The 115,343-nt window shown below is 40.5% G+C and carries 98 protein-coding genes and 2 pseudogenes (1 of these 100 only partly in view); 51 read left to right on the forward strand and 49 right to left on the reverse strand.

The genetic code is table 11. The features are described 5' to 3' along the window. The 4 genes in view from EG814_RS08905 to EG814_RS08920 are tightly spaced (at most 54 nt apart) and all read left to right on the forward strand, a layout consistent with a single transcriptional unit that may run on beyond the window. Positions 1-2,861 carry the 3' portion of a PKD domain-containing protein gene (locus EG814_RS08905; RefSeq protein ID WP_125721027.1) on the forward strand. The gene continues 7,927 nt to the left of window position 1, outside the view, so the window shows 2,861 of its 10,788 coding nt (coding positions 7,928-10,788); the start codon falls outside the window, past its left edge; the stop codon is at positions 2,859-2,861. Between the two features lie 54 nt (positions 2,862-2,915). Next, the gene (locus EG814_RS08910; RefSeq protein WP_125721029.1) at positions 2,916-3,839 is read left to right on the forward strand and encodes a PorP/SprF family type IX secretion system membrane protein; all 924 of its coding nucleotides are present in this window, start codon (positions 2,916-2,918) and stop codon (positions 3,837-3,839) included. Positions 3,840-3,850: 11 nt separating this feature from the next. Beyond that, entirely contained in the window at positions 3,851-5,779 is a 1,929-nt protein-coding gene (locus EG814_RS08915; RefSeq protein ID WP_125721031.1) for an OmpA family protein, read from the forward strand. Positions 5,780-5,812: 33 nt separating this feature from the next. Further along, the gene (locus EG814_RS08920; protein ID WP_125721033.1) at positions 5,813-6,589 is read left to right on the forward strand and encodes a bestrophin-like domain; all 777 of its coding nucleotides are present in this window, start codon (positions 5,813-5,815) and stop codon (positions 6,587-6,589) included. Positions 6,590-6,835: 246 nt separating this feature from the next. On the opposite strand, the gene EG814_RS21000 is transcribed toward EG814_RS08920, so the two are convergent. The 3 genes from EG814_RS21000 to EG814_RS21340 all read right to left on the reverse strand — a co-directional run bounded on the left by EG814_RS21000 (position 6,836) and on the right by EG814_RS21340 (position 8,300). Next, the gene (locus tag EG814_RS21000) at positions 6,836-6,982 is read right to left on the reverse strand and encodes a hypothetical protein (RefSeq protein ID WP_164515298.1); all 147 of its coding nucleotides are present in this window, start codon (positions 6,980-6,982) and stop codon (positions 6,836-6,838) included. Between the two features lie 499 nt (positions 6,983-7,481). Beyond that, positions 7,482-7,673 carry a cold-shock protein gene (locus EG814_RS08925; RefSeq protein ID WP_125721035.1) on the reverse strand — a complete coding sequence of 64 codons (192 nt, stop codon included), beginning with the start codon at positions 7,671-7,673 and terminating at the stop codon, positions 7,482-7,484. Positions 7,674-8,117: 444 nt separating this feature from the next. Beyond that, positions 8,118-8,300, reverse strand: coding sequence for a DUF1214 domain-containing protein (locus EG814_RS21340; protein WP_125721378.1), 183 nt, complete (start codon positions 8,298-8,300; stop codon positions 8,118-8,120). Positions 8,301-8,999: 699 nt separating this feature from the next. Here EG814_RS21340 and EG814_RS08935 point away from each other — a divergent pair. The 5 genes from EG814_RS08935 to EG814_RS08955 all read left to right on the forward strand — a co-directional run bounded on the left by EG814_RS08935 (position 9,000) and on the right by EG814_RS08955 (position 13,224). Next, the gene (locus tag EG814_RS08935) at positions 9,000-9,407 is read left to right on the forward strand and encodes a hypothetical protein (RefSeq protein ID WP_125721037.1); all 408 of its coding nucleotides are present in this window, start codon (positions 9,000-9,002) and stop codon (positions 9,405-9,407) included. A 60-nt stretch (positions 9,408-9,467) separates the two neighbouring features. Then, positions 9,468-9,698, forward strand: a complete 231-nt coding sequence (locus EG814_RS08940) for a hypothetical protein (RefSeq protein ID WP_125721039.1) — start codon at positions 9,468-9,470, stop codon at positions 9,696-9,698. Between the two features lie 223 nt (positions 9,699-9,921). Continuing rightward, on the forward strand, positions 9,922-11,334 hold the full coding sequence (locus EG814_RS08945; protein ID WP_125721041.1) for a hypothetical protein: 1,413 nt from the start codon (positions 9,922-9,924) through the stop codon (positions 11,332-11,334). Between the two features lie 54 nt (positions 11,335-11,388). Then, entirely contained in the window at positions 11,389-12,378 is a 990-nt protein-coding gene (locus tag EG814_RS08950) for a hypothetical protein (protein ID WP_125721043.1), read from the forward strand. 531 nt (positions 12,379-12,909) lie between these two features. Further along, positions 12,910-13,224: a DUF6965 family protein gene (locus tag EG814_RS08955; RefSeq protein ID WP_125721045.1), complete on the forward strand. Its 315-nt coding sequence runs from the start codon at positions 12,910-12,912 to the stop codon at positions 13,222-13,224. Between the two features lie 95 nt (positions 13,225-13,319). Here the strand turns inward: EG814_RS08955 and EG814_RS08960 are convergent, their stop codons facing one another. After that, positions 13,320-13,769, reverse strand: coding sequence for a response regulator (locus EG814_RS08960; protein ID WP_125721047.1), 450 nt, complete (start codon positions 13,767-13,769; stop codon positions 13,320-13,322). A 911-nt stretch (positions 13,770-14,680) separates the two neighbouring features. On the opposite strand from EG814_RS08960, the gene EG814_RS08965 reads away from it, so the two are divergent. Beyond that, complete coding sequence (locus tag EG814_RS08965; protein WP_125721049.1) at positions 14,681-15,976, forward strand: nucleoside hydrolase-like domain-containing protein; 1,296 nt, start codon at positions 14,681-14,683, stop codon at positions 15,974-15,976. Between the two features lie 613 nt (positions 15,977-16,589). Here the strand turns inward: EG814_RS08965 and EG814_RS08970 are convergent. From EG814_RS08970 to EG814_RS09005, 9 genes are all read right to left on the reverse strand, one after another. Further along, on the reverse strand, positions 16,590-17,048 hold the full coding sequence (locus EG814_RS08970; RefSeq protein ID WP_125721051.1) for a methyltransferase family protein: 459 nt from the start codon (positions 17,046-17,048) through the stop codon (positions 16,590-16,592). 182 nt (positions 17,049-17,230) lie between these two features. Then, entirely contained in the window at positions 17,231-18,256 is a 1,026-nt protein-coding gene (locus EG814_RS08975) for an NAD(P)/FAD-dependent oxidoreductase (RefSeq protein ID WP_125721053.1), read from the reverse strand. Positions 18,257-18,281: 25 nt separating this feature from the next. Next, positions 18,282-19,232, reverse strand: a complete 951-nt coding sequence (locus EG814_RS08980; RefSeq protein WP_206430296.1) for an alpha/beta fold hydrolase — start codon at positions 19,230-19,232, stop codon at positions 18,282-18,284. Between the two features lie 21 nt (positions 19,233-19,253). Next, positions 19,254-19,550: a Rossmann-fold NAD(P)-binding domain-containing protein gene (locus EG814_RS21175; RefSeq protein WP_235830936.1), complete on the reverse strand. Its 297-nt coding sequence runs from the start codon at positions 19,548-19,550 to the stop codon at positions 19,254-19,256. A gap of 28 nt (positions 19,551-19,578) precedes the next feature. Next, positions 19,579-20,052 carry an SDR family NAD(P)-dependent oxidoreductase gene (locus EG814_RS21180; RefSeq protein ID WP_235830937.1) on the reverse strand — a complete coding sequence of 158 codons (474 nt, stop codon included), beginning with the start codon at positions 20,050-20,052 and terminating at the stop codon, positions 19,579-19,581. A gap of 134 nt (positions 20,053-20,186) precedes the next feature. Further along, entirely contained in the window at positions 20,187-23,237 is a 3,051-nt protein-coding gene (locus EG814_RS08990; RefSeq protein ID WP_125721055.1) for an efflux RND transporter permease subunit, read from the reverse strand. Positions 23,238-23,246: 9 nt separating this feature from the next. Continuing rightward, complete coding sequence (locus EG814_RS08995; RefSeq protein ID WP_125721057.1) at positions 23,247-24,290, reverse strand: efflux RND transporter periplasmic adaptor subunit; 1,044 nt, start codon at positions 24,288-24,290, stop codon at positions 23,247-23,249. Positions 24,291-24,301: 11 nt separating this feature from the next. After that, positions 24,302-25,639, reverse strand: coding sequence for a TolC family protein (locus tag EG814_RS09000; RefSeq protein WP_125721059.1), 1,338 nt, complete (start codon positions 25,637-25,639; stop codon positions 24,302-24,304). Between the two features lie 54 nt (positions 25,640-25,693). Next, positions 25,694-26,392: a TetR/AcrR family transcriptional regulator gene (locus EG814_RS09005; RefSeq protein WP_235830938.1), complete on the reverse strand. Its 699-nt coding sequence runs from the start codon at positions 26,390-26,392 to the stop codon at positions 25,694-25,696. A 720-nt stretch (positions 26,393-27,112) separates the two neighbouring features. On the opposite strand from EG814_RS09005, the gene EG814_RS21345 reads away from it, so the two are divergent. The 4 genes from EG814_RS21345 (at position 27,113) to EG814_RS09025 (ending at position 29,897) form a co-directional block, all read left to right on the forward strand. Next, a complete protein-coding gene (locus EG814_RS21345; protein ID WP_394343508.1) occupies positions 27,113-27,235 on the forward strand; it encodes a DUF6965 family protein in 123 nt (40 codons plus the stop codon). Positions 27,236-27,463: 228 nt separating this feature from the next. After that, positions 27,464-27,850, forward strand: a complete 387-nt coding sequence (locus EG814_RS09015; protein WP_125721061.1) for a helix-turn-helix domain-containing protein — start codon at positions 27,464-27,466, stop codon at positions 27,848-27,850. A 434-nt stretch (positions 27,851-28,284) separates the two neighbouring features. Then, on the forward strand, positions 28,285-28,461 hold the full coding sequence (locus tag EG814_RS21185) for a GNAT family protein (RefSeq protein WP_235830939.1): 177 nt from the start codon (positions 28,285-28,287) through the stop codon (positions 28,459-28,461). Between the two features lie 1,019 nt (positions 28,462-29,480). Then, the gene (locus EG814_RS09025; RefSeq protein ID WP_125721063.1) at positions 29,481-29,897 is read left to right on the forward strand and encodes a hypothetical protein; all 417 of its coding nucleotides are present in this window, start codon (positions 29,481-29,483) and stop codon (positions 29,895-29,897) included. A 755-nt stretch (positions 29,898-30,652) separates the two neighbouring features. On the opposite strand, the gene EG814_RS09030 is transcribed toward EG814_RS09025, so the two are convergent. The 5 genes from EG814_RS09030 to EG814_RS09050 form a co-directional block, all read right to left on the reverse strand. After that, positions 30,653-31,069: a response regulator gene (locus tag EG814_RS09030; RefSeq protein WP_125721066.1), complete on the reverse strand. Its 417-nt coding sequence runs from the start codon at positions 31,067-31,069 to the stop codon at positions 30,653-30,655. Positions 31,070-31,339: 270 nt separating this feature from the next. Continuing rightward, positions 31,340-31,585, reverse strand: coding sequence for a hypothetical protein (locus EG814_RS09035; protein WP_125721068.1), 246 nt, complete (start codon positions 31,583-31,585; stop codon positions 31,340-31,342). Between the two features lie 104 nt (positions 31,586-31,689). Then, a complete protein-coding gene (locus EG814_RS09040) occupies positions 31,690-33,198 on the reverse strand; it encodes a PAS domain-containing sensor histidine kinase (protein ID WP_125721070.1) in 1,509 nt (502 codons plus the stop codon). Positions 33,199-33,417: 219 nt separating this feature from the next. Further along, positions 33,418-33,867: a response regulator gene (locus tag EG814_RS09045; RefSeq protein WP_125721072.1), complete on the reverse strand. Its 450-nt coding sequence runs from the start codon at positions 33,865-33,867 to the stop codon at positions 33,418-33,420. Positions 33,868-35,232: 1,365 nt separating this feature from the next. Beyond that, positions 35,233-35,604 (reverse strand): helix-turn-helix domain-containing protein, encoded by a 372-nt coding sequence (locus tag EG814_RS09050; protein ID WP_125721074.1) that lies wholly within the window; start codon positions 35,602-35,604, stop codon positions 35,233-35,235. Positions 35,605-36,082: 478 nt separating this feature from the next. Between EG814_RS09050 and EG814_RS09055 the strand changes: the two genes are divergently transcribed. Together EG814_RS09055 and EG814_RS09060 are read left to right on the forward strand one after the other, a co-directional pair. Then, entirely contained in the window at positions 36,083-36,766 is a 684-nt protein-coding gene (locus tag EG814_RS09055) for an SDR family NAD(P)-dependent oxidoreductase (RefSeq protein ID WP_125721076.1), read from the forward strand. Between the two features lie 12 nt (positions 36,767-36,778). Next, positions 36,779-38,197 carry an SDR family oxidoreductase gene (locus EG814_RS09060; protein ID WP_125721078.1) on the forward strand — a complete coding sequence of 473 codons (1,419 nt, stop codon included), beginning with the start codon at positions 36,779-36,781 and terminating at the stop codon, positions 38,195-38,197. 168 nt (positions 38,198-38,365) lie between these two features. On the opposite strand, the gene hemA is transcribed toward EG814_RS09060, so the two are convergent. From hemA to EG814_RS09075, 3 genes are all read right to left on the reverse strand, one after another. Next, positions 38,366-39,670: a glutamyl-tRNA reductase gene (gene hemA / locus EG814_RS09065; protein ID WP_125721079.1), complete on the reverse strand. Its 1,305-nt coding sequence runs from the start codon at positions 39,668-39,670 to the stop codon at positions 38,366-38,368. A gap of 272 nt (positions 39,671-39,942) precedes the next feature. Next, on the reverse strand, positions 39,943-40,530 hold the full coding sequence (locus EG814_RS09070) for a globin family protein (RefSeq protein WP_125721081.1): 588 nt from the start codon (positions 40,528-40,530) through the stop codon (positions 39,943-39,945). Between the two features lie 18 nt (positions 40,531-40,548). Continuing rightward, positions 40,549-40,983 carry a hypothetical protein gene (locus EG814_RS09075; RefSeq protein WP_125721083.1) on the reverse strand — a complete coding sequence of 145 codons (435 nt, stop codon included), beginning with the start codon at positions 40,981-40,983 and terminating at the stop codon, positions 40,549-40,551. Between the two features lie 345 nt (positions 40,984-41,328). Here EG814_RS09075 and EG814_RS09080 point away from each other — a divergent pair. The 5 genes and pseudogenes from EG814_RS09080 to EG814_RS09100 all read left to right on the forward strand — a co-directional run. Beyond that, positions 41,329-41,640, forward strand: a pseudogene (locus EG814_RS09080) (VIT1/CCC1 transporter family protein); the annotation flags it as partial. 256 nt (positions 41,641-41,896) lie between these two features. Next, entirely contained in the window at positions 41,897-42,184 is a 288-nt protein-coding gene (locus EG814_RS09085) for a hypothetical protein (protein WP_235830940.1), read from the forward strand. A 40-nt stretch (positions 42,185-42,224) separates the two neighbouring features. Then, positions 42,225-42,923, forward strand: a complete 699-nt coding sequence (locus EG814_RS09090) for an FAD:protein FMN transferase (RefSeq protein WP_235830941.1) — start codon at positions 42,225-42,227, stop codon at positions 42,921-42,923. Between the two features lie 434 nt (positions 42,924-43,357). Continuing rightward, positions 43,358-44,542: a DUF3570 domain-containing protein gene (locus EG814_RS09095; RefSeq protein WP_125721087.1), complete on the forward strand. Its 1,185-nt coding sequence runs from the start codon at positions 43,358-43,360 to the stop codon at positions 44,540-44,542. Positions 44,543-44,630: 88 nt separating this feature from the next. Then, positions 44,631-45,101 (forward strand): hypothetical protein, encoded by a 471-nt coding sequence (locus EG814_RS09100; RefSeq protein ID WP_125721089.1) that lies wholly within the window; start codon positions 44,631-44,633, stop codon positions 45,099-45,101. A 379-nt stretch (positions 45,102-45,480) separates the two neighbouring features. Here EG814_RS09100 and EG814_RS09105 read toward each other — a convergent pair whose 3' ends face one another. After that, entirely contained in the window at positions 45,481-46,794 is a 1,314-nt protein-coding gene (locus EG814_RS09105; protein WP_125721091.1) for an amidohydrolase family protein, read from the reverse strand. Between the two features lie 111 nt (positions 46,795-46,905). Here EG814_RS09105 and EG814_RS09110 point away from each other — a divergent pair, with 111 nt between their 5' ends. Then, entirely contained in the window at positions 46,906-47,865 is a 960-nt protein-coding gene (locus EG814_RS09110; RefSeq protein WP_125721093.1) for a helix-turn-helix domain-containing protein, read from the forward strand. A 3-nt stretch (positions 47,866-47,868) separates the two neighbouring features. On the opposite strand, the gene EG814_RS09115 is transcribed toward EG814_RS09110, so the two are convergent. From EG814_RS09115 to EG814_RS09140, 6 genes are all read right to left on the reverse strand, one after another. Next, on the reverse strand, positions 47,869-48,306 hold the full coding sequence (locus EG814_RS09115; protein ID WP_125721095.1) for a Rid family detoxifying hydrolase: 438 nt from the start codon (positions 48,304-48,306) through the stop codon (positions 47,869-47,871). Positions 48,307-48,372: 66 nt separating this feature from the next. Then, complete coding sequence (locus EG814_RS09120) at positions 48,373-49,284, reverse strand: alpha/beta fold hydrolase (protein WP_125721097.1); 912 nt, start codon at positions 49,282-49,284, stop codon at positions 48,373-48,375. Positions 49,285-49,419: 135 nt separating this feature from the next. Continuing rightward, positions 49,420-50,241 carry an alpha/beta fold hydrolase gene (locus EG814_RS09125; RefSeq protein ID WP_125721099.1) on the reverse strand — a complete coding sequence of 274 codons (822 nt, stop codon included), beginning with the start codon at positions 50,239-50,241 and terminating at the stop codon, positions 49,420-49,422. A gap of 217 nt (positions 50,242-50,458) precedes the next feature. Continuing rightward, entirely contained in the window at positions 50,459-50,824 is a 366-nt protein-coding gene (locus EG814_RS09130) for a cupin domain-containing protein (RefSeq protein ID WP_125721101.1), read from the reverse strand. Between the two features lie 84 nt (positions 50,825-50,908). Then, positions 50,909-51,385 carry a Dps family protein gene (locus EG814_RS09135; RefSeq protein ID WP_125721103.1) on the reverse strand — a complete coding sequence of 159 codons (477 nt, stop codon included), beginning with the start codon at positions 51,383-51,385 and terminating at the stop codon, positions 50,909-50,911. Positions 51,386-51,805: 420 nt separating this feature from the next. Continuing rightward, positions 51,806-52,630 (reverse strand): helix-turn-helix domain-containing protein, encoded by an 825-nt coding sequence (locus EG814_RS09140; protein ID WP_125721104.1) that lies wholly within the window; start codon positions 52,628-52,630, stop codon positions 51,806-51,808. 330 nt (positions 52,631-52,960) lie between these two features. Here EG814_RS09140 and EG814_RS09145 point away from each other — a divergent pair, with 330 nt between their 5' ends. The 8 genes from EG814_RS09145 to EG814_RS09185 all read left to right on the forward strand — a co-directional run bounded on the left by EG814_RS09145 (position 52,961) and on the right by EG814_RS09185 (position 59,405). Then, positions 52,961-53,293 carry an ArsR/SmtB family transcription factor gene (locus EG814_RS09145; protein ID WP_125721106.1) on the forward strand — a complete coding sequence of 111 codons (333 nt, stop codon included), beginning with the start codon at positions 52,961-52,963 and terminating at the stop codon, positions 53,291-53,293. A gap of 10 nt (positions 53,294-53,303) precedes the next feature. Further along, positions 53,304-53,792 (forward strand): GNAT family N-acetyltransferase, encoded by a 489-nt coding sequence (locus EG814_RS09150; RefSeq protein WP_125721108.1) that lies wholly within the window; start codon positions 53,304-53,306, stop codon positions 53,790-53,792. 34 nt (positions 53,793-53,826) lie between these two features. Next, positions 53,827-54,300 (forward strand): DUF6428 family protein, encoded by a 474-nt coding sequence (locus EG814_RS09155; RefSeq protein WP_125721111.1) that lies wholly within the window; start codon positions 53,827-53,829, stop codon positions 54,298-54,300. 41 nt (positions 54,301-54,341) lie between these two features. Further along, entirely contained in the window at positions 54,342-54,956 is a 615-nt protein-coding gene (locus EG814_RS09160) for an arsenate-mycothiol transferase ArsC (protein ID WP_125721113.1), read from the forward strand. Position 54,957: 1 nt separating this feature from the next. Continuing rightward, complete coding sequence (gene arsB / locus EG814_RS09165; RefSeq protein WP_125721114.1) at positions 54,958-56,016, forward strand: ACR3 family arsenite efflux transporter; 1,059 nt, start codon at positions 54,958-54,960, stop codon at positions 56,014-56,016. A 202-nt stretch (positions 56,017-56,218) separates the two neighbouring features. Beyond that, positions 56,219-56,524: a DoxX family protein gene (locus tag EG814_RS09170; RefSeq protein ID WP_125721116.1), complete on the forward strand. Its 306-nt coding sequence runs from the start codon at positions 56,219-56,221 to the stop codon at positions 56,522-56,524. A 120-nt stretch (positions 56,525-56,644) separates the two neighbouring features. Beyond that, positions 56,645-57,775 carry a chromate efflux transporter gene (gene chrA / locus EG814_RS09175; RefSeq protein ID WP_125721118.1) on the forward strand — a complete coding sequence of 377 codons (1,131 nt, stop codon included), beginning with the start codon at positions 56,645-56,647 and terminating at the stop codon, positions 57,773-57,775. Positions 57,776-58,598: 823 nt separating this feature from the next. Beyond that, positions 58,599-59,405: a DUF4382 domain-containing protein gene (locus tag EG814_RS09185; RefSeq protein WP_125721122.1), complete on the forward strand. Its 807-nt coding sequence runs from the start codon at positions 58,599-58,601 to the stop codon at positions 59,403-59,405. Positions 59,406-60,178: 773 nt separating this feature from the next. On the opposite strand, the gene EG814_RS09190 is transcribed toward EG814_RS09185, so the two are convergent. Together EG814_RS09190 and EG814_RS09195 are read right to left on the reverse strand one after the other, a co-directional pair. Then, the gene (locus EG814_RS09190) at positions 60,179-61,015 is read right to left on the reverse strand and encodes an outer membrane beta-barrel protein (RefSeq protein WP_164515299.1); all 837 of its coding nucleotides are present in this window, start codon (positions 61,013-61,015) and stop codon (positions 60,179-60,181) included. Between the two features lie 68 nt (positions 61,016-61,083). Further along, positions 61,084-73,023 (reverse strand): MBG domain-containing protein, encoded by an 11,940-nt coding sequence (locus EG814_RS09195; protein ID WP_164515300.1) that lies wholly within the window; start codon positions 73,021-73,023, stop codon positions 61,084-61,086. Positions 73,024-73,578: 555 nt separating this feature from the next. On the opposite strand from EG814_RS09195, the gene EG814_RS09200 reads away from it, so the two are divergent. Next, complete coding sequence (locus EG814_RS09200; protein WP_125721128.1) at positions 73,579-75,186, forward strand: hypothetical protein; 1,608 nt, start codon at positions 73,579-73,581, stop codon at positions 75,184-75,186. Positions 75,187-75,560: 374 nt separating this feature from the next. Here the strand turns inward: EG814_RS09200 and EG814_RS21005 are convergent, their stop codons facing one another. Both EG814_RS21005 and EG814_RS09205 read right to left on the reverse strand, forming a co-directional pair. Further along, positions 75,561-75,722 (reverse strand): hypothetical protein, encoded by a 162-nt coding sequence (locus tag EG814_RS21005; RefSeq protein WP_164515301.1) that lies wholly within the window; start codon positions 75,720-75,722, stop codon positions 75,561-75,563. After that, positions 75,719-76,292 (reverse strand): annotated as a pseudogene (locus EG814_RS09205) (zeta toxin family protein). The gene EG814_RS21005 and the pseudogene EG814_RS09205 overlap by 4 nt, the downstream one beginning before the upstream one ends. Positions 76,293-77,209: 917 nt before the next feature. Between EG814_RS09205 and EG814_RS09210 the strand changes: the two are divergent. The 3 genes from EG814_RS09210 (at position 77,210) to EG814_RS21350 (ending at position 78,233) form a co-directional block, all read left to right on the forward strand. Continuing rightward, complete coding sequence (locus tag EG814_RS09210; RefSeq protein WP_125721130.1) at positions 77,210-77,617, forward strand: hypothetical protein; 408 nt, start codon at positions 77,210-77,212, stop codon at positions 77,615-77,617. A 58-nt stretch (positions 77,618-77,675) separates the two neighbouring features. Beyond that, complete coding sequence (locus tag EG814_RS09215) at positions 77,676-77,912, forward strand: hypothetical protein (RefSeq protein ID WP_125721132.1); 237 nt, start codon at positions 77,676-77,678, stop codon at positions 77,910-77,912. Positions 77,913-78,101: 189 nt separating this feature from the next. Continuing rightward, entirely contained in the window at positions 78,102-78,233 is a 132-nt protein-coding gene (locus EG814_RS21350; protein WP_394343509.1) for a DUF6965 family protein, read from the forward strand. Positions 78,234-78,496: 263 nt separating this feature from the next. On the opposite strand, the gene EG814_RS09220 is transcribed toward EG814_RS21350, so the two are convergent. Then, positions 78,497-78,946 (reverse strand): response regulator, encoded by a 450-nt coding sequence (locus EG814_RS09220; RefSeq protein WP_125721134.1) that lies wholly within the window; start codon positions 78,944-78,946, stop codon positions 78,497-78,499. 532 nt (positions 78,947-79,478) lie between these two features. Between EG814_RS09220 and EG814_RS09225 the strand changes: the two genes are divergently transcribed. The 4 genes from EG814_RS09225 (at position 79,479) to EG814_RS09240 (ending at position 82,480) form a co-directional block, all read left to right on the forward strand. Then, positions 79,479-79,703 carry a hypothetical protein gene (locus EG814_RS09225; RefSeq protein WP_125721136.1) on the forward strand — a complete coding sequence of 75 codons (225 nt, stop codon included), beginning with the start codon at positions 79,479-79,481 and terminating at the stop codon, positions 79,701-79,703. Between the two features lie 38 nt (positions 79,704-79,741). Continuing rightward, positions 79,742-79,921, forward strand: coding sequence for a DUF3606 domain-containing protein (locus tag EG814_RS09230; RefSeq protein WP_125721138.1), 180 nt, complete (start codon positions 79,742-79,744; stop codon positions 79,919-79,921). A gap of 142 nt (positions 79,922-80,063) precedes the next feature. Beyond that, positions 80,064-82,106 carry a DNA ligase D gene (gene ligD, locus EG814_RS09235; RefSeq protein ID WP_125721140.1) on the forward strand — a complete coding sequence of 681 codons (2,043 nt, stop codon included), beginning with the start codon at positions 80,064-80,066 and terminating at the stop codon, positions 82,104-82,106. Between the two features lie 53 nt (positions 82,107-82,159). Then, positions 82,160-82,480: a hypothetical protein gene (locus tag EG814_RS09240; RefSeq protein WP_125721142.1), complete on the forward strand. Its 321-nt coding sequence runs from the start codon at positions 82,160-82,162 to the stop codon at positions 82,478-82,480. Between the two features lie 287 nt (positions 82,481-82,767). On the opposite strand, the gene EG814_RS09245 is transcribed toward EG814_RS09240, so the two are convergent. Next, positions 82,768-83,019: a hypothetical protein gene (locus tag EG814_RS09245; RefSeq protein ID WP_125721144.1), complete on the reverse strand. Its 252-nt coding sequence runs from the start codon at positions 83,017-83,019 to the stop codon at positions 82,768-82,770. Between the two features lie 323 nt (positions 83,020-83,342). Here EG814_RS09245 and EG814_RS09250 point away from each other — a divergent pair, with 323 nt between their 5' ends. Together EG814_RS09250 and EG814_RS09255 are read left to right on the forward strand one after the other, a co-directional pair. Continuing rightward, positions 83,343-84,149 (forward strand): SDR family NAD(P)-dependent oxidoreductase, encoded by an 807-nt coding sequence (locus EG814_RS09250; protein WP_125721146.1) that lies wholly within the window; start codon positions 83,343-83,345, stop codon positions 84,147-84,149. A gap of 512 nt (positions 84,150-84,661) precedes the next feature. Continuing rightward, positions 84,662-85,381 (forward strand): YqjF family protein, encoded by a 720-nt coding sequence (locus tag EG814_RS09255; RefSeq protein WP_125721148.1) that lies wholly within the window; start codon positions 84,662-84,664, stop codon positions 85,379-85,381. Positions 85,382-85,950: 569 nt separating this feature from the next. Here the strand turns inward: EG814_RS09255 and EG814_RS09260 are convergent. From EG814_RS09260 to EG814_RS09285, 6 genes are all read right to left on the reverse strand, one after another. Beyond that, positions 85,951-87,588, reverse strand: coding sequence for a sensor histidine kinase (locus tag EG814_RS09260; protein ID WP_125721150.1), 1,638 nt, complete (start codon positions 87,586-87,588; stop codon positions 85,951-85,953). Between the two features lie 6 nt (positions 87,589-87,594). Next, a complete protein-coding gene (locus tag EG814_RS09265) occupies positions 87,595-88,608 on the reverse strand; it encodes a SpoIIE family protein phosphatase (protein ID WP_125721153.1) in 1,014 nt (337 codons plus the stop codon). Continuing rightward, complete coding sequence (locus EG814_RS09270; RefSeq protein ID WP_125721155.1) at positions 88,601-89,014, reverse strand: anti-sigma regulatory factor; 414 nt, start codon at positions 89,012-89,014, stop codon at positions 88,601-88,603. Before EG814_RS09270 ends, EG814_RS09265 begins: the two co-directional genes overlap by 8 nt. After that, positions 88,995-89,393, reverse strand: coding sequence for an STAS domain-containing protein (locus tag EG814_RS09275; RefSeq protein ID WP_125721157.1), 399 nt, complete (start codon positions 89,391-89,393; stop codon positions 88,995-88,997). Before EG814_RS09275 ends, EG814_RS09270 begins: the two co-directional genes overlap by 20 nt. A 10-nt stretch (positions 89,394-89,403) precedes the next feature. Then, complete coding sequence (locus EG814_RS09280) at positions 89,404-90,240, reverse strand: STAS domain-containing protein (protein WP_125721159.1); 837 nt, start codon at positions 90,238-90,240, stop codon at positions 89,404-89,406. A 502-nt stretch (positions 90,241-90,742) separates the two neighbouring features. After that, positions 90,743-90,967 carry a hypothetical protein gene (locus EG814_RS09285; RefSeq protein ID WP_125721161.1) on the reverse strand — a complete coding sequence of 75 codons (225 nt, stop codon included), beginning with the start codon at positions 90,965-90,967 and terminating at the stop codon, positions 90,743-90,745. Between the two features lie 418 nt (positions 90,968-91,385). On the opposite strand from EG814_RS09285, the gene EG814_RS09290 reads away from it, so the two are divergent. Next, the gene (locus EG814_RS09290; RefSeq protein ID WP_394343510.1) at positions 91,386-91,940 is read left to right on the forward strand and encodes an MFS transporter; all 555 of its coding nucleotides are present in this window, start codon (positions 91,386-91,388) and stop codon (positions 91,938-91,940) included. A 688-nt stretch (positions 91,941-92,628) separates the two neighbouring features. On the opposite strand, the gene EG814_RS09295 is transcribed toward EG814_RS09290, so the two are convergent. The 3 genes from EG814_RS09295 to EG814_RS09305 form a co-directional block, all read right to left on the reverse strand. Further along, positions 92,629-94,698: a sensor histidine kinase gene (locus EG814_RS09295; RefSeq protein WP_164515302.1), complete on the reverse strand. Its 2,070-nt coding sequence runs from the start codon at positions 94,696-94,698 to the stop codon at positions 92,629-92,631. Positions 94,699-94,989: 291 nt separating this feature from the next. After that, positions 94,990-95,949, reverse strand: coding sequence for an SMP-30/gluconolactonase/LRE family protein (locus tag EG814_RS09300; RefSeq protein ID WP_125721167.1), 960 nt, complete (start codon positions 95,947-95,949; stop codon positions 94,990-94,992). Between the two features lie 3 nt (positions 95,950-95,952). Further along, on the reverse strand, positions 95,953-97,116 hold the full coding sequence (locus tag EG814_RS09305; RefSeq protein WP_125721170.1) for a PQQ-dependent sugar dehydrogenase: 1,164 nt from the start codon (positions 97,114-97,116) through the stop codon (positions 95,953-95,955). 446 nt (positions 97,117-97,562) lie between these two features. Here EG814_RS09305 and EG814_RS09310 point away from each other — a divergent pair, with 446 nt between their 5' ends. Further along, positions 97,563-98,441 (forward strand): hypothetical protein, encoded by an 879-nt coding sequence (locus EG814_RS09310; RefSeq protein ID WP_125721172.1) that lies wholly within the window; start codon positions 97,563-97,565, stop codon positions 98,439-98,441. A 117-nt stretch (positions 98,442-98,558) separates the two neighbouring features. Here the strand turns inward: EG814_RS09310 and EG814_RS09315 are convergent, their stop codons facing one another. Together EG814_RS09315 and EG814_RS09320 are read right to left on the reverse strand one after the other, a co-directional pair. After that, complete coding sequence (locus EG814_RS09315) at positions 98,559-99,728, reverse strand: hypothetical protein (protein WP_125721175.1); 1,170 nt, start codon at positions 99,726-99,728, stop codon at positions 98,559-98,561. 79 nt (positions 99,729-99,807) lie between these two features. Continuing rightward, positions 99,808-100,473, reverse strand: coding sequence for an alpha/beta fold hydrolase (locus tag EG814_RS09320; RefSeq protein WP_235830943.1), 666 nt, complete (start codon positions 100,471-100,473; stop codon positions 99,808-99,810). 499 nt (positions 100,474-100,972) lie between these two features. On the opposite strand from EG814_RS09320, the gene EG814_RS09325 reads away from it, so the two are divergent. After that, complete coding sequence (locus tag EG814_RS09325; protein ID WP_125721177.1) at positions 100,973-101,251, forward strand: hypothetical protein; 279 nt, start codon at positions 100,973-100,975, stop codon at positions 101,249-101,251. 327 nt (positions 101,252-101,578) lie between these two features. Here EG814_RS09325 and EG814_RS09330 read toward each other — a convergent pair whose 3' ends face one another. Both EG814_RS09330 and EG814_RS09335 read right to left on the reverse strand, forming a co-directional pair. Beyond that, a complete protein-coding gene (locus EG814_RS09330; protein ID WP_125721179.1) occupies positions 101,579-101,974 on the reverse strand; it encodes an SDR family NAD(P)-dependent oxidoreductase in 396 nt (131 codons plus the stop codon). Positions 101,975-102,286: 312 nt separating this feature from the next. Beyond that, positions 102,287-102,478: a cold-shock protein gene (locus tag EG814_RS09335; RefSeq protein ID WP_125721181.1), complete on the reverse strand. Its 192-nt coding sequence runs from the start codon at positions 102,476-102,478 to the stop codon at positions 102,287-102,289. 1,132 nt (positions 102,479-103,610) lie between these two features. Here EG814_RS09335 and EG814_RS09340 point away from each other — a divergent pair. The 3 genes from EG814_RS09340 (at position 103,611) to EG814_RS09350 (ending at position 107,571) form a co-directional block, all read left to right on the forward strand. Then, the gene (locus tag EG814_RS09340) at positions 103,611-105,965 is read left to right on the forward strand and encodes an arylsulfatase (RefSeq protein ID WP_125721183.1); all 2,355 of its coding nucleotides are present in this window, start codon (positions 103,611-103,613) and stop codon (positions 105,963-105,965) included. 155 nt (positions 105,966-106,120) lie between these two features. Then, positions 106,121-106,456 carry a hypothetical protein gene (locus tag EG814_RS09345; RefSeq protein ID WP_125721185.1) on the forward strand — a complete coding sequence of 112 codons (336 nt, stop codon included), beginning with the start codon at positions 106,121-106,123 and terminating at the stop codon, positions 106,454-106,456. A 533-nt stretch (positions 106,457-106,989) separates the two neighbouring features. Then, a complete protein-coding gene (locus tag EG814_RS09350) occupies positions 106,990-107,571 on the forward strand; it encodes an NAD(P)-binding domain-containing protein (RefSeq protein ID WP_125721187.1) in 582 nt (193 codons plus the stop codon). Positions 107,572-107,696: 125 nt separating this feature from the next. Here EG814_RS09350 and EG814_RS09355 read toward each other — a convergent pair whose 3' ends face one another. Beyond that, complete coding sequence (locus tag EG814_RS09355) at positions 107,697-108,077, reverse strand: response regulator (RefSeq protein ID WP_125721189.1); 381 nt, start codon at positions 108,075-108,077, stop codon at positions 107,697-107,699. Between the two features lie 508 nt (positions 108,078-108,585). Between EG814_RS09355 and EG814_RS09360 the strand changes: the two genes are divergently transcribed. Next, positions 108,586-108,834: a DUF6965 family protein gene (locus EG814_RS09360; protein WP_125721191.1), complete on the forward strand. Its 249-nt coding sequence runs from the start codon at positions 108,586-108,588 to the stop codon at positions 108,832-108,834. 67 nt (positions 108,835-108,901) lie between these two features. Here the strand turns inward: EG814_RS09360 and EG814_RS09365 are convergent, their stop codons facing one another. Beyond that, on the reverse strand, positions 108,902-109,345 hold the full coding sequence (locus EG814_RS09365; protein WP_125721193.1) for a response regulator: 444 nt from the start codon (positions 109,343-109,345) through the stop codon (positions 108,902-108,904). 479 nt (positions 109,346-109,824) lie between these two features. Here EG814_RS09365 and dinB point away from each other — a divergent pair, with 479 nt between their 5' ends. From dinB to EG814_RS09385, 4 genes are all read left to right on the forward strand, one after another. Beyond that, positions 109,825-111,009: a DNA polymerase IV gene (gene dinB / locus EG814_RS09370; protein WP_125721195.1), complete on the forward strand. Its 1,185-nt coding sequence runs from the start codon at positions 109,825-109,827 to the stop codon at positions 111,007-111,009. Then, the gene (locus EG814_RS09375; RefSeq protein ID WP_125721197.1) at positions 111,010-114,087 is read left to right on the forward strand and encodes a DNA polymerase III subunit alpha; all 3,078 of its coding nucleotides are present in this window, start codon (positions 111,010-111,012) and stop codon (positions 114,085-114,087) included. 24 nt (positions 114,088-114,111) lie between these two features. Continuing rightward, the gene (locus EG814_RS09380) at positions 114,112-114,732 is read left to right on the forward strand and encodes an alpha-ketoglutarate-dependent dioxygenase AlkB family protein (protein ID WP_125721199.1); all 621 of its coding nucleotides are present in this window, start codon (positions 114,112-114,114) and stop codon (positions 114,730-114,732) included. 124 nt (positions 114,733-114,856) lie between these two features. Further along, positions 114,857-115,099 (forward strand): DUF3606 domain-containing protein, encoded by a 243-nt coding sequence (locus EG814_RS09385; protein ID WP_125721201.1) that lies wholly within the window; start codon positions 114,857-114,859, stop codon positions 115,097-115,099. Positions 115,100-115,343: the final 244 nt, after the last annotated feature.

Here is a 115,343-nt window from a genome sequence, read left to right on the forward strand (position 1 = left end):
GCTACAATACTTCAAAAGGCAGTTACAACCCAGCAACAGGAATTTGGAATATCGGTTCATTTGCTAATGGCGATAACCACGTATTGCAAATTACAGCAGTAGTAAATCCGACAGGAAACTATGAAAATATTGCTGAAGTAACGTCTAGCGCCCTGCCAGATCCAAATTCTACAACAGGTAATGGAATTAGTGGTGAAAATGATTATGATGCGGCAACAACCAATCCTTTAGTTCAATCTGCTGATTTATCATTGACTAAAACAGTCAATAATCCGACGCCTTTAATTGGAACTCCGGTAACTTTTGAAATTATCATTAAAAATGATGGGCCAGAAAATACTGCTGGTGTAGAAGTTACAGATCTTCTTCCAAATGGCTACACTTTTAGCAGTTTCTCCGCTACAAAAGGAACATACAGCAGTACAACCGGTAAATGGACAATTGGTTCGTTAATAAGCGGCGATTCTCAAACCTTACAGTTGACCGCTATTGCAAACGGAACAGGAAATTATCTCAATATTGCAGAAGTAACGGCTAGCACGCTTCCTGATCCTGATTCGACTCCAAATAATGGTGTCACAACTGAGGACGATTACTCGGCTGTGGGAACAGTTCCAGTTGCTTCTCAAGCCGATTTATCTCTAACGAAAGAATTAGTTGGCGGTAATCTTAGTCCGATTTTTGGCGCCACAGTAACATTTGAAATTACAGTTAAAAATGATGGCCCACAAAATGCAACAGGAGTGCAAATACTGGATTTACTGCCAAATGGTTATGATTATTTGGTTTACAGCTCAACCGCTGGAAATTACGCCAATACGTCGGGAATATGGAATATCGGCACTATTCTCGCCGGAGATTCGGAAACCTTATTGGTATCAGCAATTGTAAATCCGACAGGAAATTATCAAAATATAGCAGAAGTATATTCTTCAGACCAATCTGATCCAGACAGTACGCCACACAACGGAATTGCAGGCGAAGACGACATGGATTCTGAAACGCTCACTCCTGTTGTGGCTGTTGCCGATCTTTCTTTAGAAAAAGAAGTCGTTAATAATATACTGACACCAGATGTAGGCGCACCGATATCATTCTCTATTACGGTGCGAAATTCGGGTCCGAGCGCTGCCACAGGCGTAACGATCAAAGATGTTCTGCCTCCAGGATATGATTATATATTCTATAATGCTACTTCTGGAAGTTACAATCAAATTACAGGCGAATGGACTCCGGGAATTATTCTTCCTGGAAACAGTCACACATTATTGTTAAATGTATTTGTAAAAACGCCTACAGGTGCTGCAAACGAATATTTAAACATTGCAGAAATTATGACATCTGACCAGCATGATCCAGACAGTACGCCTGGAAATGGCATATCGACAGAAGACGATTATGACAGTATTGCTGTGACACCAGTAATTGTTCAGGCAGATTTGTCTATCGAAAAAAGAACACTCAGCGGAAATACTTCTTTTGATGTTGGCGCCAACATTATATTCGAAGTAACCGTTAGCAATGATGGTCCGGGAAATGCCAGCGGCGTTATGGTAAAAGACCTGCTTCCAAAAGGATTTACCTATCTTACCTATACGGCAACAAGCGGTATTTACAACTTTGTTAACGGAAACTGGAATACGGGAATTGTAAATGCTGGCGCGACACAGACTCTGCAAGTATACGTTCGTGTAAATCCGCCTTCTGGTCAAAGCGGAGAATACACCAATATTACGGAAATCACTGCCAGTAACCTGCCCGATCCAGATTCGACGCCAAACAACGGTGTCACTACAGAAGATGATTATGACAGTCTTACGATAAATGTTAACGTAGCCGATTTAAGTCTCAACAAAACAGTCAATAATCAAAATGCGAATGTTGGCGAAACGGTTAATTTCACCCTTCAAATTGGCAATGAAGGCCCTGCAGAAGCAACTGGCGTGAGTATTGAAGATGTAATGCCTGTTGGCTACAAAAACATTTCGAACATCAGCAATGGCGGTATTTTAAGTCTGAGCAGCATCAAATGGACTGGCTTAACTGTTCCTATTGGCGGTATCACCCTGACCTACTCAGCAGTTGTCGGAGATCCTCACGGACTGCAACATACCGATTATGTAAACATCGCGCAAGTTACCGCGAGCAATCAGTTTGATCCTGATTCGACTCCAAATAACGATAAAGGAGACCAGAGTGAAGACGACGAAGATTCGGAATTCATTAATATTCCATCAACTGACGTAGCCATCAATAAAACTGTCGACAAAACAGATGTGCCGATGAACAGCGAAGTCACTTTTACTATTACAGCAGATAATTTAGGCAGTCTCACAGCCACAAATGTTGAAGTTCAAGATGTTCTTCCAAAAGGATATTCATTTGTAGGCGCAACCGTTACATCAGGAAGCTACAATGCTTCAACAGGAATTTGGTCCATACCTTCTATTAATCCTGGTTCTGCACAAACTCTAACATTGATTGTAAAAGTGGTAGATTTTAACGACTATGTAAATACCGCTACTTTAACCAAACTGGATCAGATCGATACCAATTCTAGCAACAATCAAGACAGCGCCAGCGTAAAAGCAGACTGCTTTAAGATTTATAATGAATTTTCGCCAAACGATGACGGACAAAACGATACGTTCTACATTGACTGTATCGAACGTTATCCTGACAATCAGCTCGAAATATTCAACCGCTGGGGTAATTTGGTTTACTATAAAAAAGGTTACGACAATACGTGGGACGGAAAAGCAGATGGCTCTGCCAAAACACTCCCTGAAGGCACCTATTTCTATATTCTCGATTTAGGCGACGGTTCTAAAAAAACCTCTGGATGGCTTTATCTAAAATAAAACAGCAGGGCACTACAAATTAAGAAATAGGATTAACCAAAATTCAAATTGGCTATGATTAAAAATATAAAAAAGGTTTTCGCCATCATCACATTGCTTTCGGTTTCGGGAGCAATGGCACAGCAAGATCCGCAGTACACGCAGTATATGTATAATACCATGACCGTAAACTCAGCTTATGCCGGTTCATTAGGCCATTTAACCGTTACCGGACTTATAAGAACGCAGTGGGTCGGAATTGAAGGCGCGCCAGACACGCAGAGCTTTTCATTAGACACTCCAGTCGCCAAAAATCTGGGGTTAGGAATTTCGATCGTCAATGAAGAAATTGGCCCTTCAGAAGAACAATATCTCGACGCCAACTTCTCTTATACGATTCAATCGGGAGAAACGCACAAACTTTCTTTTGGTATTAAAGGAGGCGGACGCGTCATCAATATTGACTGGACAAAAGGAAGTTACAGAGACCCAGATGCCGAGTTTAGAGAAAATATAACCAATAAATTTCTTCCTGTTGTTGGTGCCGGATTATACTGGCATGGAGAAAGAGATTATATCGGACTTTCGGTTCCTAATTTCATGACCAGGGAACGCTATACCTATGATGATATCAGTGATGATCTTGTTAACCAAAGAATACATGTTTATCTGATTGGAGGAATTGTTTTTGATCTTTCGGCGCATACCAAATTCAAACCGGCGGTTTTGTTTAAATATGTTTCCGGAGCGCCAATAATTGCCGATTTCTCTGCCAATTTCATGTTTAATAATGCTTTTACGCTTGGTGCTTCTTATCGAACTTCAGATTCGGTAAGTGCTTTGGCAGGAATACAGATTTTGCCCATGTTTATGGTTGGATATTCTTATGATTACACCACGACACAGCTGAATAACTACAACAGCGGAACCCACGAAATCGTGCTTCGTTTTGAATTGGTTAACCGCAAAAAAGGACTAAAATCACCAAGATTCTTTTAATACGACCGTCTATGAAAAGAAGAATTACTATACTCGTACTGCTCATCATTCAGATGGCATTTTCGCAGACCAAAAATAAGGCCGCAGATGCGTTGTTTGACAAAATGTATTATGTCGAAGCCGCAAAATCGTATGAAATGTCTATAAACAGCGGCGACAACTCCAGAGAAATACTGCAGCGTATTGGAGATGCGCACTATTTTAATACGCAAATGCGAAGAGCCAGCAATTGGTACGGAAAATTGATTGCCGAATATCCGAATGAAGTGGCTCCAGAATATCTATTTCGTTACGCCCAGTCATTGCAGGGAATTCAAAATTATGAATTGGCGAAAAAATGGATGAAAGCTTTTGCAGCTAAACAAAAAACTACCGATGTTCGAGCACAGAATTATTCGCTCAAAAATGTGACAATTGAAGATATTGAGAACATTAAACCTTCATTTGTACTGGAAAATCTTGAAATCAATTCGGCATATTCTGATTTTGGGCCAATGTTTTACAAAGGAGATTTGGTCTACTCCACAACAATCGATTCTTCGTATGTGAAAACAAGCAAATACGGTTGGAATGATCAGCCTTATCTCAACATGCAATTGGGAAAAATTAGCGAAACGCAGTCTAACGTTACTTTTAAAGAAAAATTCGGAAAAGATATTACGACACAGTATCACGAGGCCTGCGTGGCATTTTCGCCTGACGAAAAAACAATTTATTTTACAAGAAACAATTATAACGGCAAATTAAAACGCGACAGCAAAGGAATTAATAACCTCAAGATTTTCTCTGCTACAGCGGTAGAAAACAATAATGGAACCGTTTCGTGGAAAGACGTGAAAGAACTTCCTTTCAACAGCGACAATTATTCAGTTGGGCAGCCTACAGTAAGCAAAGACGGCAAAAAACTATATTTTGTATCTGATATGCCGGGAACTATTGGTTCTACCGATATTTTTGTGGTTGATATTCTAGGCAATAATCAATTTTCTAATCCTAGAAATTTGGGCGAAAAAGTCAATACAACCGGACGTGAAATGTTTCCGTACATTACCGATCAAGCCTTGTATTTTGCTTCTGACGGATTTTTAGGTCTGGGCGGACTCGATGTTTTTGAAAGCCGTATAGCAGATGGCAATTTTGATTCTCCTTCCAATCTTGGAGCGCCTTTAAACAGCAATCTCGACGATTTTGCTTTTATTGTAAACGAAGAAACCAATCGCGGTTTTGTCTGTTCGAATAGAAAAACAGGAAAAGGCGACGATGATATTTATTCGTTTGAGCGCTTTTGCAGCCAGTCGATCAATGGTTATGTTTTTGATGCCATTTCCAACAGCAAAATTGCAGGCGCTATAGTGATTCTTAAAAACCAAAATGGCGAAAAAATAGCAGAAACGGTTTCGCAGATTGACGGAAAATATCAATTCGGCAGCACTTTAAATTGTAATTCGACTTATACAGTTGAAGTTTCAAAAGACAATTTCAACAGCAATAATAAGTCCGTTATAATGCCAAATTACTCTGGAATAACAGAAGTTCCGATTGGTTTAGATCCTGCCTTGATTGTTCGTGAAAACGGACTTTTAAAAATAAAAATCGGAATTATTTTCTTTGATTTAGACAAATCTGACATCCGTTATGATGCTGCAATAGAATTAAATAAGGTAGTCCTCTTAATGCATCAGTATAACTCCGTAGTGATTAAAATAGAATCACATACCGATTCCCGCGCAGACGACCAATACAACTTAGAACTCTCTGACCGAAGAGCCAAAGCAACGAGAGATTATCTAATTTCTCAAGGCGTAGCACCAGAACGAATTGAAAGCGCCATTGGTTACGGCGAAACCCAATTAATCAATAACTGCTCCAACGGAGTTCCCTGCACCGAAGCACAGCATCAAATCAATCGCCGAAGCGAATTCATCATCACCAAAATGTAAAAAAACTCTCTGCAGACTTTAACATAATATGATATGGAAAATGATACACTACTAGATACCGACGCTTGGGTTATTACCCTGCTTTTATTTGCATCAATGCTTTTGGCCAGTTTTCTGGGAAAAATTACAGGAAATTATTTTCGGCAAAAAGCCGGCGAAGGCAGATCCGGCGAAGCTTCTTCTCTTACCGCCCTGCTTTTTTTTCTGCTGGCCTTTACCTATGGGATGAGCAGCAGCCGTTATGATTCCAGAAGACAAATTGTGGTTGAAGAAGCCAATGATATTGGCACCGCAATATTGCGCAGTGACTTATATCCAGATACCATTAGAGCAGCTTTCCGTCGTGATTTCCAAGATTATGTCGAGACCCGAATAGACTATTACCAAGCCAGTGCCAATGTAAATGCAGTCTTAAAGTCTGATAGCCTCTCCCAAGTTATTGCCACAAAATTATGGAAACGTGCAGCGGGGCTTTCACAGCATCCTGCACATCTCGCTGCGACCCAGCAGATGATACCCGCCCTAAATGCAATGATTGATGTTGCTACTACTAGGCTTTCAGGTGAGAAAGCAAAAGTCCCTCAAAGTATTTTAATAATGCTTTTTTTTCTGGCAGCCATAACATCCTTCTACAGCGTTTACAACGAAGCCCGTAAAGGCGGAGTGGACTGGCTCATACAAATAGGATTCTGTCTTCTGGTATCCTTGGTGGTATTCTTTACACTGGATCTGGACAGACCGCGCCGAGGATTTGTTAATCTTAATGTGCCGAATCAAACGATAATTGATTTACGGCAGAACTTTAAATAAACTCAAGGATTGGCTGTCTAGCATATTGCCCGTTTTGGTCTTATAATTGAGATTTTCACCTCGGGAAGAACTCCCCGGGCTGTAAAACAAAAAAGAGCCCGAAAATTACAGGCTCTTTCAAGAATTAATAATCAACTAAGGCCTTGGAGTGCCTACACTGTCTTTGCTTCTTGAAGTGGAAGCTGACTTTTTGGTTGTTGTGGTTTTTGCGATGCTATTTTTCTCAGCACTAGTTTTGGAAGGGGCCTATGCGCCCTTAAATCCTTTAGTGCTTTTTTTATGCACTACAGTATCGGTCTGAGTCTTAGTGGCGGTCAATTTCTTAGGTGTATCCTGTGAGGAGGCTGTTCCAAAAGCAAACATTGCTGCCAACGATAAAATTACATTTTTCATGATCTCCATGTTTTTAATTAATAACTTAAATGTTTTATTAAATATAAAACTTATCTTACAATTATCCTGAAATATCTTCCCATGAATTTACAAAAAACAGACCCATAATTACATGTTTCCATAGAGATATGTTTATTAGAAAAATCATTATACTAATTTAATTATTACAAATAAAAGTGATTTCAGGAAAGATCTTTTAAGGCTCGAGCATTGTCCTTGGGAGCATCAAATATTGCAGGCTGATAAAATATAATACAGCGGTATAATCATTACATTGCCGAGGGGCTGTTGCGGCACTGCCAATAGCTGACAATTTTATTGATCACGTTCTGGTATGTTGTAAAGCTGCTCTCTTTTTTCTAGCGGTCCGCATGGTTATTATATAAAAAAGGCGTCTTTAATTTTAAGCCTTTTATCACTGAAAACAATCTTAGCGATATCCATAAAATAATAAAGCACCTGGTTAAAGGTGCTTTACAAGTTAACTGTGATAGTATGGCTATGCTACGACTACGTCTACTGCGTTTGGACCTTTGCGGCCTTCTTGGATATCATATCGAACTGCGTCGTCCTGGCGGATGTTTTCTGACAGGCCTGAAGCGTGAACAAAAATTTCAGCTCCTCCATTATTAGGGGTTATGAATCCGAATCCTTTTTCTTCATTGAAAAATTTTACTGTACCTTCTTGCATTTTAATGTATTTAATTGCTCAAGGATACCATTTTTAAAATAGAAACCTGCTAATATTCAGGATTTTATTCCTTATAAATTAAAATTTGCTCTGTTGTATAATTAAAATGCACGACCTGAAAAATACTTTTCAGCCCTCCAATGAATTTGCATCATTTTTTCCTCCTGCTGCTTACATTGCAAACTAGGAAAACATACAATCAAAACTGTGAATATCTGTTTTGCTTCCATAATATTTAAGGAGTATGATTTACCTACAAATGAGATCAATAATGAATTTACTTTTTAGTATTTATGCTTTTATATAAAAAAACTTAGAAATAGCTGTCGGTCCATCCTATTTTTTAACAAGCTGAGACAGTTTATAAGTTCCGTTAAGCGCTTCTTCTTTTGGCTGGTACATTGTCAACATTACATAAAATGCCCCATTTCGAGCCGGCAGCAGTTATCTGTGTTTTTCGGCATCGCATTTCTGTATAATAATTTCAAAGGAGCCGTCATTATTTCTTTTTAACCCATTTGAATCTCCTCCTAGCTTGTAGCGATTTAAGTCATTCTTCGCCAGTAATTTATTAAATGAAGCTTTATTGGAATACTTATTAATAGTGTCGGTAATTAGTAATTGAATTTATATTTCTAAAACAAAAAAATAGACAAAAGACTGGAAGAAGAATATGCAATTAATACAAATGGCAGCCGTTACAACTTTTAGCCCCGATAGCAGCGGGAATCCTTTTGCGCGGTTTTCGGCGCAAAAGATTACTTCGTAAGTTCGCTATCGCTCGTGTGGAACGGATAGCGGGAACAGCTCCAAAAAAAAAAATAAAAAAAATAAAACTAAACCAATACTTATACCCTCTTCCTCATACCCTATTCATCATACCTCATACCTCATACCTCATACCTCATACCTCATACCTCATACCTCATACCTCATACCTCATACCCCATCCCCATACCCCATTCTCTTACCCTATCGCCCAAACATCACCACCCATACCTGCCAGCACATATTCTATCACCTGCATCCTGCCGCCCATACACAGCCGCCCCTGTCCGGCTGTCCCGTCCGCCTTGCCCATCTGATTGCCATTTTATAAATGAAAACCATTTTTCTGTAAGAAAAACTGCCCCCGCCTCCCTTACATTTGACATAAGGCAGAACATAAAGGGAAAGCAGAAAACCAAAATCCAAAACCCAGAGGCAGAACGCAGGGCGCAGAGCTGAAAGCCCGGAGCGCAGGCCCGCACCTGAAAGCCGATACAGCCGCTTTACGGGCAGGCCGCTAAAAAAAAACACCAGCAGCCAACCTTAAAAAACAATAAAATGAAAAATCAAGACACACCGCAGAATACGCCGCAGGACAAAGGCAATCCCCAGAACCAGGCCGCAGGCCCCAATAGCAGTAACCCAAACACCAACCCTTACGACTCGGAGAACCTGGACCAGGAATCAGACAGCCCCTCCAAGGACATAACCGAAAAGGACATCGAAAAAGACCTTATGGAGAACGACCCATCTGAGGGGTTTGAAACAGATATTGATACCCAGAAGAGAGATGGGGAACAAAATGATTCCTTTGAAACGATCGATCCCGATGATGGCAATCCCGTAAACAGGGAATTCGAGATCGGCCAGCTCGGCAGTGAAGAGCTTCAGCAGGATGAACTTGCAAGGGACGAGTCAGAAGGCGGCCCTGCCCGCTTCCACAAGCCCTCGGAGCGGAAATTCTAACAGGCCCCTAACACACAGCAGGGCTTTTACAAAAATTACAAACCATTAAATTAAAAAATTATGACACCACAGCAGAACCACGATACGCACTATCAGGATGATAATGCCTATCACATCGGGGAAGAACAACACCATTGGGAAGAAATGGAGCACTCAGAAGAGGCCGCTAGCCTTCATCTGAGCGAGGAGCGGTCTGCCGACCGCCAGCCCACCGAACTTGACCATGACGACGCCGACAGAAGGACCCTTGACGAGTCCCAGGCGGACGAGGACAAGGACGATGAGCATTAAGATTTCATCTTAACGATACAAAAAAGAAAAGCCTGCGCGATGAGAGCATTCCGCAGGCTTTTTTTATAATTTGCACTCCTGCTCCTAAAGCGGACCTGGGGGCTGAAAGAATCTGACAATGAAGCTTCACAAATCAAAACATAAATATATTTGCATATAATTTCAAAATAATGACGGATTTATGTTAATTTGCAGCGATTATGCCAGTGATTAAACAAACAAAATGAAAAAATCAAATCCAGCCCGCATCAAGATCGGTTTTGACCTCCTGCATGATGCCTGCCTGCGGCACTGCATTGCTTTGGGCATAACCCTGATGGGTTTTTCATCCCACGCGCAGAGCATCGCCATCCCCATAGAGCAGACCAATCCAAACTTCACCCTCACGGCTGTCCGCAGCGGATTGGGAAGCGGATATGAAAGCTATCTGTTTTATGTCCAGAACAATACCGCACGGGAATATGAAATTGTTGTCCAGATCGATCTTGAGCTGGCCTGTGAAGGGACAAAATCATTCAAGCTTGGCGTAAACAGCATAGTGCATCTGCGGGCCAATGAAAAATTCACCCCTTCCAAGGATTATGTGCATAATTATTTCGGAAACAAAGACTGCGCAATTGCGGAAGGCAAATCATATACCCTTTTTAAGAGCCTGCGCTATTCCATCAGCAGCGTGGTGGACATAAGCAGGGAAAATGAAGATGCAGCGGCGAGAAAGAACGCACAGCAGCAGCAGAAAATGGAAGCGGAAAGAAAAAACCAGCAGATCCGCAAAGAGCAGCAAGACCAGCAAAGATCCGCCCAGCAGGAGAGGCAGGAAAAACTGCAGAACCCAGCAGCCCTTCAAGGGCAGGCCCAGCCCAATATCCAGCGCCAGCCTGTACAAAGCAGCCCTGCAGAGCAGCAGGCCCAGTACCGGCAGAAACTGGCTGCGGATCGGGCATACAATGCACAGCGTGAAGAGACTATAAATAAAGGCGTCAGCGATATGACAAACCTGATATCGGGATATATACAGCAGAACCGCGCCGACAAAGAAAGAAAAGAAGCCTTGGAAGAGCAGCGCGCTCTGGAAGAGCAGCAGCGCCAATATGAGCTGAGTTTGAAAATAAGCGGCCGAAAAAACGCCTTCCAGGCAGTCCCCGGGAAAGATATTCCGCTGGCATCTCAGGAAAAAGCCCCAACCATTTATTATTTCATCTATTCCCATAACGGTTTGGAAAGCGAGTATGGCGCAAGCGCCTACGTTTCGAATGTTTTTGAAGTGGGAAGATACAATGACGGCACCCGGGCCTACACGGCCACAGTTAAAAATGAAATTGCCGGCCTTACCCCTTACCCTGAAACACTGCATGGCTATTATTACACCCTGGATCAGGCCGAACAAAAAAGATCGGAGCTGATCGGCAGCCTGCAGAATTACGGCGTTATGATAAACTATATTACTTATAAAGGAAAGCCCGGCGCTGCAGGGGCGGCTCAAACAATAGAAAACCAGGGGCCAAACTATGGCAGTTTAATTGAAAAACCGGCAAAAGCCGATTTGCGCCCCGCAGATGCGGCCGCGCCAAAAACCCAAGCTGCAAAATCCACACAAAAGAAGCCTGAAAAAAATTACGGCACAATTATCGAATAAGCGCTCTGCAGATGATAACAGCCAGAGTACACCAAACCCAAAAATGAACAATTTATGAAGCTGATACTTTACTTTTTCCTGCTTGCTGCTGCGCCAGCTTCTGCCCAGGCCATTGCCGAACTGAAATTTGAAGAGGCTGAGACCGCTTATAACCAGGGCAGGTATGAACTCACAATCCAAAAAGTGAACGAATTTGAAAAAGCCGTCGGCGGGGTGAGCGATAAGTCGCTTTATCTAAGGGTAGTGTCCCAGGACAAACTGCTTAACCCTTCTGCTTTTTACGATGACCAGAAACAATTTGACCTATACCTTTCCCTATCGGCTGATGCAGAGAAATATATCAAAGCAATGGAGAGCAAAGGGCTGGACGATAAATTCAAGGAGGTATACGCCATCAGCGAAAAATTAAAAAGCCTGAATCTGCCAAAAAGCAGAGCGGCATACCTGAAGGAAAGCACGCGCATAGCAAAAGAAAAACAGGAGATATCGGATAAATGCTCAAAAGGCTTTGATGCACTTTCAATCGACAGCCTGCCTTTTGACATCACCCTTGATGAATTCCTGGCCCAATACCCAAATGCCCTGGGAGAAAAGAAATACAAACTCACTAAAGGAACCAGGTTTGACCTGTATCAGCCTAAAAGCTCTTATGACTTTTACAGCACAGATCTGAAATTTGATTTTCTTCCCGTTAATATACTATACGGCACAGTAAAGACAGGGGATATATCAATACTTGTGAAAGACAATAAAATAATCGGCTACCAGAAGCAGATTTTATGGGATTCAGGAAAGGTTTTTAAAGAACAGGAATTTTCCAGCAGCTACAATGAATTATATTCTAAATACTCACAGCTCTATAATTGCGCCCCAATGAAGCAGAGCGAGGAAATTCTGCCTGAAGGGCTGAGACAGGTTTCCTATTGGAAGCTAAACGGCAAAACCCTGCTGATCAATAAATCCCACAGCAGGCAGGCAAAATATTACTATCATTCCTTGATTTGCCGTGTAACCAAAAGTGATCAGGCTGTTGAAGGTTTTTAGACAGTGACATGAAGATCTCCCCTGTGTTTGAATGCACTGTAAGGCTGTGGAAAATTTTGCTGCAAAAAGCCCATCTAATGTGTATTATTAAACTGGAAAAGCCTGCGCCAAGGGCGATGATCATTTCTTTATAATGCAATGCCGGCTTAATATAGCCAATCAGAATCCAGATTACTATTTCCAAAGGACTTTAAACAAGCGGATCTGACGCTTTTTTTTCACAATACAATCCGGCATCCTAGCCCCGATAGAAGCGGAAATCCTTCCGCGCCGGGGTTCGGCGCAGAAGATTTGAGCGGATAGCGGGATTAGCTCCAAAAAAATTATATGTACTCGGCGGCTCGCGCATACCCAACTGCATTACGCTAAAAACGTTCCAACAGGTCATTATTCAAGCCCTGCAGAATCCACTCCATCTGCAAGAAAAAAACAAAAGCTTTCTTTCTCCTATCAAAACAATACTGGCACTAAATATAGCAGAAACACTTCACCAACCTTGACACGCGCGCGCTTATTGCCTATTTTTGCAGCATGAATTACGAAGAGATCAAACGCCATTTCGAGAACCATCCCCCGCCGAAAGAAGTGCAGCTGACCCCTTGGGCCAATATCACCGATACGCAGGTGTTCCTTAAGAGCTGCTACTCCACCATTAGAAATTTCAGCGGCCCCATGGAGAGATGCCCCGCCTTGTGGCACCTGCGGGATTTTTACATCCTGATGAAAAAAAGCCAGAAGAGCGCCGATCCGATAGCAATCCCCGCAGGGCAGACTGAAGCTGAAGAAAATACAACTCAGATGACAGCATCAGAACATAACACGGAGAAGTCCGAGGCCGAAGCCTGACCTGTCCATAACACCGCATCACCTTACCTTACAATCATAAAAAAACAGCCCCGCATCTGAGCTGCGGGGCTGTCTTCTGTAAGGATCCCAGCCTTTCAGGTAAGAATGAACCTTTTCTTATCTCTTGCAAATGCGCTCCAGTCGATCATAAAAACGGCCCAAAGCAGCTTTTTAAGCTCCTGAAACGTGGCGGGCTTCACGGCATAGAGATCAGCCCCCAGCGCGTAGGAAAGATCAATATTTTCAGGATTCCTGCTTGTGGAGAGCATAATTATCTTAAGGCAGCCAAAAGGCGCCCCTGCGCCTTTTATCTCCCTTAGGCATTCAAAGCCGTTTTTTCCCGGCATGTTGATATCTAAGAACAGCAGCTCGGGCATCTCTGCCCCGCTCCCTCTAAGGAACTGCAGGAGCTGTCCTCCGTCGGCGGCCTGCCCAACTCTAATGTGCAGGTCAAGCTCATCCACTGCATCGAGAAAGAGCAGCCTGTCATCCTCGTCGTCATCGGCATGGAAAATAAACTTATGGAAATTCTTGAGCTGGAGCATCGTTTTCAAATTTAGGGCAGTTCAATGAAGGGCAAATGAATCTGCAGAAGTTATACTAAAAAATTAATACAATCCTGCAATGGGTAAACGATAGAAGTATGTTCCGCGTGCGGCTGGTGAACTGCAAATATAGGGCTAATTTTTCAGAAAATCGCTGCAAATGATGCAAATCTGCAGCGCCTGCCGCAATCAGGCGTGCGGCGTCTTCGAAGGCACAGTCTAACCTGCGGGCCTGGTGCATCGGCGAAAATTATAGTTCCCTGCCATAGTCTGCTTCTATTGCCGCAAAACTTTCTTCCAATATTTTAGCCCCGATAGAAGTGGAAATCCTTTTATGGCGGGGTTCGCCGTAAAAGATTGAAACAAATAGCGGGAAAAAGCTCCAAAAAATAATTCTAACCCTAAAAAATAATCTAAAGGATAACTGGCAATGACGATCAATCTAAATTAGATTCCACCGGCAAAGTCTGCATCATCTCTCCCAAGCAACAACAACAACAACAACAACAACAACAACAACAACAACAACAACAACAACAACAACAACAACAACAACAACAACAACAACAACAACAACAACAACAACAACAACAACAATTATCGTTTATTTAACAGACTCAAGTTCGGATTAAATAAGAGTATATAAAATAGTTAAGGGCGCAAAAATGCCCTCTTAACTTTGCTCCCTTTTTTGTTAGCATTTCCACTTCCTGAAGCATTACATATTTTGGATAACAATGGCCTTTAGTATTTATTTTTTAGTAGTTTTGAAAAACCAAAGATAAGACTCATAGATGCGGCAGAACACAGGAATATTATTATATCATACATCATTAATGCAGGCAAATAACTGTGATAAGCAATTTCCTATAGCAGCGCAGAGCAATTATTTCAGATTTAAATTTTTCGATATGAAAATCCAATTTTATATATTTTGTTTTTTAAACTTCTATCTGACCGCCGTGTATGGTCAAAAATTGCCGCCAGCAGTACCGCGGATACTCATCAGCACTGATATTGGCGGAACAGATCCGGACGATAACCAGTCTTTGGCGCATTTGTTAATGTATAGTGATAAGTTCGAAATTGAAGGTTTGGTTTCATCGCCTTCCTATGGCAATGGGAGCAAACAGGAAATATTGAGAATGATTGGCCTGTATGAAAAAGATCTTCCAAAACTCCAGAAACATCAGCAGGGATTTGCGCAGCCTGAATATTTACGATCCATATCAAAACAAGGCTATCACGGAAACGTTTCTTTTATCGGCTGCTCAAAAGCTACCGAAGGCTCTGACTGGATTATAAAATGCGCTAAGAAAAAAACCACGCTGCCTTTATGGGTTTTATGCTGGGGAGGTCTGGAAGACCTGGCCCAGGCCTTACATGACAGTCCTGATATTCAAAATAAAATCCGCGTTTACTGGATTGGAGGCCCCAATAAAAAATGGAGCGCAAACAGCTATGCCTATATTGCCTCCAATTTTCCAAACTTATGGTTCATTGAAAATAATTCTTCTTACTATGGATTATTCTCGCACAGTGATGAGCCGGACAGCGTGAGAATATCAGATTACTATAATAAATTTATTCAAGATAAAAGTTACCTGGGCAGGGATTTTAAAAATTATTACAACGGAGAGGTCAAGATGGGCGATACTCCGTCTCTGCTTTATATGATGGACGGCAATCCAGAGGATCCGACGCGCGAGAGCTGGGGAGGCAGTTTTGAAAAAATCAATTATAGCCCAAGAATCGTGCTAAACCGCACTACAACCATTAAAGACAGTATAGCATTCTGCTCCATAATGGAGTTTCGTTTCTCCGGACCGAAAATAAAAGCTGCAAAAGAATCAATCCAATTCTCAATGGAAGTTCCATATGGCAGCACGACTCAAAAATGGCCGGGCTATTATATCGGGAATGGTATTTTCGCAATCAGATATATTCCCAAAAAAGCGGAAATATTAAATTATAAGTTCTCATCCAGCATCGAAGAAATTAATGGCAGAACCGGAATAATAGCCGTATATAACATATGGCCTGGAATAAAAAGCAGGGATGATTACCCGCTGGGAAGCAATTGGTTTACCGATAAGCAGGATAAAGATCTGTATTTTGGAAAAATACAAGGCGGTAAAACCGTTTCTAAATGGAGAGAGGAAATTTTATTAGACTGGGCCGAACGATGGAGCTGGCTTAATGAATAAATTGAGGTGCAGTAAGCTGAATTCAGCCGAATAAAAGTTATCATCCTGCTGTGCAGTATCGTTGAGCTATTTACACTGCCGGATTTGATCTTTGAGAACGAGCCCTTTTTATAGAATTTGACAGCGGGAGTATCAGAACCGCTTTTATCAATGTTTATTACTCTTAGCGGCAGTTACTGCTGATTGTTTTAATCAGAAATGGCCGGGCACTCATTCTCTGCCATTTTCTGGTCAAAGAAAGCCAGCTTTATTATCTCGTTTATCCGCTGCCCTGTGCAGATAACAGCAAATACCTTTTATTTTTATATCATTTTCATCCAATCTCCATCCTGTCCCCGCTTCCCCCCTTTCTCTTATTCATCTCTTATTCAATGAAAGCTGCAGATTCATAAAGCCGGCGGCATTGCAACTCGAACCGCAATGATTCCGCTAACCGTCCTTATTGCTGCAGCGCCACAACAGCTCAGTGTAAATCTTAATTTAAAAACAAACTTCCTGAAGAATTATAGATTTTGGAAAAGCTGTGATCTTTTCACTTTCTTTTAGTATTAAAATTCAAAAGATAAAATCCATGCATAAATGCAGCAGAACCTCTTAGGGCCCTATAACCTTTTCAAATCAACCACCTCGGGGTTTTCTTTTTATATTCCAGGTATGGCCCGCCGAACCAATCTTCCATCCATTTCTCTTCTCGAAGTACAAATTGCGTGTGAAGTATTAAAAAAAAGATAGGAATTATAATTAGCGGTGATAGTGTTCCTAAAAGTGTTGAAGTGCCAATAAGCATAGTGATATACCCCAGGTACATCGGGTTTCTTGTATACTTGAATGGTCCATTTGTTACAATTACAGCTGCCCGGGTACCTGGCCGAGGATCTGTGCCAAATTTTCGAAAGAACATGCCACTTCCAATAGCAAGAGAAAATCCAAGAACAATTAGTATGATTCCTGTGTATCTCCAAGGAAAAACCAGCCAATGTCCTATTGGAACAAATAAATTGAGTAATATCATCGCAGTTAATCCTACAACAAAATAAAATGGAGGGGGTATGCGGGGTATTGAAGTTTTCATGCTGATTGATTTAAAAACTGCCTGCTGCTGACGGTTAAAAGTTTGGTGGTGATGGTATTCCGTGTTCCGTCCGCCGACAACTGAAGACGAAAGATGATCTAATATACAAGTTTTATTCTACTGCTGATGCTGCGCTGGGTCAGTCGCCATAACCAAGCACAGCTTATATGCAGCTATTATTGTTATTTTGAAAAATCTTCTTCTGTCATTGCATTATTTAAGAATACTCCTGTATTATTCCCTGTTGATACAGCATATGATACAGCACGAATAGGATTGCTGCTGTCTCCACAAGCGAATATATTTTCCACAGTGGTCTGCTGAAATCCATCTACTTTGATCAGTCCCTGGTCTGTCAGTTCACAACCCAGTAATTCGGGGATTTTACAGTGCTGTTCAAAAGGAGGTCTTGAATAGACAGCTTCCAATTCAAAACTTGAATTGTCTGAAAAAATTATTTCTTCAACAACACCGTTTTTGTGTTTCAATGAGGTGATTTCCTTTTCAACTATTGAAATATTGTGCCTTTTGATTTCATCGGTCTGCTCTTGTGTCAATTCCGATCTTCCATTGGTAAACAGGGTCAGATCCTTCGTCCAGTTATGAATCAGACGGGCCAGATGAAATGCACCATATCCATTTGCCAAAATCCCTGTTTTTTGATTCTTTACTTCGTAGCCGTGGCAGTACGGGCAATGAAGCACGCTGATTCCCCAGCATTCAGAGAATCCCTCAATTTTTAGCATGCTGTCTTTTAAGCCTGCTGCAAAAATGAGTTTTTTCGCTGCAAATACTTTTCCTGATTGCGTTGAAATCTCAAATCCTTTATCGGTTTTCCTTCCACTAGCGGCAAGGTCCGTTACGAATTTTACAGTATCGTACTTCAAAACTTCTTTCTTAGCTTTATCCGCGATAACGGCCGGCGCTGTTCCGTCTTGGGTCAAGAAATTATGGGAATGGGGAGTCTGTCTGTTGCAAGGCAGACCGCTGTCAATAATCAGGACATTTCTTAATGCCCGTCCCAAGGCCATTGCTGCCGAAAGCCCTGCATAACTTCCGCCAACTATAATTACGTCAAAATTTTTGTTATTTGTCATTTCATTAAAATTTAAAAATGATGTTAATGGTAAAGGTAAAGCTAAAACCGATAAAGCCAGCCCGCCCTTTTTTATCAGTTCTCGTCTTGATATTTTTTTCACGTCAGCCATTTGTTTTATAGATCTGTGTCGTTTCTTAAAGTGCAAGGCTCCATACCGCGATCCGTTCCGCGATTGCCTCGGGTGCCTCGATGTGAAGGAAGTGGCCGATGTCTGGGACGACCTCCATTGCATGCTGGGCGGCGAACCGATGTCGGTCGTCAACCTGCGCAGGGAGGATGCAGCCGTCGTTGGCACCGTAAAGCTGCAGCAGGGGCACCTTGATCGGCTTAGACATGCGTCGCGTCGCCCCAATCATGCCAGGTCGCAGCATCGCCCGGTAGTACTTTAGAGGTGCAGGCATGCTCGCCCGCAGGTGCTCATGCAGCTCCGCCTTGAGATCAGGATCGAGCGAGAAGCCGGGCGACCACTGACGCCAGAGGTGGTCGATGAGGGAGAGATCGCGGGCGGTGGCTGCCCAGCCGCTTCCTGGCAGTTGAAAAAGCCCCATGTACCAGCTCCGGCGCAGCTGAGCCAGGTGCGTCAGCCGTCTCATGAACGTGAGCGGATGAGGGATTCCAAGCGCGACCGCACGTACAATCTTCTCTGGTGCTGTAACGCAGGCATCGTATGCGATCAGGGCACCCCAGTCGTGGCCAATCAACTCCACAGGCCGTCCCGGAGACCAGCGGTCGATTAGTGCGAGCACGTCGCTGGTGAGCGATACAAAGTCGAACGGCCCAGCAGTTGGGGACGGAGAGTAACCGCGAAGCCAAGGTGCGACGACGTAACGTCCGCGGCGGCCGAGCTCGGCTAGGAAGAGCCTCGAGGTCGGTGGATGGTCTGGGAAGCCGTGCAAGAAGACAGTTGGCTGGCCATTGGGATCACCACCCTGCAGTGCGTGAAAGGTGCCGTGCGGCAGGTCGAAGGTGACGTGTTCGAACTCCATGTGTGTCATCTCTTCTCCAGGAGTCGTTGAATGAGAGACGATGTCTTTGCTTTTTGATATGAACTCACCTTGTTCTGATTCGCTGCGAATTTTCTCCATTGTATTGATATTTAAGATGATTTATTTTGCTGTTTTTACACTTTTATATATTGCTCCTTCAAACTGTGGATAGGCGTAATTATTAAGAAATAGTACCACTGCTGCCATTTTTCCTATGATGTTTCGGAATTTTGGATTTTTAGCATTTATCACTTTAATAATTTTGTTCACTATTAGAGAAGGCTCATCTCCATTTGCCAAACCATTTTTGATATACTTATTCACTTGCTCTTTATAGTTGCTGTATTCTGTTATATTTCCATCAATAGCAATCATATTTATGCCAATATTTGTTTTTGCCCACATAGGCTCTACCATGCTAACCTTGATATTAAATTGGCTTACCTCAACGCAATGACTTAAAGAATCCTTCTAAGGCATGTTTGGATGCAGCATATATGGGGTGCATAGGTAAAGATAAAAGCCCCATCATTGAACTCACTGTAACAATTTGACCAGACTTTTGTTTCCTGAAATAAGGCAAAATTGCTTTTGTTACATTTACTGTTCCCCAAAAATTAGTTTCAAATTGAAGTTTCCCTGCCTCTGCTGAAGTTTCCTCTGCTAATCCAATGAGCATATAACCCGCATTATTCACCAGAACATCTAATTGTTTTACGGTTTCAAATAATTGCTTTGTAAATTCTTCTATCGATTTTTCATCTGTAACATCTAAAGACAATACCTTGAAAGGAACTGTGGCTTGCAGTTTTTCTGCATTTCTGCTAGTACCAATTACATTGTGTCCTTCTGTATGCAGCTTGTTTGCTAACATCAATCCAAAACCTGATGATGCTCCTGTAATTAAAATTGTTTTCATCTTATTTTCTTTTTTAACCCAACAGAAACATAGTTTTATACTTTTTAAAGATGTTTTTACTATGCAGCTCTTTTTATTTAGTATTTCTGTCTGGTTCATTATTTATAAATGCCTTTACTGATTAAATGGTTTAATTATAGTTTTTCTAAATCTGGCGGAATCAGTTTATACATTACCGGTGTTACAATTCTGGCCAGAATTGTTGAACTTATAAGCCCTCCAATCAGTACAATCGCCAATGGAGATATCTGGGGATTGGGATTCACCGCCAGGGGGATCAAACCGCAGATTGCGGTAACGGATGTCAAGACTACCGGAAGAAAACGGGTTTCACCTGCAATAGCAATCGCTTGGTCAATAGACTTTCCTTCTTGTCGCAATTGATTGGTAAAATCGACCAGAAGAAGGGAGTTTTTGACCTGAATTCCAGAGAGTCCAATAAAACCGATTATAGAAACCAATGACATTGGATTTCCTGATGCTATTAAAAATAATACACCTCCTAAAATACCTAATGGAATGATGGACATAACAATAATAATCCCTTTAAATGTTTTAAATTGAAGCAGTAGAACAGCAATAAATAAGAAAGTACTCAAAATAATTACAGAAAGAAAATTACCTCCCAAAGCATCCCCTTCTGATTCTTTTTCTCCCGATAGTTTGTAATAATACCCTTTTGGCATTTCAAGTTTATCCAATTTTGGTATAATATCTACCAGCAGGTCATTTGCTAAATAACCATCTTTTGTCATGGCACTGACTTTTGAAAAGGGAGATTTATTAAAGTGGTTTATGGCCGTTGGTGCTGTTTCAAAAGATATTACTGCAATTTGATTCAATGCAATCGGTGTTCCCTGAACATTGTTTACATATAAATTTTTCAGTGCATTAAGATTAGAAAACTTATCCCTTGGTAAAGTAATGGTTACGTTTCTTGCATCTCCACGGTCATCTATATAATCTCCAACTGTTAAACCGGCAACAGCCAGTCGAATTACTTTATCAACCTCACTGGTCAGTACGCCTAAGGTTCTCGCTTTTTCTTTATTAATCTTTATTTTGACATCAGTTTTATAGGTATTCAACTCGTTGTTGATGTAAACTGTACCTTCCTGATTTCTCAAGATAGCTTCTACCTGAGAAGATAGCTTACGTAAAACCGCCTGGTCCTCGCCAAATAATCGCACTACGATATTGGCTTCTAATGGCGGTCCTTGTTCAAAATCTTTTACCTCTACTTTAGCATAAGGCATCGTTTTAAATTTTTCGCGCAATTCTTGTATAAGACTAGTTTTATCCGAAGGTTTTGCTTCATCATCCAATTGCACGAAAATCTGGGCAAAATCAGATTTTCTGTCCTGAGGATGCACGTTGTAGTAAATCTGAGGGTTTCCGTGTCCCACATTTGAAGTGAAATACATAATTTCTTTGTGGTTTTTCAATTCTTTTTCCACCAGTTTTGTTACCCTGTCACTTTCAGAAATATTAGCTTGAAGAGGCATTTTGATGTTGATTAAAAACATCGGTTTTTCTGAAGTTGGGAACAATTTAAATCCGGCTGCCGAAAACAATGCAAACGCTATAACACTTAAAAACAAAGAAATGGCAATAGTCGTTTTTGGAAATTTCAATGCTTTTGGCATAATATCTCTGTACGCTCGTGTAAGAAACTTTTGTAAATATTGAAGAAAGATATTTCCTTCAGCGTGATCGTGCGTTTTTAAAAATCGGCTTCCCAAAAACGGAACCAATGTCAGCGCTACAATCATAGAGGCCAATACACTGGTGATAACCGCCATAGGCAGACTTCGGAGAAACTCACCTGCCATATCCGGAAGAAAAGCCAATGGAATAAAGGCTATAACCAAAGTAGCGGTAGTACCTACAACAGCAATACCTATCTGTTTTGTTCCTTTTAAAACGGCATCCATTTTAGAATGTCCTTCACGCAGCCAGCGTTCAATATTTTCTACCACCACAATACTGTCGTCAACGAGCAATCCTAAAGCTACTACCAGCCCCACAATACTTAACTGGTTTAAAGAATATCCCAAAGCATTCATTGCAATTAACCCTAAAGCCAATGATAAAGGGATGGATATCATTACAATTAGAGAGGCTCTCCCTCCTAGCGGCACCAAGGTAATAACAACCAAAAGAATAGCTAAACCAAAATCAAAACCCAAATGGCCTAAACGGCTTGATACCATATCGGCCTGGTCAAAGTTTTTTATTAGTTTGATGTTATCAGGAAGCTCTTTAGAAAATGCCTCTATTAGCGGCAAATATTCTTTTTGAACATCGCTGATGTTTACATTGTCTTTCATTCCGGCAGTAACCAAAACGCATCGGTGGCCGTTAATTCTGGTGATATGATTTACAACTTCAGATTTATAGTTTACTTCGGCTACATCTTTCATATAGATGATTTTTCCGTTGGCATTGTAAACCACCGTATTGGCAACATCAGCTGCATTTTTGAATTTGCCGCTTGTTTTCACGTTGAATACTTTGGTACCCAAATCAATGCTTCCGCCGGGAATATCGGCAGCTTCACTTTGCAGACTTCCCATCACTACGTTTAATGGAATTTTTAATTGTGCCAATTTTTCCAAATTCAAATCCACCCGGATTTCCTGTTCTGGAATTCCCGAGTAATTCACTTCTTTAAGATTGGTTATTTTTTCAATTTTTGCTTTTAGTTTATCTGCTTCATCGCGCATTTTTTTGTCGGATGCATTTTCGGAAACCAAGGCTACCTGAAGAATTTTTACATCAGAAGACGAGTTTTTTTCGGTTTTTATCTGATAAATATCTTTCGGAAGTCCGCTGTTTTTAAGGGCATTCATTTCGGTAGATATTTCCTGATATTTATTATCAATATCCACTCCGTATTTGAATTTTACCTGAAAAGCGGCTACACCATCTTCTACCGTTGTTAGTATTTTTTCGATATTTTCCAATCCGTAAATCTTATTTTCAATAGGTTTTACGACCTGTTCTTCCATATCTTTTGGACTCGTACCGGGATAAATAACGGTAATCAGATATTGCGGCGGATGTGTTGAAGGATCTTCCGATCTTGGCATTGTGAATAAGGTAAGAACCCCTACCACAGCAACTAATAGAGCTAGAATCAGTGTGAACTGATAATTCTTAACGGAAAAGTTTGTTATCTTCATGGTATAAGATTATTTAATGATTTTGATAGTTGATTGTTCGTTCAGATAAGCACTGTTGGAAATCACTATCTGGTCTGTTTTTTGAAGTCCGTCCTTTACTAACACCTTGTCATTGTCGAATTTAGTAATCGTAATAGGCTGGCGTTTTACCTTGTTGTTTTCTACGACAAATACAAAAGCTTTGTTACCGTCGGCTTCAATAAGTGAGTTATACGGAATTACGATAAAATCTTCCGCTTTATCAGCTTTAATCTCTGCCTTTCCAAACATCCCTACCGCTGGTTTGCTGTTTTTCATATTCAGTTTTAGTTCTACCTGAAACAAACCCAATGCAGCATCTGCCGCCTGCGACTTTCTAAAAACAGAGGCCTCAAAGCTTTCGTCAGGATAGCCGTCAAGGGTAACAGTCGCTTTTTGACCTATTTTTACAGCGGCCCATTCTTGGTCTGTCAAGCCGACTTTTAGCAGATAATTGCTGTTTTGGCGGGTTTCGTTTATTGCCAGAATTGGAGATCCTGCCCCTACAACTTCACCTGCGTTGGCAATTTTTGAAGTCACAAAACCATCGGCCGCAGCATAAATTTTTGAATAACGGGCATTAAAAGCAACGGCATCTTTCTGTTTTTTGGCAATGTCAAGAGCCGTTTTTGTGTTTTGAAGCTGTTCTAAAGTATATACGCTGTCTTTATACAGGTTTAAAGCCCTTGTATAATCACGCTCGTATTTCTTAACATTCAGATCGGATTGATTCAGGCCTGAACCGATTTCGGTTGCATCTAAAGCGGCCAGAAGCTGTCCTTTTTTGAAAAACTGTCCTTCTTCAACAAAAATATGGGTAACCACTCCGCCAATTTTGAACGAGTAATTGCCTTGATTTTCTGTGGTTACCAATCCTGATGCGATTATATTTTTAGTAAGCGCCAGAGATTCGGCAGCTGCAGTTTTAATGGAAATGACATCTGCGGTTTCAAAAGCTGTGTGTTCTTTTTTTTCTTCTTTGCAGGCGTAAAAAAGAGGTAATACAAATAGGGAAATAATTATTGATTTATTCATGATCTTAATTTTTATTGGTTTAAGCTAAAAGTTGCATTGGCTCTTTCTAATTCTGCAAAAGCTATCCACGAATTATAAAGTGCTATATTAGTATTGAGCTGGGCATTTACCCATTGATTCTGAGCATCCAGAAGTTCAATGTAGATGGCCTGCCCTTCTTTGTATAATTTGGTTATATCCTCATTATATTTCCTGGCAGACTCTTTTTGGTTTTTATCGGCATTGAATTGTTCCAAAGCTGATTTCAAATTGTTTTGTGTAACCTGAAACTGAAGCAGCAGCTGCTGTTTTACATTGTCAATCTGGGAATTTATTTTTTGAGTATCTTCTTCTGCCTGTTTGAGTTTGAATTTATTTTTGCTGCCCGAAAAAATATTCCATTCTAACCCCGCTCCTGCGAAATAATAGCGGGAGTCCTTATTTACTTCAAAATCAAAATCCTGAAAACCAAAATCAGCAAAAGCACTTAATTTTGGAAACCAATACGATTCTGTCAGCTTGCTTACATTGCCGTTAAGCTCTTTAACCAGACCAAGTTTTGCAAGTTCTTCCCTATTCTGGGTATTCTCACTGACCATGGCAGCAGGCAGCAGCTCATTTTGATAATCAGTTTCTATTTCGGCATCCAATTTCTGATTGATCAGGAAATTGAAATAGGACTTTGCATTATTGCTGGCCTGTTTTGCAGTTTCCAGATTTGCTTCTATGCGGATTACCTCATTATCACTGCGCAGGACTGCCGTGCGGTTTATTTTTTCATTTTTAAACAGGGATTGGTTCACTCTCTGATTTTCTTTAACCAGTTTTAAAGCCTGCTCGTAAATTTTAATTCCCTCTATTGACTGGAGGTATTTGTAGTAGGCAATTTTTATTTCCTTAACCAGCTCTCTTTTGTAAATCTCCAGTTCTATGATCTGCAGGGAATTTTGCTGCTTTTTAATTCTCTTGTTGTAAATGATTTCAAAATTCAGCAATGGCATTGTAGTGTGAATTCTGGCATCATAAAAATTATTAGGATTTATGAGAACTGACTGATTTTGCAAAGCCGGAAAAGCATTAGAATTAGTCAGCTGGTTTAATGTGCTGTACACCGGATTGAGCATATCGCCGATAGGAATATCTATTGTTCTTCCGCCGTCAGCTTTCGTGTAGCTGGCATTTAGGGAAACGCTGGGGTAAAAAAGTGAATGTGCTTCTTTCAAGGCATACATGCTTTTGTTAATGTCAAAGTTATGCTGCCTGATGATCTCATTATTTTTTAATCCGGTCTCGATGTAGCCGTCTAATTTATTTTGGGAATATCCATGATACCCAAGTAAAACTGCAATTAGAATTAGTGTTTTTTTCATTTTATTACATTGTTTGTTATTTGAACAGTGTTCATTTTTTTGGGCAAAAAAAAATTATAATTTATCTATCATCTTTAAATATTCATTATAACCATCATATAGAATAGTATCTGGATTTGTGAATTTTACACCTCTAGTTCTATGACGGATTTCCAGACAACACATTCCATGGACTAAACTCCAAATCATAAACGAAAGAGGTTCCATATTGTGGCCTTTAAAATGCCCTTGATCTATGCATTCCTCTATTGTTTTTTTAACATGTCCAAACGTTACCACTCCTTCATTCCATTCTTCATTATTGGAGTTCTCCAAAAATTCCATAGGTGCTTTAACATTGAACATCAAGTCATACATTTCCTGATTTTCAAGAGCGAATTTGATGTATGTAGATCCCATTTTTCGAAGTCGTTCCATTGGGTCTTCTACAGTGAACAATCCCTTAAAACAACTGCCTAATTCCTGGAATCCAATACAATGCAAATCATGCAGAATAGCATTTTTATCTTTAAAATAAACATATACTGTCCCTACACTGTAATCAATTTCATCAGCTATATTTCTAATGGTGGTCTGCTCTATTCCTTTCTCTAAAAAAAGCTTTTTTGCTCCTTTTAAAATCAAGGCTTTCAAGGCTTCTTTTTCTCTCGCTTTTCTGTCTGCTACACTCATAAGTATAATTTTCATTGCAAATGTATGTATTTTTTTTGAACAATGTTCATTTTTAGGGTGTTTTTTTTTAATTTTAACCATAATATAATCATTTGATTACTCAAAAGGATACTAAGACCAATAGTTGAGGCTAAATTTATTTATAAATCTGTTTATGAGACATAACAGCAGGCTCAATTTCACAAGCAGCAGCTGCCCCTATTGGTCTTTTTACCCCGACAGCATTGTAAAGACTCTTATGAGGGCTTTGGCAGAAAAGTCTGGAACATATAGCAGGACTAGCTAAAAAAAAAAAGATATTCAATATAAACAGAATTCAAAACTTCAGAATGAAGGAGAAATTATAGCTCATAAATATCCTATTTTTTTATTGCTGTCTGCCGGTAAATAAAATTGCCAATTTCGAAATAGAGGGTATCATATCCTAGCCCCGATAGAAGCGGAAATCCTTCTGCGCCGAGGCTGGGCGCAGAAGATTGCAGCGCATAGCGGGATAAAGCTCCTAAAAATTAAAACTAAAATTAAAACAGCATAATAAAATTAACGACGCAAAAGCACCAGGCTTTAAAAAACAATGCCGGCAGCAAATAAGCGCATCAGCCCTGCCCGGCTTAATACCAAGAGGGCATCAAAAATAAAACCCTGATTCTGGATCTTAAAAAAATGAGGCCCTCCGCCGAATTGGCAGCAGGCAGAGAATAAAAAAGCCTGCAATAAAAACACAAAACAAAACAGCAAAAAAACATCCGCCAGGCATCCCTATCCCTTGACCGGTTTTCATTTTTTCGCTAATTTTATCCTATGACACCCGAGGAGATTAAACGATATTTTGAAACCTTCCCGCCTCCAAAAGAGGTGCAATGGAAGCCGTGTGCGAAAATAACCGATTCAGAGCTTTTCCCTAAAGCTGCTACCGGGCCATAACCAATTACAAAGGCCCCCTTGAGAGGTGCCCGGCATTCTGGCGCCTGAAGGATTTTTATAAGCATATAAGGGAAAACCCGAAGGGAGCGCAAAATCAAAGCCAGACTCGATAATCGGCAAATCAAGCAGGCCCCCGCCTTTATAACCTGCGTCCAAACCTTTGAATTACTAAACATTTGAATATAAACAGGCTATGGGGTGCCGGATAAAAAATGAAAAAAATTTGAGATGCATAGAGACAAAAGCCAAACAGACCTTGATATGGCCCGCGTGCTGAAAAATCTCATCAGGGATTACTACAGCTGCGGACACAATGCTGCGCCGGGGATTCCCTCGGCATGCTGTCTTGCGGAAAAACTCGGCATGGACCTTGAATATTTGGAAGAGCTGATCTTCAATCAGACCGGCCTATCGGCTGAATACCTAATATACTCAGAGCTTTCATGGATAGCCAGGCTCAAACTTTTTGACACATCAAGGTCCATTGCCTTTACCGCCTCTGAACTGGGCTTTAAAAACACAAGCCATTTTGAGCGTTTCTTTAGGCAGCAGACCGGATTCACACCCTATAGGTACAGGGAGACAATAAAAATGAATTTTACCGGCAGACGCTGAAAAATCAGCCCCGAATGGCTGGTGCAGAAGGCATTAATTAAAGTAAAATGATCTATCTTATCTCCTGAATTGCGTAGATTTACACAAACCTGTAATATGAATGCCGATTTAAGCTCCCTGCATGCAGCGGTTTATAACTGCCTTGTGAAAAACCAGCACCGCACTGTGCCTTTTGAGGAGCTGTGCGCCTATATCTGCACATCTTGTGAAAAAACCCGGGCGGAATGTGAAAGTTTTTCCCCGCAGACCCAGTGCCAGGCCCGTATAATGGAGTCCCTGCTGCTGCTCTGCGATCTGGACCTGGTCTGTTTAAATGAGCTTACAGACAATAGCAGCATCAGCAGGCCGGGCAGAAACTAACACGGGCATACCAACAGTATTGTTTGATGAGCCAATGTTTCTTACATTTGGATACTAGTAAAAATTAAAATAACATGAAATACCAAATAGACAATACAAAAAGAACCGAGTATAATGAGCTTGCCAATATTTGGGAAGCTTCTGTTGCGGCAACACATCACTTTTTGAAAGAAGAAGATATTGAATATTTTAAACTGCTTGTATTAAATACATATCTAGATGCTGTTGAATTGAAGTGTGCAAGAAATTAGGATGGCAGAATAATTGGTTTGCTTGGAGCGGCAGACCAAAATTTAGAAATGTTATTCATTGATCCGTACTACAGAGTCAGACAAGTTGGAAAAGCATTATTGAATTTTTCAATTGAAAAAATGAATGTTAAAAAAGTTGATGTAAATGAGCAAAACCACTAGGCAGTAGGGTTTTACAAAAAACGTGGATTTGAAACAGCAAGCCGTTCGGAATTGGATTCCTCTGGAAAACCTTATCCGACTCTGCATATGGAGCTAAGAAATTAACAGCTGCTGGAAACCGTTTTTGAGAGTTTCCATTTATACGCCTGTCCCAATCTCCTTATTATTTGAGGCATCGGTCATCAGTATCCATGCACAGCTATTCATCAAGCCCAAACTCGAGAAATGCATGGTTCTGTCTCTTCCATTGCTTTTATAACAAGCTATTTAAAAAAATATATTATCGATTATAATACATTTTGGCCCGGCCCCGATTGCTTCGCCAGTTCGCTTCGCTCGTGTGGAGCGGAAATCCTTAAGCGCCCGGCTTCGAAGCAAAACATTGCAGCGCACAGCGGGAAGATCTCCAACAAAATAAAATAACAATTAAAACAGCATAACAATTAACGGTGCCGCCCGCTGCAATGAGCCAGGCTTAAAATCAAACGGAGGCCAAAACAAATAAAACCCCTGACTCTGCCTTTCACATTAAAATGAAGCGCACTGCAGCATTGACAGGCGGCAGATATGAAAAAGTGTGAAATAAAAAAACAGCCTTTCCAAGCGGGGTGCTCTCCCAGAATGCCCCCTGGGCCCTCCTGCCTTTTTCAGGACCGAAAACTCCATTACTCCAAGAATGGGCAAAGCATGCCGTAAAGCATATATTTCTATAATTTTTTCCTTAAAACTTTGCTTTTTATTTTTGGCAGGCCTAAATATTTAGTACCTTCATAGAACTAATACCACATTTGATGCAAAAAATTGGTATTATGACGTTTTAGAAATGTTTTAAAAACTCTAACCATTAAATTTAAATTATGAAAAGAATCACTTTACTTCTAGCTCTTATTTTTACAGTCCTTTCATCTGCCCAGACCATTACATCTAAACTAGAAGAGGCTAATGCTTCGCAGTATTCCCTGCTTGAAAAAGTAAATAAATATTATCCGGACATTACCCTTAGCAAATCAGTTACAAATTTCTATGCGGATGATAAAATTATCGATTCCCAGCAGTCATTTGATTTAAAGGGAACAAAGTTTTCAAGCTATAAACTGGGAATCGAACCGGACAACAAAAAATTATTGTTCGAGTATGCTACCGATGAAACGGGAAAAGTTTACGGAGATGTTTCCCTTTTTAAAGGAAGCGTTTTAAGAACAACATTTACAGAAAGCACCGGGCTGGTTGAAGTTTCATTAAACGGAAAATCTGTCTATCAGACTAAAATTTAACTTATGCCCCAAAGATTTTAATCTCAAAGCATACGCCGCGGGTCGTATGCTTTTTTTATTTACAGCTTAAAACAGTATCCATAGGCTCTTTCAATCCATTAATGGTTAAGTCCTGATGCGATCAGCTTTAAAGCCAGTCTTTAAGCAGTATGCTTTTAATGGCAAAATCATAATCACATGCAGCAAAATTTAATCCGAGACAGTGCAATTTCAAAATGATTTGCTCTCTCCCCGGATACGCATGCTGATTTTAAAGTACATTCCTTATTGAATCTTGGGCATAAGCATTGAAATGCCTATGCATAAATTATGGCCATTAAGTCAAACTATTCACATAAACTCTGATATTGTTTTGAAAAATGAAAAAAAACCGTTAATCAATAATTTTACAGGCTTTGAAATTTTAAAGCATTTTTTTGATTGCTTATTTTTTTGAGAAAAATGTTTTTTTTTTGCTGAAAGTCCGAATTGATAAAAAAATTTTGCCTGATACAGCGAACAATAGTAAAATCCTATTCTTATCAGCCCCGAAAAAAGCGGAAATCCTATGGGGAGGAGGTTCCGGCCTCATAGATTACTTCGTCAGTTCGCTGTCGCTCGTGTGCAGCGAATGGCGGGATAAGCTCCTAAAAAAACTTCAATAAAAAATTACCGCTTCAGGCTTGATTCAAGCAGATAAAAAAACAGCGCTTCACCACTAAGTGAAAGGCCTTTTTTTATATTTGCATTACCTGTATAATATGTAAAGATTTACTTTACTTAATATCCCACTCCCGGGTCATGACATCATACAGCAGCTCTTTGAGCCCCTGGAAAGAGCTGGGCTTCAAGGCATAAAGGTCAGCCCCAAGACCATAGGACATTTCTATGTTCTCAGGTGTGCCGCTGGTGGAGAGCATGACCACTTTCACACTGCTGAGGGCCCCTTCTGCATTTTTTATTTCCTCAAGGCATTCCAGACCGCTTATGCTGGGGATATTGATGTCCAGAAATACAATCTCGGGAAGCAGCTTTACTCCCTCAGCCAGCATATCGAGAAGCCTCAGCCCGTCGGGCGCCTGCTTTAGTTCAACGTCCAGCTCGAGCTCCTGCATGGCATCAGAAAACAGCATCCTGTCATCCTCATCATCATCGTCCATATAAATAATTTTCGCGCAATGCTCCCTCTTCATGTAATTCTTTTTTTTCGCAGTTACAGAAAACAAGAATGTAAAGACCCTAAGCTGCCAGGAGCGGGGATCAGCAGATAATCGGATTATATTCCTTGGGCATTAATTAGCTGCAGTATAGACACTTTAGTCCAAAAATGACGAGTTTAGTGCCCGCCGCCAAAAAAAGCCGGGAGGGATTCTCCCCGATGCCGCCATCTGTAAGAATGCCTGCCCGAAGGCAGGCATTTCAAGGCATGCGCCTAAAACCTGGCTGTTAAATTAGTTAGTTTATTAAGTTATTGTTATAGTTTCCAAAAGCTGCTCCCCGGAGATAAATGACTCTATATAGCTGCGCACTTCATCAGACTTTTCACCAGCAATTTCAAAAGTATTGATATGGAATTCCTCGTCCAGGTCATCTATATGGATAATCTGGGTGTATCCCTTTGAAATCAGGCTTCCCTTTAATTTTATGATGCTGGTATTGGCTGATGGCGCAGTGTTTTTACTTACCCTGAGCCGTATTGTCTTTTTCATATCCTGTCATAAGCCGCTGCTGTTCTTTATCCAAATATAAGGTTTTAACATGTTTGTTACAACTTAAATGCTGTTAAAATTATCACCGGGACGCTGTCTCGGCGCTAGATGGTGCTCTGGGCCTGTTTTAAGGGAAGCATTACCGTGAAAACAGATCCCACGGGGGTATTGGGTGATACCGTTATGTTTCCCCCGTGCCTTTCTGTGATTTTCCGGCACAGGGAAAGCCCCAGCCCGCTGCCCTCATACTGGTCCTTGGAATGAAGGCGCTCAAAGGCCTTGAAGACCCGCTCTGTAAAGCCTTTTTCTATTCCGATTCCGTTGTCCTGGATACGGATCCTTACCCAAGGACGCTGTTCAAATTCGGTAATCTCCCCGGCTATTATAATTCTTGGCGGCTCTTCTGATCTTGAGAATTTAAGTGCGTTATGAACCAGATTATAGAAAAGCTGCTGGAGCAGCGCCTTGGAACCTTCTATTTCAGGGAGTTCTGCAATGATTAGAACTGCATCTTTTTCTTCAATGGCAAGCTCCAGATCACCCTTTACCTGCTCCAGAACCTCATTGAGCCCCACGGCCTCCACGGGACGCTTTTTCTTATCGGCCCCCGAATAGGCCAGGATCCCCTCTATGACATTGCCCATGCGCTGGGCGGTATGGTCTATCTTATCGAGGTAGAATGCCTGTTTTTCAGAGAAACCATCCTGCACGCTGTCCCTGAGACGGCTGATAAAGGTTTTGATCTTGCGCACCGGCTCTTTAAGGTCATGGCTGACCAGATTGGCAAAATGAAGCAGCTCCTCATTGGAGCGGCGCAGTTCCTCATTGCTTCTCTGTGCCTCCTCCCTCAGCTGCTGCTCAAGGGCCTTGCGGCATCCGATATCCTCTATTATCCCTGTGATTTTAACTGCCGCACCGGTTTCATCCCGGAGTATCTTGCCGGTAATGCTGGTCCAGCGCACGCTCTGGTCCTCATTTATGATGCGCGCCTGATAGCTGATCACACCGGTATGCTCGGCCTGGCGGTGCGCCTCCTCCCTGACCGGAATGTCCTCGGGGTGGAGTCTGGATATAATGGCATCGTTTGTAACAGTCCCCTGAATATTCCAGATCGAGCGGAAATTTCCCGAGGTTGTAATATTTCCCGTTAGAAGATCAATCTCATAGGTTCCCATGCCTGAAGACTCCACAGCCATTCGGAGCTGCTCCGACGCGCTCTGGGCCTGTTCGCGGGCCAGGTGAAGCTCTGTGACATCCATACCGGTGTTCATCACCCCGTATACCTTTCCCTTGGCATCGAAAAGGGGAATGAAACTGTAATTGAAGTAAAAAGTATTCTCTTCTCCATCCATTATAAGATCCACCCTTTTGTCCCTTGCATGAAACGGGACGCCTGTTCTATAGGCCTGGAGCGCCTCGTGAAAAATATGCTGCTTTTCAATTTCGGGCACCACCTCAAAATAGGTCCTGCCGATCACGTCTCCCCCTTTGCCCAGCGTGTTTATCATCGCCGGGTTAGCCACCTCTATTCTCAGTTCCTCTCCTGTATAGACCCCGATGGGCAGGTGCGTATTCTCCACCGCATCCTTTAAAATCTGTAAAGTTCTTTCCATAAAGTAGTCAGGCTGTTATCATACAGCAATTTAACGCTGTTTCAAGCAGCAGGGTTTATAGCAATTAATTTATATTTTTCAAAATTCCAATTCCGTGCATCCCCCATAAGGAATTATGCAGCAGACCTTTTAAAGCACTATCTACAAAGCGCTTACGGCACATAAAGCGGTCTGCTCTGCTTTCTTTTGGCGGCAGATGCTGCTTTTCTTTCAACTCTTTCAACGGGCATTGAATATCCGCTGCCCCGGTCCAAGATCCTCCCAGCGGGACCCTATGATCAACCGGGATAGATCCTTAAGGCTGCTGTAGCGGGCCGGCTTTACGGCGTAAAAATCCGCCCCCAGATCAAAGGCCCTCTGCATGCTCTCACTGCCGCTCTGGAAGGAATATATGATGACCTTTGTTTTCCTGCGTTCCAAAGGCCCGCTTCTGAGTTTCTCCAGACACTCAAAACCGTCCATTCCCGGCATCAGCAGGTCCAGAAAGATATAATCGGGGATGCTCAGGGGCTTTGCTTCCAAATGGTCCAAAAGCTGCCCGGCGCTGCTGAGCTCAATGATTTCAAAACTCCCCTCTAAGGACAGGAGCGCTTCATGGAGCAGCATCCGGTCATCCTGGTCGTTGTCTGTAAGGCAGATGATCTTTTTGGAATTTTCATTTTCAGGCATGATCTAAAGTTTGTCAGGCTGGCATAAGACTATAATCTAAAATCCGCGCCGGTTTCACTATAGTCGTATGAAAATCAGTAAAGAATCGGATTATACCGGTTCTCTGGTTAATAAAACTGAAAGTTAGATTTTCTGAACGCTTAAAACAAATCCATTTAAAAAATTTACATAATTTCCACCTAAAATATGGGAATTATGTAAAAAATAATCTAAGATACGTAGGAAAATACTTAAAAAAAAGGATGTGATCTATAAGGGCAACAGATTAAAAGCTTACATAAAATAAGTACAAGGGATAGATTTCCAGCCCCAGGCGGGGTCCTGGCCGCTCCATTCAGGGCATGAGCCCTGCCAAATGCCGCAGCATCTTTAATGGCAGTCAGCAGGATTCATCGATTTACAAAAAGCCTCAAAGTATTTTACCTTCCATTAATCAGCAAAAAAAAAATCTTTTCCCGTTCAAGCTGGGAAAGGTTAAGAATACCTGCTTTCTTTTTTAAATTTTAAAATCCAAAATAAAGACAGATAAAAAAAAATAAAATTTCAAAACTTTTACAGCTTCAATCTGAAGTTCTCAAGGCAGGCAGTGAGCCCCCGATCTCCAGCTGCGGCTTAATTTATTTTATAAACGTGAATCTTTTCTATAATATCAAAACCCAGACCCTAAAGTTTTTCTCATGTTAACTATCATCGGTAAATAAGGCGGACATAATACTATAAACAATATCATTATCGGCCTTAAACGTAATATTATCCGATAAGATAAGGGCAGAAGGAAAACCGGATGTGCACGGGGAAGCTAATCTGGTATCGAGCTATTACAAACAGGACGGGGCCTGGCAGAGCAAAACACGGTCCGCACCATGATCATCAAAAAGGCCATGGAAAACATTAAGCAGATAATGCCGTTTCAAAATGAGACGGCATTATTTTTTTTTGCAAAAGAATCGCTCTTTAAAAATTTGCATACTCTTTATTATTGCTGAACCGTTACCCCGTTGATGCAGATCTAGAATCTGAATTTTGAAGAAAAAAAACCGCCTTATCATGCAATAAGACGGCTGTCCATAAAAACATAATCTTCCAAATAAATGTTTCTATATAATCATAAGGCCTTAATATACATACTATACCCGCTGAATTAAATTCCTCATCCGCTGTTTTTTCAAACGCTCTGCCGCATTCCAGTAAAACGGACTAAATATTGCATTAAATTACGAGCCAGACTGACTGCTCATCGGCATCTAAAAATTAAGCACTGCAAATAAAGCAGCCCTGTCCGATTTATCGACAAACGAACACTGCTGAAAAACCATATCTGCCGGCAGATAGATTACCTCTAAAATCAGCTCTGACCAAAAAAACTTAAAGACAGCCAAATTTATCCTTGTAGGTTTTCAGCTCCCTGTCTGTGATATCGAGCAGTTTTTCCAATAATCTGATTTTATCCCTGTAGAGGTATTCAGCATTTAAAAGCCCTGAAACGGTTAAAGCATGCGGCGGATTCTGCAGGGCACTTTTAAAATTAAGGGTGCTGCCAAAATTGATGATCCTTTTCAGATCCATTTCAAATATGACTGCTATTTCCTCTAATTTCTCAAAGCTGATCCTGCTGCCGTTCCTTTCCATCTTACTGTAGCCTGCCTGGGTAATGCCCAGCCTGAAGGCCATATATTCCTGAGTATAGTTTTTGAGTTCTCTTATGCTTTTTATGTTTTCATTTATTTCTCCAGACATTCTATAGGTTGTATTAAGTTAAAATCGAACTGATAAATCTAAATGCCTCAGCCTGTTTCTCCAAATCCATACACCACAGATCCGAGCATTGATTGAACAGTTCTGTCCAATCAGCAGGGCTGTATGATTTCTTCTTGTAAATTAAAGAAACGATTTTTAAAACTAAACGTTTCTTAAAAAAAACATAAAAAAAAGCTTGTTTATAAAATAATATTGCCCGCTGTTTTATTATGTAAGTAAAATTGCCGTCCGGAAAACAGCACTGGCCAATGGCATTGCTGCAATAAGATTCAAATCAGTTCCAGGCTGGCAGGAAGGCAGAAACCGAGAAAATTTGTTTAACAAATATCAATTAACATTAAACAAAATTGTATCTTTACTACTGCTATTCCCAATTTAACCTCAAAGACCGATAAAGCGCAAAATAGTAAATTCTTTAGGCTTATATCATTTTAGATAAAAGAGTAAACCACCCGGTATGAAAAAAATTCTGATCATAGTAGCCAGCACAGGGATTGGAAGGGCCCTTTTGGAGGAAAAACTAAAAAACAGCTGCGTTTTTAACATAAGCCGCACACCCCCTGACACATCGCACGGCAATCTTATCCATCATTGCGCCGATATTCTCAAAGATCCGCTGCCTGATATACAGCAGATCGATTCTCTTATATACTGCCCGGGGTCGATCAGCCTTAGGCCTTTCCAGAGTCTGCATGCTGATGATTTCAGAAATGATTTTGAAATAAATGTAATGGGGGCCGTGAGAGTAATCCAGAAATATCTCCCAATCCTAAAAAAGGGAGCTGACCCGTCCATAGTGCTGTTCAGCACTGTGGCCGTAAAACTCGGCATGCCCTTTCATGCCAGCATTGCAGCATCTAAAGCAGCCGTCGAAGGCCTTGTGAGATCCCTTGGGGCAGAGCTTGCCGGCCAGGTCCGCATTAATGCCGTAGCGCCGACCATTACCCAGACACCGCTTTCTGCCTCTATTTTAAGAAACGACAAAATAAAAGAGTCCATCAAAGAGCGCCATCCCATGAAAAATTACCTTCAGGCCCGTGAAGTGGCCCAAATGGCTGATTATCTGATTTCAGACAGCGCTTCTTCTATTTCAGGACAGGTTTTTGTAATGGATTACGGGCTTGTCAGCTTTAAGATATAATAAAAACTGACCATGAAGATTCTTTTGACCGGAGCTACAGGATATATAGGGAAAAGGCTTTTGCCACTTCTTCTAAAAAACGGACATCAGGTTATCTGCTGCGTAAGGGATAAAAGCAGGTTCAATTATCCCCATACAGCCCCGGGTAATGTAAAAGTTGTCCAAGGGGATTTTCTTGATGCCCAAAGTCTAGAAAATATTCCCGAGGATATAGACGCTGCTTATTACCTGATACATTCCATGTCTGACACATCAGGGAGTTACGATAAAATGGAAAGTGTCTCTGCTTATAATTTCATAAACAGGCTCAGCCGTACGCAGGCAAAACAGATTATCTATCTCAGCGGGATCGTAAATGACAAATCCTTATCCAAACATTTGTCTTCGCGAAAAGCCGTCGAGGATATTTTAAAAAGCACTGAAATACCTTCTACAACACTAAGGGCGGGTATAATAGTAGGCTCAGGCAGCGCTTCTTTTGAAATCATACGGGATTTGGTGGACAAACTCCCTGTTATGATCACACCAAAGTGGCTTAACACCAAATGCCAGCCTATAGCAGTTTCGGATGTTTTGGAATTTTTAGCCCGCTCTCTTTTAAATCCCCAGACCTACAACCAGAGCTTTGATATAGGCGGGCCGGATATTTTGACCTATAAAGAAATGCTGCTGGAGTTTGCCAGGGCCAAAAAACTCACCCGATACATTTTTACTGTTCCGGTCATGACCCCGAAACTATCCTCCTACTGGCTTTATTTTGTTACATCAACATCCTACAAATTGGCATCAGCTCTGGTCAGCAGCATGAAAATAGAAGTGGTCTGCCGTGATAATCGTATAAATACCCTGCTTCATATAAGCCCCATGACATATCGGGAAGCACTGGAGAGGACCCTGAAGAAAATACAGCAGAATGATATTGTATCGAGCTGGAAAGATTCGCTCGCCAGCAGCAGGTTTACCGGCGGCATCAGCCGGTATTTAAAGGTCCCGAAAAAGGGCTGCTATATAGACAGAAGGAAAAAAGAAATTATAGACCGCGAATATACCATTGAAAAAATCTGGTCAATAGGCGGTGGGACCGGATGGTATTACGCCAACTGGCTGTGGGATCTGCGGGGATTTATTGACAAGGTTTTCGGAGGTGTGGGCACCAGACGCGGAAGAACCCATAAAAATGAATTATTTCCAGGGGATGCTTTAGATTTCTGGCGTGTGGTGTATGCCGACAAAAAACAGGGTAAACTGGTTTTATACGCTGAGATGAAACTGCCCGGGGAAGCCTGGCTTGAATTTAAGATCATTAATAATACCTTGTATCAGGCCGCAACTTTCAGGCCTAAAGGGCTTTCAGGCAGATTGTACTGGTATGCTGTGCTGCCTTTTCACGGTTTCATTTTTAACGGGATGCTTAATAAACTAATCAAATGAAAACCCTAAACTTCCTTAAGAAGAGTTAATCTGCAATATTAATACAGAATATTTATTGGATAGTAAGATATTTCGCTGCAGTGTTTTAAGCAGTTTAGACCTGCTGGATATAAGATTGTTCCAACTGGAAAAAACTGATTCAAAACTACTTTATAAACTTATTGATTATCAAGAGAGATTAATTTTGTATTTCTCCTCTATGGGTGAATGCTTTTTCAGCGGTTCATATTCTCCCAGCTGAAATACTTTTTCAATAAACTTAATACTCTCATCAATTGAGCAGTCCTCATTTTTTAAATGGCCTGCAAAATGGCTGGTTATTTTATTAATGATTCTCGAACTTATCTCATCAGCCTGAGCCTGATCAAAGTTAATGGATTTCTTTTTCTGAAAAGCCAGTTCCCCTGCCGCAATATCATTCAATTTTGATTTTAATGCATGTATTGCCGGGGCATATTTTCTTGTCTGCACCCAGGTATTAAATTCCAGCTTCACCTCTTCAATTATAGCTTCGGCTGCTGGAATATGCTGTTTTCTCTTTTCCAGGGTCTCATCTTTCATCTGAGAAAGGTAATCCATATGAATAAGCCTTACACCAGGGAGCTTCTCCACATCCGGGTTTACATTTCTTGGAATGGATAAATCCAAGATCAATAAGGGTTTAATTAAATTCAGAAGTTCGCTGCAGACAGTTGGATGATCTGCCCCTGTTGCCACCACCACAACATCGGACTGCTGCAGTTCGTGCTGCAGGTCATTATAATCCCTAACTATAACATTGAGTTTTCCTGCCAGTGCCTGGGCCTTGCTTTTTGTTCTGTTTATAACGGTAACATGGCCGTTCTTGGTATGCTTTATTAAATTCTCGCAGGTATTTCTTCCTATATCGCCTGTTCCAAGCAGCAGAATTTTTTTGCTGCCTATCTGCTGGACATTTTCAATGATATACCGTACAGCTGAGAAGGACACAGATGCAGCCCCTGAGGAGATTCCCGTATCTGTTTTGATTTTTTTACTGGCCTGGATCACTGCATTGGCCAAACGGTCCAAAAACGTATTGACCAGCCCATGTGATTTACTGTTGCTAAGGGAAGTTTTAATCTGGCTGATGATTTCAAAATCACCCAGTATCTGGCTGTCCAAGCCTGCCCCAACTCGAAAAAAATGATTGACCGCATCTTTATTTTTATAAATGTAGCCGGCCTGCTGAAATTCCTCGACGCTGCCTTTGGTATTTGAGCAAAGCAGTTTTATCAGTTCATATGGATGAGAAGCCGATCCATAAATTTCAGTCCTGTTGCAGGTGGAAATTACAATTAATGAATCTATATCTTCAGCTTTAGCCTGTGCCAGCAGATCAGACTGCCCTTTAGGGTCTAAACTGAATTTCCCTCTAATCAGGGCATCTGCTTTTTTATAGCTTAATCCTAAAGCATAAAAAGTGGTATTTTTGGACAGGTTCAAATTTTCCATAGGATAACTTCACTTAAAGATTCAACAATTAGGGAGATCAGTTTATAAAATAAATTCGGAATTGCATCCTGAAGTGCTGTGAACAATCGGATCAATTGCAATACCGGGGATCGTGCTGTAATTTTTCAAATCATAATACGCCCAATACCATAAGCCTAAATTTAGAATTACAAACGGCAGCCCTTAAGCATATGCATGATTGTATTGGAATGAAACAACGCTTCAAATAAAAACGCTGCCCGCATAAAAGGCAGCGTTTTTTTGGAAGATTATTATTTTTGAACGATAGGCGTTCTTAAGGATTCCAAAACCGCTACAATATCCGTGTAGAGTTCTGTGTTTGAGGCAACACCATTTGCATTGGCTGCCGCTCCTACATAACCTTCAAACTTTGTGTAGTCAGCATTGCTTGATTTTGTTCCCATTCGAGGATTTGTCGCAGGGTTATGGGCTGCTGCCATGCTCAGGCCCGAATAAGTATTCACTGCATTTGTCCCTCCGGTGTTGAATGAAAAGAAATCAGTCAGATTATCTGATAATTTTGCAATGTTTGTAGCCTGGGTCGTTCCGGTTTCGGCCAGAAGGGGCGCGAAATGCGCCTGAAGGTTTCCTGATGCATTGGACTGGATATCGGCAACGATAAGTCCAATAGTTGAATTTACAACTTTACGGAAGCTTAGACGCCCCTGCTCGATCATCTGACCTGAATTATCAGGATCGGCAACCATTTTGGTTCCTCCCAATCGCTCATATATCGATGCTTTTACTGGAGCCGGAGTTTCATCATCATTACTGCAGGATGTAAAAACAGCTGCTGAAAGAAATAACGCGCTTAAGGCAATTTTAGAATAATTTTTCATAACAATAATATTAAAGGGTTAATTAAAAAAATGGTTTATTTTCTGAGACAATTTATAGCTCATACTGTTTTGGTCCATGGGACAGACTTCTTTAGATGCCAGATTTTCAGGCAGTATATAAGGCCTCGCATCGTAATGCCTTTTGGCCATCAGCTGGGCATAGACCTTTTTGGAATTGGTGATCCTGTTATTGTGGAAGTAAACCACCACGTTTCTCTTAATAATGATGGAATCGGAAGTCAGTCCTTTAATAGATCTCAAATCAGCGCAGATCTGTCTGGCTTGGGCAGAATCGATATCTGCCTTAAAATCAATACGGCTTACTTGCAGATTTGGAGTGTCATAAACCGCTGGTTTGGCAGTAATGATGTGAAAAAGAAGAATTGCCAAAAATAAGAACGTAATTCCCATTGCAATCCAAAGTGCTTTTTTGATGTGCTTGTCAATTTTCATATGTAGTTTTTAAAACGGTTAGATTTAAGATTATATACGGGTATTTTTTTAGGATGGTTTTAACAAGTAAAAAGAAAATATAAGTTTAGAATTATTTTAAATAATAATCACCCCCCATGCAGTGCTTAAGATACCCTGACACAGGATTTATCACTATGACTCCGTACATCCCAGCGGATGTTATAAGACGCAAAATCGCACTCTTTTTCTTTATGCTTTTATGAAAGTTATCTCTAAGATCTCTCATAAAGCGTAAGTCAATAAAAAGTGTTCTTATTAAAATCTGAATTATAAATTTTAACGTAAATATGCAGGAAGCACTCTTTTCAGATGAAAATAATGCCACATGCCCGGGATGAGCTCGGAATCAATGAAATTACCCAGGCTAATCCACTAATGGCCGCTTTCGCATCAGCTGTATCCTTTATCATCGGAGGCTTGCTTCCCCTGCTGGTGGCTATTTTCGCTCCCATAAAAGAAATGGTATTGTATCAGTACGGTTTTTCAATACTCTTTTTGGCATTATCGGGAATGCTGGCCGCTAAGGCCGGGGGATCCCATACGCTGAAAGCTGTACTGCGTATCTGCATCTGGGGAACTTTTGCAATGGCAGCCTCAGCCTTGGTCGGTTATGTTTTCGGGGTGCACATGGCTTAAAAAAAAACAGTCCTGAAGCGGAGTAAAAATTAATTGAATCTTAAGCAATTAAAAAAATAAGAATCGCAGCAATGCGTTATTTCGTATATAACTAAAACAGACTGCAAAATGAAACTAATTACATTATTGCTTTTAATGATCCTGCTTCCCATCAACTGGGAACCTGATTTTAATAATGCAAAAAAAAACGGCAAAAGAAAAACATGAATAAATCCTATTGAACTTCTCCGGTTCAGACTGGTGCGGACCCTGCATTGTGACACGCAGAGATTATCTTGAAAGCCAGGTATTCTCAGAGATGGCAAATGAAAATCTGGTACTTGTTAATGCTGATTTCCCAAGGAAAAAGAAAAATATCGGAACACCACAGCAGGTTAAACGAAATGAAGATTTAGCCGAAATATACAACAAGGAAGGAAGTTCTCCTCTAACGCTTCTTTTGGATGCCGATGGAAAAGTACTTAAAACCTGGCATGGAAAACCGGAAACTACTCCTGAACAGTGGACTGCCGAAATAAAAGCGATCTGTGAGAGCCGAAAATAACATGCTTAAAAACCAAAAATATTCCGAGTCCCTAAAACTCATGGGGAACAACTTTACCATAACAGTTGTCGCCGAAAATGAAAAAACAGGAAATGAGAATATTGCGCTTGCCGTTGAAGAAATCACAAGAATTGAACGGCTTCTGACTGCCTATATAGAAGACAGTCAGACCAATCTGATCAATGACAATGCAGAGATAGCGCCCGTTGAAGTAGATCTGGAAGTTTTTAATCCCATTGAAAGATCTATCATGATTTCCAGAATTACACAAGGTGCATTTGATATCTCTTATGGAAGTATCGACAAAAGTCTCTGGAATTTTGACAAAACAATGACCAGACTGCCCGATGTAAAAACGGCACTCAAAATGGTGCATCTTATTGATTACAGAAATATTATACTGGACAAAGAAAAGACCACTGTATTTCTCAAAGAAAAAGGAATGCGGATTGGTTTTGGAGGTATCGGAAAAGGATATGCTGCTGAAATGGCAAAACAAATTCTTATAAAACATAACGTGCAGAGCGGCATTATTAATGCCAGCGGAGATCTTTCGACTTGGGGATTACAGCCTAATGGCAAAAAATCGACCATTGGCGTGGCGGATCCCAATGCTCCAAATGCGGCATTTTCGTACATGGAAATCTCTAATAAAGCCGTGGCAACTTCTGGAAACTACGAAAAGTTCGTGACCATTAATGGGAAAAAATATTCGCATACCATTGACCCAAAAACATGACTGCCAATAACTGGAATAAAAAGTGTGGCCATTATCGCATCAAATGCAGAATGCAGATGCAATGGCTACCCCAATAGCAGTTATGGGTATTAAAACCGGCTTGTTTTTAATAGATCAGATACCGGATCTGTATCGTATTATCATCGACGACAACAATAAAATTTACACTTCTAAAAATATTAACCTGAAATGAAAAAGCCAAAGCAAAAAAATCTCGTGCTCCTCTACAGTTTAGTTTTTACAGGTATACTGCTCACCTCCTGAACTTCCTTAAAGGAATATAAAAAAGGGAAAATCAACGATTCTGAAATGGTGCTTTCCAACAGGAAAATCGAAAAGACAGAACTTAGTTTTCAATCCTAACATGAAGGAGCTTCCGGAGCAAATTCAGGAAAAAGCGGCGGCGGCTGTAACTAATTTGATTTGATCAAAAAATGAAAAGAATATTTATAACAGGGTTTGCTTTATTGGCACTATTTCAGCTAACGTCGCAAAATGTTCCTAGTGATTCTACCAGTTACAAAAGCAAAAAATTAAAACTCGAAGAGGTAAATCTGGTTTCCAGTTATTATAAACAGGATGGAAACAATTCTGCCGTTACAGGAGGAGTTGGTTCTGAGCATCTTACTGATATCGCTAACACTATTGATGTTAAACTGGTAAAATATGGTGGAAACGGGATCAAACATACCTTTGATATTGAAGCCGGCATTGACCATTATACTTCTGCTTCATCAGATATGATTGATTTGAGTGCGAATTCATCTGCTTCATCTTCAGACAACCGCTTCTACCCTTCATTAACTTATCTGAGAGAAAATGAGGAGAAAGGAAGAACACTTGGGATTGGCGTTTCATCATCAACTGAGTTTGATTATCAGTCTTTTGGAGAAAACATCAGCTTCTCACAAAAAACAAAGGACAGAAACGGAGAATTTACCGCTAAATTTCAAACCTTTATAGATCAGCTGAAATTAATTGAACCCGTGGAACTTCGTATACCTGGAAGCGAAGGTTATGACAGCGCTAATAGAAATACTTTTGCAGGAACTTTAAGTTATTCTCAGGTTGTAAACAAAAACCTGCAGGTAATGCTTTTAGGTGATGTTATCAGACAAAATGGGTATTTAAGTCTTCCTTTTCACAGGGTTTATTTTGCAGACGGATCTGTTCATCAGGAAAAAATGCCGGAGACAAGACTTAAAATTCCACTTGGAATCAGGGCCAGTTATTTTTTTGGGGATAATATAATTATTCGTGCCTATTACAGATATTATACTGATGACTGGAGTTTAAAAGCTCATACCGCTGATCTTGAAATTCCGGTGAAGTTAACACAGGCGTTTTCAGTGAGTCCGTTTTACAGGTATTATACTCAAACGGGAACGAAGTATTTTAAACCGTATGGTGAACATACAGCAGCGGATGAATATTATACCAGCAACTATGATTTGTCTAAGTTTGACAGCAGTTTCTTTGGGATGGGAATGAAATTCACGCCTCTTAATGGCATTTTTGGGCTCAAGCATTGGAATACGTTAGAGATTCGTTATGGGCATTATACCAGAACTACTAATATGACTTCTGATATTATCAGCATTAACATAAAATATAAATAGACGTAATCAAATACTTAAAAACACATAAACTTTTCGGCACGTTTATTGTTTTTACCGAAATATATTCAATGACTTAAAAAGTAAAATCATGAAAACTTTAAAATATTTTTTGATCGGAATTTTATTCCTTTCATTTAGCTACACTCAGGCTCAGGTATCAGTAAATGTGAATATAGGAACACCTCCTGCATGGGGACCTGCCGGTTATTCAGATGTTAGTTATTATTATCTGCCCGATCTTGAAACTTATTATGACGTAAGTACGTCAAATTATGTTTATTTAAATAACGGACAATGGGTTAGAACCAGATCACTGCCTTCAGCCTATAGAAACTATGATCTTTATAATGAATACAAAGTAGTATTGACTGATTACAGAGGAGACAGACCTTACGACAACTTTAAATCTCACAAAGTAAAATACGGAAAAGGGTATAAAGGAAAACCTCAAAAAACAATAGGACAAAAACCCGGAAAAGGAAATAATAAAGATAAAAGCCACCATGATAATGGAAACCATAATGGAAATGGGAAAGGCAAAGGAAATGGGAAACATTAATCTAAAAGAGGCTTTGGGGAGCCTCTTTTTTTTATATCAATTTTCTAAATTATATTGCTGGACAAAGTTATATAAAATTTAAAAAAAGACTATAAGCCACGAATTGTAAAATCGACGAAAATATTTTTTATCTTTTTTTACATCAATCCCCAACAGGACATCCAGACCAAATTTTTAAAGCCGATGAAAGACAGCACCTACTTGCAGTAAGACAATCTCTTCAAATCTCCATAAAATGGTGCGAAATATGTCCTTTACGGGTCACTCAGCCAAATGGCGCCAATTGAAGACAATTGGCGCCATTTTATTTGCTTATACCATTAAACATAAGTAACTTTCAGTCACAGCTTCAAAATTAAAAATCTAAAGCCATCAAAAATCAAATAGCATTGCCTTTTAAGTTTATCTCAACTCCTTCTTTCCAAACATTTAATATAGAAAGGGTGTCAGAAATAGTTGTGGCAGGGTCCCCCTTGACTAAAAGCAAATCTGCTCTCAATCCTTCTAAGATCTGCCCCCTGTCTGACAGGCTGAATCTTTTCGCAATCACTGAGGTTGCAGACCGTAAAGCTTCAATGGGACTAAGACCCGCTTCGACCAGCAACTGCATCTCATGATGAACGCTAACCCCGTGGGCAAGACCTCCTAAATGCGCCATGGGAACTGATACGTCTGTGCCCACAAGTATATCTACCCCGGCATCATGGAGGTCCTTTATATTGTGGTAACTGTCTTGCATATTGCCCGAAGGAAAAGTATTAAAACAAGAACACATTGTCATTTTCCAATCTTCATTGAGTTTGTAATTCACCCTTTCGTCATGAGCCACATGGCAGGCAGATTTGCCAATGATGGAGGAGTTTAGAACCAGACAAGGGGTTACAAATATTCCCTTAAAGGCAATGGATTCAATAAGTTCAGCAGTCCACTTCGGCCTGTCGATGAAAAGATGAGCCAATCCATCTACACCTGCTTCAACGGCGGTTTTTGCGGCTTCGGCAGTTAGTGCATGCGCTATGACGATTTTACCTAATTTATGGGCTTCATCCACTGCAGCTTTCAAAACACTGGGGTTTATCATGGGTAAAGCTGGCGAATTCATTACAGTTCCTTCTTCAATCATTATTTTAAAATAATCGGCACCGTTATCCATCTGCTGGCGCACAAACTCAACAGCGCCTTCTATAGTGGTGCAATCGAGTTTTTCGCCGTTTTCGTTTACCCTTTCTTCAAAGGCTGCAATAAAATCTTTTTTTTCCTGATCTGTCATCTTCTCCATTTTTTTCAGAATAAAGCTCGGAATGCCTTCTTCCTTTGGAATCAATTCATCTGGATGTCCGCCGGGGGCTGTCAAAGCCATACCCGAAGAGCGGACATCGGCAATGTCAATGCAATCCTTTATTTGCAGTTCACGGCCTTTTTTTGTCATACCGCCCTGCATTTCCAATTCTGTGGTTACGCCAAATTGTATGGCATCTCGCAGCGAATCAACCGAAGTATGAACATGTGCATCAATCAGTCCCGGCAGAAGTGTCGCTCCTTCTCCGTTAACTATTTCATCAACTCCATCGGGCAGTTCATCGCAAATTGAAGCGATCTTTCCTTTGCTGATTATTACATTTTTTTTTCCTATTACGTTTTTGCCATCAAACACAATTGCATCAACAATAGCAGTGGTTTTTGTTGTATTCATTTGTTTAATTTTAATTAATGTTACAATTAGATTTTGACAAAGTTACATGCGCAATAAGAGTTAAAATATTTACATTTGACACATTAATAGCTCTAAAAGGTCTAATTTATTATGGAATTGAATATAAAAAAGGAATTCGGTTTCCTGGCAGGTTTTGCAGATTTGGTTGGTTCAGAGGTCGTTAATGGAATGCTGACAATTCCGGAAGATAAAGGAAACGGCTATTTGAGAGGGTTTAGGCTGGATAATTCAATAAGCATGATTGTAAGTAATTATGAATTTAATGATGATCTGCTCACAAAACGTTTTGGAAGCGAAAACTCACTTAAGAGAATCTTGTTTTCTTTTAATTCCATTTTTCCAGATCCTAATTCTAAAATCAAAAACTCGAAAAATGATTTGCCTTCCATACGGGTTTTTAAGGGAAAACTGAACATTGAAACTTTTTATCCAAACAAAACTAAATTCAAATCTATTTTTATTGGAATTGATTCCGATATGCTGGTCAATCTTTTAGGTTCAAATGGAAACAATGCTATTTTAAAAAAAATTACCGGCAGTGAGCAGCCTATTCTTTTTGAAGAGTCTGTCTCACCAAAGATACAGGAAGTGGCACTAGAAATCATCGAATCTGATATTCCTGATACACTGTCTGATTTTTTCTTTAAAATAAAAGCTGAAGAACTAATATGTTTAACGTTAAAAGAACTTTTCAAAAGAGAAAAACCCACTTTGCACGTTCTGAATGAAATGGATGTCCAGAAAATTTATAAAGCCAGGGATGCGATCTTAAACGAAATTCATATACCTCCCGTCATTAAAAACCTGGCATTACAAATCGGAATGAGCGAATCAAAGTTTAAAAGGCTCTTCAAGCAAATTTTTGGAAGCAGTTTATTTAGCTATTATCAAAAGTTTAGAATGAAGGAAGCCTCCCGATTATTAAAAGAAAATAAAATGTCGGTTTCCGAAGTGGGTTATGCATTGGGATTTTCAAATTTGAGCCATTTCAGCAAAGTTTTTGAGCAGCATAACGGAATGAAACCCAAAGCTTTTCAAAAAAATAGGTAAGTTTTATTTTTTCACCGCAATACATTCTATTTCAATGCTCGCGTTTTTGGGCAGTGAAACTATTTCAATTGTGCTTCGGGCAGGAAAGTGATGGTGGAAGTAGCTTCCATAAATTTTATTAACTGCTTCATACTGCTTGATGTCTGTAATGAAAATGGTGGTTTTTACAATGTGGTCCAAATCTGAACTGTTGTTTTGCAAAACGGCTTTCAGGTTTTCGAAAATCTGAATGGTTTGTTCTTCAATTCCATTTTTCAAAGTGTTTGTTTTTGGATCAACGCCAATCTGCCCCGAAACAAACACTAAATCTGTAAAACTGGTGGAATGGCTGTATGGGCCAATTGGCTTTGGCAGATTGGAATGGTTTACTGAAACAATGGATTTGGTATTAGTGCAGGAAGCGAAAACTAATAAGGCTAAAAATACTGCTGTTCTTTTCATCTCTAATTCTCTTTTAAGAAAAACAGAAGAGGTTAATTTTCTCCAAACTAACCTCTTTCTGAATTTTTATTTTTTTACAAATTTCAATAACTCTGAGTTGAATTTATCCAATTCTTCAATGAATAAGGCGTGACCGCTTTTTTCTAAAGGCACCAATGTAGAATTTTTTAATAGAGAATGCATTTGTTCAGCCAATTCATAAGAACATATTTTGTCCAATTTTCCGTGAAGAATAAGTGTGGGGATTGTGATGCTTTTCAATTCCTCTCTCAAGTCGCTGTCTCTTAGAGTTTTTAATCCTTCAGCCATTGCATAAGGTGAAGCTTGTGCCTGAATAGTTCCCAACCATGCGCCATAACCTGGAGCAACGCTTGTTTCGTTAGCTGGGAATATCTGACCAAAGTTTTCCAGTAATTTAGGTCTGTTGGTATTGTTCAATTTGATTAATCCGTCGACGTCTTCTTTAGTCCACAAACCGTAATTGAAATCGGCCCTTTTTGTCCATATTGGCGCCGCTGCTCCGAATAAAGCCAATTTGGAAACATGAGCCGCTTTATATTTGGCAACATAATGGATCACAGTTGCACCTCCCATTGAAAAACCGCCGATTGTTGCGTTTTGAATATTCAATTTGTCAAGGACTACTTTAATGTCATCTGCAAAAACATCGTAGTTGTATTTTCCTGCTGGTTTGTCTGATAATCCAAAACCTCTCAAAGTAATTCCGATAACCCTGTATCCCTGCTGTGTAAAATAAGCATACTGATACTCGTACATTGCATCGCTCAATGGCCATCCGTGGATCAAAACGATTGGCTGACCTTCGCCAAGATCCGTAACGTGAAGCTTTACATTTTTTTCAACTTCTATATACTCTTCCCTTCCATAAGATGCTGGAATTCTCTTTGTTTGTGCAAACGAAACACTGCTAAATAAGACTGCTGTAAATAAACCGATTGATAAAATTAAATTTTTCATGTTTTCTAAATTTTAAATTGTTATTTTTTAAATAATTTGGTTGTTGTTATTTGATGTTGCAAAGTTGGGATAAAGCGCAGGAAGGGACAATGGATCGTTTTCTCTTTGAACTGCACTTTTTTCCCTTTCTTGGATTTATGACTGGATAAATTCCAAAATGTCTCTATTGATCGTCTCCGCTTCAGTAGTCGGCATACCGTGTGAGAATCCAGGATAAATAATCAGTTTTCCTTTTTTCAAAAGTTCGGCCGCTTTTACAGCAGTTGTTTCATAAGGTACGATCTGGTCGTCATCACCATGCTGAACCAATACAGGAACATCAATACTTTTAAGATCTTCAGTAAAGTCAGTTTCAGAGAAAACTTCGATACAATCGTATTGCGCTTTAATGCCGCCCATCATTCCCTGTCTCCACCAGTTGTCTTGGATTCCTTTTTTTACATTGGCGCCTTCACGATTGTAGCCATAAAAAGGAACAGTCAGGTCTTGGTAAAATTGCTGTCTGTTATGTAAAGTATTGTATCGGATATCATCAAACACAGCCAATGGCACACCATTTGGGTTTCTATCGTCTGCAATCATATACGGAGTAATTGCACTGATCAGAACCACTTTTGATACACGGTCTTTTCCGTACTGGGCTGCGTAGCGCAAGGCTTCTCCGCCACCTGTTGAATGCCCAATGTGAATTGTATTATGAAGGTCTAAAAACTCAGCCAATTCAGCTACATCCTGTGCGTACGTGTCCATGTCGTTTCCTTTATATGTTTGAGTGGATCTTCCATGGCCTCTTCTGTCGTGGGCGATAACTCTGTATCCCTGGTTTAGGAAAAACATCATTTGAGCATCCCAGTCGTCAGATGACAACGGCCATCCGTGGTGAAAGAAAATTGGCTGTCCTGCTCCTAAATCTTTGAAATAAATTTCTGTTCCGTCTTTTACTGTAAATTTGTTCATCTTGTTTATATTTTAATGTTACTGTTATTTTGATAAGGCAAAGTTGAGATTAATCTGGGCGTCTATCAATGGATGGCTTTCTCTTTGAACTGCACTTTTTTCCCTTGCTTTAAATTTTTATTTTTTTTGAAGAATGCCATTTGTCTTTTAAGTCCACTGTCTGTTTCAATCAGATGTGAAGAATAACCGCAAGCAAGACTTTCAAATTCTACTGGGATTATTTATTTTTCATTACAAGAAGAGCCTTGTCTTTCTCCACAATGTAAGTAGCAAGCTCCGAAGCTTTAACATGACCTATATTTCTTGCTGAATGATTCTTTCCTGCGGGGACAAAAAGTACGTCACCAGCTTTAAGAATAATGGGTTTTTCTCCTTCAATCTGATATTCAAATGTGCCTTCCAGCACATAAATCAGTTCCTCACCCGGATGGTTATGCATCCCAAAAGCGGAATGTGCTTCGAAGTCTATCCGAGCCTGAATAGTTTCATATCCCAAAACCGAAATATCATGTCTTTGCAGATTGGTGCGGCTAATTCCTGACTGCTGTGCAAAAGCGGTTTCTGGAGTTAAAAATGCAGTCAGGCCTGCGAAAGCAACAGCTCCTCATAAAAATTTTTTGTGCGTTTTCATCTGTTTATTTTTTAATGTTAATTAATTTCTTTGTTATTATTTTTTTAAATGTGCTCTTAATATCCAAGCTGTTTTTTCGTGTTCCTGCATCAATCCAGTGATGAAATCGCTAGTTCCTAAATCCTCATAATCATTGTCAAAAAGATTGATGTCTGCTCTTAAATGGGTGATTATAGTTTCGTGTGCAGAAAGGAGTTCGCTTATTAAACTCTGGCTGTCATTTTCAGTCGGAACGTTTTCAGTCAGACGACTCAGTTCCAAAAATGCTTTTAAAGTTGCAGGCACCAAATGACCCAAAGTGCGGATACGTTCTGCAACAGTATCAATTGTTTCAGCTATTTGATTTGCCTGCTCATCAAATAGTTTGTGCTTGTCATAGAAATCATTTCCTTCGATGTTCCAATGTGCTTGTTTCGTTTTCGTGTGGAGTACAGATTCGTCGGCAAGTATTTTTGTTAATTCCAAAGCCACATTTTGGCTGTTGTTTTCCGATATTCCAATATTGGTTTTCATAATTAATTAGTGTTTTTTATTTGATGATGCAAAGGTTCTCCAAAACCCGAGACACATCAATGGACGCATTTCTCTTTGGACTGCACTTTTTTCCTTTATTGTAAAGAATGTCCATTGCAATGTTTTTCAACCATTTTCATGATTGCTATAGCGCTTGGCAAACCTAAAAGTTTAATAAGGGGTAAAATATCTTTATTAGGTAAATTAATATTTCTAAAAGGTCAGACTTCCCTATAAAGATTTTCTCAATTAAACAGCGCTTATCGTTTACTGCTGCGAAGATTATCACAAGTTCCGGAAATATAATGGGCACATTTTTCTTTTGGATACGCTTTCCTTTTATTTGATAAAATCGCCAGCTGGAGCCTTTTTAATGATTTGCATAAAAAAAGCACGGCTTGAATGCCGTGCTTTGTATAGTTAAAACTGCTTTCTAAATGAAATTGGGGACAGTCCCGTGTTTTTTGTAAAAAAACGAATGAAATAAGCATCGTCTTCATAATTCAGGCTATAGGCAATTTCTTTAACCGTCATCTGTGTATGTGCCAAGAGCCTTTTGCTTTCAAGAACGATTCTTTCTTTAATAATATCGTTGGGAGTCCTCTTGCTGACAAGTCCGATTTTCTTGCTGAGATTCTTGGGAGTCACAAATAGCAGATCGGCATAATCCGCAACCGTATGCAGAGTCCTGTAATGCTGTTCGACAAGTTTGCTGAATTTCCGTAAAAACTGCACATCAGCCTGCTGGCTTTCTTCTGCTAATCGGTGCTGGTGTTTCCAGATACGGGTCGATTTCAGTATGATGAGCTTTAACAGTATACGAAGCATTTCCTCAGTGTTTGCATCCTCATTTTTCATTTCAAATTGAATTTCCCTGATTATTTTCTGAATATCCACAGATTGATTTTCGTCCAAAGCAATGAATGGAATTTCAAATACATTATTATACAAAATTCCGTCGCAGGCTATTTCCTGATCGTGAATTTCTATGCAGTAGAAATCCCTATTGAAATGCAGTAATTGGCCATCTTTAGTTTCGCAAGGCTTTATCACCACTTTGGGATTAATAAACAGCAAGGAATCAGATTTCATCTCGATCTCCTGGAAATCAACTTGTATAATGGCATTTTTTGGCAAAAATAAAATTTTGATATGCTCTTCCACAGAATCAAATCGGCCGTCTTCAAAGGATTGTTTTGTGAATTGTAAATTGCCGAACTGTTTATACGAGAATTCTTTTAACATGTTTTAATTTTAACTATCAATTGTTTAACCTTTCTATACTTATGGATAACGCTGCTATCCGGCATATTTTATTATTGCTTAGCAGTATAATAAATAAGTAAAAGTATTGAAATTCCTATCCAAAAAAGCAAGCCAGCCAGATAAAATTTCACATAGTGCCCACTTACTTAATATTTGATATTCAATATAAAAATACAATAGACTTTCATCGCAATTGCCGCATAACTGATTCAGAGTTTGGTCCATTCTTTTTGCGATAGCTTAAATATTAGGATAATTTTCATTCTATATAAATTTATTATCGTAATATTGCAATATAAATATAAGACAATGGGAGCAACAAAAACAGATCATTTTACCGAAAGCCAGAACGAGCTGGCTGTTTTAGCAAAAGCGTTAGGACATCCTGCCCGTATTGCTATTATGGAATATCTATTAAAAGTGGATGCCTGCATCTGCGGGGATATTGTAAATGAACTTCCACTTTCGCAGCCTACAGTTTCTCAGCATTTGAAAGAATTGAAAAATGCAGGGCTAATCAAAGGGAGCATCGAGGGGAATTCTATTTGCTACTGTATCAATGAACCCGGGCTTGAGAAGATAAAAGTTTTTTTTGAGCATATATCAGATCATTTGGCAAACAAGCGAAACGAATGCTGTTAACTGTAAAAATATGGAAATAAGAAAACTTTCACCTCAAGACTGGGATCAGGTAAAATTAATCTATCAAAAAGGAATAGACACCGGCAATGCCACTTTCCAGAACAGCGCACCTTCATGGGAAGAATGGGACAATTTACATCTGGAATCCTGCAGAATTATAATACAGGATGATAATATTATAATCGGCTGGGCAGCTCTCTCTCCTGTTTCTTCCCGCTGTGTTTATGCAGGGGTTGCGGAAGTGAGCGTATATGTAGATTCTTCCCATTCAGGAAAAGGAATCGGGCTTACCCTTTTAAATGAGCTTGTCAGACAGAGTGAAGAAGAAGAAGGAATCTGGACACTTCAGGCAGGAATATTTCCTGAGAATAAGGCGAGTCTTCGCATTCATCAAAAAGCAGGTTTCAGGATACTTGGAATAAGGGAGAAAATCGGAAAACAAAATGGTATCTGGAGAGATACCGCGTTTCTTGAAAGAAGAAGTTCCGTTATTATTTAATAAAAAAATATAGTATAACTAAATATAAAAAATTATGAAACTTTCAGAAATTAAAGAAGTGCTTAAAACACTGGAAGCTGTAAATTTTCAGCTGCCGGACGGCACATTTGTACCGGAATATTTTCATGTAACTGAAGTAGGCTTGGTTACCAAAAACTTCATCGACTGCGGCGGTACGGTAAGAAAGGAAACTGTTGTGAATTTCCAGCTTTGGGATGCCAATGACTATGAGCACAGGCTGAAACCTCAGAAACTGATCCACATCATTGAGCTTTCAGAAAAAGTATTGGGAATTGAAGATCATGAAATTGAAGTGGAGTACCAGAACACTACGATCGGTAAATACGATTTAGATTTTAACGGGCTGAACTTCACTCTGCTTAATAAACAGACAGCATGTCTTGCTCAGAAACAGTGCGGTATTCCATCTGATAAGCCTAAAGTGAAATTATCCCAGTTAAATACTGATAATGCCAATTCATGCACTCCTGGCGGCGGATGCTGCTAACTTTTAAATAGATAACTACTAAACCATTATATTAAAAAATTATGCTATATCCGCAAATTGAGAATACCGTTAAATCATTTGATTTTAGGCAGCTCTCTGAAGATCGCAAAGCAGTCCTGCAGCCATTAATCGACTTTATTCAGACTAAAGTGGACAGTAAGCTGGATACCAGACTAAACCTTATCTGCACACACAATTCAAGAAGAAGTCATCTGTCGCAAGTTTGGGCACAGACTGCGGCTGCCTATTACGGCATAAAAAATGTTTCCTGCTATTCAGGAGGGACTGAAGCTACTGCGCTGTTCCCTATGGCTGCCCAGACACTTCAGGATTCGGGATTTAAGATTAAGACTCTTTCAGAAGGATCAAACCCAGTTTATTCAATAAAATATTCAGCTGATGAACTTCCTGTCATCGGTTTTTCCAAAACCTATGATGATGACTTCAATCCTGAAAGCGGATTCGCTGCAATTATGACCTGCTCTCAGGCTGATGGCGGATGCCCGTTTATAGCAGGTGCCGAGAAAAGAATCCCGATTACCTTTGAAGATCCAAAAATTTCTGACGGAACGTCTCAGCAGAGAGAAACTTATCTGGAGCGTAGCCTGCAGATAGGAGCTGAAATGTTTTACGTATTCTCACAAATAAAAAAATAAAATGTCAGCAGATAACTGTACACCAGTCGTCGGACGCAAAAAATTAAGCTTCCTTGACCGATTTTTAACCCTTTGGATCTTCCTTGCTATGGCTATAGGCGTAGCAATAGGATACTTTATTCCTTCAAGCGGGGATTTTATCAATTCCTTCTCCAGCGGGACAACAAACATTCCATTGGCAATAGGACTCATCCTGATGATGTACCCGCCTCTGGCAAAGGTAAAATATGAGCAGATGGGACAGGTTTTCAAAAATACAAAAGTCTTGGGAGCATCATTATTCCTAAATTGGATTGTAGGCCCTGTCTTAATGCTTTTATTGGCGCTGCTGTTTTTGAACGGATACCCAGAATACATGATTGGGGTAATCCTTATTGGTCTGGCACGCTGCATAGCAATGGTTGTGGTATGGAATGATCTGGCAGACGGTAATAGGGAATATGCTGCAGGACTTATTGCACTTAACAGTATATTTCAGGTGCTGTTTTACAGCGTCTATGCTTATATCTTTATAACCATCCTGCCTCCCTATTTTGGATATGATGGTTTTGAGGTAAACATCAGCATTGCACAGATTGCCGAGAGTGTGGGCATCTATTTAGGGATTCCTTTTGCGTTGGGGATCATAAGCCGTTATACTCTGACAGCCCTGAAAGGCTCTCAATGGTTCAAAAACAAGTATATGCCTTTAATCTCGCCAATTACTCTTATTTCTTTACTCTTTACAATCATTGTAATGTTCACTCTAAAGGGAGAACTGATTGTTCAGATTCCTATGGACGTTGTGCGCATTGCCTTGCCGCTTGTGATTTACTTTACTTTGATGTTTATCATCAGTTTTTTTACAGGAAAATATTTTGGCGCTGATTATTCACAAGCTGCATCTATGGCTTTTACCGCTACGGGCAATAATTTTGAACTGGCAATTGCCGTGGCAATCGGTGTGTTTGGTATAAACAGCGGGCAGGCATTTGCTGGAGTAATAGGACCTCTTGTAGAAGTGCCGGCTTTAATTGCATTAGTAAACCTTGCATTCTGGTTTAGGTCAAAGTATTTTTAAAAACCGCTAAGAATTCGTAATTATTCTTACGCAGCCTTCTGCAGAAAACAGACAACAAAATCCACAGATTTAGAAATAGTGTTTATACTTTTTATATTGTAACTGGTGTTTCTGAAAAAGTGTTTGTTATTTAAAAAGACATTGGATAAAAACAGTATGTTTTTTTGATTATAAATTAAAATAAGCAAAAATAAAAGGCATCATGATATTCGAAAAAATAATTCAGACAGACGGGCCAAAAACTACACTGCTGATTCGTTTTATGATTGGCATTGTCTTCCTTTCAGAAGGCATTCAAAAATATTTATTTTCTTTCCTTCTTGGCGCAGAGCGCTTACAAAAAATAAGCTTGCCAGAATCTGAATTATTAGGAATCTTCGAGGGCTGGTTTGAAATATTCTGCGGCATTTCTTATTCTGATCGAATTCACTGCAAAACAAACAAGCATTCCTCTTGTAGCCACAATGATTACAGACATTTACGATGCCAAATGCAAAATATTTATTAATAAATAAAGGCTCTTGGAAAATGGTGCATGTAAGCCGTACCGATCGGGCGATGCTTGAAAATAGTTTCTGTTTATTAAACGTGCCGGGAGGTGGTCCATGGCAGAATTTGAGTAAAAAAAATGGAGCATAATGCAAATCTAAAAGAAATTTTTCAAGTATTCATAAAGCTGGGAACTATTGGCTTTGGAGGTCCTGCTGCACATATTGCGATGATGCACGAGGAAGTGGTTATAAAACGTAAATGGATGGCCGAGCAGCATTTTCTGGATCTGATTGGAGCAACTAGCCTTATTCCCGGCCCCAACAGCACCGAGATGGCAATCCATATCGGTTATATAAAAGGAGGCTGGAAAGGACTTCTTGTCGCCGGGTTCTGTTTTATCATGCCTGCGGTTCTTATCACAGGATTTTTTGCCTATTTGTACCGCAGCTATGGACAGCTCCCACAAGTGCAGCCTTTCATTTACGGAATCAAACCGGCAGTCATAGCCATAATTATTGGGGCAGTTTATCCCCTAGCCGTAAAATCGATAAAATCTTTACTTTTGGGTCTGATCGCAATAACTGTCCTTACTGCATCCATTTTAGGAATTAACGAAATTTGTCTGCTGTTTGGATCAGGCCTGCTTTCATCTGCTGTTTTTTACATTCAAAAAATGAGAACAGACAAACTGCAAAGTTTTACTCCATTTGCCTTGATGGCTATACCTCAAACTGCCTTTTGCTCAGGGGTAGATTCTAAACTTTTTTTAATCTTTCTTAAAATAGGTGCCATTCTTTACGGAAGCGGATATGTTCTTTTTGCCTTTTTAGATACAGAACTCGCTGCAAAGGGGCTGCTCACAAAACAGCAGCTTATAGATGCCATTGCAATTGGCCAGTTTACGCCCGGGCCGCTGTTCTCATCAGTAACTTTTATCGGCTATCAGATCAATGGTCTTTCGGGAGCGGCAATCTCAACCATTGCAATTTTTCTGCCGTCTTTTATTTTTGTTGCCCTGCTTCATCAGCTGATGAAAAAATTGCGCACTTCAAAAGGACTGGCCGTGTTTATGGATGCTGTTAATGTGGCTTCTATAGCGCTTATCGCTGCCGTATGCCTAGCCATGGCAAATGAAGCCATTACCGATTGGCGTACTATTGCAATTGCCGCTATCAGCTGCATTGCCATTTTTAAGCTAAAAAAAATAAACAGCGCCCTAGTGGTTATACTGGGCGCTGTTCTAGGCTATTTTTTGGCTTATCTGTAGCTGTGGCACAAAGGCATAAAAACTAAATTGTGTGCAATAATGTTTTAATAAATGCCTTGTTTTTCAAGTATCTAAGCTGCAGTGACAAAAATATTCCTTTTTAAACGATGAACAATTGTCCTGCTAAAAAAGTTAAAAGCAAGCATGCCTGCAGAGCAGCAAATAAAAACAAAATCACCAGGCTGCAAACTTAAATCCAATCCGTAGTTTTAGCCCGCTCTATTTCTTTATTGCGAGCGGCTTTATAGGGCTTTGCCGGGAATCTAAGCTTTGAAATGAAGGGCTTAGACCATAGGCTTTTTGCAATGCCTATATGCCTGCTATAAATAAGTGCGGCTTCTAATTCTTTTTCTGCTGTCCTGGAGCATAGGCTTTCGCGCTTTTATCCCCCGTCATTTTTTTTGCCTGCCCTGGAGGCACCTTGCCTGAGGAGGTATGGATATGCGCACTGCAGCCGCTAAGCAGTAAAGCAGCAAGCACAGACAGGACGCTCCCGAGTATTTTATTTTTTCGGTTTTGCATAAAAAGTTTTTTTTGATGGTTACAAGACAAATATACCCATTTTTGGAATACTATTAAAGAGAAATACTAAAGCTCTAAAAAACTTCAACCCACACATGCAAGATTAACTTCCAGCATTAGCGAGCCTCTTTTCCATTTCCAATTGCAGCGTCCAGTTATTAAAATATTTTGACATTCAGATGCTATGTTAATATCATTTTCCTTAATATTCCATTAAGACATCCTACAAATGCATAATTAACATACTAAACCAATTTTGAAATGCGTTATTAATTAACTAACTTAAAAAAAGAAGAAACTAATGAAAAAAGCAAACACCAAATGTAGAATTTTCCTTTTGGCTTCATTATTTACCCTATTGCTTACAGGGTGCAGCAGTGATGGTAATGATGGGCCGCAGACATCAAAAGTAAGCGTGCGAATGACAGATGCACCGGGTGATTACGATCAGGTAAACGTTGAAGTATTGGACGTTAGAATTAAAAGCAGCTCTGAAACTGGCGAAGATGGATGGGTTAGTATAGGAAATATTAAACCGGGAATATATAATTTATTGGATTTAACTGGCGGTGTAAATGTGCTTTTGGCAGAGAACGAAGTTCCATCTGGATATTTAGGCCAGATGCGATTAATTCTTGGAGATAAGAACACTGTTGTTAAAGACGGCGTGACTTATCCTTTAAAAACGCCAAGCGCGCAGCAGTCTGGCTTAAAATTAAAAGTAAACCAAACTTTGACAGCTGGCGTAACGTATGATTTTTTACTTGATTTTGATGTCGAGCATTCCGTTGTTGTAGAAGCAGGCGGTTCCGGCGGCTACAATCTGCATCCTGTAATCAGAGTGTCCACGGCTGCTGCATCTGGGATTATCAAAGGAATAATTACGCCTTTCAGCTTCCAGGCTGTAATATCGGTTCAGGTTGGGGACACAACTGTTTCGGCTTATACAGATGAATCGGGAGCGTTTCAGCTAAACGGTATCGCGGCTGGGACGTATTCTGTAACCATTACGCCAGATGCTGCTTCGCAATTGCCAGCTTTGGTTGTTCCTAATGTAGTGGTCGTGAATGGCCAGATTACTAACATGAATACCTTAACACTAAAATAATAAAAGAGAAAAACAGCTAATACTGCTTGTTATTTTTTTAAGCAAAAATGCGTTAATTGAAATCAATTGGCGCATTTTTTACATTTGCCTCATCAAATTTGACACCTTCTCTGCTACAAAAGCTAATGCAAATTTTATAGATGTTTTCAACTGTTTGAAATTTAGGGTAAAAAATACAGCCTATTTACCAGTTTATACCTCTTTATTAAAAAAAGTATAAGAGTGTCTTTTACAAATAATAAAATGTCCAAGAACATTTTGTAAAGACTTATGAAAATTTGATAGATTACATCAACCCCCAACAGGGCATCCAAATCAAATTTACAATTCCAATTGAGGACAGACCCTAAATATGGCAAGCCAATTTCTTCAAATCATCCAAAAAAGATGTTGAAATTTGTCCTGTTCCTGTCAGAATAAAAACAGATTTTTATAATTGAAAAAATGTTATAAATTACTGTTCTAAGCTTTGTGGCAAAATCATGGCACATGGTGTTTCTGAAAAATAAGAAATCCAGGAAAATCAAGATGTAACATGCTTAAGTTCGAAACTTATACAGATAAAAAGAAACTAACAACTATGTGAAAATTGGATGAAATTATGAGGCGCACTTTTTTCTATGACTGCTTTTAAATAATAATGTAAAACCTCGTATTTACTATGGTCAAAGCGGAACCTCTTCCTCCACTGGCTTCAAATTGATATTTTTCAACTTTTATTAATAAAGATTTTTTTTACTAGATTAATAAATCCTATTTGTTTATAGTGTTTATTAGTAGCAGAAATTCCATCCTAAAGTCAAACCAAAAGCTACTGGCGTAATTTTGGCATTTTGTTGCGTACTGTAAAGGCCGTTCGCTTTTCTATCGGTCGTTGACATCGGATTAAAACCTACATAAGACTGATTTTTATCTTGGTCAAGTATCGTTCCGTACCCCTTTTCGAGAAACATAGCTGTGTACAAGGCATTCTTTTTTCCCATATCAAAGGTAAATCCTAACTCGAAAGAACTCATAAAAATTCCTTTTGTATCATATTCTCCTTTCGCGGCATAAGTGCTTTGCTGTCCTATTCCGTATTCAGGTAAATTATCGATTGGCAAATTAAAATCTGGGTAATAAGCCGTGCCAGTTACGTTATCTGCAGCCGCATTTATTTTATACATGACAGGCAAAAAATACTTTACCCCTGCCCTAAAATTAAAATCTATTCCTTTATTAATGTTAGTTTTAATCTGCACAAAAAGCGGAATTTGAACGGCGTGCAATGTTTGTTTTTCTTTATAATTACTAGTTGTGACATTATAAATAAATGCCGAACCAGAAGCATCTACTTCATAATTTGTCAATGTGCTGGAAGACGAAATCAAAGCTACATTTTGCTTGTATTGCGAAAATTCTATACCCGATCCTATTCCGATGTTTTTTGTGAAAGAATAAACGTAGCCTACTTTTACCGCTCCTCCCACTGAAGTTTCTGCTTTTGTTCCCTCCACGTTACTTTCAAGGTTAGCTGCTCCTATTTGTACACCCGCGTAAAACTGAGCACTGGCAATCGTAGAGAACAAAATTGCAGTAATTACCAGTATGCATTTTTTATTGAATTTCATATATTTTATTTTTACTATAATCCATCCCCATTCTATAAAAAATGGGGATTTCATACACTTTTATTATGCTAGTTTTTTACCAAAAGATTTTTTGTAAAAGTTTTGCCATTTGATAAAGTGATTCTCACGATATAAACAGCTTCAACATGTGGAGACTGCATTGTAGTTTCGTTTTCATTAGTAGTCTTTTGATCCACTAGCGACCCATTCATACTAAACACCTCGATAAAGGCATTTTTCATTTTTGCGGCTTCTAAATTGGTAACCAATTGATAACTAGCATTTCTTTTTACAGGATTAGGAAACACTCTAATGGTCTCGACCGTTGTCGTTGATGATAAAGTTAATGGACAAGAAGTGATTATTGTTCCGTCAATTTTTGTTGCAACTGCATAATATGTCCCGTTGAGACCGCCTGCTTCTTTATAATACTGTAAATTCTGACCTGCTATTAGAACACCATCTTTGTACCAAGAGTAGGATTTAAATTCTTTTGAACTATTGTCAAAGAAGATGACATCAATAAACTGTTGTCTGATCAAATTCGGCTGGCTATTTAAAACTGGCAATACTATATTTTTAGCAGGATTGTAATTATTATTACCCGCTTGCGACGCTGTTATCGTTGCCGAACCAGGACTATTAAAAATCAGTTGATCATCTGAAATCGTTACCACATCGGTATTAGATGAAGCATACACTATCGGCAAACCACTATTTGAACTAGCAGTTAGAACTGTGGTCGTTTCTCCTTCACAATTTGATGCTAATATTTGATTCCAAGTGATTACTTGATCTGCTTTGGTAATTTCAAAATCACTGCCCTTGAACGTAATTGCATAGTTGGCACCCGCTGTCAGTGTTCCCTGATTGATTGCATAAGTCCCAACGTTCTCTCCAATCTCTCTCGTTAGAGCACCAGAGAAAGCATCATTTCCTGCCAAACTTGGCGAAACCGAATAGGTAAAAGCTGGATCTGCTGTACCATACACTTTTGCCTGCGATGCATCGGCGGTTACCGCGATTGGTTTTGCTTTAATAGCGAAGGTAGTTGAACCAACCAAAGTTACAGTATAGTTCGTTCCTGCTGTCAAACTGCCAATAGCATAATCGTAAGTTCCCACATTCTCCCCCTTTGTTCTGATTAGGCTGCCGCTGAAAGCATTTCCGCTTACTAAGGCTTCGCTTGCTAAATAACTGAAAACAGAATCTGTTTCTCCGTAAATTTTATTTTGAGAAGCATCAGCCGTTACGGTGATTGCTTTTGGCGTAATTTCAAAATCGCTGCCTTCAAAAATAATGGCGTAATTAGATCCGGCGCTCAAGCTTCCTTGCCCGATGGCATAAGAACCTACATTTTCGCCCACTGCTCTAGATAAAGATCCTGTGAAAACATCAGTCCCAACTAGATTTGGCGAAACCGAATAGGCAAAAGCTGGATCTGACTCGCTGTAAATTTTATTTTGAGAAGCATCAGCCGTTACCGTGATTGCTTTTGGCGTAATTTCAAAATCGCTGCCTTCAAAAGTAATGGCGTAATTAGATCCGGCGCTCAAAGTTCCTTGTGCTATTGCATAAGTTCCTACAGCTTCTCCAACCGCTCTTTTTAAATCTCCTGTGAAGGAATCTCCATTTTCTAAATCTGGTGCAAAAGAATACGTCAAAACGGCATCAGTCTCTCCATATACTTTTGTCTGCGAATCGGCCGTTACTGCAATTGTTTTGGCAGTGATTTCAAAGTCGTTTGCAGTATACGTAATCGCATAGTTGGCACCCGCTGTCAGTGTTCCCTCATTGATTGCATATGTCCCCACGTTCTCTCCAATCTCTCTCGTTAGAGCACCAGAGAAAGCATCATTTGCCACCAAAGTTGGCGAAACCGAATAGGTTAAAGCTGGATCGGTTTTACCGTACACTTTTGCCTGCGATGCATCGGCGGTTACCGCGATTGGTTTTGCTTTAATTGCGAAGGTAGTTGAACCAACCAAAGTTACAGTATAGTTCGTTCCTGCTGTCAAACTGCCAATAGCATAATCGTAAGTTCCCACATTCTCCCCCTTTGTTCTGATTATGCTGCCGCTGAAAGCATTTCCGCTTCCTAAAGCTTCGCTTGCTACATAACTGAAAACAGGATCTGTTTCTCCGTAAATTTTATTTTGAGAAGCATCAGCCGTTACCTTAATTGCTTTTGGCGTAATTTCAAAATCGCTGCCTTCAAAAGTTATAGCGTAATTAGATCCGGCGCTCAAGCTTCCTTGCCCGATGGCATAAGAACCTACATTTTCGCCCACTGCTCTAGATAAAGATCCTGTGAAAACATCAGTCCCAACTAGATTTGGCGAAACCGAATAGGTAAAAACTGGATCTGACTCGCTGTAAATTTTATTTTGAGAAGCATCAGCCGTTACCGTGACAGGTTTGGCTGTAATCGTATAATCATTGCCAGCATACGTAATGGCGTAATTAGACCCAGCACTCAAAGTTCCTTGCGCTATTGCATAATTTCCTACAGCTTCTCCAACCGCTCTTTTCAGAACACCTGCGAATGAATCTCCATTTTCTAAATCTGGTGCAAAAGAATACGTCAAAACGGCATCAGTCTCTCCATATACTTTTGTCTGCGAATCAGCCGTTACTGCAATTGTTTTGGCAGTGATTTCAAAGTCGTTTCCAGTGTACGTAATCGCATAGTTGGCACCCGCTGTCAGTGTTCCCTGATTGATTGCATAAGTCCCGACGTTCTCTCCAATTTCTCTTTCTAAAACACCAGAGAAAGCATCATTTGCCACCAAACTTGGCGAAACCGAATAGGTAAAAGCTGGATCGGTTTTACCATACACTTTTGCCTGCGATGCATCGGCGGTTACTGTAATTGGTTTTGCCGTAATCGTAAAGCCAGCAGCCACGTAGGTAAGACTATAATTGCCACCTGCACTCAAAGTTCCTTGTGCTATTGCATAAGTTCCTACATCTTCACCCGCGGTTCTCTTCAAGGTTCCTGTGAATGTTTCACCATTTACCAGATTAGGAGTAACAGTAAAGTCTAAAGTTGGTTCAGCGTCACCATACACTTTTGTTTGTGAAGCGTCGGCAGTTACTGTAATTGCTTGAGTTGTAATTTCACCAATTTTTGAAGAAACTGTTAGCGAGTTTAGCAGATAATTTGAAGCGTCATCTCCACTGATTGCTAAGTTGCTTACCGTTACGGTTTTATTTATTCCAACGTCCTTCGAATCATATTCTCCTAATGATGGATTATTTAATGTTACTACGTCGTTGTCTAAAACTCCATCAAGTTTATAATTTTCATCTGCTAAAACCGCTTTGGTTGTTGCGTCATAAATCTTTTCGGCATTTCCTTTTAATGCAACGGTTAATTCTTTAGGTTTAACTTCTCCAATAGCCGCGGTGACTGAAGCAGCACTTAATATATAGTTTTTAGAGTCGTTTCCTGAAAGCTTTAACGAATTGATGGTCAAGACTTTGTTTTTTCCTATATTTTTATTGTCCAAATCACCAGCTACAGGATTGAGCAAGATTACATCATCATTATCTACCACACCTTCCAAAGCAAAATTATCGGCATTTAAGGACGCAACGGCATTTGCATTGTACACTTTTGATATTTCTCCCTGTACTTTAACATTTATAGATTTTGGTTCTATAATCAAATCGCCTTCTATAATTTGATCCTTAAAATTTGGTTTGCTTAATACGGCGTAAACCTTATAGTTTCCAACATCTTTTTTATTGTTGTTAGAATAATTTACCACTACCCCATCAGGAAGAGCACCTTGAATGGTTAATGATTTCTCGCTTCCATCATACACGAAGGTGTTGGCTGCTAAAACTGCATTGGTTGTCAAATTGCCTTTTACAATTTGTAATTTGGCAATAAGCTGTTTATTATTATAATTTATTCCTCCATTAATATTGACTGTAACGTTATAAGAACCAATATTTACATTATCATTATTTGCATAAGTTGCTGTAACTCCATCCGGAAGCGTTCCGTCGAGAGATAATCTTTTAGGCGTACCATCGTAAACTTCTTCTTTTTCTAATAAAAATATTGCGCCCGAAAGATCAGCTTTATTAATCGTCATAGAAGTGGTCAATTCCAGCACATTGTAATTAGAGCCCGAAATTGCTGCTTTGATATCATTATAAACGCCAGCATTCTTCTGGGTGTTAGAGTATACCACATTTACTCCTTCAGGTAAAGTTCCCGATACTTCTGGATGTTTATCAAAACCGTCATAAGTAAAGTTTTTTTGATTAAATGAAATGCCTGAAAGGTTCTTTTTATTTATTTTAAGGGTATTAGAAATAGTACTGTCATTATAGTATTGACCTCCACTAATATTTGCTGTAACTACATATTCTCCTGCATTTATTTGTCCATTGCCTTCATAAGATACAGTTGCTCCTGCTGGCAGACCTGTAACGTTAAGATATTTTTCTGAGCCATCGTAAGTATAGGTTTGTGCTGGTAGGGCAGCGGCGAAATCTCCTTTTTCAACCGTAAGCCTAAAGCTTTTAGTAGCAGCCGCGTAGGTTTCATCTCCATTTTGAGTGACTGTTATCATAGCTTGTCCGACACCTGAAATACTTATTTTATTGTCCTTTGTGATGTATGCCACAGCTTTGTTGTCGCTACTGTAAGTAAGGGGCTCCAAACCGCTTGATGCGCTTCCTGCTACAAAGTCACTATCTGTGTATTTTTTAGTGACATCATTTACATTAATCGTCTGCCCTATTTTAGATTCAAAACATCCCATATCTATAGTCGTACTTAGAAAACGACTGTTACTAGCAATATCTCTATTACCTGCAATCAATGTGTTATACAACGTGTTATCTCCTTTATTGATTGCTACGGATGTTGTTTTTAAAGCAAAGTTATTTTTAGTTACATCCATAAAATCAGCAGGCTGTGCGTAGAGATTATTTGCTAAAGCCATTCCACCATATTGTAGCTGTGCTTTAGAGAGCAGAGAGTTTTTAATGGTAACTGTTCCCGCTATTTTGCTGATATCATTGTTGCCTTGGTTGTCTCTAAAAATAGAGTTCAACACTTCTAGAGTAGAAGTTCCAAATGTCATAATATGAGATGAATCACCTAAATTATCTCCAAAAGTAGTATTAACGACTTTTACGTTTGCATCGCTTATTGCTATAGAAGTACCGCCTGCACCAAAGTGATAAGCCGAATTACCATAAAAAAGTGTATTGTATACAGAAACGTTTGAATTGTCTGTCGCATAAATACCACCAGCTCTATAACCTGAAGAGTTTTCTGAAAGAGTACAGTTTTTTATGGTAACGTTTGAGCTGTGTACACGTATACCACCGCCATATTCTCTTGTAATCAATTTTCCGTTTACCATCACAGTTCCTTCAGACCCATGACCTGCATATCCGGCCGTCCCTTTTGTGATAGTGAAACCATCAATTTCGTTATTGCCCGCCGCATTAGAAACTGTAATAATATGATTGATTAAGGATTGACCGTCTAGAATGGTTTTATTCTCTTGAATATGTCGGGCATCTATACTTTCGTTAGCAATATTTCCATCAAAACCACCATATAGTTTAACCCCATCCAATAATAGGAAACTATTGTCTCTTCCTTCATCAATAAAATTAGAATTATCTCTGGCACTGTATTTTGGTGTATAAGTACCTTTAGCCACATAGATTTTATTTACCGTATTTGGTGTTTCGCTGTTAAGAATGCTTGCATAGCGCAATGCCAGCGATAAATCATTTAAAGCTAATTCCCATGAAGAACCATCTCCGCCAACTGTGCCTTCTTTTACATATAAGATTTTATCTACTAGTGCAGTGCTAGGCAGAATTTTTAAAGTTCCATTTTGATAGACAAAATCATAATTATTAGATGATAATCCGCTTGGCGTGATACCATTGGTGTAAATGCCAACTTCTGTTTTGCCTACAGCATTTCCTGAATAAACTAGAGAGCCTGTGAGTTTAGAGCTATCGTCTCCATTAACAAAACCTGTATAGTTTACATCATAATCCGCAGTTGACATGGCTAAATTGTTAGCAATTTTAGTCTTGTCATTTGCTTTTACAGTTAAGACAGCCTTTGTTACTGTCATAGCAAAAGTCTTTTCTGTCGGGAGAAAATTTTCATTACCAGCCTGAGTGATAGTTATGGTGGCTGAACCGGTATTTGCTATATGAATTTTACCGTCTTTTATTGTTGCAACATTAACATCACTGCTTTTACTGTAGGTTAATGGTAAGCCGCCAGCTGCTGTTGCCGATGGATGAATAAAATCCAATTCTCCATAAGTTTTCGTCAAGTCTGAAGCTGTAATGTTTTGAGTTGCACGCAATTCTTCAGCACCAACGTCAATAGTTCCTGTTAAACGAGCATATCCGTTAACATCATACGTTGACAGGCTGTTAAAAGTATAAGATGTATTAGATCCTCTGTCTTTTGCGTAGCTGTCATCCTTTAGTTCTGTACTATTAGTTTTAAAAATGGCATCTAAAGCGACGGTTGCACTACCGTTATAAAGACCTTCTACTATATTATCATCTTTTTGGACAATACTGTTGTATGATGTTATTCTGCTAGAAACCCCTTTGTTATTATCCATATAAATAGAATTGTACAATGAGGTTGTAGAGCTTGCATCGTTAACGATGGCAGCAGCATCTTCATTGTTTCTAGATATGGATTTATTTCCTGTTATTGTACAGTTATATAATTTTGGATTACTATTATTAACGTTATACATAGCTGAGCCATGCCCATAATATTCAGAATCTGATACACCATCAACTCCAACTTTATTATTTTTAATAATACAGTTTATAAGTATAGGGCTACTGTTATCGTTATATACACCACCTCCAAATGTTTTAAATTTATAATAAGGATAAGGAAACATTGCATTGTCCGTAATAATACAGTTTACAATAGTAGGAGAACTATTTCTATTATAAATTCCTCCTCCTTGACTGGCACTGTTACTATAAGACGATCCAATTGTAAATCCGTCGATAACATCGGCATTCGTTAAACCATTATTATCATTTGTTATGACTCTATTTCCTCTAGATTCTTGAGAAAGAATACTCTGACCAAATTTTCTTTTATGAGAAATTGCTGTAATACCATTATCAGGATCAAAACCTCCGTACATACTAACTCCTTTAACCAAATTAAAAGTTTGTCCATGATTAGAATTATATTGCCCGACAGAAACAAATATTTTTGTTGCTTTAATTGTACTTGAATTAATTATTCTTGCAATTTCTAATGCATCTCTGACTTCGCCTAAGGCATTGCTCCAAGACGTACCATTCCCTGTCGCACCTTTCTTAACGTATATTGTACCATCAGTTAATGTGATGTCCGGCTCAATTCTTAGCTTGCCGTTATTGTAGACAATTTCATATTTGGATGAAGTATATCCTGACGGAGTTATGATATAATTGTCGCCTATAGCTGTTGCAGTTGTTGCAGTCCCGCTATAGTGTAGGTTTCCGCTTAGACTATTATCCGGTATATCTCCTGAAACAAACCCAGAATACGAAACCGTAAATCCATTAAATACAGTATTATCCTGAATTTTAACTTTATCATCTGCACTTACCGTCAATAGTTTTTTATCAACAGTTAATGTGAAATTTGCATCTACAGCATCAAATTCTTTATCATTTCCTGATTGCTGTATTGATATAACGGCGGTTCCAACGTTGACAATCTTAATCTTCCCTTGTTCAATTGTTGCAACAGCTGTATTACTAGAAGAGACATACTCAAGCGGCAGTCCGCTAGATGCAGTACCATGCGTAAATGGCTCGTCGCCATATTTTTTTGTAATTGCTGCAGCTGCTATGGTCTGAGGCTTATTTCTCTCGAAAGCCCCAATGTCAACATTAGTATCAATTATACGGAATTTCCCCTTTAAATCTTTGGCGGGCAAAATAATATTGGCTGGATTATTATTACCCGCATTTAAAGCAGGACTAGCCATTAATAATGAATAATTGGCATCAAAAACACTTGTGGTATTGGTAATGCCATTTCGTCCCTGTATTAAGCTGTTCTCATAAGTAGGATTACTAGCAGTATTGACAATATCAGAACTGTTTTTTACACTAACAGAATTTACAATTCTCGCAGAAGAACCATTTGAATTGTATAAGGCTGCTCCTTGCGAACCTGTATTGTCAGCAATTGTAACATTAAGCAATGTTGGCAGCGATGCATTGTTGTAAATAGAGGCACCATTAGGCGCCGTATTACTAACAATCAAACAGTTAACAAACATTGCAGTAGCATTTTCATTATATACTGCTCCTCCGTTTGCACTAGCATTATTTGTTCTTATGATACAGTTTTCAAATTTTGCTGCTACTCTTTTATTGTAAATACCACCACCATTGGCAGCATTTCCGTTTGTAATAGTAAAACCATTCAGAACAGCAGTGCTTGTTAAACCATTGTCATCATTTATAATTACAGATGCATTATTACCTCGTAAAATACTTCCTCCATTTAAATTCCCTGTAATACGCTGATGTGTTAAGTTTGTAACAGCATTCTCAGGGTCAAATCCGCCATATATTTCTATATTTTTTGGCATTACAAATGAATTTCCTGAAGCCAATTGATAAGTTCCTTTTGCAACAAATATTTTTTTAACTCTTTTAGGGTCATTGTCCTCTTTATGTACAGAGTTGATATTTGCTGCTCTCGCTAAAGCAAGTTCTAAATTACTTAAAGAACTGTTCCAAGAAGAGCCATCTCCATTTCCGTTTTGTTTTACATACAAAGTGTTATCATTTAAAATCAAATTCGATTTTATTTCCAGCGTTCCCTCTTCAAACAGAACCGTGTATTTAGTAGAAGAGATTCCTTGTGGAATAATTTTGTAGATTCCAGGCTCTGTTGCCGTTGCAGCATTACCAGAAAAAGCAAGAGAACCAGAAACACTGTTTGAAACGCTATCGCCAGTCTCAAAACCAGAATACGTTACAGAATAGTTATTATTTCCGTAGATATTTCCATCAAATACTTTTACTTTATTGATCGCCTTAATGGTAAGAGGTATTTTGGTTACATTAACCACTACTCTAGTTCTGCTGCTCTCACAGTTATTAGCATTGGTCTGGCTAACCCAATAGGTAGCAGAATTTTCAGATGTCATATTTAAAGAAGGAATCACCGTTGATCCTGTTCCGCCATTTTCTTGCGAATACCATTTCAAGTTACTGCCATTTACAACAATTTTAGCTCCTTGCTGTCCAATAATAAAATTCTGTGGAGATTGCGCAGTTGGCGGCTCTGTTGAACTTATCGAAACAACAACACTTGTTCTATCGCTCTCGCAATTATTAACGGTCTGGCTTGCATAATAAGTGCTGCCTGAATTTAAAGAGGTATTACTCGCCAATGGACTTCCTCCTTGAGCTTGACTGTACCATTTAATGTTTGAACCAGTTGCTTTTAAATCGTTCACGATGGCTTCATTACAAAAAGCTTGTGTAGAAGCGACAGTTGGCATTGTTTTGCCAGAAGTACCTAATTCATTTTCATAAGCACCAATATCAATCGTATTTACTTTTCTATTCTTTCCAGAAAAATCATTATTTGGATATTCAGCGGCATACAATGTGCTATTTCCTCTATTTATGAGCGGGCTACAGCCTGTAAGGTTAAAATTATGATTAGCAGCATCAGCAAAATATAAGTTGGTTTCTCTAATATTGTTGTTTTTATTAACGAAATTATTTTGGCTATCATACCTAAAAGAGTTATTCTGAACATCAACTGAAGTACTTGACGCACTCAGCTCTTCGAGAATATTATTGTAAATCTTAATCTTTTTACTAAACGTATGAATACCATAGCTCAAATCTTCGTCCCAAATAGTATTATTTACAAAATCAACAGTTGAATTGGATTGAAAAATAGCTGTAAAGCTTTCATTTTTTGTGAAAACATTGTTATACAACTTGCTTACTCCCTCAAATGTGGCAATTATACAGCCAGAATATCCTTCACTATCTGTAGTCCCCACATTATTTCTTACAATATTGTTGAAAAACCGGCTTTCAGCATAACTTTCATTATATAAGGCAGCTCCAATATTAGATTTATTTCCTACGAATGAATTATTATGCATATCAGTTGCAATATAATTAGCTAGGAAGATCCCCCCGCCTCGTTTAGTAGAGTTATTGCTTTCGAAATTATTGCTGTTTATTTTTAGCTTAGTAGTAATTTTATTAGAAAAAGCATTGGCACATATTGCTCCTCCAAATTCAGAAGCCTTATTGCTATTGAAAGTATTGTTATTAATAACAGAATTAGCCGTAATCGTTTCGAAATTAATTGCTCCTCCTAATTTGGAGGCAGTATTTCCTGTGAATATATTGTCAGAAATCTTGATATTATTATCATTTGCAGATACTAAGGCGCCTCCATATCCGGAAATAGTATAACTGCTTGTATCTGTAACACTGTTTCCTGTAAATGTATTTCCATTTACGGCAGTTGTATTTTTATTCTCAATTAGATATAAAGCTCCTCCCAATAAAGAAGCATTGCCTGAAAACGTATTTCCTGAAAGTGTAATACCACTCGTTTGGGATATAATGCATACCCCGCCCGAACTTTTTGAAGCTTTGTTGTTACTAAAATTATTCGAAGTTATTTCTGCATTTACAACCTTAAGAAGAATAATCGCTCCTCCACCTCCAGAAAGCGTATTAGTTGCCGTCATTAAAGCTTTATTGCCAGTAAATGTAGAATTTGTAATTTTAAGATTAGTAATATTTTCGTCTGCATAAAGAGCACCTGCAAATTCTGCGCTGTTGCTGTCAAAAGTGCAATTATCAATGATTCTCGATGAGGCCTTATCCTGATTTACCTTTTCTATGTAGATAGCTCCTCCAAATCCATTATCTATTTTGGTTTTATAGGCTTGGTTACTATTAAACGAAACATTATTTATACTAAAAAGTTTTCCGCCCAAATCAGAAATAGCGCCTCCTAACGTTGCGCTGTTATTATTGAACCTTCCTCCTGTGATAGTTAAATAACTGGCGCTGCTGCTGATTGCACCACCATTATCCGTTGCTCTATTATCAGAAAATATACAATTGTTAAAAGTGGCACGGGCACCTTCTTGCAAGCAAATTGCTGCACCAGTTATACCCTGATTATTTTTAAATGTTACGTTTTCTAATGTTAAAACCCCTTTGATGTTGTATATTCCACCTCCATTACTCTTTGGGTATGATGTATTGAGTATTTCTGTTTTTTTAATATCACCTCCAGGAACCGAAAATATTTCCGGCAAGCCGCTTTTTCCTGCCAACTGCAAACCCATTGAAGCATAGCTATAATAAGGGCTCTCTGTCATTGAAACAAACCAATCTGGATATTTTTCCTTGATTTGATCATTCATAGAGATACTCTTAAGTTCTTGAGATATGTTGTAATATTCGGCTAAATCACTTTTTCCATCACTAATGGTTAGACCGTCTAAGTAGTAATTCTCATTTTCTTCTATAGCGTAGATAAGCACTACGTGATGCGCGCGATTACCGCCACCCAGATTACCACTAAGAATGGTTTCATTTGTTGTGATATTCCTTTGTGCAAGCGCTGTTTCATTACCAGCAAAACCTCCGTATAGTTTTACATCTTTTTTTAGGCCAAAAGTGTTGTTCCTGTCCTGTTGATTTTCGTTGGGCGCTAACGCTACTTTGGGAGTGTATATTCCTTTGGCAATCCATACTTGGGTGCCGGGTTCAGCTGTACTTATTGTTTTCTGCAAGTTACCAGAAGCGTTGCTCCATGAGCTTCCATCTCTATTTCCAGAACCATTTACCGTTACATATTGTATTGTCTGAGATTGTAACAAAATAGTAAACAAAAAGAAAAAGGCCGCAAGTCTGCCTCTTGCCGGATTTGATACTTTCTTAAAACATCCGAGAGTTCTGGTCTTTTGCATAGAAATCCTCCATGTAAAGGTTAAAGAAATCAAATTCAATAAGTAATTTTTTTCCATAAAAAGTAAGTGATAAAATTGATTTATTTACGTTGCAAAATTTTGAGCCTGTTGGCCAATATTCCGACGCATTAAATATTTTGGTTTTGAAAAATTATAGTTGCACTTCGAATACCAAATAAAGCGCTGAGCGTTTTTTCGCTAGCATTTTTTATTGCTTATTACCTAAGCAAAATGAAATCCTAAATGGGCATCCGAATTCGAGGCCGAAAATATGCATCTCGTCGCTATACTTACAATTTATAGGGGTGGACAAAATAAAGACATTTTTAAACAAGGCTATATTGTCATTTAAAAGCTGTATTTTTCACTCACGAATATTAGTATACAATTATCCTATTATTGTATTTTTTATACTTTTGCAACATATTTAAGCCCCCAAATTCCAAAATGATTTTCTGTACAAAAAAAAATAGGCTCTTTTTTGTGTTATATGTCTTTATTTGTTTTCAGCAGCTAAACGCTCAAAAGCTATATTCTTTATCTAGAGATTCAAAGATGGATATTGAATCTATCATTCGTCAGGAAAACAATTCTACAAAAGACACTCTTCAGCTTAAAAGACGTTTGTCTTCTCTACAAAATTCACGAAATAAGAAATCGCTTATTTTATATCAGGCGTTGCTTGCAAATGGTTTTTCAAAATACTTCGATAAAATAAACGCAAGAAGTGAGCACTATTATTTGGCCTCTATAAAAGAAGCTACAAAACTGAATGACTTAAGTCTCATTATTTGGACACAGCTCAATTATTCTAAATATCTATATTTCTATTGCCAGATTGACAAACTAACGCCGATTGTTCTTAAAACGATGGAGGAAAGCAGTCAGATTGATCCGGCAAAAATGATTATGCCTGATGAAACTTTCAAATTCTTTGGATGGATCATGTCTACCGTTGAAGATGATTCTGCTATCAAATACTATAAAAAATCTTTGCAGTACATGAAAACACCTTCTTCTGACGCAGCAGGGGTTCTGAATGCAATCGGAAATTGTTATCTTAAGAATAATGATTTATCAAATGCAATGCAGTTCTTTAATAAATCTGAAGCTATAGCCCTAAAAGTGCATGACAGTATTAGATATGCTAAGATTTTGGGAGATAAGGCAATCGTGTGTGAAAAAAAAGGGAATCTAAATGAGGCAGCCAGTCTTTTGAAAAAAGATATTTTTTACTCTCATAGATTCAAAACTGACAAAAATGAAATGTACGCTTCTATACAGCTGGCTAAGATTCTCATAAAGCTTAATGATACGGTTCAGGCTCAAAGGATTCTGGAAAGGGCCGGAACTATTGCCAGTTCAAAATCATATTACAGAAGTTGGCTGAAAGAAATTATTGAATTAAAACTTATCCTTTTAAATGGAAAGAATATCGAAAAGGAATTGCTTTTAAGACGCCAGCTAAAAACAATCGAAGAATATCTGCTCAGCACAAATGGCAACACTGTGCTGCAGAGATCCTATTGGTTGATTCAAAAGAAGAAATACGAAAACGATGCTAAAAATATCCAATTGGAATTAGAACAGGAAGCAAAATCAAATAGAATCTTTATTACGGTTTTGGTTCTCATTACTTCATTAAGCCTGCTTGCTTACTATTCTTTAAATAAAAAATTAAAAACGAAAAGAATAAAAATAGAAAAAGACAGATTGCTTTTTGAACAGAAACTTAGCGATGCAAATTCTGATATAAATTCGTATACCAAACATCTCGAGAATCAAAACAGGCATATCTCCATTTTAGAGCATAAGCTTGAAGAAATTAAAATTTCGGCATCTAAACAAGTGGAAGATGAGAATGTAAAACTCCAGGAAATTCTAAATTCCCATTTAATGACAGAGGAAAACTGGAGTGCCTTTAAACAGGAATTTAAAAAGCAGCACAGGGGGTTTTATGAATCTCTAACAGAGAATTTTCCCGAATTAAAAGAATCGAATCTAAAAATAATAATGCTGCAGAAATTAGAATATTCTAATTACGAAATATCATGTCTTCTTGGCGTAACGATTGATGCTGTGAAAAAGAGCAAACAGCGATTGAAAAAAAAATTGGGAGGCAAACATGATTTGCTATTTGATATAATTTCAAATAATAATTAGAGATTCTGGATATATAAACTAAAACAGTGTATACTATTACTGCCATTAAAAGCTAAGGAAATTGGCTGATATTGGCCATCATTAGTGTTGTGGCAAAAGCGTGGCACTTTACGTTTTTGGAAACTACAATCCAGTAAAATAAAGGCCTACTGACTTTAGGGTCGAAAATATATATGAAAAAGAAAAAAAAATAAGTTATTAAAGAAAGGAAGGAAGGAAGGAAGGAAGGAAGGAAGGAAGGAAGAAAGAAAGAAAGAAAGAAAGAAAGAAAGAAAGAAAGAAAGAAAGAAAGAAAGAAAGAAAGAAAGAAAGAAAGAAAGAAAAATAAAACAGCCCTCATTTCTGAGAGCTGTTGATGATTGGAAGTATACTTTTTATAAAGAACTGGCTTTTATCCTTACGATCTTGCCATCCTGCATAACAACTAAATCACTGTTATTTTTCTTTTTAAACTCAATTAATTTTTCAGAAACTTTATCCATTGCCTCTATAATCTTCTTCTGAGTTGGTGTCGTTGTTGATTTTTGTTCTCTCATGATTGGTTCTTTTTGAGTTTATCAAACTTGATTTCATTTACAACTTCAATATCATTGCCTAAAGTTTTTTGTGCTATCAATTCAGCTTTTACAGCTGTATTGTCAAAAATCAATGCCTCATTAACTATATGCAAATATATAGTAAACAAATTATTTATTCCGTTTTTATATCTGCGTTTAATAACATCCTTTTCAATATTATGTCCTCCTTCCTGAACCCTCGTCTTGACTCGTTCAATTGCCAGGTCAATACTATCGAGCCAAAAAAATAAAAGAACCACTTTATAGCCCTTTTCCTGAGCCGAAATCACTTTCTGCTTATAGCTTTTGTAGCCAAAGTCGTTTCAAAGGCGAAAACTTCATCATTTGCTAATAATTCATTGATTCTGTGGAGCATTATTCTTCCCGATTCAAAGGCAGCTTTTTCAGGCTGGAAAGGAGAAAGTCTTTAGCAATTTCGTCAGCATTTACAAACTCCTTACAATTTAGTATTTCAGGAAGTATTGTAAATGAAGCAGTAGTCTTGCCAGCACCATTACAGCCTGCAATTATATAAAGATTTTTATTCATCCTCACAAAGATAATAAATTACACTTTTAGTGTACATTATTTAAACTCTTAGTTTATTCTTAAAATGTCTTAAAACTTGCAAACGAACTACAACATTTATAAATTTTCATAATACATTATTTTTACTTTCCATCCATCTAAGACATCATCAACCATAATCAAAATAAAAAATCTAAAAGAAATAACGAAAAAAAACGAGCAAACAATTAACTAAGTTTCACAGCAGCGCTCCAGGATCATTATCAAAAAACATTAGTTCGAGTCCTGTTCCCGCTAGAATAAAAGAGAAATTTTATAATCACGAAAATGTTATAGATTAATGTTTAAAGTTTTGTGGCAAAATCGTGGCATTTAAATTTTTTTCAAACAGGATCTCCAGAAAAATATAGCTATACGAAGCATAGGTTCGAAACTTATACTTAAATATTTTTTTTAAAATGGAAATCCATTTGTGCCGGGGTTCGGCACAAAAGATCGGAGCGCATAGCGGGAAAAAGTTCCTGAAAAAAGAACTAAATGCAACTCACTATTAGTCACTCCAAATAGAATTTGTTAAAATTATTCATACCTAAAAGATAATTTACTAGGGTGCACTGGACAAGCGGATTATCAAGATGAAATTAGCTAGTTCCAACATATATTCCAATATTTACACCTGCCTCTTTAATTACCTGATAGCCATTTTATAAATAAAAACCATTTATCTGTAAGAAAAACTGCCGCCGCCTCCCTTACATTTGACATAAGGCAAAACGTAAAGCTAAAGCAGAAAACCAAAATCCAAAAACACAAAGGCGAAAGGCAAGGCGCAAGCCAAAAGCCCAGAGCCCTGGCCTGGACCGGAAAGACGATACAGCCGCTTTACGGGCAGACCGCTTAAAAAAAAACAGCAGCAGTTAATTTTAAAAAAAAATAAAATGAAAAATCCAGATACATCAAAAAACCAGCCCCAGCGGAAAGGGAATCCCCAAAACCAGGGCATAGATCTAAAAAGCAATAATCCAGACACCAATCCTTACGACTCGGAGAACCTTGATAATGAATCAGACAACTCCTCCAAAGACATCACCGAAAAGGACATAGAAAAAGACCTTTTACAGAACGACCCTTCTGAGGGGTTTGAAACAGATATCGACAAACCTGAAAGCGGCAGGGATGAAGATGAGGCCTTTGAAACAATCGATCCCGATGATGGCAATCCCGTGAGAAAGGAATTCGAAATAGGCCAGCTCGGCAGTGAAGAGCTTCAGCAGGATGAATTGGCACGGGACGAGTCAGAGGGCGGCCCTGCCCACTTCCATAAGCCTTCGGAGCGGAAATACTAAGAAGCCCCTAACACACAGAAGGCTTTTGCAAAGATTACAAACCATTAATTAAAAAATTATGATACCACAGCAAAACCACGATACGCACTATCAGAAAGAGAGCGCCTATCATATCGGGGAAGAACAAGACCATTGGGAAGCAATGGAGCACTCAGAGACTGCCGCAGGCCAGCATTTGAGCGAAGAGCGCTCAGCAGACCACCAGCCCACAGAGCTCGACCATGATGATGCGGACAGAAGAACCCTTGACGAGTCCCAAGCGGACGAGGACGAAGATGAAGACCACCAGCATTAGGATTTATCTTCCAATACAAAAAAGAAAAGCCTGCGGGATCAGAGCATTTCGCAGGCTTTTTTGTGCTTTCCCATTTATTCTATATTCATTTGTCTGTCACCATTTCAGCGCAGAGAGCATTAAATTCAGCGCCGGCGCCTTGACCCGTTCGCGCTTATTGCCTATTTTTGCGCGATAAATTACGAAGAGATCAAACGCCATTTCGAGAACCGTCCCCCGCCGAAAGAAGTGCAGCTGACCCTCTGGGCCAATATCACAGATACCCAGATATTTGTTAGGAGCTGCTACTCCACCATTAGAAACTTCAGCGGATCTGCGTAGAGATGCCCCGCCTTCTGGCACTTGCGGGATTTTAACATCCTAATGAAAAAAAGCCAGCAGAATCCTGCGCCAGCAATTCCCGAAGGGGAAACTGCAGCTCAAGAGAATACATCTCACATGACAGCATCAGAACATAACCCGGAGAAGTCCGAGGCCGAAGCCTGACCTATCCAAAACAATCCATCATTTTACCCCTTCAATTATAAAAAAAACAGCACCGAATCTGAGCTGCGGGGCTGTCTTCTGTAAGGATCCCAGTCTTTTCAGGTTAGAATGAACCCTTTCTTATCTCTTGCAAATGCGCTCCAGTCGATCATAAAAACAGCCCAAAGCAGCTTTTTAAGCTCCTGAAACGTGGCGGGCTTCACCGCATAGAGATCAGCCCCCAGCGCGTAGGAAAGCTCAATATTTTCAGGATTCCTGCTTGTGGAGAGCATAATTATCTTAAGGCCGCTAAAAAGCCCGTCTGCGCCTTTTATCTCCCTTAGGCAGTCAAACCCGTTTTTTCCGGGCATGTTGATATCTAAAAATAGCAGCTCGGGCATCTCTGCCCCGCTCCCCGAAAGGCACTGCAGAAGCTGCTGCCCGTCGGCGGCCTGCCCAACTCTAATGCGCAGATCAAGCTCATCCACTGCATCAAGAAAGAGCAGCCTGTCATCCTCGTCGTCATCGGCATGGAAAATAAACTTATGAAAATTCTGGAGCTCGGGCATCGTTTTCAAATTTAGGGCAGTTCAATGAAGGGCGAATGAATCTGCAAAAGTTATACTAAAAAAATAATACAATCCTCTGAAATAGATAAACGATAGAAATATGTCCGCGTGCGGCTGGTGAAATGCAAATATAGGGCTAATTTTTCAGAAAATCGCTGCAAATGATGCAAATCTGCAGAGCCCGCCAAAATCCAGCGTGTCGCGCCTTCGAATGAGGGAACAGTTTAACCTGCGGGTCTGGTGTAGCAACGAAAATAATATTTCCCTACAAGTCTGCCACTATTGCCCCAAAACTTTCTTCCAGTATTTTAGTCCTGATTGCTTCGCCAGTTCGCTTTCGCTCGAGTGCAGCGACTAGCGGGAAAAAGCTCCAAAAAAACATTAACATCCCGCCAGCTGAAAAAAAAAGCTGAACCATCATCCCAAAACCGCTCCCTAAGTGATAATTACATAAACTCCGCGCTTTTTCCTGTAAGCTTAAATCGAGCTAACCTGCTAATTTTAAGCCTGCTAATTATTAAAATCAAAAACCATGGAAAACACGCATAATTTCAGCCCTGAAGAGCTCCAAAACTGCCCGTACCACCAGATGCTGGCCGCTCAGGATAATAAAAATAAAGACACCCGGCACGAGAACACCGGAGACTGGGGCGATATCGATGAGACAGATGAGGCAGGAACTGACCCCAAACGCAATGAAGAAAGCGGCAGCGATGACCCGACAGATGCCCGTTTGGAACCAAATACCAATACCTGAAACGCAATACAATAATTATTAATTCAAAATCAATTGTCATGAGCGACGACTTAAAAAACAAAGGACAGCAGGACCGCTCCCGCATCAATATGAACGAGGACCACGAGGTCGCGTATTGGACAGAGAAATTCAATGTCAGCCGCGAAGAGCTCCAAAGGGCTGTAGATGAGGCCGGCAGCTCAGCGGATGCCGTAGCACGCATGCTGCGCGCAAAATAGCACAAGCCAATAAAAAGAACCTGATCCCCGGCATACCTGTATATGTTTCGGGGATTTTTACCTGAATGATACAGTACATCTAAGAGTAACAGCCCAAGGCGGTCCGCCTTTATTTACCTTATCTCATTTAAAGACAGCAGACATGGGAAAGAAAAAAGATAATAAGACAGCGCACATCAATACGCTTTTAAAAGCAGGTGCGCCAGCAAGCATGCCAGAGGGGATCAAGCCCATGCTGGCAGTTTTGGTAAACGCGCCCTTTGATGACCCCTTATGGGCCTTTGAGGTGAAATGGGACGGCTACCGCTCCCTGGCCTACATCCAAAAAGGCGAAGTATCTTTGGCCTCCAGGAACAATAAACCCTTTACCGATAAATACTATCCGATAACCCAGGACCTGCAGAAGTGGAAAAACGATGCGGTGCTCGACGGGGAGATACTGGTTTTAAAAGAAGACGGAAAGGCGGATTTCAGCGCGCTTCAGAACTGGAGAAGCGAGGCGGACGGGTATCTGGTCTATTATGCCTTTGACATTCTCTGGTACAACGGGATAAACCTCATGGAGCTGCCCCTTACAGAGCGCCAGGCCATTTTAAAAGAAATACTGCCTAAAGATGACGACCGCATACGCCTGAGCCAGAGCTTTGAGGGCGGCATCGATTTTTTTCAGACCGCCAGCGCAATGGGGCTTGAAGGGATCATGGCCAAGAGAAAGGATTCCCTTTACATCCCTGAGAGCCGAAACAGGCAGTGGCTGAAGATAAAAGCCCAGAAGCGCCAGGAGGTGGTTATCGCGGGCTATACCCGAAACGAGGACTCCTCCAAGCTCTTCAGCTCGCTGCTGCTGGGCTTCTACCAGAACGGAGAGCTTCAGTATGCCGGCAAGGTCGGCACAGGCTTTACCGATAAGATGCAGAAAGAAATGATGCAGGAGTTCGCGCCCCTTATCACCAAGACCATCCCCTTTGCCTCGGAGCCCGATATCAACAAGCCCTCACGCTTCCGCCCCAACCCGCCGCATGCAAAGGCGGTCTGGCTCAGACCCGAACTGGTCTGTGAGGTCAGCTACGCCGAGATCACATCCGAGGGGGTTTTCCGCCACCCATCCTTTGAAGGGATGCGAAGCGATAAAAAAGCGGCCGATGTAACCTTGGAGAAAGAAGCGGAATCGGGGGCGGTTTTAAAGGACAATGCCCCAGAAATGAAGGCACCCGTTACCTCTCCCCTTTCCGCTCCAAAAGACAGCGGAGTGAAAACACTGTTAAACCCGACCGAAGAATCGCAGACCAAAAAGATCAAGGGGCAGAACATGACCTTCTCGCACCTTAGCAAAGTCTACTGGCCCCAAAGCGGGGATACCAAACGCGATATGCTTAATTATTACTACAAGGCGGCCGAGTTCATCCTGCCGTACCTGAAAGACCGGCCATTGTCGCTAAACCGGTTTCCCGGGGGCATTAACGGCAAGAGCTTCTACCAGAAAGACGTGAAGGGAAAAGCCCCCGAGTGGGCACAGACTTTCCCCTACACGACCAGTGATGGTGAGGAAAAAGAATTCCTTGTAGGCGGGGATGAGAAAACCCTGCTTTACATGGCATCCCTTGGCTGCATTGAGATGAACCCGTGGTTCAGCCGCATCCAGCATCCCGACAATCCCGATTACTGCGTGATAGACCTTGACCCGGACCAGAATACTTTCGGGCAGGTCATACAGGCCGCCTGCGAGGTTAAAAACATCCTTGATTCGCTGGATATCACCGGATACGTGAAGACCTCAGGCTCCACCGGCATCCATATCTACATTCCCCTTGGCGCTAAATACAGCTATGGCCAGTCCCAGATGTTCGCAAAAATGATCGTTTCCATTGTGCACGGACAGCTTGCTGGTTTCACAAGCCTGGAGCGCCAGATCAAAAACCGCGGAGGGAAGATGTACCTGGATTTCCTGCAGAACCGTCCCGGCGCGACAATCGCATGCCCTTATTCGCTGCGCCCCAAACCGGACGCCACGGTCTCCATGCCCCTGCACTGGGAGGAGGTCAGAAAAGGGCTGGAGATAAAGGATTTCACTATTGAGAACTCCATAGCACGCATGAGGGCTGAAGGGGATATTTTTAAAGGGGCGCTGCAGAAGGGAATTGACATGAGAAAAGCAGTCGCCAAAGCCCAGAGCCTCTTTTTTTAAAAAGCTGGCCCTGCAGCTATAAGTTAGAACATTTATAAACCAAAACACCCGTTATGACCACAAGCTATTTCCTTACCGGCTCTTTTAATGATCAGGACAACGATTTTGAAATTGCCATCACCATCCCAGACCAGCATTCCCAGGCTTCATCGGAAATGTACACTCTAGTGCTGAAGGATATTTCTTCCGAACGAAAAACGCTCTGGCAGACATCACAGCCGGATTTAATGGATTGCCTGGATGCGCTGGACGTGTTCCTGTCTGAAAATTTTATTGTTCTTTACAGTAAGATACTCACCTCTGCCCAGCGGGATGCCGCTGCTGACAAGGAGCTGGAAGGGTTTATCCTAAACAGGCTTGGATGGTTGGAATAGACTCTGATGGCCGCAGCTTTAATTTCAATGTCATTGGCCAGAACCATAATGATCTGATGCCATAAAATGCCCATGCCAATATCCTAGCCCCGATAAAAGCGGAAATCGTATGCGCCGGGTTTTCAGGCGCATAGATTGAAGCGGATAGCGGGAAAAAGCTTCTAAAAACACAACGTAAAGCAATACCGCAAAGCCAGATGAAAAAACTCCTAAAAATGCACGGCAAAGGAAAGCTGCAACACATACCGGAATAAGCTCCAAAAACAAAATAACCGACAAACCCCGGTTTAGTCGCCTTGAAGGGAGACCGCATCTTCAATATGCTCCGCACTAATAAAGGCGGCAATATGCTGCCGGGCATCATTTCTCTTTTCTGCACCAGTCTCAAATGCATTGATATGAAACTCCCCGTCCTGGTCCGAGATATGGATAATCTGGGTGTAGCCTTTGGAGATCAGGCTCCCTTTGAGTTTAATCACGGCGAGCTGCCCGCGCGGGTCCAGCTCTTTTCTCACCTTTAGCCGTATGGCTTTTTCCATCGCAAAAGATTGATCTATTTTTCAATTTCAATCATTTTGCAAATTTAAAAACTAAATCATTTCTGCTGCCCATTTCCGAGTGTTAAAATAAAGGCGTTTCCTGCCGGCATAATACATTGCTGTCTTAGTCTTCATCCCATAAGAATCTCCATTGGCTGCAGTCTGTATGAGGGGCATAAATCGAAAACTGCTTTAGCAGATAAGGCAGAAAATTATTCTTTTTCCCATAGCATATCGCCAAATTTTGCAAGGCTTAACTGCAATTATATAAGAATCAGCAGTGCAATTTTTTTAAATTGACCCTTAATTTAATTTTAAAAGTTATGGAAAATCAATATAAGTACGCCCTTATCACAGGCGCCACGCAGGGAATCGGCTATGAGCTTGCCAAGCTTTTTGCCAAAGACGGATACAATCTGGTGATCACAGCCAGAAGCCGGGAGGAGCTGGATACAGCAGCCGGCGAATTAAAACAATACGGGATCCAGGTAATTGCCTCTGCACGAGACCTTATTATTAAGGAAGAAGTTTTGGGGTTGTGCCGGGAATTAGAAGAAAAAGGAATTGAAATAAACATTCTGGTCAACAATGCCGGACAGGGGGTCTACGGACTGTTTAAGGACACAGATCTTGAAAGGGAACTCGATATTGTGCAGCTCAATATCAATGCCCCCATTATACTCGCCAAGCACTTCCTTTCGAAAATGATGGCCCGCAACGAAGGCAGGATTTTAAACCTTGCCTCCATAGCTGGCAAAACACCAGGACCCTGGCAGTCGGTCTACCATGGCACAAAGGCCTTTATCCTTTCCTTTTCCGAAGCGCTGCGCTCCGAACTGCAAGATACCAATATCACTGTCACCGCCCTTCTGCCCGGCCCGACAGATACAGACTTTTTCAATAAGGCTGGTATGAACAAAAGCAAAGCGGTGCAGGACAAGGACTCGCTGGCCGATCCCGCAGCTGTGGCCAGGGACGGCTATGATGCCTTAATGAACAATAAAGATAAGGTTGTCTCGGGATTCAGCAATAAAATAAAGGCTGCTGTAAGCACTGTGCTTCCGGACAGTTTAAATGCGGAAATGACAAAAGAACAGCAAAAGCCGGCGGACCCGCAAGAGAGGCGGTAAAATATTTGAAGGATTAAAAAATATTCTGCACTGCCCCAGCAGCAATCAAAAAGCGGCGGGACATTATTTGGAATCAGCATTTGCCTTTCAGCCATTGGCTGAACACCTGACAAACCCTTAATCGGACATTGTATCCTATAATGAAAATTCGTTAGATTAAACCCTTAGAAAAAAACACAGTTTTTTTAATATGCCGTTCTGGTGTTATAATTGAGATTTTCACCTCGGGAAGAACTGCCCGGGCTGTAAAACAAAAAAAAGAGCCTGAAAATTAGAGGCTCTTTCAAGAATTCCAACTTTATCCTGCAATACACTTTGCCTAATTCTTCTGACAAAACCATGTTTGGATAACGCTGTAAAATTGGTAATGAGAAATTTTATCTAGCAAATCGTTAATAAACAAACAACTGTGGATGAAATCAGTGAGCTGCAGAAAATTATATAAATTAAGGCTTTAATAATATAACGGTTAAAGAGGCAAATAAGGTATTTTGGACCGTTAAAAGTTTGCCATGGCCATATCAGAAATATTAGAACAAGCCTCTCACAGGTATTTGCCCCTTCCTGAAAGAAAATGGAAATATTTCCAGCAGTGGGACGATACCTTTTTTTTGCATTGGAGCGTTAAGCCAGAACTCATATCGGAACTGCTTCCGACAGGTTTGGTGCTGGACACTTTTCAAGACAAAGCTTGGATATCACTGGTGGCTTTTGATGTTGATAAAATGAGAATGCATTATATCCCTCCTATTCCCTACATATCCAATTTTAAGGAAATAAATGTTCGGACATATGTGCTGAATAATGGAATCAAAGGTATTTACATGCTTTCCATAGAAACTAACAAAATCATTGAAGTTTTACTCACCCGAACATTTTTAGAATTGCCCTATAGGAAGTCCTACATCAAAAAATCCATAAATACTTTATTTTCTTCGAATAGCGTGAAGAATTACAAGCTTTTATTCAGCTATAAAAAAATAGGAATTCCAATTATAAAAACGCCGCTGGATTACTGGTTAACAGAACGACATTGCTTGTACAATGCCACCGGAAATAAACTTTTCCGCCATGACATACATCATAAAGAATGGAATCTAGAAGAAATTGACATTCCTATTACTGAAATAAATTATAATTTCAACAGTATTTCTTTAAATAAACATCCAGAAATGCTTCATTATTGCCAATCTATCGATGTTCTTTTATGGAGCAGGGAAAGAATTTTATAAATTAGAAATTACGGATTGTAGAGACCTCTTCCTTGTTTCGTCTATCTGATTGCATTTTAAGGAATCTGAATTCTGTAATGAATAGCGGGCAATGTATAAAGACGGGATTTAATGAACTGCAACACTGGTATGTAAAATACTCTGCCAAAAGAAAATTCCCCGTAAATACGGCTTTGCGTAAAGGCTACTGCAGATCATGGGTAATAATTTTGAATATTTCCTGCTGCTGCCCTTCCATTGATTTTAGCTTGATTGGAGCTCCAGCTCTCTCCGATGTTCGGGATCAATAAGCCGTCTGGTTTAGGAATTTTTGAATCAATTCAATTGTCCCTTGCGGATGGCTCATATGCGGGCAGTGTTCCGTAGCATTCATTTTCTCAAATGTGCTTCCCTTTATTATTTCGTGGATGTAATGCCCGACTTCTTCCGGGGCAATGCGCGGGCACTGCAGCACCAGCCACGGCATTGTTAATTGGAAAGGTCTTCCCTGCTGCCAATAAAAAACGCATTTTTACAGTCTTCTCTCTGCCTGCTATTTTCGCGGCATATCCAGCGCATAATTAGCGCTTTCAGGCCGCAAGAATTGGCAGATAGATCCAAAAAACTGTTCCTTTTCCCGGCGTGCTTGTAAAATTGATAGTCCCGTTATGGTTCTCGACAATGCGCTTGCATAAGGCCAGCCCTATGCCATTGCCGCTGTACTTGCCCTTTTGGTGCAGCCGCTGGAACATATCAAATATTCGGGCAGAATACTCGCTGTCCATTCCAATTCCATTATCTTCAATTGAAATTAGATAAAAATCACCGCAAGGGGCTGCAGGATCAAAGGCAGTGTCGCTTTTATCTGAAATTATACGGCTGGAAATGTTCACTACGGGCTTGAGCGCATTAAATTTCAGCGCATTATTTATCAGATTGTAAAACAGCTGGCGCAGCTGGGTTTCAATCCCGGTAACAACCGGAAGCCCATTTAAGTTTACAGCGGCTTTTTTTTCTTCAATAATCAGACTCAGATCCTCTAGAGCTTGAGTTGCAACATCATTAAGATCGGCCTCTTTAATAAATTTATCATGATTGTTTACACGGGAATAATTAAGAACATCTGAAATCAAATTGGATAGCCTGCCGGCCGCCAGCGTAATTTTATCAAAATAATAAAGCGTTTTCTGCCCTTCGGTTAAATGTTCTGCCGCCCTTGAGATCATGATCATGATTTTTCGAAGCGGCTCCTGCAGATCGTGGCTTGTTATAAAAGCGAACTGTTCCAGCTCCTTATTTTTAAATTTAAGTTTTGAGTTTGCGCTTTGCAGTTCAAGCTGCATCTTTCGAAGCTCCGAATTATCCTTTAAAGCTTCAACAATCATTTTCTGGGCATTGTTGTTTATAAAATAGATAAGCCAGCTCTTAAAAGAGCCGTCTTCCGACTTATTGGGCATAATGGAAACATTATGCCAGATATAAATGCCATCTTTTTTAATTCGGATTTCAGCAGAAAAATCTCTTCTGCTTTTTTTTACATTATTCCATCCTTCCAATATCGGATGCACATCATCATGATGTATAAATGCCCCAAGGCTTTTTTTGTCAAAAATGGCTAGGGGGGTTTTCAGATAAGCTTTAAATGCATGGTTTGATAACAGAACAGTGCTTCTGTCGTTGACAATGCAGATCAAAACGGGAATTGTATCCACGAGATTTCTGTATTGGTTTTCACTTTCGCCCAGCTTTTCTGAAAGTGCTGCAAGCTCGATATTTTTTTTTCTGATTTCATCATAAGCTGAAATCGGCGGCTCATATTTAAAGTAATCTGCCAGAGCATTTATTTTTGCATCTGAAAGAAGCCCCGGCGAAGAAACCTGATGGCTTAATATGGTTTTTGACTGGCCGCCGGCATAACTGTATCCTATGCTGCCTGATAATTTATCAGCATATTTGTAAGCTTCTGGATTGCATCCCCTTAGATCAATCTGATCGGTAAGCACCGCCTGTATTTCTTTGCGGCCTGCTTTGATGGTATTGATTCCCAAAACAAGCACAGAATTTTTTCCGCTGGCAATTGAGCATCTTGCCACTTCTGAAACTGCAGTGGAAAACCGGGTCTGCGACGCTATGGGCAGGCCGCACATTTCAGCAATTTTCATCGAACGCTTATGAGCCAGTATGAGGTCCATTTCATTGTCAAGACTAATTTTTACAATTTCCTCCATAAAGCTTTAAATTATTTTTCCAACCAATATTGCAGCATCATCGGTTCCTCTCACATTATCCTTATACAAGGCCGAAGCTATAATTCCCGGACTCTGTTTAATTATGGAAGCCAGATCATTCAGATGCAGTCTCGTACGCAGTCCGTCACTGTGCATTATAATAATCTGATGTTTTTGATAAGGGTTGATGGTGCCCTTTATAGTCCGTGGAATATTATGGCCTATAATGCCATTATATGGCGTATAGGTTTTGCTGTCGAGCCCGTTATAGATCCGCGTATTGATATTGCCTATGCCGCAGATATTCCAAGTTTGCGCCTCATAATCGGCAATGGCAACAGTAGCGACAAGCCCCCTGCCTTTTTTAACGTGCTGATGAACATGGCGCAGCACTGCCGCAGGATCAGTTTCTGCGCATTGCTTAAAAGCTTTGACTGCCTGTTCAACTGCTTCGCGGGCCTTTACCCCATGGCCTAATCCGTCTCCAAAAAAAATCTGAAAACCTTTTCTGGAATATTTGATATGGTATCCGTCTCCGCATACCCGTTCGCCCGGATAGTTTACACTGAGCCCTGCTATATCCAATCCTGCATTTGAGTTGGGGAATGCCGCATCGGCTTTATCGCAGATCTTAATGTATTGGACGGTTCCCCAGCCGCGTATGGAATAGATCTGAAAATCATTGCTTAATCTTTTAATGGCGCCCATGCCCTGTCCCAATGTGCTGGAGGTGGAATAGCCGTCTTTCATTATTTTGGCAAGATTATCAATGCCACTTCCTTTATCAAGACAGTATATTTCTATCACATTGCAGCTTCCATTGTGATGCGCCCTGTAAAGCAGATCGCCCCCGCCTGCATATTTGATAAGATTAGAAGCGAGTTCTGCGATAATAATGTCAATTTCCGCCGCCCTGTGCGGCTTGAAGCCTAACTGAAGCGCTAAGTTGTGTATCTCCCTTTTAATGAAAGCGACAAGACTCCTATCGTCAATTTTATAAACGCAAAAAGCACTATCCATTTTTCCATTTTATTATGGTTACGGTTGTGCCGTTTCCCAATTCTGTCTGAATATCAAATTCATTCACCAGCCTTTTTGTGCCAGGAAGGCCAAGCCCCAAACTTTTTCCGGTGCTGTAGCCGTCCTGCATGGCCAGATTTATATCTTTTATCCCTGGCCCTTTATCAATAAAAACCACACGGACACCGAAATCCCGTCCGTTGGTTACAGATTCTATGATAACCCTTCCTCCTCCCCCATATTTAAGAAGATTGCGGACAAGCTCGCTTGTGGCAGTGATCAGTTTAGTCTGGTTTAAAATACCCATTCCAATTTTTACGCCGTATTCCTTCACGAGGTTGCGCAACGGAACTACATCCTGCTCTTTTGCTATAAACAGTTCTTCTTTATCGGCTGCTGTCGTCATATGCCTGCTCCTCCTTATCGCCATTGTACATTTTCGAGCGAAGCAAATCCATGCCTTTTTCAACATTTAGGGCGCTTATAACACCATTTAAAGACAGTCCAAGTTCAACAAGCGTAATAGCGACAGCGGGCTGCATGCCGACCACAACAGTCTGTGCGTCCATAATTTTTGACATTACGGCAATGTTTCCTAAAATTCTTCCCATAAAGGAATCGATAATGGAAACCGCCGATATATCAATCAAAACGCCTTTTGAATTATTCTTTTTGATAGCATTTATTAAATCAGATTCAAGATTTTCAGCCAATTGGTCATACAGATCGACCTGTATGGTAACCAGCAGAAAATCTCCCATCTTGAGTATTGGAATTCTTTCCATTTCAGTGATCTTAATTCGTAATTTTTCTTTTCACAACTGTGAGCTGAAGCATATCAAAGGCTGTTTGAAGTGCGCTTGCCAATGATGCCTTAGTAATAATGCCCGTAAGATCAATTCCTAAATGAACCACCGTCTGCGCAATTTCAGGGCGTATGCCGCTTATAATGCATTCTGCACCCATTAGCCGGGTTGCACTTACAGTTTTTATAAGATGCTGCGCTACCAGGGAATCTACTGCCGGCACGCCTGAAATGTCAAGTATGGCGATCGAACTTCCCGTATCCACAATCTGCTGCAATAAATTTTCCATTACCACCTGGGTTCTGGAACTGTCCAGCGTGCCAATGATAGGAAGCGCCACAATACCATCCCAGACGCGGATTACAGGAGTCGAAATCTCGCTGATCTCATCAATCTGCCTTGAAATGACTTCTTCCCGCCCTTTCATATAGGATTCAAAAGTCAGTATTGCCATATTATCAAGGAGTTTGCTCAACTCTAAATTAGCGCTGTACAATTTTGAAGGATCAGACTCCATTTCTGAAAGAATTTTAGAAGCCGCTTCCTTAAAAGCAATGAGATATTGGGCATTTTCACGAGGCGAAAAACCGCGTCTGCCCCTCGAACTTGAAATTCCGACCAGCAGATCGTAAACATTTTCGAATTCGTCTGAATCCGCATTTCCATTTGAATGCTTTAAAGCATCCAGCAGAAGGGAAGCGAACTCCTTTGATTCTTCTTCTTCCGTTGATCCGTCAGTAGAACCGCTAGCTTGTAAAAGCTTGGACCATTCGGCCAATAATTTGTTTTGGTGCTCTTTCAAGCTTGCCAGGAGACTGTTCTGCATTTGCTGTGATATTTGGATTCCCGTAAATGTAGACAATTAAATCCATCAAATTACCGAATTCAGAAAATACGTGCAAAATTATCCAACTTTAATCAATTTGCATGTGATAAATGGCAACCCGCAAAAGGAGAAAAATGCCCCAAACGCGAGAATGCCCGAAAAATGGCTGCGGAACACCCCCTTTAAAAAGAACGGCAGTAAAAAATTAATTTTTAAAAATAATAAGGTGAATGCAGATACACCTGAAAACTACCCTTGGATGAGGAGAATTTCCAGAACGAAAACTCGGTCAATAAAGGACATCAGAAAGGTTCTTCCCGTATGATTCCCGATGAGGCGACCTGCTTTAGATTATTAATTCTGACAGAAATTACAAGGATAACAAATCAATATCTGAGGGCTGCTTCAAAATTTACCCGGAACTATCGGACATCAGAGGCCGCTGCAGACAGATATCCGGATGCCAACTGTACGCGCAGATTGTGGCTTTCCAATATCTGCTTTAAATTGCATGTTGTTTCAATTCTCTATAGTATAATTTAAACTGCCCATTGGAAGAATAAGCTTGAACCATTCCGTCATCAAAATCTCTGGTGAGATAATCCTTAAAGTATCTGTCGAAATCTTCGAGCACCTGCGGCACTATGAAAATTCTCATTGTGCCACCCCTCAAAGTGGTAAAGTCTGGATAGTTAGCTTTATTCTTTTTCGCAATTTCATACGTCATGCTTCATAAATTATGTGCAGACAATATGCTGGACTACTCCCGCAATGCTTTCTATAGAATTAATATTGTGCTGCAGTGCTTAATAAATTATTGCAGGTGCAAATATGCCGCTTACCGATTTAGCGGCAATAAATTTAAAAATTAGTTTTATATCAGCCTAAATTTATCCGTATTTTTTTTGCAGCTTCCGGTGCACTGCACGACATCTTCTAAAATGCTTTCAAACGCACTTGCTTTCAATATCATACTTATTGGCTTGCAAATAGGGGGCCGGACCACCGAGTGGCCAATATGGATCTGGCCGCCGCCGCCCTTTTTATGCTGATGCTTGACTCTTACTTTTTCTTGCTGACTTTATTTTTACAGAAAGGATTACAGCTGCCGCCTCTGCAGACCGGATTTTGCAGCAGCCCAGGGACTGGGTTTTCTCTCAGCCTCGCTGATTGCCGCCAAATTGGTTCTGCGGTATGGTAGGGCGGTTTTAATTTTTGGTGTCATACTGATTGTTGGGGCTGTACTTTTACAGCTAGTCACTTTAAGCCATAACGGATCATCATCTATACGATTAACGGTAATGGTGCTGCATGGCTACGGTGTTGCGCTTGTTTTACCCTCCCTTGCCGGTATCGCCATTAGCGGGTTATCTGAAAATCTGGCCGGCAGCGCATCAGGGCTTTATGCTACGGTGCAGCAGCTCTCTGGGGCATTTGGAATTGCCGTCGCAGGTGCTGCATTCTATTATATTGTTAAGGACGTCGATAACTTCAGATCTTATTACAATGCATTTTTGTCTGGGATGGCCATTAATGTCATCTGCCTGACCGGGTTCTTATATTACTTGTCTTACTGCCCCAAATCAACCCTTCCCCTGGTGAAACCTGCAGCGTGGAAAAGTTCCAGAAAAAAAGCTTATAAAGAGCTGTATGACTTGAATCCCCACCACTTAACCCGAAAATTCACAGCAGTAAAATGAAATGATGATTTTGCCTTTTCATGTTCTATCGGTTCCCAGCATTCTGATCCATAATACTCTGGCGCTGCAGAGGCTCTGGGACTCTATTAACCTCTATTGTGCTCAGGCTGTTTTAAACAGGTTACTGCTCTAGCTAAAAATAATTCAGATCAAATTGACAGGTAAATTAATTGTTAACTACATAAAATAAAGCGCAGTAAAATCTTTAAAAAAAACGTTAATGATATTTATAAATCATTTATCTTTAGTGTATTCACAAAACAGAGCGCAATTCGCTGACTATAAGCAATCACCATTACCCGCAGGAAAAACAGGTTGTCAATTTTCTTACATTCCGTCCATTTTACGTTTCTGTCACAAATTGTAAGCTTAGAATTAAAATTATATAGAATGAGAACATTAATTCTTTATTTCAAATTCAAAAGGATCATTTCATTGTTTCCCGACATGCCCTTCAATGACAAGGGTTGGATCCTCGAAGAAAACTATTTTGTTGGGGATCTTCAGGCTCTGCAGTATTTCATGAAGAAATTCCCTGTCGTCATGATCATCCTCTATAATTATAATTTCGCCGGAATTTCTTATTTTCAAAACAAAATCTTGTTAAAGTTTACAAAGCTACAAAATTAAAGTCCTAATCTGGGCCCTTTTTAGGCTGGTTTGCCTTACAAATAACCCAGCCCCACTTTTAGAAAAGATATCTTTCTGCTGCTGGAGGCAGTAAAGAATTAATTTCCAAGGGCAGGTAAATGCTGAAAACAGCGCCCTTTTGCGAACTGCCCTGCGCGCTTATAGCCCCATGGTGGTTATCGACAATTTTTTTGCATATGGAAAGGCCGATACCCGTGCCTTCAAACTGTGATTTGGAATGAAGCCTTTGAAAAACCCCGAAAATCTTATCCGCTTCTTCAGGAAGAAAACCGATCCCGTTATCGGAGACCGTAATTTTGACATAATCAGCTTCAGCGATAAGGTGATTGCTTAGTTTTTCCGCTTTATCGGCCTTGGCAGCGGTAATTTTAATGACCGGAGTGCATCCTTCCCGCTGGAATTTTAGTGCGTTGCCGATAAGATTGCCCAGCAGCTGGCTTAACTGCAGCGGCTGTCCGGGAATTTCCGGAATATCTGAAATCTCAAAGACGGCCCCGCTTTCTTCTATCAGCAGTTCGAAGTCTGCCAGAATTTCCACGATGATCTGATTGGGATCCACCATTGAAAAGGAATCCGCAGCTTTATTAAGCTGAGAGAATGCAAGGACATCCTGCACCAGCGACTGCATCCGGGCAGCGGACTGCCCTATCTTTCTCAGGTGCTCCTGAGATCTGCTGTTCAGCATAGGGCCTGCCTTGTCCTGGAGCATCTGCGAGAAAATACTGATTTTCCGAAGCGGCTCCTGCAGGTCATGAGAGGCTATGTAGGCGAACTGCGCCAGATCCGCGTTGGAGCGGGCCAGGTTTTCATTTGCCTCTACCAGCATTTCAGTTCTGACTTTTATCAGTTCTTCAACCTTCTGCCGTGCCAGGACCTGTTCGGTAACATTATTGGAAATGGCAATAACGCCCAGCACCTCGCCGCTGCCGTCCCTGTAAGGTTCATAAATAAAGTTCTGGTACACAACCTCTGGAGTTCCGAAACGTATAAGATGCACAGGCATTTCACTGGCCGTGAAGGTTTTGCCGGTTTTAAACACCTGGTCCAGAAGGCCCTCCAGTCCCTGCTCCCTTGCATCGGGCAGTCCTTCAAAGATTGGCCTCTGCATTACCTCTTGCCTGTCTTTTCCCCAGAGATTGACCATATGCTCGTTGGCTATCTCCACTGTATGGGAAGGCCCGAGCATCAGGCACATGGAGACAGGCGCCTGCATGATCAGGCTGCGGAAATTCTCCTGGCTCTGTGCCATCTTGAGCCTTGCGATATTAAGGTCAGTAACATCTGCAGCGGTATTCATCACCCCGTATACCCTGCCTTTATCGTCAAAAAGCGGCGTAAAGCTGTAATTGAAATAAAAGGTCTGCAGTTTTCCGTCCCTCTGCAGGTCAACCCGCTGGTTTTTGGCATGATAAGGCTCCCCGGAATTATAAACCTGCTGCAGAAGCGGGTAGATTTCCTGGCTTTCAAGTTCGGGAAGCACCTCAAAATAGGTTTTTCCAACCAGGTCCCCCCCTTTTCCCCAGGCATCTATAATAGACTGGTTGAGCATCCTGATGCGCATCTGCGGCCCTTCATAGACTCCGATTGGGAAGGGAGCGGCATCAATGAGCGCACGCAGTTCATGGGCATGGTCTTCATGCTCGGAGCATATAGCGGCAACACCTTGGATCATAGGGCCCTCACCAAACACCGGAGTGTAATTAAATACGCATAATCTGCCGTTAAGGAAAATCTTTTCCTGCATCGGAAACAGGCCTTCTTGGATAGACTGCAGCGCATCAGGGTGCATTATCTTTGTAACGGCAGGCCCAAAAAGGCTCCACAGACCGGCGCTCTGCCGCCCTGGCTGCCCTTGACTGGGACGGTCTTTGGAAAAATTCTCAAGGCCGGAGTCATTGCAGAACTGCAGGTGATCCTTTCCCCACCATACAAACATAGGCAGTTTAGAGCACAGCAGCATGCCCAGAGTGCTGCGCAGAGCGGCAGGCCACTGCCCCGGAGGCCCTAATCTGCTCTGGCTCCAGTCGGCCTTTCTCAGGGCGTCCCCCAGCGCAGTTTTGGGCACAAAATAGAATTCGTCGTTTAATGGGGATTGGTCTTGAATCATAAAGATCATTTAATTAAATGTAATACAGCAGGCCGGCATCTCAAAGATAGGACTTTTTTAATTCCCGGCACCTTTTCAGCGCCGCTGAAAGCGCCTATTTTATTTGAAGCTAAAAGCGTTTATTTGGAAGCACGCAGTGCGGTTTTAAGTGCTTTAATCAGTTTACTCTCGCCATGGAATCTACAATTTTCCGACTGATTTCCTGTTCCCCCGGCTGTTGCACTTCTACCGAATCGCTTTAACGGATGTATGGACTGGATAAAGTCATAAAATTTTTTATTTTTAGTCTGTCTATTTTTTTACCGGATTGAACACCGCCTGCTGCAGGGAGAATTTTTTTGAAGGAACATTATTGCCTTCGGTCAGTTCGCTGAAATTGGCATTCATAATCCATGTTTCTGAACCCGCTGCTGCAGCCGTTGACGGAAAAGCAAACCGGTCCTCGACAGAGGTTGATTCCGTAACCTGTGCGGTTGTCCAGTTATCAGCCGTTTTTAATTTGAAAATTTTATTTACCCCGCCGTTCTGCACCAGTGTCAGCGTATAATTATCGTGTAAAAGAAGTCCGTCCGCATTTGGAAAAAACTGATCTATTTTAACTTTAGCGCCTTTTTCGGGATTGTTAAGATCGATTTTTACCAGTGCCCCGGTGCCGTTATTGGCCACGATTAAAAATCCGTGCGGATGAAAAACAATTCCGTTTGGTCCTACCCCGGCCGCTTTTAATAGTTCGCTTCTGCTGAAAACAGCTGCCTTTCCATTGGTGTCCACTTTATAAATTACATCGGCATAACTGTCCGTAACATACACGCTGCCTTGGTTATCAAAAGCCAGGTCATTTGGGAAATGCTCTCCCGCAGCAAGGCCTGACAAATCAGTATCAGACAATTTTTTTCCGGATCTTAAATCAATCGAAATCAGTCTTGCCGTTTTCTTTTTGGTTTCGGGCGTGCTGAATTTGCTGTAATTGGCATCTGCTGCACAGAAAAAAAGCCGTTTTCCGTCCGGATGCACTTTTATCCCATAAGTTGACTTTAAAGATTTATCTGCATACAATTCGGTATATTTTCCCTCCCTGGTTACTTTTCCAACGGTTCCCAATCGCGCGGAAGTAACATAAAATGCATTCGAAGCTTTATCAAAAGCCACTCCTTCCGGGTATGATTCCGGCGCTTCAAATTCAATTCGTTTTGTAGGCTGCTGTGCCCAGATTGCCTGAACAGACAGCATGAGTATGATAAACTTTTTCATAATTTATTTTTGTTTAAGGGCATAAATAATTCCATTTGCATCATCAGAGACATACACTACATCATTGTCAATGGCAAGACCGGCAGATCTTCCAAAACGCTCATTTCCAATTAAAAATCCGCTTAAAAAATCCTCGGAGCTTACTGGATTTCCTTTTTTGTCAAATATGATTCTTTCGACTTTGTATCCGCTCGGGTTTTGTCTGTTCCACGATCCGTGCCAGCATACCAGTGCATCGCCTTTGTTATTTCCCTGCTGGAAAAAAACAAACGCAATCGGTGCGCTGTGAGCCGGAAATTCCATCACGGAAGGCTGTGTCGCTTTTACCCATCCTTCTTTTGTATTTCCCACTGGATCTTCCCTGCTCTGGTCAACGACACGCTTTCCATACGCGAACGGAAATCCGTAGTTGCCTCCCATTACAATATGGTTTAATTCTTCCGGCGGCCAGTCGTCGCCCTTTGTATCTCCGCCATTGTCCGCGCCCCACAATTCTTTTGTCTGGGGATGCCAGTCAAAACCTATCATATTGCGAAGTCCCGATGCATATAAAGTCCTCTTCCAGGTCTGAGGATCTACCTGCAGTAAAGCTGCGGTTTCTTTGTCGCTTTCTTTGCAGTCGTTGCAGACGCTACCCACAGAAATATACAATTTGCCGTCTGGCCCAAAATCCATTGTCCGGTTAGCATGCTGTCCGCCGCTTGGCAGATCGCTGATCAAAGTATCTGCAGTTTTTCCCAAAGTACCATCTGCGTTTAAAGGATATCGAAGCACTTTATTGTTATTGCATAAATACATAAAGTTGTCTTTGGAAGTGATTCCGTGAACTCCCGGAAAATCAGCAACGCGCATAAGTTCATCAAACCTGCCGTCTTTATCATTGTCTTTGAGCATCAGCACATCGCCGGCATCACGGCGCGTTACATACAACTGTCCGCTTTTGCCAACATACAGCATTCGTGGTTTTCCCAGACCTGCAGCCACCGGAGTTACCTGGCAGCCCTGGCCAGTTTTTAGTCCAGAGGCTAATTCGCTGTTGTATTCCAGATGTGTTGGAAAATTGGTGATCGTCGTTTTTTTGGTGTCTTCTGAAGGCGGAATTCCTTTTTGTGCATAAGACATAAAACTTAAACACAAAAACAGTAGTAGGGTGGATTTTGTTTTCATAACCGGCATAAATGTTTTAGGGATTTTTATTCAGGAATTTTGAAGCCTCCAAATATATTACCGCTGATTTTTAAAATCTTACATTATCTTTAGGATAATATTATATGATTTACAGTTAATAATCTAAAATTCTCCGTACCTGCTTTGCAGCACTTCGTTTACTTTGGAAAGTGCACAATCCGGCAGTGTTTTTTTTTGTAAGTTTTTTAATTATAAATCGTAAAATTACATTGTAGATCTGTCCACGCCTTACATTTTTAGCAGTTGAGCTGTGCCCGTTAAGATGTCAAAAAATTTAAGGAAGCTGGATTCTAATTTTAACTTAAAACTTGAACCACTAAATCAACCTGTAAAATGTTTCGCGTCATTATATTGTGTATCAGCATGCTGTTAATCCAACGGTGCCCTGCCAGCAGCAGAACTATAACAGCAGGGTTCTATTTGCCATGGAAACCTATGCTTTTTTAAGAGGCCAGAATGCCGCTATTACAAAGATAACCGAAGAGTTTCCGGGATTAAAGAACCAGATTTGGGAAACGAACAAAAAAATTAAAGATTATAATGGTGAGGCAGAGAAAAATATTTTAAAGTTTTTGCATGAAGAATTAAATAACTCCCATATAACCCAATTTCAGGCACGTCTAGATTCGCTGCTTCGCCAGCAGATCCAGCGGCCAATCGCTAAAGAAGAGTTTGCCATTGATTTTCTATTACAAGCGCAGGAAAGAACAAAAAATATTCGTGATAAATCAATATCAAAAGGCATACTGTCATTTAAATATCATGGCGCGCCGCATAAAGAAATTATGGATGGGCATATTGACAGTTTTGAATCAGCACATCATCCAAAGGCAGAAAATGTATCCATAAAAATTCCGATACCTAAAAGCTGGCTTGCCGAGCAAGCCGATATGCCTCACACTATACAGCAATTTACCAGTTATAATGGCACCGGAAAAGAAAAACTGCTTATACTTGTCTATGAACTTCCTGGAGAACTGAAAGACTGCATTATGAATAAAAATTCTATCGTAGGTTTCTTATCACCGCGGACCACCCTTATTCGCACCGAAGACGTGAAGCTTGGAGAGACCCCGGCTCTTATGTCGGAAGTTGAAGAAATAATTGAATGTAAAGGCAGAGATATGAAAGTCAGAATCATGCAGTTCATGGCAATAAAAGACCAAAAATTATATTGTCTTCAGGGCAGCGTAGGACCCGCCGGAGTAAATCAAAACCTGAAACCAATGCTTTTAAAATACGAGCCTCTATTCAGGCTTGTTGCAGCCCGGACAAGACTTGAAAAGTGCTGTAAAATATTTTAAACCCTTATATCTATAAATCCTGCATGCAGGGCTTAAAGATAAAATATGGTTTCAGCCATGTTCTGATGAGGTTAAAAAAATCCAGGTAACCATTTGCTGAAAATTCTTTTTAAATCATTATTGCTGAGGAAAGAATATCGTGTAGCCCACACCATTTCCTTTTACAGATTTTGCAACAATGCTGCCCATATGTTTCTCTACAATTCGCCTGCAAAATGCCATTCCAATGTTTATTTTATTAAAATGTGCAGACTTCTGCAGAATCTGGAATACCAAAGAAGAATCGGTCAGGAAGCCTTGTCCGTTATCGGTATAGGTAAGCTTGACAAATTTTTCGTATTGGTACTTGTTGTAAGATTCTACAAAAACATTTTTTTTTGTCTCGATTATAGAAATTTTTATTTCCAGCCGGTCTCTTTGGGGATCTCTGTTATTTATCGAGTTGCGGAACAGTTCGACAAAAAAACGTATAAGCAGGTCCTTGTCGGCATAAAAAACGGGGCTTAGCGAAGGATAGGTGATCATAATGCTGCCATCATCACTATTTAACTGTCTTATGGCTTGCTGTATTACAGCTTCAAGCTGTATGGATTTGTGCACAGGGTTTTTATTATCCAGTTCTTCATAGCGCTGCAGCGTTAAGAGCATTTCACGCATTTCAGTATTGTACCCGATGATTTTCCTGAGCTTATCTGCCGTATCGCTTTGGGCCCCTAAATGCTCTTCCAAAAGAAAATTTCCGGTAAATACGGTTTTGCGCAGAGGCTCCTGAAGATCATGCGTGATAATTTTAAATATTTCCTGCTGCTGCTCTTTTAGGGATTTTAGTGTCCTGAACTGAAGTTCCAGCTCTTTTTGGTGCTGCAGCAAAGAATTTTTAACAGCGTTCAGTTCTGCGTTTTCAGCCAGTGTTTCCTCAGCAACCCTTTTTGCTTCCAGAAGCTCTTTTTCAAATCGGTTTCTGTTGGAAATTATCATGCCAGCACAGAAAAATTCCGAAATTTCTCCGCTGTGAATAACATCCACATTTAGTAAAACAGGTATTGAACCCCCATTGGCGGTCTTAAAAGTAAGGAAAATTTCACGTGCAGAACCCTGCATTTTTATCAGCGGATAAAAATGGGTCTGAAAAAATATGCGGCTCCCGACAGTCAGCAGCAGCTCAAACTGGCTCCCGGCAATATCAAGTTGCTCAATTCCTAATTTTAATCGTGCCTCGGCGTTTATCCTGATTATCTTTCCATCCTCGGAAAATGACAACAGGAAGCACGGAACGGCATTAAACATACCTTCCCAATAAAGATTTTGGTTGTCGGGATTAATAAGTTGTCTGGTTTAGAAATTTACGGATCAGTTCGATGGTCTCCTAAGGATGGCTCATATGCGGGCAGTGACCGGTAGCATCCATTTTCTCAAATGTGCTTCCTTTTATTTTCTCGTGAATGTACTGTCCGACTTCTTCAGGCGCAATAGCGTCATCCGAACATTGCAGTACCAGGCACGGCATAGTTAAATTAGAAAGGTCTGCCCTGTTGTCTGAAAAAAAGGTCACCTCTGCAAAGCGCCTTGTAATCACAGGGTCAGTGGAACAGAAGCTTTCTTTTAATTCCTCTGTCAGTTCAGCGCGGTCCTCATTTTTCATCACAACAGGCGCTAAGAAGTTTGCCCATCCAATAAAGTTATTGTCCATCACCTCCAGGAGCCCTTCAAGGTCTTCACGGGTAAACCCTCCAGTGTAGTCCACATCATTAATATACCGGGCTGACGGGCCGATGAAAACCATGCATGAGAAAATATCAGGATTTTCAACTGCTGCCAGCAGCCCAATCATGGCGCTTACACTATGTCCTACAAAAATAATGTCTTCGGCTTCAATGGCAGCACATATTTCCAATACGTCCTGTGCGTAGCCGTGAAGGCTCGAATAACGCTCTGGGTTATAAGCTTCAATATCGGATTTCCCGCATCCGACATAATCAGAGAGAACTATTTTATACTCCTGCTCAAATGCTGGGGTGACAAAGCGCCACATATTCTGATCGCATCAAAATCCGTGGGCAAAGAGCATAACCTGGCGGCCACTCCCCTTTATGGTAACGTTATTTCTTTTTATTATCTCTTTGGACATCATATTCTATTAAAAAATTACAGATTGCTAAAGGTATGTAATGAATGCGGAAAAGTTGCAGCTTTGCTGTGTTTCATAATTCCGCTGGGTTGCTGCTGCCGTCTCAACTGCTTTTACTGCTTTGAAAGCATAATACTTAATCAGTCATAAACTGTGTTTCGGTACAAATGGCATACCTATGTATGTAATCTACGACTTTTCTTTCATTACACAAAGAATATAACGCGCAATTCTTTAAATTGTTATAGTGTCCCTACTAATACCCTAGCCAAGTGAGCCCGTAACTGGAGCGGCTGGCTTTCCTCGCCGGTTATGGCCATAATCCTGTAAAATCTGGGCGCACTTTTCTAATGAAACCGCTTACCTTTTTTTTAATTTTAGGAAAGCTTAAAAACTTACTGTCATGGAAAATAAATCCAAAACAATAACATCAAATGATCAGGCGCATGATAACCACCTTAATTCAGCCCGAAGCACAGATCTAAACAGCAATCCCTACGATTCTGAAAACCTGGACAATGAACCAAATAGCGAATCAAAGGATTTGACAGAGCAGGATATTGAAAACGATTTTAGAAACATGATCCATCTGAAGGCTTTGAAACTGAAGTCAATCCGGACAGCGGCGAATCAAAAAACGACCAATTCAAAACTATTGAATTGGATCAGGACAACCCGGTAAACAAGAAATTTGAAATCGGAGAGCTCAAAGATGATGAGCTTCACAGTGATCAGAATAAATAAAGGGGACCGATAAAATAGAATGAAAAACTTTGAATGATGCCCTTATCAAAAATAGCCAGCTTCTGCGGAAGATTAATTTTCCAGCGTATTCTCGTCCTCAGCTTATTTTATAATAAGATGGGCGCGGCTTTTCATTTATTGCGGAGCGCATTGCCGACCAGGCTGCCCGACAATGGATTACGTGCCACGCCCGAGAGGAAGTTAAGGAATTTATAATCAGAAGCAGAACTTCTAGTGCTCTGTTGTAACTAATTAGATATAGGGTCTATTTGTTGTGATAAATCTGTCCAAACATTTCTGCTAATTTTGAAGGCTCTTCTTTCCATATTTTGAACATGCCCAATCCCATTTCGTCAGGAACAATATCCAATTGTCCAGCCTCTGTTTTATCCAGTATTATTTTTGCGATACCATCAGCAGAGGGCATATCCCAATCACTTTCCTTGTTCATATCAGTATCAATCGCACCCGGATTCACCATGTGGACGGCAACTCCTTTTTTTGCAAGTTCTGTGCGTGCGGATAAAGTTGCAGAAAAAAGAGCCGCTTTAGATGCTGAGTAGCCGGCAATGGAAGCAAGAGGCGAATATGCCACAATCGATACGATATTGACAATTGAATAGTCGAGGTAACCGTGTAGTTTTGTTCCTAAAAATTTCATACTGCAATAATTTATACAGCAAATTTACAGCAAGCCTCTTGGATAATTTACATTTTTAAGCCATGTGTTTACAAAATTACATGAATTTTACAAAAATATGATCAGGTAAAAAATCCATTCTTTTTCAGAAAGCATTGAATCCTAAAAAGGCAATTCTGGTTATAAAGATATTTCTAGCGGTCCGCAAGGTTATTATAAAAAAAGGCATCTTTAAATTTTAAACCTTCTATCAGTGAAGACAATTTTAGCGATATCCTTAAAATAATAAAGCACCTGATAAAGGTGCTTTACAAGTTAACTGTGATAGTATGGTTATGCTACGATTACGTTTACTGCGTTTGGACCTTTGCGGCCTTCCTGGATATCATATCGAACTGCGTCGTCTTGGCGGATGTTTTCTGACAGGCCTGAAGCGTGAGCAAAAATTTCAGCTCCTCCATTATTAGGGGTTATGAATCCGAATCCTTTTTCTTCATTGAAAAATTTTACTGTACCTTCTTGCATTTTAATGTATTTAATTGCTCAAAGATACCATTATTAAAATGCAAACCTACTAATATTCAGGATTTTATTTCTTATAAATTAAAATTTTTACTTGTAATAAGACAATCTTTTCAAATCCTCCATAAAATGGTGCGAAATTTGTCCTTTCTGGACTTAAGCAGACAACTTGCCACATAGTTGTCTCTTTTTTTATGCACTATGTGTAAATTTTTCAAGCATTTACAGCCTAAAATTTGCGGTTGCTCAAATCGGAAAAAAGCTGTTATATATGGTGTGAACTGTTGGCTGTATGGCTTCCAGCTTGGGATCGGCCACTTTGGAATTGGCTATTATGTCATTATCCTGGTTATCCAAGATCTTCAATGGTGGCAGCCCTAAAACGATAGATATCTACTGTAGGAAGCGCCTACAAAGCCGTTTCAAAAGCACACTGGTACTTGACCTGGTATTCCAGATCCTCTGAAGAGGGTTTCGCATCAGGTGAAGGCTGGCCTGCTAGAGGCTTCATTGAGGAATCAAATTTCTGTCCATCCTGCTTTGCACAGTTTCTTCAGGTGATTTCTATAATATTAAATATATTTTATAGAACCGTTGAACTCTATTCATCTGGATTTATATTTTTACACTTCGGAGGATAATTTATAGAGCCAAAAAAAGACAACTCCGTTAAAGAATAAACAATCTTTTCAAATCCTCCATAATATTTTTAGAATTGTATGTTCGTATACGGGCATTAACCAATTAAGTTTTAGATTTTTTTTCGTCAATCCCCAGCAGGACATCTAAACCAAATTCATAAAGCCAATGAAAGACAGCCTCTACTTCCAGTAAGACAATCTCGTCAGATCCTCCATAAAATGGTTTGTAATCTGTCCTTTACGGGTCACAAAAGCCAAATGGCGCCAATTCAAGACAATTGGCGCCATTTTTTTTATACTTTATAGAACAATAAGTACATTCATTTTTTGCTTCTAAGAAATAGTGCTACCACAAACTGTTTCTTATCCATGAAATCAACAATTTCACTATGTTCATTTCTTAAAAATGGTTTCATTTTATAATTTGCAACAAAGTTATGAGTTTTACATAAAGAATTAGGGTTAATTTTATATGGAATAATTATAACTGCCTTATGAAAAAACAAATCCTTTATTTAGTTATACTTCTTGCAAATTCAGCGGCATTGTATGCTCAGAATGTTTTACCATTTCCGCCAACCCCGACTGCGTCTATTCCAGGAAGGACTTTGGCTGAATCTGTGCATAAACGCCGTGTCGAAGAAAAACATCTTCCGCCAGATGCCCCTAATATTCTTATTATTTTAATTGATGATGCAGGTCCAGGACTTCCTGATACCTATGGAGGTGAAGTGCACACGCCTACCCTTTCTAAAATTGCAGGTTCCGGTATTTCATACAATAGATTTCATTCAACGGCAATGTGCTCTCCAACAAGAGCTTCATTGCTTACAGGACGAAATCACACACGCGTTGGAAACGGTCAGATCACCGAATTAAGTAATGATTTTGATGGCTTTAGCGGTGTAATCCCTAAAACTTCTGCTACTATTGCTGAAATTTTGAAAAATTATGGCTATAGTACATCTGCATTTGGAAAATGGCATAATTCGCCTGCTTCACAAACCACAAAAGCAGGGCCTTTTGATTATTGGCCTACTGGTTACGGATTCGAATATTTCTATGGCTTTCTTGCCGGAGAAGCTTCTCAATATGAACCTACATTAGTAAAAAACACCACTTTTGTCAATCCGCCAAAAACTCCTGAAGAAGGATATCATTTGTCTGATGATTTGGCAGACAATGCTATTGAATGGATTGATAACCATCAGGCACTTGAACCTCAAAAACCTTTTTTTATGTATTGGGCAACTGGTGCTGTTCATGGCCCGCATCATACGCTGTCAAAATGGGCAGATAAATACAAAGGCAAATTTGATGACGGTTGGGATAAATATCGCGAGCGAACTTTTGCCAGACAGAAAAAACAAGGCTGGATTCCACAAAACGCACAATTAACAGCAAGACCGGAAACCATGGCATCGTGGGAAAGTATCCCAGAAACTGAAAAGCCTTTTCAACGAAGGCTGATGGAAATTTTTGCAGGTTTTGCCGAACAGGCCGATTATGATGCAGGAAGAATTATAGAAGAACTGGAAAGATTAGGAATACGCGAAAATACTTTAGTATTCTATATCTGGGGAGACAATGGATCCAGTTCGGAGGGACAATTGGGAACAATTAGCGAACTGCTGGCCCAGAATCAGATTCCGACAAAAGTAGAAGATCATATTAAAGCCATGGACGAATTGGGCGGACTGAAAGTTCTCGGAACACCTAAAGCTGATAATATGTACCATGCAGGCTGGGCTTGGGCAGGAAGTACACCTTATAAAGGAACAAAACTTCAGGGTGCTTATTTTGGAGGAATCCGTCAGCCTCTTGCGGTTTCGTGGCCAAAAGGCATTAAACCCGACAAAAAGCCGCACAGTCAATTCTCGCATGTAAATGATATTGCGCCAACTATTTATGAAATTCTTAAAATCAAACCGCCAGTTTCTGTAAATGGTTTTCAGCAGGATCCTATTGATGGTGTGAGCATGCTTTATTCTTTTAATAACGCTGATGCTAAAACCCAAAAGAAAACCCAGTTTTTTGATATTATGGGAAGCCGTGGCATTTACAGCGACGGATGGTTTGCCTGTACATTTGGACCAAGAATTCCGTGGGTTGCCGTTACACCCGGACTGGCAACCTGGACGCCCGATAAAGACAAATGGGAGTTATACAACTTGGAAGAAGACTTTACTCAGGCAAATGATCTTGCGACAAAAAATCCTGAAAAGCTGGACGATTTAAAACAGCTCTTTCTAATTCAGTCTGCCGAAAATAAGAATCTGCCTATTGGCGGTGGTCTCTGGACTATTTATCACCCTGAAGATGCTATACAAAATCCAGCCAACTCGTTTCATTATCAAGGAGAAATTACACGTATACCTGAATTTTCAGCCCCAAAAATTGGAAACCGTCCAAACACCATTATTGTAAACGCTGAGGTTCCAGAAAATGGCAATGGTGTCCTCTTTGCTTTAGGCGCTTTTTCAGGAGGTTTAACCTGTTTTGTTGAAGATGGAATTATTAAATACGAATATAATCTCTTTGAAGTCAAACGCACAAAGATTTCAAGTAAAGAAAAACTGAAACCCGGCAAGGCAGTTATAGAAGTGACCCTGCAGCCCAAAGCTAGTCCATTATCCAAAATGCTTCATTCTGCGGATCTCACAATTAAAGCGAATGGCAAAGAAGTTGCAAAAGGGGAAATTCCAATTTTAATTACGCTTGGCTTCACGGCAAATGAATGTTTAGATATAGGAACAGATTTGGGGTCTCCTGTTTCACAATCTTATTATGATAAAGCCCCATTTAAATTTAACGGAACTATTAATTCAGTGGATATAAAATACAATTAATAATATTCTTTACATGCTTCATTATATTTGTACAATTGTATATTAGTCCACTGTCACAAATTATTTAGTTTTTATATTTTTTGCATCAATCCCCAACAGGACTTCTAAACCAAATATACAGAAAACTTCATATAAGCCTAAATAAATGATATTGTATGAATACAGGATTTTGGATTGAAACAAACTGGGGAGAATCTCATGATAATGTAAATAAAAATGAGATTACCAGTATGCTCTTAATTTTTTTTAAAATTGAGATGCCAAATGCGGTGCTTTGGATTGGAGATAATGATGGCATGCGTGCTCTGGAAATACATAAGAATTTCAATGTCCATTATATTAGCGGAGAGAATATGGATCAGCGAAAAAGCATATCGGCTCAAAGCGCAGAACATTGCTCTAATCTTGTTAATATCTTTATCAAATCAGATTTTATGCTTTTCATTAATGAATTTTACGCAGGACATAGTCAAATTTTTCATTTGAATTAATATCGATTCTGATACTGAATAGGAAGAAAAATAATCCTGTCAAGCAACATCATTTTTCATAACGGCTTAAACTGACTGGTAACTTTCTGATATAAACGTGGTACATAACTTTTTTGAGAATCAAAAGTCAGCATATGTGAGGTCTGCTGGATATAGGTTCAGTAATATGCCAGTTTTAACACTGCCATAACTCTAAATAAGCTGTCCATAAAAGTTATATACCATCGGTTTTTATAGGTACTTTCATTTTTTCCTTCGCCTGCTGAACCACAAAAAAAACTGTCTTAATAAGAAATCTGCTGACAAATTAAAAACTGCGTAAAAACAGTAAAAATACCTGCTCCATTCTGTAAAATACTGCTTAAATTTAGACAGTTAAACAATAGCTAAACAGAATAGTAGAAAAATAAGCAAGTCTTATAAGGTTTCCGCTTATTATTAATGATATTGTTATTTTACTCGGATAATATATTATAGAGAAAGATAGAAAGACTCTCCAATACTTCCGAATAATTCTAACCTAACCTTAACGTATGAAAATAGGAATCATTGGAATCGGAACCCTCACTCTGGAGCTGGCCTTCAGGGCTTCAAAAAAAGGGCATACTGTTCTTGTCCATAATCCAAGAGGCAATACACTGGTAAGGGAAACGATTTCAAAAGAAGAAAGCATTAAGCTCAGCACCTTGGAGCACTGCGCTGAGTCAGATCTAGTGATACTCTTTGTCCCGAAACATGATCTGGAAGCCGTCATTTCCGGACTTCCCGATATGACTGGCAGAACGGTGATCCATACAAGCGGGCTTATTCTTGATCCCAAATCACTGCTTTCGGGTCTCAGCTATGCCATGACTTATAAAATCACTGCGGCACTGCTTCCCGATGCCCATGTGGTCAAGCTTTTCAAGCCCATGAAACTGGAATCTGGCCTATCTGTTTCAGCCGCACCGGAAAAGCAGAAAGAAGAAATCTTCTACATTTCCAGCAATGCCACATCGGGACTGCAGGTAAAAACTTTTCTAAGCGGTCTGCATTTTGAGGCAAAGGACTTGTCAGCAAGACTTAGGCTGCATCACACGGGTCTTGCTGGAGTAAACCCATTTCTTTCGCCATGAGCATACTGCCTTACGCGTTGAGAGAAAAATGATCTAATCAGCTGCTCCTTTTACAAATGCTGATTTTCAGACAAACTTAGCTTTCGAAGGCTAAAACAAGAGAATATATAAAAAAGTAGAACGATTCAAATCAGTCCTGCCAGTATCTCTTTAAGCTCCTCAAATGTATTGGGCTTGGATATGTATTTCACCACGGTGTTGTTTCGCTCGAACCACTGCACCATTACTTCTTCAGGCGGAGTCGAAAGGACGATAACATCAATATTCTTTAACTTCTCTGCATTACGCATGCGCTTTATAAACTCAAGACCATTTACAACGGGCATATTATAATCCAGAAAGATAATATCTGGGAGATCCTCTGAGGCGGCTAACTGCTCATAGGCACGAGATGGATTTAGTTCTGCGCGGTATACGACATCTCTATTTACGGCTTGCACTGCTTCGGTGAAAAGCTGCATATCGTCAATGTCATCATCAATAAGCAGTATATTTTTATAAGGCATATCTGTTATTTTAGTTTTATTAAGGCACTTGCTTTATTATTGCCAAGTTACTAATTTACTGTGGTAAGTTCCAAATGCGTTTGTTTTCTAATTGCGGTGTAAAGGATCTAGGACTAGTTAACTTTGGGATTTAATCATAATTAAAAAATAGTATACGCCTGAATCCTGCACACAAAAAAAACTCCCTACAAAGGGAGCCCTTTGGCGGCCGGCGCTTGCCTGAAAAGCATATGGCAATTAACTCAATCATTTGGGACAGAACATACAGACGAACCCCGCCAGCCAGTGTATTTTCTGACTGATTTAAACAGTATCATTACCAGTATAAAGACAAATTTAGTGTCATTTAAAGAGTTGCAATTACAAGATCTTTCAATAATCTTACAGTATTCAAAGCCTGAATCAAAATTTGAAGGCAAGAATATAATGTGAATAAAACAGTTCGAACATTAGGTCAAGAACCGCTTCACGCCTTGCTTGATGCAGGGTTTTTATATAATTTTACGGCATGAATTACGAAGACATAAAACGCCATTTTGAAAACAATCCTCCCCCAAAAGAAGTGGAATGGACCCCATGGGCAAAGATTACCGATACGCAGGTTTTCTTAAGGAGCTGCTACACGACCATCAGAAACTTTACAGGGCCTATGGACCGATGTCCTGCCTGGTGGCATCTTAGGGATTTTTATATCCTGATGAAAAAGACAGCACAGCAGCCGTCGGCAGAATCCCTGCAGGACACCCAAGATGAATAAATTACCGGCCAGGAATCTTCTGAAATTCAGCAGGCGGTCTAATTATTCCCAAAATTTAAGACCAGCATCAAGCAGAAACTGCCCGCTTGAACGCTGTTAAAGGGCATTTATATTTTTGGCAGGCAGAGGAAAGTTTTTTACTACGCCCCACTGCATTCAAGTCTATGGCCAGTATTTGCGCAAGCAGCTTCTTAAGCTGCCGGAATGAGCCGGGATTAACCGCATAAAAGCCAGCACCCAGCCGATAGGATATTTCAATATGCGCCGTGCTGCTGCTGGTGGAAAGCACAACTGTTTTCATGCCCTGGAAGCTGCCGCTGTCCTTAATTTCCTTCAGGCATTCAAAGCCATTCTTCAAAGGCATGTTGATATCAAGATATAAAATGTCTGGCTGCTCCCTTTGGAACTTGAGAAAATCCTCCACAAGCTGCTGTCCGTCCTGGGACACCTTTACGGCTATTTCAGGATCGAGTCCCTGAGCGCTTCCAAAAAAAGAATGCTGTCGTCTCATCGTCCTCTGCCAGAAGAATAGCTATAGGGGAATGGTGCTTTTGTGGCATAGCTTAAAAAATTATGCAGTGAGTTAAATAATTAAAATCCGCAAAAATTTATACCGGGCAATATAAGCTTTTGTAAAACTTTGGCGTAGGGGCAATCATCCATATGCAGCCGGCATCATAAATGTAAGAAAATTTTCTTTACCTTAAAAAAAGGCACCCTAAACATTTGATTTTAAAAAACTTAACATCTAAATCGCATTTTATTGGTACTCCAATCCAAATGGACTTATCCAAAAAGTAACAGACAGTTTTAAACTTTTAAAAAGCTTTTGCGTAATTTCTGAATAAAGAAGAAACTGCTCTAAAAAGCACCAATTTAAATCCCCTTAAAAATAAGGCTTTTATAATTTTGTTACTATTTATAACATCATATTTTTAAAAATTGTTATCATCTGCAGCTAATTTTGATCTGCATAAATGAATAGAAACTATGAACAGGGCAATTGTACACATTGACATGAATACGTTTTTCGTATCCTGCGAAAGGCTTGCCAATTCCCAGCTTAACGGAATTCCATTGATTATCGGCGGAGGCGAAAGAGGCGTGGTGGCTTCGTGCTCTTATGAAGCCCGAAAATTCGGAGTGCGCTCGGCTATGCCTATCCAGATGGCGCTCAGGCTGTGCCCTCAGGCAAAAGTGATGAAAGGCGATATGGAACTCTATTCAAGGCTCTCGCACGAAGTGACAGAAATAATCCAGGAAAAAGCGCCCGTGGTGGAAAAAGCCAGCATCGACGAGTTTTATCTGGACATTACCGGAATGGATAAATTCTACGGGAGCTATAAGTGGACCGATGAGCTGGCGCAGCGCATCACAAAACAAACAGGCCTCCCGCTAACCTTTGCCCTTTCAGTCAATAAAACCGTATCGAAAATCGGCACGGGAGAAGGCAAGCAGAAGCAGAACCTTGAAATACCCGAACATCTGGTGCAGGCTTTTTTAAATCCCCTTTCGGTCCGCAAAATACCGATGGTGGGCGATAAGACTTTCCAGCTGCTCTCGCGCATCGGGATCCGCACCATAAAGACCCTTTCAGAAATGCCGGCCGAATCGCTGCAGCGCATGATCGGCCAGAACGGCATCGAGCTATGGAAAAAGGCTAACGGCATCGACAATAATCCGGTAGAGCCTTACACGGAAAGAAAGTCGATTTCCACAGAACATACCTTTTCTCAGGATACCATTGACATTGCGAAATTAAACCGTGTGCTGCTGGGCATGGTGGAGAAACTCTCTTACCAGCTGCGTTCCGAGGCGTGGCTGGCTTCCGCTGTAAAAGTGAAGATACGTTACGCAAATTTTGACACAGAAACAAAACAATGCCGTGTGCAGCACACTTCGGCTGATCACATACTGGCCAAAATTGTGCAGGATCTTTTTGATAAATTATACCAGCGCCGTATGAGGCTGCGGCTGATTGGAGTTACGTTCAGCGGACTGGTGCGCGGGACCTATCAGATTGACATTTTCAATGACACCGAAGAAATGCTGGCACTCTATCAGGCCATGGACCGCATGAAGAACCGTTACGGTTTTGATGCGGTAATGCGGTGCGCAGGCGCTTCCTTTAAGCCCAATACCAAAAATGAAATATTAAAACGAAAATCAGAGTAAATGTATCTCAACTGCCATTCCTTCCATTCCCTGCGCTATGGCACCATACCGCTTGAGGACCTGATATCCAAAGCTTCGGACTTGGGCATCAGGGCTATGGCACTGACTGATATCAATACCGCCACTGGGATTTACGACTTTATAAAGGGATGCCAGGCTGCGGGCATCAAGCCCATCGTGGGAATGGAATTCCGCTCCGGCAATGCCCTGCGTTATATCGGACTGGCGAAAAATGCGGCAGGTCTTGCAGAAATGAACCGTTTTCTGACCCGGCATAATTTTGACAACACAGAACTTCCCTTAATCGCTCCAGCCTTTGAAAATGTTTTTGTCATCTATCCCTTGGAGAATGTGCCCTCTGTATTAAGAGAGCATGAGTTTATCGGCCTGCGCCCCGAACAGCGCCCTTCACTGGTTATGGGCAATTGGAAGACCAAAGCAGACAGCATGGTGGTGCTGCAGCCTGTCACCTTCCGCACTAAAACCCAATACAAACTCCATAAGATACTGCGGGCCATAGACCTGAATGTAGTTTTTTCACGCCTCTCCCAAACAGACTGCTGCAGGCAGACAGAAGTCATGGTGGGTCTGGACAGGATCCTTAAATGCTATGACGGCTACCCCCAGATCATCTCCAATACAAAAGAAATAATTGAACAGTGCCATTTTGAATTTGATTTCAAAACGCCGAAAAATAAAAAATTCTATACCAACAGCAGAAAAGACGACTTGCAGCTTCTCACCACCCTGGCCCAGCAGGGACTGGAATGGCGCTATGGAAACAATAATGCAGAGGCAAAATCAAGGATGCTGCGGGAACTCAAAGTAATTGACCAGCTGGAATTCAGCGGCTATTTTTTAATCACATGGGATATTATACGCTTTAGCAATTCTCAGGGATTCCTGCATATAGGACGCGGCAGCGGGGCCAACAGCATTATTGCCTACTGCCTTGGGATTACCGATATCTGCCCTTTGGAGCTGGATCTCTACTTTGAGCGTTTCCTGAACCTGAACCGCAAGAGCCCTCCGGATTTTGATATTGACTGGAGCTGGAAGGAAAGGGATGTTATCCTGGAATATATCTTCTCCCGCTACGGCTATGATCATGTGGCTTTCTGCGGCACCAATGTGGAATTCAAATACCGCTCCATATTCCGTGAGGTCGGCAAGGTCTTCGGGCTTCCAAAAGAAGAGCTCGATGCATTGGCCAAAAACCCTATGGCGCTGCATCCCACCAATGAAGTGGTCCGCGAGGTGCAGCAGTATGGAATGATGCTCGAGGGATATCCCAACCAGAGAAGCATGCATTCCTGCGGCATACTCATCTCCGAGGAGCCCATTACTAATTATTCAGTTCTGGAGATGCCCCCAAAGGGCTTCCCTATAGTGCTTTTTGACATGCAGACGGCCGAAGATATCGGACTTGAAAAGTTTGACATCCTGAGCCAGCGCGGGATCGGGCATATTGACGACAGCGTAAAGCTTATTGAGAAGAACCGCGGCATACGCATCAACATCCGTGACACCAGGATGTCAAAAGATGAAAAGAGCTGCAACAGGTTTCTTTCCATAGGCAGAACCATAGGCTGTTTCTACATCGAAAGCCCGGCCATGAGGGGCCTTCTGCGGCGACTGAAATGCGACAATTACAAAACCCTTGTGGCCGCCTCATCCATCATACGTCCCGGAGTGGCACAGTCTGGAATGATGAAAGAGTATATCTTCAGGCACAACCATCCCGACAGGTTTGAATATTTCCATCCCGTATTCCAGCAGCAGCTCGGGGAAACCTACGGCATTATGGTATATCAGGAAGACGTGATCAAGATTGCCCAGCACTATGGAGGCCTTACAGCTGCTGACGGGGATATCCTCCGGCGCGCCATGTCAGGAAAAGGGCGTTCCAAAGCCGCACTGCAGAAGGTAAAGGATAACTTCTTTGAATCCTGCAGGGCCCAAGGGCATCCCATCGCGCTGAGCGCTGAAATATACCGCCAGATCGAGTCCTTTGCAGGCTATTCCTTCTGTAAGGCGCACTCGGCTTCCTATGCCGTGGAAAGCTATCAGAGCCTGTATCTGAAGGTGCATTATCCAATCGAGTTTATGGTGGCAGTGATCAACAATCAGGGCGGTTTCTACCGCACCGAAGTATATGTGCATGAAGCTAGGATGTCTGGGGCCACCGTGCACAATCCCTGTGTGAATAAAAGTGAAATCCAAACCACTCTGTATGGCTCTGATGTATATCTGGGTTTTATGCATCTGCAGGGCCTGGAATCCAAAACAGCGCTTCTCATTCAGCAGGAACGCGAAAAAAACGGGCTGTACAAGTCCCTTGAGGATTTTATCAACCGCATAGCAATCGGAATCGAAGCCATACAGATCCTGATTTTCATCGGCGCGTTCCGGTTCACCGGCAAGACAAAAAACCAGCTGCTGGTGATTACCCGCCTAATTCTGGTAAACTTTAAACCCCGTACCCCGCTGCTGCTTCAGGAGCCTGTTAAGGAATTTATACTGCCGCAGCTGGAGCGCTCCGCTTTTGAAGATGCTTTTGATGAGATTGAACTGCTGGGTTTCCCTGTCTCGTGTTCCCCTTTTGATCTGCTTCAGACCCCTTTCAGGGGCAATGTGATGGCGCAAGACCTTTTGGCCCATCATAAAAAACAGGTGCGGATGCTGGCCTATCTCATCTCGCGCAAGCATGTGCCCACAAAGATGGGCGCTATGTATTTCGGCACTTGGATAGATGCCAGAGGGGATATGTTCGATACGGCACATTTTACAGACAGCCTCTCGGCATACCCCTTTCAGGGAGGGGGATGCTACCTGCTGCTGGGCAATGTCGAGGTGGATTACCATTTCCCGACCATAACGGTCATAAAGATGGCTAAAATGCCCTTTATACCCGATCCGCGCTATGAGCATGAGAACGATTGGAAATACAGGGCCCAGCAGAAAATACGCGAGGATGTGAGCATGACCCATCGCGCACCCTATCCGCAGGAACATGAAATCAATATCCCGCGGCTTAAAATGAGCAGTGGACAGGCCTCCGGCATGCCGGCAGTCTGAATGTGAACTGAAAAACTAAACAAAATGATGCTTTTTGATGACACTGAAATTTTTTCATCAGGCAATGGCGGCAGAAGGATATTTGACGCCCCTGATGCCGAGCTGCTGCTGATTGATAATTTTTTCAATAAACAGGAATCCGACCATTATTACAATGTTTTATACCATGGCACGCAGTGGAGGGAATATGAAATGCCTATGTATGACAAGGTCGTTACCGCACCGCGCATGATCTGCTGGTATGGCGATTCTGGCAGGCCTGAGCGCAAATCCAATCCCCACTGGCCCTTGGAGCTGCTCCAGATCAGGGAGCGCGTGCAGGATGAGACCCGCATAAACTTTAATGCCGTGCTGCTGAACCTTTACAGGGACGGCACAGACGGTGTGGGATGGCACAGCGACAAAACTTCTTCCAGCAACAAGAACATGAACATTGCCTCTGTGACTTTTGGGGAAACCCGCCTATTCCGCCTGCGGCATAAGACCCTCAAGCACATCGAGCCGATAGAAATTCCACTGCACCACGGCAGCTTTCTGATGATGGCGGGAAGCACCAATACCTATTGGGAGCATCAGGTGCCTAAAACAGCCCGCCAAGTCCTGCCTAGGATCAACCTCACTTTTCGGCAGGTGCGCGGGACATAAAAAATGCGGCTCCTTATTTTAAAAAGCTGATAATCATAGAAATGCTATAATATTCCTTTCTTATCATATAACAGGATTATGCGGCTTGATGCTAACTTTGGATAAATCATTAAATTTAAAAATCATGGAAAATAGAAACAATATGCCACAAAGCGATGATATGCATATCGATATCTCTCAGCAGGCAGAAATCCAGCAGTGGGCAGAAAAGCTCAATGTCCCTGAAGAAATATTGAAAGATGCCGTAAGGGCTGCAGGAACAACGGTTGAAGAAGTAGTGGATCATCTTAATGGAAATTCCCCTTCCAGGGAAAGCGCCTCAGAAACCGTGCGCCTGAAAGACGGCCCATGGCATCAGGGGGAATGAAAATGGGCAGCAGTTATTAAGCTGTTTTATAAAAAAAAGCAGAAGCGGTTTGCAAAAAATCCTGAAGGGCATTTATTTCCAGATCCTCTTCAGGATTTTTTATTTGAATCGGCTCTTTATACTGGCAATGCATTATCTTATTGCAATGTCCCTCCAAAGCCAATCGGGCTCAATGCCGCTGCGCTTTTCAATTAATTGCATAAATTTGCGTGCCTATTTCATTTTACCTGACATCAGCTAAAAT

Origin of the sequence: Flavobacterium ustbae (assembly GCF_003946915.1) — a bacterium.
GTDB classification, from domain to species: domain Bacteria; phylum Bacteroidota; class Bacteroidia; order Flavobacteriales; family Flavobacteriaceae; genus Flavobacterium; species Flavobacterium ustbae.

Excerpts from the sequence above, each read along its gene's own strand:
- EG814_RS09260 (WP_125721150.1), bottom strand. The coding sequence starts at position 87,588 with ATGGAGGAAATTGTAAAAATTAGTCTTGACAATGAAATGGACCTCATA.
- EG814_RS09090 (WP_235830941.1), top strand. The coding sequence starts at position 42,225 with ATGGGGAACAACTTTACCATAACAGTTGTCGCCGAAAATGAAAAAACA.
- EG814_RS08960 (WP_125721047.1), bottom strand. The coding sequence starts at position 13,769 with ATGCTCCAGCTCAAGAATTTCCATAAGTTTATTTTCCATGCCGATGAC.
- EG814_RS09185 (WP_125721122.1), top strand. The coding sequence starts at position 58,599 with ATGAAAAAAGCAAACACCAAATGTAGAATTTTCCTTTTGGCTTCATTA.
- EG814_RS09335 (WP_125721181.1), bottom strand. The coding sequence starts at position 102,478 with ATGCAAGAAGGTACAGTAAAATTTTTCAATGAAGAAAAAGGATTCGGA.
- EG814_RS09340 (WP_125721183.1), top strand. The coding sequence starts at position 103,611 with ATGAAAAAACAAATCCTTTATTTAGTTATACTTCTTGCAAATTCAGCG.
- EG814_RS09140 (WP_125721104.1), bottom strand. The coding sequence starts at position 52,630 with ATGTTAAAAGAATTCTCGTATAAACAGTTCGGCAATTTACAATTCACA.
- EG814_RS09095 (WP_125721087.1), top strand. The coding sequence starts at position 43,358 with ATGAAAAGAATATTTATAACAGGGTTTGCTTTATTGGCACTATTTCAG.
- EG814_RS21345 (WP_394343508.1), top strand. The coding sequence starts at position 27,113 with ATGACACCCGAGGAGATTAAACGATATTTTGAAACCTTCCCGCCTCCA.
- hemA (WP_125721079.1), bottom strand. The coding sequence starts at position 39,670 with ATGGAAAATTTGAACCTGTCCAAAAATACCACTTTTTATGCTTTAGGA.
- EG814_RS09045 (WP_125721072.1), bottom strand. The coding sequence starts at position 33,867 with ATGCCTGAAAATGAAAATTCCAAAAAGATCATCTGCCTTACAGACAAC.
- EG814_RS09345 (WP_125721185.1), top strand. The coding sequence starts at position 106,121 with ATGAATACAGGATTTTGGATTGAAACAAACTGGGGAGAATCTCATGAT.
- EG814_RS21005 (WP_164515301.1), bottom strand. The coding sequence starts at position 75,722 with ATGAGAGAACAAAAATCAACAACGACACCAACTCAGAAGAAGATTATA.
- EG814_RS09075 (WP_125721083.1), bottom strand. The coding sequence starts at position 40,983 with ATGAAAATTGACAAGCACATCAAAAAAGCACTTTGGATTGCAATGGGA.
- EG814_RS09350 (WP_125721187.1), top strand. The coding sequence starts at position 106,990 with ATGAAAATAGGAATCATTGGAATCGGAACCCTCACTCTGGAGCTGGCC.
- EG814_RS08940 (WP_125721039.1), top strand. The coding sequence starts at position 9,468 with ATGACACCACAGCAGAACCACGATACGCACTATCAGGATGATAATGCC.
- EG814_RS08965 (WP_125721049.1), top strand. The coding sequence starts at position 14,681 with ATGAAAATCCAATTTTATATATTTTGTTTTTTAAACTTCTATCTGACC.
- EG814_RS09255 (WP_125721148.1), top strand. The coding sequence starts at position 84,662 with ATGGCCATATCAGAAATATTAGAACAAGCCTCTCACAGGTATTTGCCC.
- EG814_RS09330 (WP_125721179.1), bottom strand. The coding sequence starts at position 101,974 with ATGAAATTTTTAGGAACAAAACTACACGGTTACCTCGACTATTCAATT.
- EG814_RS09135 (WP_125721103.1), bottom strand. The coding sequence starts at position 51,385 with ATGAAAACCAATATTGGAATATCGGAAAACAACAGCCAAAATGTGGCT.
- EG814_RS09275 (WP_125721157.1), bottom strand. The coding sequence starts at position 89,393 with ATGGAAAGAATTCCAATACTCAAGATGGGAGATTTTCTGCTGGTTACC.
- EG814_RS09355 (WP_125721189.1), bottom strand. The coding sequence starts at position 108,077 with ATGCCTTATAAAAATATACTGCTTATTGATGATGACATTGACGATATG.
- chrA (WP_125721118.1), top strand. The coding sequence starts at position 56,645 with ATGGAGCATAATGCAAATCTAAAAGAAATTTTTCAAGTATTCATAAAG.
- EG814_RS09270 (WP_125721155.1), bottom strand. The coding sequence starts at position 89,014 with ATGACGACAGCAGCCGATAAAGAAGAACTGTTTATAGCAAAAGAGCAG.
- EG814_RS09170 (WP_125721116.1), top strand. The coding sequence starts at position 56,219 with ATGATATTCGAAAAAATAATTCAGACAGACGGGCCAAAAACTACACTG.
- EG814_RS21180 (WP_235830937.1), bottom strand. The coding sequence starts at position 20,052 with ATGAAAACAATTTTAATTACAGGAGCATCATCAGGTTTTGGATTGATG.
- EG814_RS09060 (WP_125721078.1), top strand. The coding sequence starts at position 36,779 with ATGAAGATTCTTTTGACCGGAGCTACAGGATATATAGGGAAAAGGCTT.
- EG814_RS08935 (WP_125721037.1), top strand. The coding sequence starts at position 9,000 with ATGAAAAATCAAGACACACCGCAGAATACGCCGCAGGACAAAGGCAAT.
- EG814_RS09280 (WP_125721159.1), bottom strand. The coding sequence starts at position 90,240 with ATGCAGAACAGTCTCCTGGCAAGCTTGAAAGAGCACCAAAACAAATTA.
- EG814_RS08910 (WP_125721029.1), top strand. The coding sequence starts at position 2,916 with ATGATTAAAAATATAAAAAAGGTTTTCGCCATCATCACATTGCTTTCG.
- EG814_RS09125 (WP_125721099.1), bottom strand. The coding sequence starts at position 50,241 with ATGAACAAATTTACAGTAAAAGACGGAACAGAAATTTATTTCAAAGAT.
- EG814_RS09190 (WP_164515299.1), bottom strand. The coding sequence starts at position 61,015 with ATGAAATTCAATAAAAAATGCATACTGGTAATTACTGCAATTTTGTTC.
- EG814_RS09025 (WP_125721063.1), top strand. The coding sequence starts at position 29,481 with ATGAAAAGAATCACTTTACTTCTAGCTCTTATTTTTACAGTCCTTTCA.
- EG814_RS08990 (WP_125721055.1), bottom strand. The coding sequence starts at position 23,237 with ATGAAGATAACAAACTTTTCCGTTAAGAATTATCAGTTCACACTGATT.
- EG814_RS09160 (WP_125721113.1), top strand. The coding sequence starts at position 54,342 with ATGCTATATCCGCAAATTGAGAATACCGTTAAATCATTTGATTTTAGG.
- EG814_RS08945 (WP_125721041.1), top strand. The coding sequence starts at position 9,922 with ATGAAAAAATCAAATCCAGCCCGCATCAAGATCGGTTTTGACCTCCTG.
- EG814_RS09145 (WP_125721106.1), top strand. The coding sequence starts at position 52,961 with ATGGGAGCAACAAAAACAGATCATTTTACCGAAAGCCAGAACGAGCTG.
- EG814_RS09120 (WP_125721097.1), bottom strand. The coding sequence starts at position 49,284 with ATGAAAAATTTAATTTTATCAATCGGTTTATTTACAGCAGTCTTATTT.
- EG814_RS09310 (WP_125721172.1), top strand. The coding sequence starts at position 97,563 with ATGGAAACCTATGCTTTTTTAAGAGGCCAGAATGCCGCTATTACAAAG.
- EG814_RS09105 (WP_125721091.1), bottom strand. The coding sequence starts at position 46,794 with ATGAATACAACAAAAACCACTGCTATTGTTGATGCAATTGTGTTTGAT.
- EG814_RS09070 (WP_125721081.1), bottom strand. The coding sequence starts at position 40,530 with ATGAAAAATTATTCTAAAATTGCCTTAAGCGCGTTATTTCTTTCAGCA.
- EG814_RS09295 (WP_164515302.1), bottom strand. The coding sequence starts at position 94,698 with ATGATTCAAGACCAATCCCCATTAAACGACGAATTCTATTTTGTGCCC.
- EG814_RS09375 (WP_125721197.1), top strand. The coding sequence starts at position 111,010 with ATGTATCTCAACTGCCATTCCTTCCATTCCCTGCGCTATGGCACCATA.
- EG814_RS09200 (WP_125721128.1), top strand. The coding sequence starts at position 73,579 with ATGGATATTGAATCTATCATTCGTCAGGAAAACAATTCTACAAAAGAC.
- EG814_RS09155 (WP_125721111.1), top strand. The coding sequence starts at position 53,827 with ATGAAACTTTCAGAAATTAAAGAAGTGCTTAAAACACTGGAAGCTGTA.
- EG814_RS09215 (WP_125721132.1), top strand. The coding sequence starts at position 77,676 with ATGATACCACAGCAAAACCACGATACGCACTATCAGAAAGAGAGCGCC.
- EG814_RS21175 (WP_235830936.1), bottom strand. The coding sequence starts at position 19,550 with ATGGTAGAGCCTATGTGGGCAAAAACAAATATTGGCATAAATATGATT.
- EG814_RS08920 (WP_125721033.1), top strand. The coding sequence starts at position 5,813 with ATGGAAAATGATACACTACTAGATACCGACGCTTGGGTTATTACCCTG.
- EG814_RS09315 (WP_125721175.1), bottom strand. The coding sequence starts at position 99,728 with ATGTTTAATGCCGTTCCGTGCTTCCTGTTGTCATTTTCCGAGGATGGA.
- EG814_RS09365 (WP_125721193.1), bottom strand. The coding sequence starts at position 109,345 with ATGAGACGACAGCATTCTTTTTTTGGAAGCGCTCAGGGACTCGATCCT.
- EG814_RS09150 (WP_125721108.1), top strand. The coding sequence starts at position 53,304 with ATGGAAATAAGAAAACTTTCACCTCAAGACTGGGATCAGGTAAAATTA.
- EG814_RS08955 (WP_125721045.1), top strand. The coding sequence starts at position 12,910 with ATGAATTACGAAGAGATCAAACGCCATTTCGAGAACCATCCCCCGCCG.
- EG814_RS09035 (WP_125721068.1), bottom strand. The coding sequence starts at position 31,585 with ATGAAAAAGACAATACGGCTCAGGGTAAGTAAAAACACTGCGCCATCA.
- EG814_RS09265 (WP_125721153.1), bottom strand. The coding sequence starts at position 88,608 with ATGGATAGTGCTTTTTGCGTTTATAAAATTGACGATAGGAGTCTTGTC.
- EG814_RS21185 (WP_235830939.1), top strand. The coding sequence starts at position 28,285 with ATGAAATACCAAATAGACAATACAAAAAGAACCGAGTATAATGAGCTT.
- EG814_RS08925 (WP_125721035.1), bottom strand. The coding sequence starts at position 7,673 with ATGCAAGAAGGTACAGTAAAATTTTTCAATGAAGAAAAAGGATTCGGA.
- EG814_RS08915 (WP_125721031.1), top strand. The coding sequence starts at position 3,851 with ATGAAAAGAAGAATTACTATACTCGTACTGCTCATCATTCAGATGGCA.
- EG814_RS09030 (WP_125721066.1), bottom strand. The coding sequence starts at position 31,069 with ATGAAGAGGGAGCATTGCGCGAAAATTATTTATATGGACGATGATGAT.
- EG814_RS09100 (WP_125721089.1), top strand. The coding sequence starts at position 44,631 with ATGAAAACTTTAAAATATTTTTTGATCGGAATTTTATTCCTTTCATTT.
- EG814_RS09325 (WP_125721177.1), top strand. The coding sequence starts at position 100,973 with ATGGAAAATAAATCCAAAACAATAACATCAAATGATCAGGCGCATGAT.
- EG814_RS09230 (WP_125721138.1), top strand. The coding sequence starts at position 79,742 with ATGAGCGACGACTTAAAAAACAAAGGACAGCAGGACCGCTCCCGCATC.
- EG814_RS09245 (WP_125721144.1), bottom strand. The coding sequence starts at position 83,019 with ATGGAAAAAGCCATACGGCTAAAGGTGAGAAAAGAGCTGGACCCGCGC.
- EG814_RS08975 (WP_125721053.1), bottom strand. The coding sequence starts at position 18,256 with ATGGCTGACGTGAAAAAAATATCAAGACGAGAACTGATAAAAAAGGGC.
- EG814_RS09000 (WP_125721059.1), bottom strand. The coding sequence starts at position 25,639 with ATGAAAAAAACACTAATTCTAATTGCAGTTTTACTTGGGTATCATGGA.
- EG814_RS09050 (WP_125721074.1), bottom strand. The coding sequence starts at position 35,604 with ATGTCTGGAGAAATAAATGAAAACATAAAAAGCATAAGAGAACTCAAA.
- EG814_RS08980 (WP_206430296.1), bottom strand. The coding sequence starts at position 19,232 with ATGGAGAAAATTCGCAGCGAATCAGAACAAGGTGAGTTCATATCAAAA.
- EG814_RS08970 (WP_125721051.1), bottom strand. The coding sequence starts at position 17,048 with ATGAAAACTTCAATACCCCGCATACCCCCTCCATTTTATTTTGTTGTA.
- EG814_RS09320 (WP_235830943.1), bottom strand. The coding sequence starts at position 100,473 with ATGTGGCGCTTTGTCACCCCAGCATTTGAGCAGGAGTATAAAATAGTT.
- EG814_RS09385 (WP_125721201.1), top strand. The coding sequence starts at position 114,857 with ATGGAAAATAGAAACAATATGCCACAAAGCGATGATATGCATATCGAT.
- EG814_RS09380 (WP_125721199.1), top strand. The coding sequence starts at position 114,112 with ATGATGCTTTTTGATGACACTGAAATTTTTTCATCAGGCAATGGCGGC.
- EG814_RS09250 (WP_125721146.1), top strand. The coding sequence starts at position 83,343 with ATGGAAAATCAATATAAGTACGCCCTTATCACAGGCGCCACGCAGGGA.
- EG814_RS09225 (WP_125721136.1), top strand. The coding sequence starts at position 79,479 with ATGGAAAACACGCATAATTTCAGCCCTGAAGAGCTCCAAAACTGCCCG.
- EG814_RS21000 (WP_164515298.1), bottom strand. The coding sequence starts at position 6,982 with ATGAAAAATGTAATTTTATCGTTGGCAGCAATGTTTGCTTTTGGAACA.
- EG814_RS09055 (WP_125721076.1), top strand. The coding sequence starts at position 36,083 with ATGAAAAAAATTCTGATCATAGTAGCCAGCACAGGGATTGGAAGGGCC.
- EG814_RS09195 (WP_164515300.1), bottom strand. The coding sequence starts at position 73,023 with ATGCAAAAGACCAGAACTCTCGGATGTTTTAAGAAAGTATCAAATCCG.
- EG814_RS09015 (WP_125721061.1), top strand. The coding sequence starts at position 27,464 with ATGCATAGAGACAAAAGCCAAACAGACCTTGATATGGCCCGCGTGCTG.
- EG814_RS09040 (WP_125721070.1), bottom strand. The coding sequence starts at position 33,198 with ATGGAAAGAACTTTACAGATTTTAAAGGATGCGGTGGAGAATACGCAC.
- EG814_RS09110 (WP_125721093.1), top strand. The coding sequence starts at position 46,906 with ATGGAATTGAATATAAAAAAGGAATTCGGTTTCCTGGCAGGTTTTGCA.
- arsB (WP_125721114.1), top strand. The coding sequence starts at position 54,958 with ATGTCAGCAGATAACTGTACACCAGTCGTCGGACGCAAAAAATTAAGC.
- ligD (WP_125721140.1), top strand. The coding sequence starts at position 80,064 with ATGGGAAAGAAAAAAGATAATAAGACAGCGCACATCAATACGCTTTTA.
- EG814_RS09360 (WP_125721191.1), top strand. The coding sequence starts at position 108,586 with ATGAATTACGAAGACATAAAACGCCATTTTGAAAACAATCCTCCCCCA.
- EG814_RS08950 (WP_125721043.1), top strand. The coding sequence starts at position 11,389 with ATGAAGCTGATACTTTACTTTTTCCTGCTTGCTGCTGCGCCAGCTTCT.
- dinB (WP_125721195.1), top strand. The coding sequence starts at position 109,825 with ATGAACAGGGCAATTGTACACATTGACATGAATACGTTTTTCGTATCC.
- EG814_RS09285 (WP_125721161.1), bottom strand. The coding sequence starts at position 90,967 with ATGACGTATGAAATTGCGAAAAAGAATAAAGCTAACTATCCAGACTTT.
- EG814_RS09210 (WP_125721130.1), top strand. The coding sequence starts at position 77,210 with ATGAAAAATCCAGATACATCAAAAAACCAGCCCCAGCGGAAAGGGAAT.
- EG814_RS09005 (WP_235830938.1), bottom strand. The coding sequence starts at position 26,392 with ATGGTTAAAATTAAAAAAAAACACCCTAAAAATGAACATTGTTCAAAA.
- EG814_RS09300 (WP_125721167.1), bottom strand. The coding sequence starts at position 95,949 with ATGAAAAAGTTTATCATACTCATGCTGTCTGTTCAGGCAATCTGGGCA.
- EG814_RS08995 (WP_125721057.1), bottom strand. The coding sequence starts at position 24,290 with ATGAATAAATCAATAATTATTTCCCTATTTGTATTACCTCTTTTTTAC.
- EG814_RS09305 (WP_125721170.1), bottom strand. The coding sequence starts at position 97,116 with ATGAAAACAAAATCCACCCTACTACTGTTTTTGTGTTTAAGTTTTATG.
- EG814_RS09220 (WP_125721134.1), bottom strand. The coding sequence starts at position 78,946 with ATGCCCGAGCTCCAGAATTTTCATAAGTTTATTTTCCATGCCGATGAC.
- EG814_RS09115 (WP_125721095.1), bottom strand. The coding sequence starts at position 48,306 with ATGAAAAGAACAGCAGTATTTTTAGCCTTATTAGTTTTCGCTTCCTGC.
- EG814_RS09240 (WP_125721142.1), top strand. The coding sequence starts at position 82,160 with ATGACCACAAGCTATTTCCTTACCGGCTCTTTTAATGATCAGGACAAC.